Origin of the sequence: Streptomyces sp. TRM49041 (genome assembly GCF_008271805.1) — a bacterium.
Taxonomy (GTDB): domain Bacteria; phylum Actinomycetota; class Actinomycetes; order Streptomycetales; family Streptomycetaceae; genus Streptomyces.
On record NZ_VSRY01000144.1, the window covers coordinates 1 to 104,179 of the forward strand.

A 104,179-nucleotide genomic window follows, 5' to 3' on the forward strand; every position below is an offset into this window, starting at 1 on the left:
GCCGGGCCTTCGGCGCCGCGTCGCCGGCCCCCGCGCTGAGCGGCCCGCCGGGCCTCGGCACGACCGTAGGGTCGTGCCTCGCCATACGGGTCGGAGGAAGATCCTGAACTGACATCCCGCGCCGGGGCCGACCGGCGGCCGGGCTGCTGGGCAGCGCGCCGGGCCGCGGCACGGCCGCCATCCTGCGGCTGCGACGGTTTACGACGGTGCTCGCTCATCGAACGACTACTCCTCGGGCAGGCGAGTACGCCTGAAAGCGGCAGCTGAGTTCCGGTCCCCCCGAAATGGATCGGACGAGCCCACCGAGCCCGTCCGCCATGCACCCACGACGATGACGTCCCCCGTCGTCACGTGGTTCCCGGTGGTGTGCATGCCGCACAGACTACGCACGGACAAAACCACCCTTGAGTCGAAGTTCACCCCAAATCAGGCAACGCGCCTACTGCGAATTGGGGATGTGACGCCGTTCACCACGGCCCCACTTGTCGGCACAGGACAGCCGTTCTATCGTCGGGATGTATCGAGCCGATACATCAGGGCGGCATAACGAGCGGAGTGAAGGAGGAAGCGGCTCATGAGCAGGCGCTCCGGCATCCTCGAGTTCGCCGTCCTAGGTCTGCTCCGAGAAGCTCCGATGCACGGATACGAGCTGCGCAAGCGGCTCAACACCTCGCTCGGCATCTTCCGCGCCTTCAGCTACGGCACGCTCTACCCCTGCCTCAAGACACTGGTCGCCAACGGCCGGCTCATCGAGGAACCGGGCAGCGCCCCGGAGGACGCCCTCGCCGCCTCGCTCTCAGGACGACGCGCGAAGATCGTCTACCGGTTGACCGCCGAAGGTAAGGAGCACTTCGAGGAACTCCTGTCCCACACGGGACCGGACTCCTGGGAGGACGAGCACTTCGCCGCCCGCTTCGCCTTCTTCGGGCAGACGGAGCGCGAGGTACGGATGCGGGTGCTGGAAGGCCGCCGCAGCCGTCTCGAGGAGCGGCTGGAGAAGATGCGCGCCTCCCTGGCCCGGACGCGCGAGCGTCTGGACGACTACACGCTTGAGCTCCAGCGGCATGGCATGGAGTCCGTGGAGCGCGAGGTGCGCTGGCTGAACGAGCTCATCGAGAGCGAGCGGGCGGGCCGCGATCAGCGACGATCCGGCTCGGAGAGCCCTTCAGGGCCCGCGGAGCAGAACAACACATCTGGAGACACGGGCGGCCTGCCCCGGCACGGGGGCAGTACCCGGCCGGATCCGTCCGACGACACCACCAAGTGAAACCCTGCGTACTGCAGGGCTTCGTCGAGAACAAACAGGGAGCAACCGGAATGGGTTCGGTTCGCGTAGCCATCGTCGGCGTGGGCAACTGCGCCGCCTCGCTGGTGCAGGGCGTCGAGTACTACAAGGACGCCGACCCGGCGGGCAAGGTGCCGGGGCTGATGCATGTCCAGTTCGGCGACTACCACGTGCGGGACGTCGAGTTCGTTGCCGCCTTCGACGTGGACGCGAAGAAGGTGGGCCTCGACCTCGCGGACGCCATCGGCGCCAGCGAGAACAACACCATCAAGATCTGCGACGTGCCGAACAGCGGCGTGACGGTCCAGCGCGGTCACACCCTGGACGGTCTGGGCAAGTACTACCGCCAGACCATCGAGGAGTCCGCCGAGGAGCCGGTCGACGTCGTCCAGATCCTCAAGGACAGGCAGGTCGACGTTCTGGTCTGCTACCTGCCGGTCGGCTCCGAGGATGCCGCCAAGTTCTACGCGCAGTGCGCCATCGACGCCAAGGTCGCCTTCGTCAACGCCCTCCCGGTGTTCATCGCCGGCACCAAGGAGTGGGCCGACAAGTTCACCGAGGCCGGTGTCCCGATCGTCGGCGACGACATCAAGTCCCAGGTCGGCGCCACCATCACGCACCGCGTCATGGCGAAGCTGTTCGAGGACCGGGGCGTCATCCTGGACCGCACGATGCAGCTGAACGTCGGCGGCAACATGGACTTCAAGAACATGCTCGAGCGTGAGCGTCTGGAGTCCAAGAAGATCTCCAAGACCCAGGCCGTCACCTCCCAGATCCCCGACCGGGACCTCGGCGAGAACAACGTGCACATCGGACCCTCGGACTACGTGGCGTGGCTCGACGACCGCAAGTGGGCCTACGTCCGCCTCGAAGGCCGTGCCTTCGGTGACGTGCCGCTGAACCTGGAGTACAAGCTCGAGGTGTGGGACTCCCCGAACTCCGCGGGTGTCATCATCGACGCCCTGCGCGCCGCGAAGATCGCCAAGGACCGCGGCATCGGCGGCCCGATCCTCTCCGCGTCCTCGTACTTCATGAAGTCGCCGCCGGTGCAGTACTTCGACGACGTGGCCCGCGAGAACGTCGAGAAGTTCATCAAGGGCGAGGTCGAGCGCTAAGCGCTCAAGACGCTCGTACCCGCCAAGAGAGGCTCTCTCTCACGGCGTTGGGGCCCCCGTGGCGTACGCCCGGGGGCCTTCGCCGTATGTGACCCTTGCTGTCATGTCCGTCGTACGTGATCTGCGCGTACTCCTGCGCCTGACGAACTTCCGCCGCCTCCTCGCCGTACGACTCCTCTCCCAGTGCGCCGACGGCGTCTACCAGGTCGCGCTGGCCACGTACGTGGTCTTCTCGCCCGAGAGGCAGGCCACGCCTGCCGACATCGCCTACGCGATGGCGGTGCTGCTGCTGCCGTACTCCCTGGTCGGCCCCTTCGCCGGTGTGCTGCTCGACCGCTGGCGGCGCCGCCAGGTCCTGCTGTACGGAAATCTGCTGCGCGCCCTCCTCGCCGCAGGCACCGCGCTGCTCATCCTGGCGTCCGTACCCGACTGGCTCTTCTACGTCTCCGCGCTGTCCGTGACCGCCGTCAACCGCTTCGTCCTCGCGGGGCTCTCCGCCGCGCTGCCCCGCGTCGTCGACGCCGACCGGCTCGTCATGGCCAACTCCCTGTCGCCGACCGCCGGTACGCTCGCCGCCACCGCGGGCGGGGGTCTGGCCTTCGCGGTCCGGCTGTTCGCCGACGGCTCCGACGCCGTGGCCATCGTTCTGGGAGCCGCGCTCTATCTGTCCTCCGCACTGGCGTCCCTGCGCATGAGCCGCGATCTGCTCGGGCCGGACCCCGACCTCGTCATGCCCCGGATCGGTGCGGCGCTCGCCTCGACCGCCCGTGGCCTGTGGATCGGACTCCAGCATCTGTCGGAGCGGCGGCCCGCCGCCCAGGCACTGGCCGCGATCACGCTTGCCCGCTTCTGCTACGGCGCGCTGACAGTGACCGTACTGATGCTCAGCCGGTACGCCTGGTCCGCGAGCGAATCAGAAGGGCTCGCCCTTCTGGGGCTCGCGGTCGCCGTATCGGGCGCCGGATTCTTCACCGCGGCGGTCATCACGCCCTGGGCGACGGAGAAGCTGGGAACGGGTGGCTGGATGGCAGTGTGCGCCGGATCGGCCGCGGTCCTGGAGCCGGCGTTGGGGTTGCCCTTCGCCCCCGTGACGACCATGATCGCCGCCTATGTGCTCGGCCTCATCACACAGGCCACGAAGATCTCCACCGACACGGTCGTCCAGAGGACGGTCGACGACGCCTACCGAGGCCGGGTCTTCGCTCTCTACGACATGCTCTTCAATGTCGCGTTCGTCGCCGCGGCCGGTGTCGCGGCGCTGATGCTGCCTCCGGACGGCCGCTCCACGCCTCTCATCCTCACCGTCGCCGGCCTCTACGCCCTGTCCGCCACGGCACTCGCCCGTTGGCGTCCATGACGTCGGGGCGGTGTTTCACGTGAAACACCGCCCCGTCCGGTACCCCGCATCCCCGCGTCGTGTTTCACGTGAAACATGACGCGGTCGGCGTTCAGCTCTGGGCCGCCCACCACTCCTTGAGCGCGGCGACGGCCGCGTCGTGATCCATGGGGCCGTTCTCCAGCCTCAGCTCCAGAAGGAACTTGTACGCCTGACCCACGGCGGGTCCCGGGCGGATACCGAGGACCTCCTGGATCTGGTTGCCGTCGAGGTCCGGCCGGATCGCGTCCAGCTCCTCCTGCTCCTGAAGCTGCGCGATGCGCACCTCGAGCCCGTCATAGGCCCGGGACAGCGCACCTGCCTTCCGCTTGTTACGCGTCGTGCAGTCGGATCGCGTCAGCTTGTGCAGCCGGGTCAGCAGGGGACCCGCGTCGCGCACGTAGCGCCGAACGGCGGAGTCCGTCCACTCGCCGGCGCCGTACCCGTGGAACCGCAGATGCAGCTCCACGAGCCTCGACACGTCCTTGACCATGTCGTTGGAGTACTTCAGAGCGGTCAGCCGCTTCTTGGTCATCTTTGCCCCGACCACCTCGTGATGGTGGAAGGAGACCCTGCCGTCCGGCTCGAAGCGCCGTGTCCGCGGCTTGCCGATGTCATGCAGGAGCGCCGCCAGTCGCAGCACCAGGTCGGGACCGTCCTCCTCGAGGTCGATCGCCTGCTCGAGGACGGTCAGCGAGTGCTCGTAGACGTCCTTGTGCCGGTGGTGCTCGTCGCTCTCCAGGCGGAGGGCGGGCAGCTCGGGCAGCACATGGCGAGCGAGACCGGTGTCGACGAGCAGCGCCAGGCCCTTGCGCGGATGGGCGGAGAGCACCAGCTTGTTCAGCTCGTCCCGGACTCGCTCGGCGGAGACGATCTCGAGCCGCTCAGCCATCTCCCTCATCGCGGACACGACCTCGGCCGCCACCTCGAAGTCGAGCTGGGCCGCGAAGCGCGCGGCGCGCATCATCCGCAGCGGGTCGTCGGAGAAGGACGCCTCGGGGGTGCCCGGCGTGCGCAGCACACGCTCCGCCAGGTCCTCGATCCCGCCGTGGGGATCGATGAACTCCTTCTCGGGCAGGGCGACCGCCATCGCGTTGACGGTGAAGTCACGGCGTACGAGGTCTTCCTCGATGGAGTCGCCGTAGGAGACCTCGGGCTTGCGCGAGGTGCGGTCGTACGCCTCCGAGCGGTACGTCGTGACCTCGATCTGGTAGCCGTCCTTCTGGGCGCCCACCGTGCCGAACGCGATCCCGACCTCCCAGACGGCCTCCGCCCACGGCCGGACGATCTTCAGTACGTCCTCGGGGCGGGCGTCCGTGGTGAAGTCGAGGTCGTTGCCGAGTCGGCCGAGCAGCGCGTCCCGTACCGAGCCACCGACCAGGGCGAGGCGGAAGCCGGCCTCCTGGAACCGGCGGGCGAGATCGTCGGCGACCGGGGAAACGCGCAGCAGCTCACTGACCGCGCGGCGTTGCACCTGGCTCAGGGCAGTCGGGTTGTCTTCATTGGCGTTCGGCACAACAGAACAGGGTACGTGGCCCCGCCACGGGGAGCCTCCTTGATTTCGAGCGCCCTCCTGTACTCTCGCCCGATCTTGTGGACCACTCCGCAGCACTTCGCCGCACCGCGTCTCGTTACCATGCGTGGACGCAGGAACCGGCAAGGACCGACGGCACAAGACGACGAGGGACGGACGAGCGCGTGGCCGAGGCGGCAGACTTCCAGGGCACCGATCCCTCCCCTGCCCGCCGCTGGCTGCGGCGGGCGGCCGCAGTCGTCGCCGCCGTCCCCCTCCTGGCCGGGCTGGTGCACCTCCCGGCCGCGCCCGTCGCGTCGGCGGTCGCACCCGCCACGTCCACAGCCGCGTCGGCCGGATCCCGCACCGTCGATGTGTCTCTGGACACACTGGCCCCCGGCGCGCCGGTGAAGGGGGACACCCTCACGATCACCGGCACGGTCACCAACAAGGGCAGGGAGACGGTGAGCAGGGCGCACATCGACGTGCACCTCGGATCCAGGCTCTCCAGCCGGGGCGCGATCGAGGACGCCGCCCGCCGCACCGGCTTCTCGCAGGGCAGGGACGGCAGGCCCCTCGGTGGCGCGTACACAGTCAAGGTCGCGAACATCCCCGGTGGTGGCAGCCGTGAGTTCACCCTTGCCGTACCGGTCGAGAAGCTCGGTCTGGACGACGAAGGTGTCTACCAGCTGGGCGTCTCGCTGTCCGGGATGACCACGAGCGACCCCTACGAGCAGGTGCTCGGCATCGAGCGGACCTTCCTCCCCTGGCAGCCCGCCGCCGCGAAGAGCAGGACCCAGGTGACCGTCCTGTGGCCGCTGATCTCGTCCGTGTACCTGTCCGCCGAGACAGGGTCCGACGACCAGCAGACGCCGGTGTTCGAGAACGACCGCCTCGCGGCGGAGCTCGCCCCCGGTGGGCGACTGGAGCGGATGGTCACGCTCGGCGCCGAGCTTCCCGTCACCTGGGTCGTCGACCCCGACCTTCTGGCCACCGTCGAGGCGATGACCCGCGACTACCGGGTCAGGAGCGGGGACACCACCGTCGAGGGCAAGAACCAGGCCGTCGCGAAGCGGTGGCTCAACGCTCTCGACAAGGCGGTGCAGGGCGACAAAGTGATCGCGCTGCCGTTCGGCGACCCGGACCTGGCGTCGCTCGCGCACCGGGGCAAGCGCGTCTCCGGCTCCCTCAGCCATCTGCGGCCGGCCACGGAGCTCGCCGAGTCGACCGTGGAGACGATCCTCCATGTGAAGCCGTCGGTCGACTTCGCCTGGCCCGTGGACGGCGCGGTCGACCCGTCGATCGTCGATGTGGCGACGTCGGCGGGCGCCGACAAGGTGATCAGTCGCAGCGACAGCATGCGGGAGGACCTGCCGTACACGCCGAACGCCGCCCGGCCCATCGGTGGCGGCACGACCGCGGTCGTGTCCGACGCCACCCTCTCCACCGCCTTCGAGGGCGACATGGCACGGGCGGGCGACTCCACGGTGGCGATCCAGAAGTTCCTCTCCCACACGCTGGCCGTCGCCCTGGAGCGGCCCGGCAACGCGCGGAGCGTCGTGATCGCCCCGCAGCGGATGCCGACGGTCTCGCAGGCGGAGTCGATGGCGAGTGCGCTTCGGGTTCTCGGCGCCCAGCGCTGGTCGCAGCCCTCGGACCTGCTCACCGCCACCACGGCCAAGCCCGACCCGAAGGCGACGACGCACGTGCCGTCGGCCGGGAAGTACCCCAAGGAGCTGCGCCGGGAGGAGCTGCCGGAGACGGCTTTTCGGCAGCTGAAGACCACGCAGGACACACTGGACAACTTCAAGGTCATCCTCACCGCCGCCTACCGCGTCGTGACGCCGTTCGGCAACGCGATCAGCCGGGAGATGTCGACGTCATGGCGCGGCCGCCCGCAGGAGGCCGGCGACTACGGCAGGGCTGTGCAGGCCCATCTGGAGAGCCTCACCGACGAGGTGAAGCTGATCGAGAAGTCGGATCTGACGCTGTCGGGGCGGAGCGCCACGATCCCGGTGACCGTGCAGAACAAGCTGGTGCAGGGCGTCGACCATCTGGTGCTCAGGCTGGAGTCGACGAAGCCGACCCGTCTGAAGCTCAACGGCGGTGAGGCGATCACCGAGCTGCCGGTGCGGATCGACGGCGGTCACAGCCAGTCCGTGAAGTTCACGGCCTCCGCCAACGCGAACGGTCCCGTCCCTGTGACGGCGCAGCTGTTCACGGAGGACGGCAGGCGGTACGGCCGGCCCATGACGTTCACCGTCAAGGTCTCCGAGATCACATCGACGGTGATGCTCGTCATCGCCGGCGGCGTGCTGCTTCTCGTCCTCGCCGGTGTCAGGATGTACAGCCAGCGCAAGCGTGCTGCGGCGCGCAAGGGCGACGCCGACGCCCCCGAAGAGGCGGATTCCTCGCCTTCGGGGCCGGAGAGCGACGATCCGGTGCAGCCGAGTGACCCGGTGCCGGACACCGGACCGCAAAGCGCCGACCCTTCGGGCCCGGGTGAGAAAGTGGACCGTTGAGCGATGTCGTGGCCGGCCGGCCCGGGACGATGAGGTGGGGTAACCATGAACGCGCCGTACGACGGTGACCGCGGCCAGGGCGCGGGCGGCGGCAGTGCGCCTTCGGGCGGCACGCCGTCCACCCCCGGGCCGGAACAGGTACCGCCCGCCGCCCAGCCGGCCCCCCAGGCCCCCTATGTCCAGGACGCCTATGTCCAGGACGCCTACGACCACGACCCGTACCGGGCGCAGGACCTGTCCTCGCAGGACCCGGTCGACGAGGTCCTCTACGACCGGGCCGCGCATCCGCCGCCCCCGCCCGGCACCTACGAGAAGCCCCGCCCTCTCTACCAGCAGCCCGAGGCGACCCCGTACGCCCCCGACCCGCGCGTGTGGGCCCAGACGCCGCCGCCCGAGCCGGACGGGCCGTCCCGCCACCTTCCGTACGGCGACGACGCCCGGACCGTTCAGTTCACCGGCGTCGACGACCTGGTGACCCAGGCCGGTGAGGAGAGGCCCGCGCCCGATGTCTTCGCGCACCTCTACCGCGACCAGCAGGTCCAGGGCGATCCCCCGGCTCCTGCCGCGACCGCGGCACCGGCCGCGCCGCCCGAGCCGGCCGAGGTGGCGCCGCCACCGCCGCCGAAGAAGTCCGGCGGGAAGGCCGCCGGTCTGCTGAAGTCGAGCGCCGTGATGGCGGCCGGCACCCTGGTGTCCCGTCTCACCGGTTTCCTCCGGAGCCTGGTGATCACGGGTGCTCTCGGCGCGGCGACCCTCGGTGACGCCTTCACCGTCGCGTACACCCTGCCGACGATGATCTACATCCTGACGGTCGGCGGCGGCCTCAACTCGGTCTTCGTCCCGCAGCTCGTCCGCTCGATGAAGAACGACGAGGACGGCGGCGAGGCGTTCGCCAACCGGCTGCTGACGCTCGTCATGGTCGCGCTGGGCCTGATCGTCGCGGTCGCGGTGTTCGTCGCGCCGCTCCTCGTGTACGCGATGTCCCCGACCATCGCGAACGACCCCGACGCCAACAGCGTCGCCGTGACCTTCGCCCGGTTCTGCCTGCCCACGATCTTCTTCATGGGCGTGCATGTGGTGATGGGTCAGATCCTCAACGCACGCGGCAGGTTCGGCGCGATGATGTGGACCCCGGTCCTCAACAACGTCGTCATGATCTTCACGTTCGGCCTGTTCATCTGGGTGTACGGCTCGTACTCCGAGACGAAGATGGGCGTGGACGTCATCCCGGACGAAGGCGTCCGGCTGCTCGGCGTCGGCACACTGCTCGGCCTGGTCGTCCAAGCGCTGGCGATGATCCCGTACCTGCGTGAGGCGGGTTTCCGGTTCCGCCCGCGCTTCGACTGGAAGGGCCAGGGCCTCGGCAAGACGGTCAAGCTGGCCAAGTGGACGGTGCTGTTCGTCCTCGCCAACCAGGCAGGCGTCGTCGTCGTCACGCAGCTCGCCACCGCCGCGGGCAAGGCCTCCGGCACGGGCGGCGCGGGCATCCTCGCCTACTCCAACGCCCAGCTCATCTGGGGCATGCCACAGGCGATCATCACGGTTTCCGTCATGGCCGCGCTCCTGCCTCGCATCTCCCGCGCCGCACACGACAACGACCCCGGTGCCGTCCGCGACGACATCTCGCAGGGCCTGCGCAACTCGGCGGTCGCCATCGTCCCCGTCGCGTTCGGCTTCCTCTCCCTCGGCGTGCCGATGTGCACCCTGCTGTACGCCTCCAGCGGCCTCGAGGCGGCCACGGGCATGGGCTTCATCCTCATGGCATTCGGCCTTGGCCTGATCCCCTACTCGGTCCAGTACGTCGTCCTGCGTGGCTTCTACGCCTACGAGGACACCCGCACGCCCTTCTACAACACGGTCATCGTGGCGGCGGTCAACGCCGCCGCGTCCGCGATCTGCTACGTCGTCCTCCCTCCCCGGTGGGCCGTTGTCGGCATGGCCGCCTCGTACGGCCTCGCCTACATGGTCGGGGTGGGCGTCGCATGGCGCAGACTGCGCAACCGGCTGGGTGGCGACCTCGACGGGGCCCACGTCATCCGTACGTACGCCCGGCTGTGCCTGGCTTCGGTCCCCGCCGCGCTGGCCTCCGGGGTGGTCGGGTTCGGCATCCTTTCGCTGCTCGGCATGGACGCGCTGGGCTCGCTCGTCGCTCTGGTGACCGGGGGAGTCGTGCTCCTCGCCGTCTTCTACGTGGCGGCCCGCAAGATGCGTATCGAGGAGCTCAACGCCATGGTCGGCATGGTCCGGGGCCGTCTGGGCCGCTAGAGACTCGGGGCGGCCGCACAACCATCACCGGCCACCGCGTGTCGTGCATAGCGGCGGACTGTGGGCACAATTGGCATGGCTGTTGGATATGGCGCATCGGATGGGGAGGCAGGAACGACGGTGGCGGAACGTAGCACGGCTGCCGTCGACGTGGCCGACAACAGCGGTGACGACCCGCTGACCGCCAAGGCGGACGGGACCACGGCCGACGGGGCGGAAGCACAGGACGCGACGGACATGTCTTCCCGGAACACGGACGGCGAACGAGGAACCGAGGAAGAGCCCGCCATCAAGGCACCCGAGTTGCACAGCGGACACAAACTCGCCCGCCGTTACCGGCTGGAGGAGTGCGTCACCCGTCTGGACGGTTTCAGCAGTTGGCGTGCCGTCGACGAGAAACTCCGCCGCGCCGTCGGCGTCCATGTACTGCCCGCCGACCACCCCAGGGCGCGGTCGGTACTCGCGGCCGCACGCTCCTCGGCACTGCTCGGCGACCCCCGGTTCGTCCAGGTCCTCGACGCCGTCGAGGAGAACGACCTCGTCTACGTCGTGCACGAGTGGCTTCCGGACGCCACCGAACTGACCACCCTGCTCGCCGCGGGCCCCCTGGAGCCGTACGACGCCTATCAGCTCGTCAGCCAGGTCTCCCAGGCGATGGCCGCCGCGCACCGCGAGGGGCTCGCCCATCTGAGGCTCACGCCCGGAGCGGTGCTGCGCACCTCCACGGGCCAGTACCGGATCCGCGGGCTCGCCGTGAACGCCGCTCTGCGCGGGATCAGCGTGGACCGACCCCAGCTCACCGACACCGAGGCGATCGGCGCGCTGCTCTACGCGGCGCTGACGCAGCGCTGGCCGTACGAGAACGACGCCCACGGCCTGTCCGGCCTGCCGAAGGGCGTCGGGCTGATCGCCCCCGACCAGGTCCGGGCGGGGGTTCACCGGGGCCTCTCCGACCTGGCCATGCGCGCGCTCGCCAACGACGGCGCGACCGCGTCCCGCCAGGAGCCCGCCTGCACGACCCCTGACGAGCTCACCAAGGCCGTCGCGGCCATGCCCCGCATCCGCCCTCCGGAGCCGGCCTTCCCGTCCGCGCCGGAGTACCAGCGGACGACCTACCAACAGGGCAACTACGGGCGTCCGCACCAGCACCCGAGCGCAGCGGCCACCCAGCCGGTGCCCGCGCCGCCCGCGCCCCTGCAGAGCCGCACGGGCAAGGCGCTGAAGTGGGCGGTGTCCGCACTCCTGATCGCCGCCCTCGGCCTCGGCAGCTGGCAGATCGCGGACAGGCTGCTCGAGAAGGAGCCGCCGAAGGACGACCCCGGCACCAGCCAGCCCACGACGGCACCCCAGGACGAGAAGCCCCGGGCACCGGTCCTGCTGCCGATCCAGAACGCCAAGGAGTACGCCCCCGACGGCAATCCGCAGAACGCCGATGCCGCGGAGAACACCTACGACTCCGACGCGCAGAGCTACTGGCGCACCAGGAGCTACGTCGACGGCCCGGATCTCGTTCCGCTCGTGAAGGAGGGTGTGGGCATCGTCTACGACCTCGGGGCGGAGAAGGACGTGTCCGCCGCGTCCATAGCGCTGCGCTTCGTCGGTGACCACACCACGATCACCCTCTACGCCACCGACGGGCTGTCCCCGTCCGGCACGGTCGGCGGAATGCAGAAGATCGCGACGGGCCGGACCGACGACCGGACGCTGAAGCTGACCGCGGACAAGCCTGTGAAGAGCCGCTACGTGCTGCTGTGGATGACCGCGATGCCCTACGCGCCGGGCGATCAGTACAGCGACCCGGGCCACAAGCAGGCGATCACCGACGTCAAGTTCACCGGCTGATCCCAGCCGTCGCGGGAGAGGTCTCACCGTGGACGACGCCACACTCGGCAAGGCGAGCGATCAGGAACTGCTCGACAGGCATGTCGCCGGCGATCCTGACGCCTTCGGTGAGTTGGTGCGCCGCCATCGCGACCGGCTCTGGGCGGTGGCCCTGCGCACGCTCGGGGACCGCGAGGAGGCGGCCGACGCCGTCCAGGACGCCCTCGTCTCGGCGTTCCGCGCGGCCCACACCTTCCGCGGTCAGTCCGCCGTCACCACGTGGCTGCACCGCATCACCGTCAACGCCTGCCTGGACCGTGCCCGCAAGTCGGCGTCCCGCAGAACCTCGCCTCTGGACGACACCGAGCGGCTGGAGCAGCTTCTGGAGCCCCACGAGTCCGCGGAGGCCCCGGCCGAGCGGCAGGACCTCCACCGGCAACTGCTGGCCGCCCTGGCGAAGCTTCCCCCCGACCAGCGTGCCGCCCTGGTCCTGGTGGACATGCAGGGCTATGCCGTGGCCGAAGCGGCGAGCGTCCTGGGCGTCCCGACCGGAACCGTCAAGAGCCGGTGCGCCCGCGGCCGGGCCCGGCTGCTCCCCATGCTCACTCATCTGCGCGGTGACGCGGTGGATAACAGCGGCACCGACCGGGGAAGGAACCGGACGCCAGGGACATCCGTCCCACCGGCGTCGGGACCCAGGGACCCAGGACCAAATGATCCTGCTGCTGTGAAGGGCGGAGGTGGACGCGCGTGACATCCACGGCCGACACAACTCAGCACCCGGACGTCTCGGAGATCTCCGATCTCACGGAAGGCGTCCTCCCACCGTCCCGGACGGTCGATGTGCGCCGCCATCTCGACAGCTGCGTCCTCTGCGCCGATGTACGGAACTCGCTGGAGGAGATCCGCGGGCTCCTCGGCACCCTCCCAGGGCCGGCCCGTATGCCGGTCGACGTCGCGGAGCGCATCGATGCCGCCCTCGCCGCCGAGGCACTTCTGAACGCCACCACGCCGGACGACACCGCGCTTGTTTCACGTGAAACGGTGGCCGCAGAGCCCGGGCGCCGGCCTGTGAGGCGCAAGGCCGCGGAGCGGCCGCTCGCCCCGCCGGCCGGGCGCCCTCACGGCCCGACCGGCCCCGGACGGAATCCCTCACGCCGCCGTCGGCACGCCGTTCTGGGCGCTGTCTGCGGCCTGGCGGCGGTCAGCCTGAGTGTGGTGCTCTTCCAGGCGTCCCGGCCCACCGGGGACGATCCTGCGACCGCGAAAGCCGACGCCGCGGTCTCCGAGAGCCACGACGCCCGGTTCTCGGGGACGGTGCTGGCGGACAGGGTCCGATCGCTCCTGGTCTCCCCCGAGGGCCCGGGCGCCAAGACGCCAGGCCTCCAGCGCGAAGGAGGAGTGGACGCGCAGGACGTCAATCCGATGAGGAACCTGCCGGGAGCGGACATGCCGCTCTGTGTCCAGCGAGGACTGAACCGCAGCGAGCAGCCCCTCGCGTCCGAGCCCGGCGAGTACGCCGGCCGCCCCGCCTATCTGGTCCTTCTCCCGCACCCCGGCGCCGACACGCAGGTGGACGCCTATGTCCTGGACGCCACGTGTGCGACCTCCAAGGCCGCCACCGCGACCGCGGACGTGCTGCTGAAGCGGTCTTACGCGCGTCCCTGACAGACGCGCCTACAGCCGCACGGGCTCCACGGGAATGCCCGCCCCTTAGGATCCGTTGGGTGGGGTGAGAGTCTTGACCCGGCCCCCGTAGGCAGTAAGCAGTCTGCAGAGACGAGGAAGAAACCCGTGAGCGACGTCCGAAACGTGATCATCATCGGCTCCGGGCCCGCCGGTTACACGGCAGCGCTCTACACGGCGCGCGCGTCGCTGAAGCCGCTGGTCTTCGAAGGTGCCGTCACCGCCGGTGGCGCACTTATGAACACGACCGACGTGGAGAACTTCCCCGGGTTCCGTGAGGGCATCATGGGCCCGGAGCTCATGGACAACATGCGGGCCCAGGCCGAGCGCTTCGGCGCCGAGCTGGTTCCGGACGATGTCGTCGCCGTCGACCTGACTGGTGACATCAAGACCGTGACGGACACCGCAGGCACCGTGTACCGGGCCAAGGCGGTCATCGTGACCACCGGCTCACAGCACCGCAAGCTCGGCCTGCCGAACGAGGACGCCCTCTCCGGTCGTGGTGTCTCCTGGTGCGCCACCTGCGACGGCTTCTTCTTCAAGGACCAGGACATCGCCGTCGTCGGCGGCGGCGACACCGCGATGGAGGAGGCGACCTTCCTCTCCCGCTTCGCCAAGTCCGTCACGGTGGTGCACCGCCGGGACACCCTGCGCGCCTCCAAGGCGATGCAGGAGCGTGCCTTCGCCGACCCGAAGATCTCCTTCGCCTGGGACAGCGAGGTCGCGACCATTCACGGCGAGCAGAAGCTCACGGGCCTCACCCTGCGCAACACCAAGTCGGGCGAGACTTCCGAGCTGCCGGTGACCGGCCTGTTCATCGCCGTCGGCCACGACCCGCGTACGGAGCTCTTCAAGGGCCAGCTCGAGCTGGACGACGATGGCTACCTGAAGGTGGACGCGCCGTCCACGCGTACCAACCTGACGGGCGTTTTCGCCGCCGGTGACGTCGTCGACCACACCTACCGTCAGGCCATCACGGCCGCCGGTACGGGCTGCTCCGCCGCGCTGGACGCCGAGCGCTTCCTCGCCGCGCTCGCCGACACGGAGCAACTGGCCGAGCCGGAGAAGACCCCCGCGGTCTGACCTGCTGATCCCCCACCCACACCCCGCACAGTGAAGGAGCCCGCAGTGGCCGAGCTGAAGGAAGTGACCGACGCCTCGTTCGAGGAGGCCGTCCTCAAGAGCGACAAGCCCGTACTGGTGGACTTCTGGGCTGCCTGGTGCGGCCCGTGCCGCCAGATCGCCCCGTCGCTGAAGGCGATCGCCGACGAGTACGGCGACCAGCTCGAGGTCGTCAAGCTCAACATCGACGAGAACCCGGCCACGGCCGCGAAGTACGGCGTCATGTCGATCCCCACCCTGAACGTCTACCAGGGTGGCGAGGTCGCCAAGACCATCGTCGGTGCCAAGCCGAAGGCCGCGATCGTCCGCGACCTGGCCGACTTCATCAGCGAAGAGGCCACCAAGGCGTGAACCTCCGCCTCGGTTTCACGTGACACGCTGTTTCACGTGAAACAGCGAACGGCCCATCCCTTCGGGGGTGGGCCGTTGTCGTACCGGTGGTCAGAGCGGCCGCAGCGCCGGTTCCTTCTGCACCGCACCGAGCAGACGGTCCAGCGCCAGCTCGACGTCCTCCTTCCACGACAGCGTGCTGCGCAGTTCGAGTCGCAGCCGCGGGTACCTCGGGTGTGGGCGCACCGTCTTGAAGCCCACGGCCAGCAGATGGTCGGCGGGCAGGACGCAGGCCGGCTCCTTCCAACGGGCGTCACCGAAGGCTTCGACGGCCTTGAACCCCCGCCGCAGCAGATCCTTCGCCACGGTCTGCACCATCACCCGCCCCAGCCCCTGCCCCTGGTATCCGGGTGTGATCCACGCGGTCATCAGCTGGACGGCATCGGGGGACACAGGGCTGGTGGGGAACGCGGTGGAGCGCGGCACATAGGCCGGCGGGGCGTACAGCACATAGCCCACCGGGACTTCGTCCACATAGACGACGCGGCCACATGAGCCCCAGTCGAGGAGCACGGCGGAGATCCATGCCTCCTTCTCCAGCTCCGGCGTGCCCGCCTTCACCGCGGCTTCTCCGCTGACCGGGTCGAGCTCCCAGAAGACGCAGGTACGGCAGCGCTTGGGGAGGTCCGGAAGGTTGTCCAACGTGAGCGGTACGAGCCGACGCCCCATGAAGGTTGTTCCTCACTTCCTTCGTCTGCCGCACCACGGGCGGCGAATGCGCATACCCGAACGCATCGTATCGATCGGGTGATGACTCGCATACGGGAAAAGGCCAGAGGGCGGACCGCGCTCCGGTGGACCACCGGAAACCAGCCCGCCCTCTGGCGCTCAGCGACCTGTAGGAGTCAGCCCTCGTCGTCGTCCTCGCCGAGCGCCTCGGACAGACCTGTCTCCAGGACACGTCCCTCCCCCGGAGCGAGGGTGCCTAGGATCCGGTTCAGGTCCTCCATCGAGGCGAACTCGACGACGATCTTTCCCTTCTTCTGACCGAGGTCGACCTTCACCCGTGTCTCGAAGCGGTCCGAGAGCCGGGTGGCGAGGTCGGTCAGCGCCGGTGAGACGCGCGCGCCCGCCCGCGGCCCCTTCGCCTTGGCAGCCTTGCGGGGCTCGGAGCCCATCAGCGTCACGATCTCCTCGACCGCGCGGACGGAGAGCCCCTCGGCGACGATGCGGTACGCCAGCTTGTCCTGCGCCTCCGGGTCGTCCACCGACAGCAGCGCCCGCGCGTGCCCGGCCGACAGCACACCGGCGGCGACCCTGCGCTGAACCGGGGGCGACAGCCTGAGCAGACGCAGCGTGTTGGAAACCTGAGGACGCGAACGTCCGATGCGGTCCGCCAGCTGGTCGTGCGTGCAGTTGAAGTCCTTCAGCAACTGGTCGTAGGCGGCGGCCTCTTCCAGCGGGTTCAGCTGCGCTCGGTGCAGGTTCTCCAGGAGGGCGTCCAGCAGAAGCTGCTCGTCCTCGGTGGCGCGCACGATGGCCGGGATGCGCTCCAGGCCGGCCTCACGGCACGCCCTCCAGCGGCGCTCACCCATGATGAGCTCGTACCGCTCCGGCGCCACCTGCCGGACGACGACGGGCTGAAGCAGCCCGACTTCGTTGATGGAGGTCACCAGCTCCGCGAGCGCGTCCTCGTCGAAGACCTCACGCGGCTGGCGCGGGTTGGGCGTGATGGCGTCCAGCGGCAGTTCCGCGAAGTGCAGGCCGGCCGGTAGCTCCGTCGCCGGAGCGGGCTCGGCCTGCTCGGGGAGCGGGATGCCGCCGTCTCCGGGCGGCGCCCCCTGCGGCAGCGTCGCCACCTTCGCGGCGGCCACGCCACGCTCGGCGCCCAGCGCCGGGATCGCTCCCGGCGAGGTGGACGCCGTCCCGACCGAAGCTGTCTGCCTCTCCTGCGGAGCGGCGGGGATCAACGCACCCAGCCCCCGCCCAAGCCCCCTTCGTCTCTCACTCACTGGATCCCCTCCGACGTGCTGTGCCGACTGTGCTGGTGGTGCTGTCCGCCCATGTGGGCGTGCTGGGCGTCGTAGCGGACGCCGACCCCCCGAAGGGCCATCTCTCGGGCCGCCTCCAGATAGGAGAGCGCGCCGCTGGAGCCCGGGTCGTAGGTGAGCACCGTCTGTCCGTAGCTCGGTGCCTCCGAGATGCGGACGGACCGCGGAATGCTGGTCCGCAGTACCTCGCCCCCGAAGTGGGTGCGCACCTCGTCGGCCACCTGGGAGGCGAGCCTGGTCCGGCCGTCGTACATGGTGAGCAGGATCGTCGACACATGCAGGGCCGGGTTGAGATGACCACGGACCAGGTCCACGTTCCGCAGAAGCTGGCCCAGGCCCTCCAGCGCGTAGTACTCGCACTGGATGGGGATCAGTACCTCGGCGCCGGCCACCATGGCGTTGACCGTGAGCAGGCCGAGTGACGGCGGGCAGTCGATGAGGATGTAGTCCAGCGGCTGCTCGTACGCCTGGATCGCCCGCTGAAGCCGACTCTCCCGCGCCACCAGCGACACCAGTTCGATCTCCGCACCGGCGAGATCGATGGTGGCCGGGGCGCAGAAGAGGCCTTCGACGTCCGGGACCGGCTGGACCACGTCAGAGAGCGGCCTGCTGTCCACCAGGACGTCATAGATGGAGGGCACTTCCGCGTGGTGTTCGATCCCGAGCGCGGTGGAGGCATTGCCCTGCGGGTCGAGGTCGATCACCAGGACGCGTGCGCCGTGCAGCGCCAGCGAAGCCGCGAGGTTGACCGTCGTGGTCGTCTTGCCGACGCCACCCTTCTGGTTGGCGACGACCATGATGCGGGTCTGCTCGGGCCGGGGGAGACCTTCACCGGCCCTGCCCAGAGCCTGTGCCGCCAGCGGGGTGGCATGCCCGAGGGAGGTGTCGGCCAGCGGGGGCTGTGTTTCACGTGAAACATCGTCCCCGGACGTTTCGGTGCGGGGACCGGGGACCGGGTCGGTCATCGGTCCCGCGATGTTGGCGTCGGACCGCAAGGATTCACTCTCCTCGGCTTCAGGCTCGCGATGAACAGAGCCTGCCATGCTTTCGGGGTCGTGAACCAGCGAGGCCCGTGGTTCTGTGGAGGAATCCACTTCTGTGGACAACTCTGTGCCCCCGACGGGGGACGTACGGTGTCGTGGCGTGGCAGCCGCACGGCCGCGGCTGATGACTCCCTGCAGCAGTGAGCGACGTTTCACGTGAAACACGATGCACGGACCGCTGGGTCAGAACGTCACGACACACCGAAATAGGCACGTATGAGGATCGAACGAGACATCAGCGACGACGCCGAGACGTCCTCGCGGCCTTGGCACGCTTGGCCGCGAACCTGACGCCTCCAGGGCTCTCCCCGACCTCGACCCGGACCACGGTCGACATCGGGTCGACCACCCCCTCACCGACATGCAGCACCGAGGTCTGTACGACACCCAGTTTGCTGAGGGCCGCCCGGGCGCCCAGGAGTTCCTCCTCGGCGGTGTCCCCCTTCAGCGCCAGCATCTCCCCGTAGGGCCGCAGCAGGGGAACGCCCCAGCCCGCGAGCCGGTCCAGCGGTGCGACGGCGCGCGCGGTGACCACATGGACAGGGGGGAGCTTCCCCAGCATCTCCTCGGCACGGCCGCGGACGACCGTCACATGATCCAGGCCCAGCAGCTCGACGACCTCCTGGAGGAAGTTCGTCCGACGCAGCAGGGGCTCCAGCAAGGTGATCTTCAGGTCGGGACGCACCAGAGCCAGTGGGATACCGGGCAGACCTGCACCGGAGCCCACGTCGCAGACGGTCACACCTTCGGGCACGACCTCCGAGAGCACCGCACAGTTCAGCAGATGCCTCTCCCACAGCCGCGGCACCTCACGAGGGCCGATGAGTCCGCGCTTGACTCCCGCGTCCGCGAGCAGCTCCGCGTACCGGACCGCCTCCGGGAAGAACTCACCAAAAACCGTGTGCGCCTCCTGAGGCGCAGGGGGAAGTTCCTCTGCCTCCGACACGGGAACCGTCCTTCCGTACCGCACACCGCGGTGGTGGCTGACTATCAGGCTGACAAGGATCGGCCCCGCCTGCGAACAGACGGGGCCGACACTACGAGGGGGTCAGGCGGGGAGCACGACGACGAAGCGCTGCGGCTCCTCGCCCTCGGACTCGCTGCGCAGGCCGGCGGCGGCGACAGCGTCGTGCACGACCTTGCGTTCGAAGGGCGTCATCGGCTGAAGCTTCACGGGCTCACCGGTGTTCTTCGCCTCGTCCGCGGCCTTGGCGCCCAGCTCGGTGAGCTCGGCACGCTTCTTGGCACGGAAACCGGCGATGTCCAGCATGAGCCGGCTGCGGTCGCCGGTCTCGCGGTGCACGGCGAGACGCGTCAGCTCCTGCAGCGCCTCCAGCACCTCACCGTCGCGGCCCACGAGCTTCTGCAGGTCGCGGCCGGCCGAGTCGCTGATGATCGAGACCGCGGCGCGGTCCCCCTCGACGTCCATGTCGATGTCGCCGTCGAGGTCGGCGATGTCGAGCAGACCCTCGAGGTAGTCAGCCGCGATCTCGCCTTCCTGCTCCAGGCGGGTCAGGGTGTCGCCACCCTGGGCGGCGGACGTGGTGCCTTCCGTCACGGATGGACTCCTTCTTACTTCTTCGACGACGGGTGCTTGGGCCGCTGCTGGCCCTTGCGCTGTCCGGACTTGGCTTGGCGGGCGGAGCCGGAGGACGCCTTGCCCGGCTGCTTGGACGCCTCGGCATTCGGCTGCGCCGCCTTCTTCTCCAGGGACGGCTTCGCGGTGGTCGGCTGCGTAGTGGTGGCGGCCTGGCGCTTGGCCTTCGTCTGGCGCTTGGGCTGCTGGCGACGGGCCGCGGCGGCCTCGGCCTCGGCGACGGCCGGGTCGACCTTCTCCACCGAGCCGTCGACCTGGGCGGTGAAGCCGGCCTTGGCGAGGGCGCTGATGAAGCGGCGCTCGTTGTCGTTGCGGTCGGGGCCCTTGGCGACGATCGCCTGGACGACGTTCCGCTTGCGGCGGCCGCGCACCTCACCGTGGTGGGTGACGCCCTTCAGAAGCCGCTGCAGGTAGTGGTCCTGTGCCTTGCTGCCCGGCGTCGGGTTCTGGCTGATCACGTACATCTGCTGGCCCATGGTCCACACGTTGGTGGTCAGCCAGTAGATGAGGACACCGACCGGGAAGTTGATACCCATCACGGCGAAGATGACCGGGAAGATGTACATGAGCATCTTCTGCTGCTGCATGTACGGGGTCTTCACCGTCAGGTCGACGTTCTTCTGCATCAGCTGGCGCTGCGTGAAGAACTGGGACGCCGACATCAGAACGATCATGATCGCGGTGACGACGCGGACGTCGGTCAGGGACGCGTTCAGGGCCTCGACCTTGGCCGGGTCGTCCATGAACTTGGCGGCGATCGGGGCACCGAAGATATGGGCCTCACGCGCGCTGTCGACCAGGCTCTGGTTGAGGCTGCCGATCGTGTCGCCGGAGGCGATCTTGCTGAGGACGTGGTAGAGCGCGAAGAAGAACGGCGACTGCAGAAGGATGGGCAGGCACGAGGAGAGCGGGTTGGTGCCCGTCTCCTTGTACAGCTTCATCATCTCTTCGGACTGGCGCTGCCGGTCGCTCTTGTAGCGCTCCTGGATGGCCTTCATCTTCGGCTGGAGCGCCTGCATGTTCCGCATCGACTTGATCTGCTTCACGAAAAGCGGGATCAGGCAGATACGGATGACGATCACCAGGGACACGATGGACAGACCCCAGGCCCAGCCCGTGTCAGGCCCGAAGATCGCTCCGTACAGCTTGTGGAACTGGACGATGATCCACGAGACAGGTCCGGTGATGAAGCTGAACAGATTTCCAATCGTGTCCACTAATCAGGCTCCTTGAGCATTGGGCGAGGTCTCTGCGGCCGGGCTCGCCTCGGCGGAGTGCCCGCCCTTGCTTCCGCGCAGCCACGCGCGGAGCATTTCGTGCCAGCGGGGGCGCTTACGCGGCGGCACATGGTCCACGCCGCCGGGCGACCACGGGTTGCAGCGCAGGATGCGCCAGGCGGTGAGGGCCGTGCCCTTGATGGCGCCGTGCCGGTCGATGGCCGTGTATCCGTAGTGGGAACACGATGGGTAGTACCTGCAGACAGGGCCCAGCAGTGGGCTGATCGTCCACTGGTAGATCTTGATCAGGGCCAGCAGCGGGTACTTCATCGCGCGCCCCCTCCCAGTAGCCGCTGCAGGGCGGCGTCCAGGTCTCGGGCCAACTGTGCATGGTCGGCGTCACCCGCTCCGGGCAGCGCTCGTACTACAACCAGGCTACCGGGGGGCAGAGCGGCCAGCCGCTCCCGCATCAGGTGCCGCAGTCTGCGCTTCACCTGGTTACGGACGACTGCCCCGCCGACGGCCTTGCTGACGACGAAACCCGCACGCGTCGGGGGAGCGCTCTCCCCAGGCGCGTGCGGGTCCGTTGCACCGCTGCGTAGATGGACGACGAGGTTCGGACGGCCTGCCCGGCGGCCTCGCCGTACCGCGGTCGCGAAGTCCTCGCGCCGCCTCAGCCGATTCTCGGAAGGCAGCACGTCATGACCTGGCCGCGATCAGGCGGACAGGCGGGCGCGACCCTTGCTGCGGCGGGTCGCCAGGATGGCGCGACCGGCACGCGTACGCATGCGCAGGCGGAAGCCGTGGGTCTTGGCACGACGACGGTTGTTCGGCTGGAAGGTGCGCTTGCTCACTCGGGGGCTCCAGAAATGATTCGTGGGGTGGCGGGGCATCGCTTGGCTGTCACCGTGCGCCCACGAGTAGCTCGCAATACGCCCGAGTGCACCGCTACACGACCACTAAAAGTGATCTTTGCCCATCGGAGGCAGGCGGCAGCAGCCATCGACAACTCGACCTGGTTACGGTACGCGCGGCTACGCCATCCGGTCAAACCAGCACCACACCGAGGCCCGCTATACACAGGCTGTGGACAACAACTTGAACCGCGCGAGCCGCCACGACTACCGTGACTGAACTCGGATTCGTTTCCTGCCTGTCCTTCCATCCCGTCCCAGAAACACATCTTCGTGGGACCCGTGAGAGAGCGTGCCCCGTGGCTGATGTACCTGCTGATCTTGCCGCAGTGTGGCCACGAGTGCTGGAGCAGCTCCTGGGTGAGGGGCAGCAGGGCATCGAGCCGAAGGACAAGCAGTGGATCGAGCGATGCCAGCCGCTCGCGCTGGTGGCCGACACTGCACTCCTCGCCGTGCCCAACGAGTGGGGGAAGCGCGTCCTGGAAGGCCGGCTCGCCCCGCTGATCAGCGACACGCTCAGCCGTGAGTGCGGCCGTCCCATCCGGATCGCGATCACCGTCGACGACTCCGTGGGCGACCAGTCCGGCCCGCCGCCGGCCCCGGAGCGGCAGCAGCCCTCGCAGTCCCGCTACGACGACCGCGGTCAGGGCGAGCCGTACGACGGGTACGGGCGGCCCATGGCCGACGACGGGCTGCCGACCGTGCGCCCCGCCTACCCCGACTACCAGCAGCAGCGCCCGGAGCCGGGCGCCTGGCCGCGCACCCAGGAGGACCTGTCCTGGCAGCAGCCGCGCCTCGGCGGCTTCCAGGACCGCGACCCGTACGCGACGGCCCGCCCGCAGCAGCCGCACCACGACTACGGCGGCCCGCAGGGGAACGAGCGCAGCGCGTACGACGCACAGCGCGCGGAGCGGCGGGACCTTCCCGAGCCGCAGGGTCAGCACCGGCACGGCGGGCCCGGCGGCCACGGCGGCCCAACGGGCGGACCTGGCGGACCTGGCGGACCTGGCGCCCGAGGCGGTATGGGCGGCCCCGGCTCCATGGCGGGCCCTGGATCCATGGGCGGCTCGGCCGGGACGGGCGCGGGGCCCGGCGGCGCCGGCGGTCCCGGGGAGCAGCACGCGCGGCTGAACCCGAAGTACCTCTTCGACACCTTCGTCATCGGCTCGTCGAACCGCTTCGCGCACGCGGCCGCCGTCGCGGTCGCCGAGGCGCCGGCCAAGGCGTACAACCCTCTCTTCATCTACGGGGAGTCCGGCCTCGGCAAAACGCATCTTCTCCATGCCATCGGGCACTACGCGCGCAACCTCTACCCGGGCACCCGGGTGCGTTACGTGAGCTCCGAGGAGTTCACCAACGAGTTCATCAACTCGATCCGCGACGGCAAGGGCGACACCTTCCGCAAGCGGTACCGCGATGTGGACATCCTGCTCGTCGACGACATCCAGTTCCTGGCGAGCAAGGAGTCGACGCAGGAGGAGTTCTTCCACACCTTCAACACGCTCCACAACGCGAACAAGCAGATCGTGCTGTCCTCGGACCGGCCGCCCAAGCAGCTGGTGACGCTGGAGGACCGGCTGCGCAACCGCTTCGAGTGGGGGCTCACGACCGATGTGCAGCCGCCGGAGCTGGAGACGCGGATCGCGATCCTCCGCAAGAAGGCGGTGCAGGAACAGCTCAACGCCCCACCGGAGGTCCTGGAGTTCATCGCCTCCCGTATCTCGCGGAACATCCGTGAGCTGGAGGGCGCGCTGATCCGGGTGACGGCGTTCGCGAGCCTCAACCGGCAGCCGGTGGACCTGGTCCTCACGGAGAGTGTCCTGAAGGATCTGATTCCCGGTGGCGAGGACTCGGCTCCGGAGATCACGGCCGGCGCGATCATGGCGGCCACCGCGGACTACTTCGGGCTGACGGTCGAGGACCTGTGCGGCTCGTCGCGGAGCCGGGTGCTGGTGACGGCCCGCCAGATCGCCATGTACCTGTGCCGGGAGCTGACGGACCTGTCGCTGCCCAAGATCGGCGCCCAGTTCGGCGGGCGGGACCATACGACGGTGATGCACGCCGACCGGAAGATCCGTGCGCTCATGGCGGAGCGGCGCTCCATCTACAACCAGGTCACGGAGCTCACCAACCGCATCAAGAACGGCTGACGGCGGGCCACGACGCCGCGAGGGCGTCCTGGGACAGGGTCCCGGGGCGCCCTTCGCCGTTCCGCCGGAGCCGTCCACACCCGGTGCGCGCTCCAGGGGCGGTGCGGCGGTGTTCGAATACCGTCGCCGGTTGCGCCGTTCTCCACAGATGTGGGAAGGATCTTCCGTCCACAGCTTGGGGACTGTGAAGTTTTCCGGATCTTGTCCACAGAGGAGGCGGGGGCAGCATTGTCCCCGCAGGTCGGAGGGGTGTGGAATTGTGACTGAGCGCCCTCCACAGCCTGTGGACACAGAGTCGGCCCACAACCTGTGATCAAGGTTGTCCACCGGCGACCCACAGGGAAGCTCCCATGGTCCACAGCTTCTCCACACCGCTGTCCACTGTTCGGCAACAAAACACCCCCGCTCACCGGCATGAGTGAAAGCGGTCACATCAAGGGGCTGGGTTCGGCTGTGGGGAACCTGGGTAAAGCTGGGGACAGCACTGGGGAGAAGTCCGCCCGGCCTGTGCATCGGGTGTGCAGAACTTTCCCGCGTCCACAGCGGAGGCCACTTGTCCACGGCCTCCGCCCACAGGCGCGGTGGACAAAAAATGGGCTGTGACCTGCGCGGATGGCGTTATCCACGGTTTCCACAAGCCCTACTACTACTCCCACACAGAGTTAGCGAGGAATCCGGCTCGAAGTGGGCCCTGTGCACAACTCGGCCTCGGCACTCCGGCCGCGGCTCGACGCGACTTGACCCCGAGCCGCACCGAGTGTCGGTGGCGTGCGTCAGACTGGTCCCCGGCATCCACCCGTCCTGCCGCTGCGGCGGCGGAGGAACCGGATGCCGGACGAGGAAGGCCAGCAGGGCGAGCCAGGCAACAGCAGGAGGCGGCTTACGGTGAAGATCCGGGTGGAGCGCGATGTACTCGCGGAGGCGGTGGCCTGGGTGGCCCGTAGCCTCCCGGCCCGTCCGCCCGCGCCCGTGCTCGCGGGCCTTCTGCTGAAGGCCGAGGACGGTGCGCTGAGCTTCTCCAGCTTCGACTACGAGGTCTCCGCGCGGGTCTCGGTCGAGGCCGAGGTGGAGGAGGACGGCACGGTCCTGGTGTCCGGCCGGCTGCTCGCGGACATCTGCCGCGCACTCCCCAACCGGCCGGTGGAGATTTCCACAGACGGTGTACGGGCGACGGTGGTCTGCGGCTCGTCGCGTTTCACGCTCCACACCCTGCCGGTCGAGGAGTATCCGGCGCTGCCGCAGATGCCGACCGCGACCGGCACCGTCCCCGGCGAGGTCTTCGCCTCCGCCGCCGCCCAGGTCGCCATCGCCGCGGGCCGCGACGACACGCTGCCCGTGCTCACCGGCGTACGCATTGAGATCGAGGGCGACAAGGTCACGCTGGCCTCGACCGACCGTTACCGCTTCGCGGTGCGCGAGTTCCTGTGGAAGCCGGAGTCCTCGGACGCCTCGGCCGTCGCCCTGGTGCCCGCCAAGACGCTGCTGGACACCGCCAAGGCGCTGACCAGCGGTGACACGGTGACGCTGGCGCTGTCCGGCTCCGGGGCGGGCGAGGGCCTGATCGGTTTCGAGGGCGCGGGGCGGCGAACGACGACCCGGCTGCTCGAAGGCGACCTGCCGAAGTACCGCACGCTCTTCCCGACCGAGTTCAACTCGGTGGCGACGATCGAGACGGCGCCGTTCGTCGAGGCCGTGAAGCGTGTGGCGCTGGTGGCCGAGCGGAACACGCCGGTGCGGCTCAGCTTCGAGCAGGGCGTGCTCATCCTGGAGGCCGGCTCGAGCGACGACGCACAGGCTGTGGAGCGTGTGGACGCCCAGCTGGAGGGCGACGACATCTCGATCGCCTTCAACCCGACGTTCCTGCTGGACGGCCTGAGCGCCATCGACTCCCCGGTCGCCCAGCTGTCCTTCACCACGTCCACCAAGCCCGCGCTGCTCAGCGGCAAGCCCGCCGTGGACGCGGAGGCGGACGAGGCGTACAAGTACCTGATCATGCCGGTCCGGCTCAGCGGCTGACTGGCTGACTGAGCGGCCGACCCCACAGGTGTGCACCCGTGTCCGGGCGTAGTCTCGGACACGGGTACGAACTCGCACACAACGCGTAAGGAAGATCTGATGGAGCTCGGTCTCATCGGCCTCGGCAAGATGGGCGGCAACATGCGCGAGCGCATCCGCCGCGCGGGTCACACCGTCGTCGGGTACGACCGCAACGCGGACCTCGCCGATGTCCACAGCCTCGAAGAACTTGTGGGCAAGCTGAAGGGCCCGCGCGTCGTGTGGGTCATGGTCCCGGCCGGTGAAGCGACGCAGTCCACGATCGACCAGCTGGGCGAGCTGCTGTCCCCCGGCGACGTGGTCGTCGACGGCGGCAACTCCCGCTGGACGGACGACGAGAAGCACGCCGAGGAGCTCGCCGCCAAGGGCATCGGCTTCGTCGACTGCGGCGTCTCCGGCGGTGTGTGGGGTCTGGAGAACGGCTACGCGCTGATGTACGGCGGCGACGCCGAGCACGTCGCGAAGGTCCAGCCGGTCTTCGACGCGCTGAAGCCGGAAGGCGAGTTCGGCTCCGTCCACGCGGGCAAGGTCGGCGCCGGTCACTTCGCGAAGATGGTCCACAACGGCATCGAGTACGCGATGATGCAGGCCTTCGCCGAGGGCTGGGAGCTGCTGGAGGCCGTGGACTCCGTCACCGACGTCCGCGAGGTCTTCCGGTCCTGGCAGGAGGGCACGGTCATCCGCTCCTGGCTGCTGGACCTGGCCGTCCGCGCCCTCGACGAGGACGAGCACCTCGGCAAGCTGCGGGGCTACGCCTCGGACTCCGGCGAGGGCCGCTGGACGGTCGAGGCCGCCATCGACAACGCGGTGCCGCTGCCCGCGATCACCGCGTCGCTGTTCGCGCGGTTCGCGTCGCGTCAGGACGACTCCCCGCAGATGAAGATGATCGCCGCCCTCCGCAACCAGTTCGGCGGTCACGCGGTCGAGTCCAAGTAACACGCAGCACCGGAAGAGGTCCGCGCACACCATGCACGTCACGCATCTGTCGCTGGCCGACTTCCGCTCGTACGCCCGGGTAGAGGTTCCGCTCGACCCGGGCGTCAGCGTGTTCGTGGGCGCCAACGGGCAGGGCAAGACGAACCTCGTCGAGGCCGTCGGGTATCTCGCGACGCTCGGCAGCCACCGGGTGTCGTCCGACGCGCCCCTCGTCCGGGTCGGCGCCGAGCGGGCCGTCGTCCGCGCCGCCGTACGGCAGGGAGAGCGCCGGCAGCTCGTCGAGCTGGAGCTCAACCCGGGTAAGGCCAACCGCGCCCGCATCAATAGATCCTCGCAGGTCAGACCGCGTGACGTGCTGGGGATCATACGGACCGTGCTCTTCGCGCCCGAGGACCTGGCGCTGGTGAAGGGCGACCCCGGCGAGCGGCGGCGGTTCCTCGACGAGCTGATCACCGCGCGCTCACCGCGGATGGCGGGAGTGCGGTCCGACTACGACCGGGTGCTCAAGCAGCGCAACACCCTGCTGAAGACCGCCGCCATGGCGCGGCGGCACGGTGGCCGCGCCATGGACCTCTCCACCCTCGACGTGTGGGACCAGCACCTCGCGCACACCGGTGCCGAGCTTCTGGCCCAGCGGCTCGACCTCGTCGCCACGCTCCAGCCGCTGGCCGTCAAGGCGTACGAGCAGCTCGCCCCCGGCGGTGGCCCCGTCACCCTGGAGTACCGCGGCTCGGCGGGCGGTGACGACCAGCTGCCGGCAGGGCGGGAGGAGCTGCGTGAGCAGCTGCTCGGGGCGCTCGCCGAAGTCCGCAAGCAGGAGATCGAGCGGGGCGTCACGCTCGTCGGACCCCACCGCGACGACCTCGGGCTGAAGCTGGGGCCGATGCCGGCGAAGGGGTACGCGAGCCACGGCGAGTCCTGGTCGTACGCGCTCGCGCTGCGGCTCGCCTCGTACGATCTGCTGCGCGCCGAGGGCAACGAGCCGGTGCTCGTCCTCGACGACGTCTTCGCGGAGCTGGACGCCCGCCGCCGGGAACGGCTCGCCGAGCTGGTCGCGCCCGGCGAGCAGGTGCTGGTGACGGCGGCCGTCGACGACGACGTGCCCGGAGTGCTGGCCGGGGCGCGGTACGCGGTGTCGGACGGGGCGGTGGAGCGCGTATGAGCATCCAGCCCCGGCAGCCGTTTCCCCAGCAGCTGCCCACACAGCAGCCGGCACCACAACAGCCGGAACCGCGGACGCCCGCGCCCGAACCCTCCGGGATCGACCTGGCGCGGGTCGCGCTGCGCGCCGCGAAGGAGCAGGCGAAGGCACGCGGCGCCGCGGCGCAGCAGAAGAAGCAGGCGCGGCGGGGTGGTGGGCTGCGCTCGGGCGCGCGTGCCGACGGCCGTGATCCGCTGCCACTGGGCGCGGCGATCAACCGGCTGATCACCGAGCGCGGGTGGGAGGCGCCCGCGGCGGTCGGCGGGGTGATGGGACGGTGGCCGCAGATCGTCGGGGAGGATCTGGCGAAGCACTGCGTGCCGCTGCGGTACGACGAGGACCCGGACGAGCGGGTGCTCACGGTGCAGTGCGACTCCACGGTGTGGGCGACCCAGCTGCGGCTGCTGGCGCCGCGGCTGGTGGCGCGGCTGAACGAGGACCTCGGGCACGGCACGGTGCGGGTCATCCGAGTACTGGGGCCGGGTGCCCCGAGGCGGGGGTACGGGCCGCTGCGAGCCCCTGGGAGCCGGGGGCCGGGGGACACGTACGGCTGAGGGGGATCTCCACAGCCCGCGCCTCGCGGAACCGGGGGTGCGCCAGTCCTCGGGCCCCGGCCCCGGAGTACCGACCCCCCCACCACCGCCCCACCACCACCCACCACCCACCACCCACCACCGCGCCGACGGACCCCGACGCCCCGCGTGCGGCGCCGCCGTCGCCGCACCTCCCGCGATCAGCGCCCGCGTCGCACTCCTGTGAACCGCGGCGTGACCTGCTGCGTATGGGGTTCTGGAGGGATTTTCCGCCGCCCGGTGCGCCGGGGGTTCCTGATGTGTGCACGGCGGTAGCGGGTGGTTGACAGGCCGAAGCGCTGAGTGCCCGTGTGAGCCTCTTGAGCCCCCTTCCCGGATATGGGGAGTCGTTCGGCGCCGGTTCAGGGCGGCACATGCGGACTCAGGTACCGGCAAACCCCCATGAGTGTCAGCGCTACCGGTAGACTGGTAGGTAATCCCGCCCACTGCGGAACATGTCGAACGACGCAGCCACTCCCGGGGCCCCCGAGAAGTGGCTCGCGCTGTGCCAGAAAGGGCGCTTCGTGGCCGATTCCGGCAACCCCAACGAGAACATTCCGTCCACTGCCGCCGGCGAGAGCCGCGAGATCCTGGCGCCGGGTTCCCCGGCGTACGACGCCAGCGCGATCACCGTCCTCGAGGGTCTGGACGCGGTCCGCAAGCGGCCGGGCATGTACATCGGCTCGACCGGTGAGCGTGGACTCCACCACCTGGTGTACGAGGTCGTCGACAACTCCGTCGACGAGGCCCTGGCCGGCCACGCGGACACCATCGACGTGACGATCCTGGCCGACGGCGGCGTGCGCGTCGTGGACAACGGCCGCGGTATCCCCGTCGATGTCCACCCCGTCGAGAAGAAGCCGGCCGTCGAGGTCGTCCTGACCGTGCTGCACGCGGGCGGCAAGTTCGGCGGCGGCGGTTACTCCGTCTCCGGTGGTCTGCACGGTGTCGGTGTATCCGTCGTCAACGCCCTGTCGTCCCGGCTCTCCGTGGAGATCAACCGCGACGGGTACCGCTGGACGCAGGACTACAAGCTCGGTGTCCCCACCGCGCCGCTCGCCAAGCACGAGCGGGTGGAGGAGTCCGGGACGGCGGTGACGTTCTGGGCCGACCCCGACGTCTTCGAGACCACCGAGTACTCCTTCGAGACGCTCTCGCGGCGCTTCCAGGAGATGGCCTTCCTCAACAAGGGCCTCACCCTGACGCTCACCGACGAGCGCGAGTCCGCCAAGGCGACGATGAACGCCGACGACCCCGACGCCGCCGAGACGGCCGAGGAGGCGCCGGCGCGCACGGTGACGTACCACTACGAAGGCGGCATCGTCGACTTCGTCAAGTACCTCAACTCCCGCAAGGGCGACCTGATCCACCCGACCGTGATCTCCGTGGAGTCGGAGGACAAGGAGCGGATGCTCTCGGTCGAGATCGCCATGCAGTGGAACTCGCAGTACACCGAGGGTGTGTACTCCTTCGCGAACACCATCCACACACATGAGGGTGGTACGCACGAGGAGGGCTTCCGCGCCGCGCTCACCGGTCTCGTCAACCGCTACGCGCGCGACAAGAAGCTGCTGCGCGAGAAGGACGACAACCTCACCGGTGAGGACATCCGCGAGGGTCTGACCGCGATCATCTCGGTCAAGCTGGGCGAGCCCCAGTTCGAGGGCCAGACGAAGACCAAGCTGGGCAACACGGAGGCGAAGACCTTCGTGCAGAAGGTCGTCCACGAGCACCTCTCCGACTGGTTCGACCGCAACCCGAACGAGGCCGCGGACATCATCCGCAAGGGCATCCAGGCCGCCACCGCGCGCGTGGCCGCCCGTAAGGCGCGGGATCTGACGCGCCGGAAGGGCCTGCTCGAGTCGGCCTCCCTGCCGGGCAAGCTCTCCGACTGCCAGTCGAACGACCCGACCAAGTGCGAGATCTTCATCGTCGAGGGTGACTCCGCCGGCGGCTCCGCGAAGTCCGGCCGTAACCCGATGTACCAGGCCATCCTGCCGATCCGCGGCAAGATCCTGAACGTCGAGAAGGCCCGGATCGACAAGATCCTGCAGAACACCGAGGTCCAGGCGCTGATCTCGGCCTTCGGTACCGGGGTCCACGAGGACTTCGACATCGAGAAGCTCCGGTATCACAAGATCATCCTCATGGCGGACGCCGACGTCGACGGCCAGCACATCAACACGCTGCTGCTGACGTTCCTGTTCCGCTTCATGCGGCCGCTGGTCGAGGCGGGCCATGTCTTCCTGTCGCGGCCTCCGCTCTACAAGATCAAGTGGGGCCGGGACGACTTCGAGTACGCGTACTCGGACCGCGAGCGCGACGCGCTGATCGAGCTGGGCAAGCAGAACGGCAAGCGCGTCCGCGAGGACTCGATCCAGCGCTTCAAGGGGCTCGGCGAGATGAACGCCGAGGAGCTGCGCGTCACCACCATGGACGTCGAGCACCGCGTCCTCGGCCAGGTCACCCTGGACGACGCGGCGCAGGCGGACGACCTGTTCTCGGTGCTGATGGGCGAGGACGTCGAGGCACGGCGCTCCTTCATCCAGCGCAACGCCAAGGACGTCCGCTTCCTCGACATCTGAGTCGGTCTCAGCTGACCGTACGAAAGGATTGATGACCGGCAATGGCCGACGAGAACATCCCCTCCACCACCGAGGCCGCGACCGAGGTCGCGGCCGAAGAGGGCGCCCAGCTCCGCATCGAGCCCGTCGGGCTCGAGACCGAGATGCAGCGCTCGTACCTCGACTACGCGATGTCCGTCATCGTGTCGCGTGCGCTGCCCGACGTCCGGGACGGCCTCAAGCCCGTCCACCGGCGCGTCCTGTACGCCATGTACGACGGCGGGTACCGGCCCGAGAAGGGCTTCTACAAGTGTGCCCGCGTCGTCGGCGACGTCATGGGCACGTACCACCCGCACGGCGACTCCTCCATTTACGACGCGCTGGTCCGCCTCGCCCAGCCGTGGTCGATGCGGATGCCGCTGGTGGACTCCAACGGCAACTTCGGCTCCCCGGGCAACGACCCGGCGGCCGCCATGCGGTACACCGAGTGCAAGATGGCGCCGCTGTCGATGGAGATGCTCCGGGACATCGACGAGGAGACCGTCGACTTCCAGGACAACTACGACGGCCGTAACCAGGAGCCGACGGTCCTGCCGTCCCGCTTCCCGAACCTCCTGGTCAACGGCTCCGCGGGCATCGCGGTCGGCATGGCGACCAACATCCCGCCGCACAACCTCCGCGAGGTCGCGTCCGGCGCCCAGTGGGCGCTGGAGCACCCGGACGCCTCCCACGAGGAGCTGCTCGACGCGCTGATCGAGCGCATCAAGGGCCCCGACTTCCCGACCGGCGCCCTCGTCGTCGGCCGCAAGGGCATCGAGGAGGCGTACCGCACCGGCCGCGGCTCCATCACGATGCGCGCGGTCGTCGAGGTCGAGGAGATCCAGAACCGCCAGTGCCTGGTCGTCACCGAGCTGCCGTACCAGGTCAACCCGGACAACCTCGCGCAGAAGATCGCCGACCTGGTGAAGGACGGCAAGATCGGCGGCATCGCGGACGTACGGGACGAGACGTCCTCGCGGACCGGCCAGCGGCTCGTCATCGTCCTCAAGCGGGACGCGGTCGCCAAGGTCGTCCTCAACAACCTCTACAAGCACACCGACCTTCAGACGAACTTCGGCGCGAACATGCTCGCGCTGGTCGACGGTGTGCCGCGCACGCTCTCGTTGGACGCGTTCATCCGCCACTGGGTGACGCACCAGATCGAGGTCATCGTCCGCCGTACGCGGTTCCGGCTGCGGAAGGCCGAGGAGCGGGCGCACATCCTGCGCGGTCTGCTCAAGGCGCTCGACGCGATCGACGAGGTCATCGCCCTCATCCGGCGCAGCGACACCGTCGATGTCGCGCGTGAGGGCCTGATGGGGCTCCTCGAGATCGACGAGATCCAGGCCAACGCCATCCTCGAGATGCAGCTGCGCCGCCTCGCCGCCCTGGAGCGCCAGAAGATCGTCTCGGAGCACGACGAGCTCCAGGCGAAGATCACCGACTACAACCAGATCCTGGCCTCCGAGTCCCGCCAGCGGCAGATCGTCAGCGAGGAGCTGGCGCAGCTGGTGGAGAAGTTCGGCGACGACCGCCGGTCCCAGCTGGTGCCCTTCGACGGTGACATGTCCATCGAGGACCTGATCGCCGAGGAGGACATCGTCGTCACCATCACGCGTGGCGGCTATGTGAAGCGTACGAAGACCGTCGACTACCGCTCGCAGAAGCGCGGTGGCAAGGGTGTGCGCGGGACGAAGCTGAAGGAAGACGACATCGTCGACCACTTCTTCGTCTCCACCACGCACCACTGGCTGCTGTTCTTCACCAACAAGGGCCGGGTCTACCGGGCCAAGGCGTACGAGCTGCCGGACGCCGGCCGGGAGGCGCGCGGTCAGCACGTCGCCAACCTGCTGGCCTTCCAGCCGGACGAGAAGATCGCCGAGATCCTCGCGGTCCGCGACTACGAGGCGGCTCCGTACCTGGTCCTGGCCACCAAGGCCGGTCTGGTGAAGAAGACCCCGCTCAAGGACTACGACTCGCCCCGCTCCGGCGGTGTCATCGCGATCAACCTCCGGGAGACGGCGGACGGCAGCGACGACGAGCTGATCGGCGCCGAGCTGGTCTCCGCCGAGGACGACCTGCTGCTCATCAGCAGGAAGGCGCAGTCCATCCGGTTCACGGCGACGGACGACGCGCTGCGACCGATGGGCCGTGCCACCTCCGGCGTCAAGGGCATGAGTTTCCGCGAAGGCGACGAACTGCTCTCGATGAACGTCGTCCGGCCCGGTACGTTCGTGTTCACCGCGACGGACGGCGGGTACGCCAAGCGGACGGCCGTCGACGAATACCGCGTCCAGGGGCGTGGCGGCCTCGGTATCAAGGCTGCGAAGATCGTGGAGGACCGCGGCTCGCTCGTCGGCGCGCTGGTGGTGGAGGAGAGCGACGAGATCCTCGCCATCACGCTGTCCGGCGGTGTGATCCGTACGCGAGTCAACGAAGTGAGGGAGACCGGCCGTGACACCATGGGTGTGCAGCTGATCAACCTGGGCAAGCGCGATGCCGTCGTAGGTATCGCACGGAACGCCGAGGCCGGGCGTGAAGCCGAAGAGGTCGAGGAGACCCTGGCGGCGGAGGGCGCGGTCACGGACGCGGAAGAGACCGAGTCCGCCGCCGGAACCGGCGCGGCGGTCGAGGCAGCCGAGGGCACGGAGTCCTCGGCCGGGGAGCACGAGGAGTAAAGCGTGAGCGGAGCCACGGGCGCCGGATCGGCCGGCTCGGCCGCTTCAGCTTCAGGAGCGAACGGTGCCCGTGGCCCAGCCACGGACTCCCAGGGGGTTGCGGTGACCGACACCCGGGGGCCGAAGCCCCCCTACGACATGTACGACGACGGCCCGCTGCCTGCCGAGCGGCCGTCCGCCGCTCAGCAGGCGGCACAGCCGTACCACCCGCCGCAGGCGTACGCGGCGGGCGGCACCCAGGGCGGTGGTTCCGCGGGTGGCACCCTCGGCGGCGCTCAGGGCGCCGCCGGGGTACGCCGGCCGCGTACGGGCGCCAAGACCACGCCGCGTACGCGCAAGGCGCGGCTGCGGGTGGCCAAGGCCGACCCGTGGTCGGTGATGAAGGTGAGCTTCCTGCTCTCCATCGCGCTGGGCATCTGCACGGTGGTCGCGGCCGCGGTGCTGTGGATGGTCATGGACGCGATGGGCGTCTTCTCGACGGTCGGCGCGACGATCAGCGACGCGACCGGCTCCACCGACAGCAACGGGTTCGACCTCCAGGCCTTCCTGTCGCTGCCCCGCGTGCTGGTCTTCACCTCGGTGATCGCGGTCATCGATGTGGTGCTCGCCACGGCGCTGGCGACGCTCGGCGCCTTCATCTACAACCTGGCGGCGGGTTTCGTGGGCGGCGTGGAGCTGACGCTCGCCGAGGACGAATAGCGATTTGGGCAGGAGCCGTCCTGTGCGCTAATCTTCAGAGGTCAGCGCGCAGCGCGGAGGGGCTATAGCTCAGTTGGTTAGAGCGCATCCCTGATAAGGATGAGGCCACAGGTTCAAATCCTGTTAGCCCCACAGAAACTGAAGGCCCCGGTCGAGAGACCGGGGCCTTCGGCGTTGTTCCCTGGGTGGGCGGGTGCGGGTGAGGGCCCGGAGTGAGGGCCCGGAGTGGGGTCCTGGTGGGGTCGTAGTGGGGCGTCGGGACGGTGTCGTACTGTCGTCCGGACGTAGGTCACCGATTGATATCGGTTGGTGTGTATAGTCGGGCGCCATAAGGTCCCCTACGTCAACGAAAGACGAGGTCGCGCGGTGAAGAAGCTTCTCCTGGTCGCACTGGCCGCCATCGGCGGGCTCCTCGTGTACCGCCAGATCCAGGCGGATCGCGCCGAGCAGGATCTGTGGACGGAGGCGACCGACTCCGTGCCCGCAGGTTCGTGAGACGCGTCCCAGTTCGTGAAGGGCCCCGGCTGCTGAGAAGCGGCCGGGGCCCTGCGCTGTTGCGGGGCCGTGACGGCCTCGCCCTTGAGTTCGCCGTCGTGAATCTCTAGCTTGCATGCGCGAAGGACGCGGGCACCTCCCCTGCCGTGTACCGGACAAGTCGGGTCAATGGGGCTCCCTCGCAGACAGCGACGGGACGGGCGGGGCAGGATGGTTCGGCCATGGAGACAACGAGGGGAAGCGCGTGAACAGGCGGGGCTGGGGCTGTGGCGCGAAGACCGGCCGCCGGGCGACCGGGGTGGGACGGGTGACGTCGTCCGGGCGGACGTGGTCTGCCGGGCGGATGGCGGGTGCCAGGCGGGTGACGTCGGACTGGGCGGCGCGTACGGGCGTTGTGGCGGCGGTGGCCGGCGCGGCGGTACTCGCGGCGGGGCTGCCCGCGCCGTCGGCCTGGGCGGCCGCCGAGCCCGCCCCGTACGCCTTCGCCGAGGGCATCCTGGGCATCAAGGGTGCCTCGACCACCAGCGACGCCCAACGGCTGGCCGCGGACGCCGTCTACAAGGACTCTCTCAAGGCGGACGGCAAGCTGATCTACCGCGTCGACCTGGACGCCGGGAACCACGCGTACGTCTCCGCCGTCGCCGTGCCCCCGCGCGGCGCACGCGTCTCGTACCGGGACGAGCTGAAGGTCTCGCTCCAGAACCGGGACGGCGTCGACTGCAGCAGCACCACCACGCGGTTCGGTTCGGCCGAGTTCCCCCGGCCGCTGGCCGCGTACGCGCACCGCACGATCGACCCGGGCCGGTCCCTGTGCCAGGACGCCGGCTCGTACTACGTCGTCGTCGAGCGCGAGGGCAAGGAGACATCGTCGGCGGAGCCGTGGGACCTGGAGCTCCGGCACGTGGCGGAGCCGAAGCTCAAGGAGGCAGGCCCGAGCGAGGCGCCGGAGAGCTGGCCCAGCGCCTCTCCTCAGCCGCCCGCGGGCGGTCCGCGTGAACGGGCGGGCGGCAGCAGCGTCTTCGACGCACCGGGCCTCGCCGAGGGCGAGTGGACCGACCGGATCGAGCCCGGCCAGAGCCGCTTCTACCGGGTGCCGGTGGACTGGGGCCAGCAGCTCTTCGTCAGCGCCGATCTGGGCAGTTCGGCCGGCGACGGCTATGCGAGCAGCGCGCTGCCGATGTCGCTGTACAACCCGGCGCTCGGCCTGGTCGACAGCGCCGACTCGATGGCGTACGACGGCAAGCAGAAGTCGGCGGCGCTCGACCCGCTGCCCCCGGTGGCGTACGAGAACCGGTTCAGCTCCGACACGGAGACCCGCAACATGCGCTTCGCGGGCTGGTACTACCTGCGCGTCAGCCTCAACCCGAAGGTCGGGGAGAAGTTCGGCAAGAAGCCGTACGGGCTGACCCTGCGCATCAATGTGGAGGGCAAGGCCAAGTCGGCGCCGCCGTACGCCGGTCCGGCAGGGATCTTCACGGTGACGGAGGACGACCAGCGCGCGGCGGCCGACGGCGAGAGCGGCACGCAGGCGGAGCGCAGCGGCACGATGCGGCTCGTCGCGGCAGGCGGGCTCGGGGGCGGGACGCTGCTGCTGCTCGGGCTCGGGCTGTGGACGGTGCTGGCGCGGCGGCGCGCGGGGACGGGGGCGGGAGCCGGACCCGGAGTCGGCACGGGAGAGGTTCGGGCGGGGGGTGCCGCGGGGCTGCCCTCGCCCTCGCCGGCTCCTTCGCCGGACGCGTCCACGCAGTACGGTCCGCCGCCGGGGCGCGGCTGGTAGGTCAGCTCTGGGTGAGCGCCCAGAAGCCGACGGCGTAGCAGACCAGCGCCAGGAGCAGCACCGGGACCGCCACCGCACGGGGCGGTCCCGGCCGCTTCCGGGCCACGGGTACGGGTACGGGGGCGGCCAGGTGCTGCGGCGCCGTGGGGGCCGTGTACGGCGCGGCTGGGGCTGTGTACGGCGCGGTGGGGTACGGCGCGTACGCCTGCGGCTGGTTCGGCACGGCGGTGGGCTGCGTGCCGGGCGGCGGGGCCGTGGGCGGCGGCGTGCCGGGCTGTTGCGGCGGCGGTGCCAGATGGAAGCTGCCGGTCTCGGACGGCGAGGCCATGGCGGGCGCGGGCGCGGGCGCGGTGGGCGACGGCGTACCGGCCTGCGGCGCGGGCGCCTGGTGCGGTGCTGGGGCAGGGGCAGGGGCAGGGGCAGGGGCAGGGGCGGGCGCGGGGACCGGGCCCTCGGGGCCGTACCCGGCCGGCAGCGGGCCGAGCTGGTCGAAGACCTCGACGGGCTCCTCCTCGCCCGTCGGATCGGGCAGCAGCTCGACCGCCGACGTCAGCGCCTTGCGCGCCCCCGTGGCCGTACGGAACCGGGCATGCGGGTCCGGCTGCAGGAGACCCGCCAGGACCTGCCACAGCGGCTCCGGGAGCCCCTCGGGGGCGCTCGGTGTGCCGTGCGCCAGGAAGTGCTCCACGAGCGCCTGTGAGTCCGGCTTCCGGCCCTGCAGCAGGTACAGGGCGACGAGCCCGACCGCGAAGAGGTCGGCCGGGAAGTCCGGTTCGGCGCCCATCAGTTGTTCCGGGGCGAAGTAACCGGGCGTGCCGACCACGTAGTTGGTCTCGGTCAGGCGGGGCTCGCCCTTGCGCATGGAGATGCCGAAGTCGGACAGCCGCAGATGCGGCCGCCCGGTCCCGGTGGCGTCCAGCAGGATGTTGGCGGGCTTGATGTCGCGGTGCACGACCCCCTCCGCGTGCACCGCGGCCAGCCCCGACAACAGCTGGTCGAGCAGGGTGCAGACGAACCGCGGCGGCAGCGGCCCGTAGTCCCCGATCACATGGGCCAGCGATCCTCCGCCGACCAGGTCCATGGTGAACAGGACCTTGTCGTCGTCCGCGGCCCAGCTGGCCGGGGCGAGGACATGCGGATGGTCGATGCGCAGCGCCTGCTCGCGTACGAACCGCAGCAGTGTGTGCGCGTCGCTCTGCTGCAGCACCTTCGCCGCCACGTACCGGCGGCGGCGCTGGTCCCAGGCCCGCCAGACCGCGCCCACGCCGCCACGCCCGATCGGGTCGATCAGCTCGTACCGACCTGCGAAGACCTCACCCATCGCGCTGCGCCCGCTCCCCGTCCCGTCCCGTCCCCTGCCCGTGCCTGCCGCCGCCGTCAGCTCTGGTGCGACTCGTAGTGCGCGACCGCGTCCGCCGTGCGCCCGGCGCCGTACACCCGGAGGAACTCTGCCAGTTCCGGATGGGTGAGGGCGAGCGAGTCGGCGGCGTCGATGATGTCGCCGGCCGCCGCGACCGAGCGCAGCAGCGACTGGATCTCCCGGACGACGCGGCGCACCGTGGGCGCGCCGGAGCTGGTGGGAGTCTGGCTGGAGGCGGTCAGGACGGAGCCGCCCTGCGACCTCTTGATCTCCTCCATCCGGTCGGTCGCCTCGACCGCGCTGACACTGCCGTCGGCGACCTGGCTCGCGAGTTCCTGGAGGGCCTGGACGCGCTGGACGACAGCCGGATTGCCGATCTTGGCGCGCTGACCGCTCATCAGCTGCGACAGCATCGGTGCCGAGAGCCCGAGCACGGCGGCGAGCCGGGCCTGGTTCAGCCCCAGATCGTCGATGAGCCGACGGAAGAGCGCCCCCAAAGGCTCCCCGTACCAACTGCGCTGGAGCTCTCTGGCTCTGGCGGTCGCTTCCTGCTGTGCAGCATCCATTGCGTCTCCCCATCGCTTCGGTTCGCTGCTGCGAACCTCGCGGAGCATCTTACGGAGAGTGGTCGCCCACGGGGAGCCCCAATCCTTTTGCGGGATACCCGGGGTCACCCGGTACTCTGGTCTGCGACCGCCGCGACCAGGTGGTCTCCGGGGCCTTAGCTCAGTTGGTAGAGCGCTGTCTTTGCATGGCAGATGTCAGGGGTTCGACTCCCCTAGGCTCCACACCGAAGAGCCCCTCTGTCCTGTGGGAACACAGGACAGAGGGGCTCTTCTGCGCTGTTCGGGTGGTGTTCATCGGAAGATCTGCGCGGTGATGGCGTCGCTCCCCCGGATCTCGAGATGCGTACACATCATGAGAGAGGTATGCAAATCACCCGATCCGAACGTGTTGGGAAAGCGAGGGGCCGTGGCCGCCGTCAAGGTCGAGCACTTCTGGACCGCAATCGTCTCCTTCTTCTGTGTGCTCCTCGCCTCCCTCAGGCCGACGAAGCCCGCCGCCGGCCGGCATACCGGTGTTTCCGACGTGCGTGTGCCGGCGCAGCGGACCGCGGGTGTGGTCATGTCGACGACCGCGGCCGGGCCCGGACGGCGTGCGACGCGGGGGCGGGCGTTGCCGCCGACCATCAAGCAGCGCATCCGGGCGGAGGCCCATGGGACGTCGCCCGCCGTGCGGCGGGCGACCGCCGGTGCGGGGACGCCATCGAGGGGGGCGACGGCGCCCAGGGCCGCGACGGCGACGCCTAGGAGCGCGACGGCGCCCTCGGTGGCGAGCCGTCCAGTGTGACGACGGCCACCGGAGTCAGGTCAGCGGCGGTCGTCGCCGTTCTCCGTCGACTCCGTCGTCCCGGTGGTCTCCGCTCCGGCTTCCGCCCTCGCGGACTCCGGGCCGCTGCCGTCGACCGCGGTGAGCGGGGAGCCCTCGGCGACCTCGGTGGGCGGTTCGACCAGCCAGTCGGGGTTGGCCTGCTTGTCCCACCACTTCCAGACGGCCACGGCACCGCCGAACAGCACGCCCATGACGGCGACGCCCTTCGCGGCGCGCCCGACCCTCGCCCGGCGCTCGTGCCTGCGGACGAGCTTCCGGATCTCCTTCGCCGACACCTGGCCGCGCAGCGCGGCGAGAGCGGCGGTGGTACGGGACACGGTCTCGTCCCGTACGGGGCCGGCCGCGGCCATCGCCTTTTCCATCCGTGGTCCCGTGTACTGGGCCGCCTGGCGTGCCGCCCTGCGGGTCCGGTACGCGGCGCGGTGTGCCGCCGCGTCGACCTTGGGCGGTACGTGCGGGGCGACGTATTCCTCGTACTGCACGCGTGCCTGCTTGGCCGCCTGGTGTGCGGCCTTGGAGACCTTCGGCGCCATCTTCACGCGCGCGTCGTGCGCGTAGTGCGCTGCCTGCTCCCTGGCCGCGCCGGCGTAGGGTGCCACCGCGTCCGCGGCGTGCAGCACACTCTCCTTCGCCGAACCGGTCGCGGCACGCACGCTGTCCATGCGGGTCACGGGATCCTCCTCCTCGGTGGCGGGTCGGTATTTCACCTTTCCGACCTTTTGAAAATCATGCGCCCCGATGTCGTGCTCGGCATGCTGTGCTGGCATCCGGGGCAATCGTCCTCATTCATCCCGCCTTTTGTCCCCGGCAAGGGCTTCCGTGGGAGGATCGGTACACGTAAGAGGAGACCTAAGGAAGGCACATCGTGGCCGAGCAGCTTTACGCCACCCTGAAGACCAACCACGGCGACATCGAGATCCGGCTTCTGCCGGACCACGCGCCGGTCACGGTCAAGAACTTCGTCGAGCTCGCCAAGGGCGAGCGCGAGTGGACGAACCCGGCGACGGGTCAGAAGACGAAGGACCCGCTGTACAACGGCACGGTCTTCCACCGGGTGATCAGCGGTTTCATGATCCAGGGCGGTGACCCGCTGGGCAACGGCACGGGTGGCCCGGGCTACGAGTTCAAGGACGAGTTCCACCCGGACCTGGCCTTCAACAAGCCGTACCTGCTGGCCATGGCGAACGCGGGCCCGGGCACGAACGGCTCGCAGTTCTTCATCACCGTCGCGCCGACCGCCTGGCTGACCGGCAAGCACACCATCTTCGGTGAGGTCACCAACGACGCGAGCAAGAAGGTCGTGGACGCCGTCGCCGCCACGCAGACCAACCCGCGCACGGACCGTCCGGTCAATGACGTGGTCATCGAGTCGGTCGTGATCGAGAGCCGCTGACCCCGACGGGAACGGCCTCAGGTTCCTCCCGGGAACCTTTGCGCCCCGTCCGTCCGTAAGGATGGGCGGGGCGTTGTTACGCGCACGATGACGAGGGGATCCCCATGGAGCAGGACCAGGCGCCCAACGGGCTGTCGAGCTGCTACCGCCACCCCGGGGTGGAGACCGGTATCCGCTGCACCCGCTGCGACCGGCCGATCTGCCCCGACTGCATGGTCGAGGCATCGGTCGGCTTCCAGTGCCCCGAGTGCGTCCGGAACGGTTCGGGCACGGGCCACGGGCCGAATGTGGCGCGGCCGCGGAACATCGCGGGCGGCGCTATCACCGCCGGTGATCCGCACCTCGTCACCAAGGTCCTGATCGGGATCAATCTGCTGGTGTTCCTGGCCGCGGCCTTCGTCGGAGGCCTCGTCGACGAACTGGTGCTCGTCGGCCTCGCCTTCGACCCTGATCTGGTCCGGGTGGTCGGTGTCGCCGACGGCGAGTGGTACCGGCTGGTGACGTCGATGTTCCTGCACCAGCAGGTGTGGCACATCGGCTTCAACATGATCGGTCTGTGGGTGCTGGGCGGCCCCCTGGAGGCGGCGCTCGGCCGTGTCCGCTATCTGGCGCTCTATCTGCTCTCGGGGCTCGCGGGCAGCGCCCTCACGTATCTGATCGCCGAGCCGAACCAGGGATCGCTGGGTGCGTCCGGTGCGGTCTTCGGGCTGATGGGCGCGACATTCGTACTGGTCCGCCGGCTCAGGTACGACATGCGGCCGGTCATGGGCTTGATCGCGCTGAATGTGATCATCACGGTGGTCTTCCGCGACATCATCGCCTGGCAGGCGCACCTCGGCGGCCTGGTCGCGGGCGCCGTCATCGCGTATGGCATGGTCAGCGGCTCGCGGGAGCGGCGTCCTGTGTTGCAGTGGGGTGCCTGTGCGCTGATCCTGCTGGTGACCGTCGGCGTGACGGTGATGAGGACGGCCGCGCTCAGCTGAGCAGCAGCTTTCCCCAAAGTTGTCCACAGCCGGTGACCACGCTGCCGCAGCGCGTCGGGAACACCTGTGCCCCTCGTCGCTGACCTGGTTCTTCTAGGTGCGGCGAGGGGCGGGGCGGGAGCGCTTCAGGGAGTGGACGCAGTCACATCGGCGTCAACACCATGCAAGTTATCCACAGATCGTCTGACCTTTTCCACGGCTGTGCACAACGCTGTGGATAACCCAGGGCGGTGCTTGACGGACCAGGGGTCCGCAGCTACTTCCACTGCGTGGAGACGGCGAACCCGGCGGCGATGAAGCCGAAGCCGACGGCGACGTTCCAGTTCCTCAGGGACTCGACGGGCATGGTGCCGTCGGTGACGAAGAAGACGACGATCCAGGCCAGCCCGATGGCGAACAGTGCCAGCATGACCGGGGCGACCCAGCTCCGATTGGTCAGCCTGATGGCGGTCGCCTGCTTCGCGGCGGGGGGCGGCGTGTAGTCGGCCTTCTTGCGGATACGTGACTTCGGCACGAGGAACTCTCCTGTCGATGCGCTGCGTGACCGCGTGGAAACGGTGACTTTGGCTGGTACGGGCTGAGAGCGAGGTGGCCCGCCTCCTCGCCCAGGCGTCCGTTAGCGTAGTGCTTCGGCGACGCCTAAGGAGATAAGGGTACGTTGACCAGTTCCGGCGACTCTCCCATGGAGCCGGCCCGGCGCGGAAAGTGGCGGCCGGTACGGCTGCTCACCGCTGCCGTCTTCGCCCTCGCCGGTCTGATCTTCGTCACCAGCTTCAACACCGCCAAGGGCACCAACATCCGCACGGACGACTCCCTGCTGCGCCTCTCGGACCTGGTGAGGGAGCGCAGCGACAAGAACGCCGAGCTGGAGGAGTCCACGGCGGCGGTACGCGGTGAGGTCGACACCCTCGCCCGCCGCGACGCCGGCTCCAGCGAGGCCGAGGACGCGCGGCTCGGCACCCTGGAGAAGGCCGCGGGCACCACGGAGGTCGCCGGGGAGGGCCTCACGGTCACCCTCGACGACGCTCCGCCGAACGCCCGGGCCGCCCCCGGCTACCCCGAGCCGCAGGCGAACGACCTGGTCATCCACCAGCAGGACCTCCAGGCCGTCGTCAACGCCCTCTGGAAGGGCGGCGCCGAGGGCATCAAGGTCATGGACCAGCGGCTGATCTCCACCAGCGCGGTCCGCTGCGTGGGCAACACGCTGATCCTCCAGGGCCGCGTCTACTCCCCGCCCTACAAGGTCACCGCCGTCGGCGACACCGACAAGCTGCGCAAGGCACTCACCACCTCCCCGGCGGTCCAGAACTACCAGCTCTATGTGAAGGCGTACGGCCTCGGCTGGAAGGTCGACGAGCGCGGGGCGATGACTCTGCCGGGCTACTCCGGCACAGTGGACCTCCACTACGCGAAGCCCGTGTCGTAAGAGCAAGAGTCTGTCGGCGAGGCTACGGGAGGGCGCCCGTGCGACTGCTCCTCAGGACCCTCAGCGAGCTCTGCATCACCGCGGGCGCCGTGATCGTGCTCTTCGTGGCGTATGTGACGCTCTGGACCGGCGTCCGGGCCGAGGCGGCGAGCGACGCCGAGAAGGGCGCCCTCGAGCGGCGCTGGGCGGCGTCGCGGGAGGTGCCCGCGGGGGCCACGCAGGGGTCGCCGTCCACCTCGGCCCCGCCGCCCGGACCGGCAGCCCCGTCCACCACCACGGGGCCGTCTCAGGCGCCTGCCCCGTCCCCGTCCCCGGCGGCTGCGCCGTACCGGGACGGCGAGCCCTTCGCCGTCATGTACGTGCCCCGCTTCGGCAAGGGCTGGGAGTGGCCCGTCCTGGAGGGCACCGCGGCCGCCACCCTCAAGAAGGGCCTCGGCCACTACACCGGGACCGCGCCGCCCGGCGGGACCGGGAACTTCTCGGTGGCCGGACATCGTCGTACGTACGGCGATCCCTTCAAGGACTTCCCGCGGCTGCGCCCCGGCGACGCCGTGATCCTCAACGACGGGACGACCTGGTTCACGTACCGCGTCGAGAGGAGGCCGTACCGTACGGTGCCCGGCGACATCGCGGTCGTCGACCCCGTACCCGTACCGGAGAAGTCGGGGTTCACAGGGCCGGGGCGGTATCTGACGCTCACCACGTGCGATCCCGAGTGGGGCAGCAGCCACCGGCTCGTCGCCTGGGCGCGGCTCGCGGCGACGCGGCCCGTGACGCAGGGCGAGCCGCCGGCTTTCCACAGCTGACCCACCGGAACGGGATCGCCCCGTACTCTGGTGCGGTATCGAACGGAAGGGACAGCAGACGTCATGTACGGCTGGATCTGGCGGCATCTCCCGGGCAACGCATGGGTGCGGGCGCTCCTCTCGCTCGTGCTCGCCCTCGGGGTCGTCTTTCTGCTCTTCCAGTACGTGTTCCCTTGGGCGGAGCCTCTGCTTCCGTTCAACGATGTGACGGTGGACGGTTAGTGAGCGCGCGCATCCTCGTCGTCGACAACTACGACAGCTTCGTCTTCAACCTCGTCCAGTACCTCTACCAGCTCGGTGCCGAGTGCGAGGTGCTCCGCAACGACGAGGTCGAGCTGAGCCACGCCCAGGACGGCTTCGACGGCGTCCTGCTGTCGCCGGGCCCCGGCACGCCCGAGCAGGCCGGCGTCTGCGTGGACATGGTGCGGCACTGCGCCGCCACGGGCGTCCCGGTCTTCGGTGTCTGCCTCGGTATGCAGTCGATGGCCGTCGCGTACGGCGGTGTGGTCGACCGCGCTCCCGAGCTGCTGCACGGCAAGACCTCGCCCGTCCTCCACGAGGGCCGGGGAGTCTTCGCCGGGCTGCCGTCACCCTTCACCGCCACCCGGTACCACTCGCTGGCCGCCGAACCGGCCGATCTGCCGGACGTCCTGGAGGTCACGGCACACACCGAGGACGGGATCATCATGGGGCTGCGCCACCGGGACCACGCCGTCGAGGGCGTGCAGTTCCACCCCGAGTCGGTGCTCACCGAGCATGGACACCTGATGCTCGCCAACTGGCTGGAACAGTGCGGCGACACCGGGGCCGTCGGCCGCTCTTCGGGCCTGGCGCCGGTGGTGGGCAAGGCCGTCGCGTGACCGCCGTGCGCCCGGAGCACGACGCGACGGGGGCGGGGCGGGAGCAGTCGCCCTGGTTCCGGGCCACGAACCTGCCGCAGCAGCAGCCGTACGAGGCGCCGAGCGAGCCTCCGGTGGCCGACGGGGCACATGGGGCGTACGAGGCTCCGTACGAGCCGTACGAGCCGTACCAGGAGCCGTACGGGCAGCCGGAACAGCAGGCGGCGTCGCAACAGTCCTACGAGCCGCAGACATACGAGCCGCAGACACACGACACGTCCTACGCTGCGCAGGAGTCGGCCGCACCCGCACCCGCACCCGACGCCGAGGCACGCGCCGACGCCCTCGCCGACGCCGGGGTCGACGTCCACGCCGGGGTCGACGACACGATGGCGCTTCCCACGACCGATCCCGCGCCGCGACCAGGGGAGGACCGGCCCACCGGAGGTCGCGCCGAGCGGCGCCGTGCCGCCAAGGCCCGCGGCCGCCGCCGCGCCCCCGCGTCGCCGCCTCCCGCGTCGCCGCCGACGGCGTCCCCGACCGGCAGGCCCATGTCCCGGGTCGAGGCGCGGCGTGCCGCCCGTGCCGCCAAGGACAGCTTCGGTGTGATCGCCAGCCGGGTCGTCGGCGAGATGTTCATCACCTTCGGTGTGGTCATGCTGCTCTTCGTGACGTACCAGATCTGGTGGACGAATGTGCAGGCCGGTCTGGAGGTCGACCGGGCCAAGGACCGGATAGCGCAGGACTGGGCCATCGGTGACAAGGCCGAGCAGCCGGGCGCATTCGAGGCGGGGCAGGGCTTCGCGATCCTCCACATCCCCAAGCTGGACGTCGTCGTGCCGGTCGCCGAGGGCATCGACAAGGAGAAGGTCCTCGACAAGGGCATGGTCGGCCACTACGCGGAGGGCGCTCTGAAGACGGCCATGCCGTCCGACAAGGAGGGTAACTTCGCGGTCGCCGGGCACCGCAACACCCACGGTGAGCCGTTCCGCTACATCAACCAGCTGCGGCCCGGCGACCCCATCGTCGTGGAGACCCGGGACGCGTACTACACCTACGAGATGGCGAGTATCCTGCCGCAGACCCCGCCCTCGAACGTCTCGGTGCTCAAGCCGGTCCCGGACGGCTCCGGTTTCGAAGGCCCGGGCCGGTACATCACGCTGACCACCTGTACCCCGGAATTCACCAGTACCTACCGCATGATCGTGTGGGGGAAGATGGTGGAAGAACAGCCGCGCAGCAAGGGCGTACCGGAAGCGCTGGCTGGCTGACACCTCAAGACGGGACAGATGTTGTGGCACGTGTGCGCAGCCGGATCGCCGGCGCAGTCAGTGTTTTCGGCGAGCTGCTGATCACCGCAGGCGTGCTGATGGGGCTGTTCGTCGTCTACTCGCTGTGGTGGACGAACGTCCTGGCCGACCGCGAGGCGGGCAAACAGGGCGACGCCGTACGCGACAGCTGGTCGGTGTCCGACAGCGGCCCCGGCGCCCTCGACACCAAGGGCGGCCTCGGCTTCCTGCACGTCCCGGCGATGGGTGACGGCGAGGTGCTGGTCAAGAAGGGCACCAGCCCGGACGTCCTCAACCACGGTGTCGCGGGCTACTACACGGACCCGATCAAGTCGGCGCTCCCGCAGGACAAGACGGGCAACTTCACACTGGCCGCCCACCGCGACGGGCACGGGGCGAAGTTCCACAACATCCACAAGCTGAAGTCCGGTGACCCGATCGTCTTCGAGACGAAGGACACCTGGTACGTCTACAAGGTCTACGAGACGCTGCCGAAGACGTCCCGTTTCAACGTGGAGGTCCTGCAGCCGGTGCCCAAGGAGTCCGGCCGTACCAAGCCCGGCCGCTACATCACGCTGACGACCTGCACACCCATCCTGACCTCGGACTTCCGGTACATCGTGTGGGGCGAGCTGGTGCGGACGGAGAAGGTCGACCAGGACCGCACGAAGCCGGTGGAACTGCGCCAGACGAGTCATTCCGAATGATCAGTGGTCGTAGGTGATCAGCGATCGTGTGATGGACCGGCCGGTCTTGTGGTTGTGCCGGCGCCGTCCTGCGGGTGGTAGAGCTCTTGGGCGCGAGCCAGGTCGACAGGCCCGTCCTGGTGCAGGTGCAGGAAGAAGTCCAGCTGCCACGCCTGCGCACTGCAGGCCTGGCGGTTGGTGGTGGTCACCCAGGGCGGGTAGACGCGGAAGGCTCGTTTCCCACCGGAACCGTTCGCCGATACGACACCGTGTCGGCGGAGCGCGTCCACGGGAAAGACGAACTGGCCGAAGTGGTGATGGTCGCGGGTGCTGATGACGAAGAGGTCGACGGGGTCCGTGGCGTCGAAGGGCTGGATGGGCCCGGCCGGGGACCTCTTCCAGACGGTGACGAACTGGCCGACCTTGGTGGGGGTCGTCTTGGCTGCGCGGAACCGGATGGAGAGGCCGTCAAGGGCGAACTCGTGGGCGGCGTAAGCGGCACCCTCGGCCTCGGGTACCGGCTGCGAGCAGGTGAACCCGCAGGGGTCGTAGACGAGTGCCTTCGCCGCAATGAGATCTCCGTGGGCCGGGGCGGTGTTCAACCACGGTTTGAGGTGGAGACTGGATGAGTACTCGCGGTTCGTCGTCATCCGTCCACCCTGTCATGGTTGCTGGACGTAGTCGGCTCGACCTTGAACGGCACTCGCGGTCGGAGCTTCGATGGCGTCGCCGTCCGCGTCGCCCAGCGCATCCTGGCGATGGCCGCCGCGATCTGGCACAACCGCAAGACCGGCCGGCCCGTCACACGATCCCTGATCGCTCACGACCACTGACGATCGCATCGGAATGACTCGTCCAGGGCCCGCGCGCACGATGTGAGAGGAAGGCCCGGCACCCACTCGGGGTGCCGGGCCTTCCTCATGTCCTGCCGGGTGCCGCCGGGAGGGTCACTCCTGGTCGGTGCGGAGGACGGCACCTGATGTGCCGCCGAACCAGCCGGCGTTGTCGTTGTCGCCGTCGCCGTCGCCCCCGGTGTTCCCGCCGCCGAGACGCTGGGTCTTCACGTTGATCGGGGTGTTCGGGTCGACCCGCTTGCCCGGCTTGGGGTCCTGGTCGACGACGATGGCCGTGCCGTCGCTCGGGCCCTCGACGACCGCGATCTGGAGCCCCTGGGCGGCGGCGATCTGCTGCGCCCGGGCGAGGAACTGGTTCCTCAGATCAGGTGCCCGGGCCTGCGGCTGCTGCGGACCCTTGGAGACCTTCAGGGTGATCGCCGAGCCTTCCGCGACGCTCGCGTCCGGCTTCGGGTTCTGGTCGATGACCGTGCCCGCGGGCTTCTCGGAGTCCACGTCCTCGCGGAGCACCCGGAACTTCAGGGCCTCCAGCTGCGCCTTGGCGTTGTCGAACTGGTTGTCGATGACCCGGGGTACGGACACCTTCGTCTCGGACGCGATGGTGATCGTGACCTCGGTGCCCTTCTCGTGCTCCGAGCCGCCCTCGGGGTTCTGGTCGATGACCGTGCCCGCGGGCTTCTCGGACTCCTCCGTCTTGACCTTGACCTCGAAGCCCTCGCCCTTCAGATTCGTGGTCGCAAGGTCCTTGGACTGCTCCAGGACGTTGGGCACCTTGACCTTCGGCGCGCCCTCCGACACCCAGACGCTGACGGTGTCGTTCTCGTTCATCGTGGCGGAGCCGTCGGCGGCCGGGTCCTGGCGGCAGACCGAGCCCTTGGGCTGGTCGCAGCGCTCGACGCCCATGTTGGAGATCTTGACGCCCGTACTGGTCGCCGCCTTCTCCGCGTCCTCGTACGTTTTGCCGACGAGGGTCGGGACGGTGACCTGGCGGGGGCCGTCGGCGCCGAAGACGGACTTGCCGATGAGGATCGCGCCGACCAGCACCAGGATGCCCGCGAGGACGAGCAGGATCGTGGAGACGTTCGACTTCTTCTGCGGCTGGCGGCGGCGGCCGGCGCCGCGGTCGTCGTAGCCGTAGCCCCCGTCGTCCGGGTTGATGGGCGGCAGCATCGACGTCTGGGCGCCCGGGTCGGACGGGTGCATCGCGGCGGTCTGCTGGTCGGGGTGCGGGTAGCCGTAGCCGCCGGGAGCACCCATGGCGCCCATCGCGGCGGTCGCGGCGACCGGCTGGCCGTCCAGACACGCCTCGATGTCGGCGCGCATCTCGTCGGCCGACTGGTAACGGTAGTCCGGGTCCTTGACCAGTGCCTTCAGCACGATCGCGTCCATCTCGGGCGTGATCTCGGGGTCGTAGACGCTGGGCGGCTGCGGCTCCTCCCGTACGTGCTGGTAGGCGACCGCGACCGGGGAGTCGCCGACGAACGGCGGACGGACGGTCAGCAGCTCGTACAGCAGGCAGCCGGTGGAGTACAGATCGGAGCGGGCGTCGACGGTCTCGCCCTTGGCCTGCTCCGGGGAGAGGTACTGGGCGGTGCCGATCACGGCCGCGGTCTGGGTCATGGTCATGCCGGCGTCGCCCATGGCGCGGGCGATGCCGAAGTCCATGACCTTGACCTGGCCGGTCCGGGTCAGCATGACGTTCGCCGGTTTGATGTCGCGGTGGACGATGCCGGCGCGGTGCGAGTACTCCAGCGCCTGCAGGATGCCGACGGTCATCTCCAGCGTGCGCTCAGGCAGCAGCTTGCGTCCCGAGTGGAGCAGCTCACGCAGGGTGGACCCGTCGACGTACTCCATCACGATGTACGGAATCGAGACGCCGGCGCCCCCACCGGAGGCGCTGTCGTACACCATGTCCTCGCCGGTGTCGTACACCGCGACGATCGCCGGATGGTTGAGCGAGGCGGCAGACTGGGCCTCACGGCGGAACCGGGCCTGGAAGGACGGGTCACGGGCCAGGTCGGCCCGCAGCGTCTTCACGGCGACGGTGCGGCCGAGCCGGGTGTCGTGGGCGAGGTAGACCTCGGCCATGCCACCACGGCCGAGCACCGAGCCCAGCTCGTACCGGCCGCCGAGGCGACGCGGCTCTTCCATAACTGTTCCAGCCCTCTCCGTCAGTCCCGGCCGCAACCGTGTCTGTGGTCCGGCGGTGTGCTGTTCGCGCAAAGGCTACCGGGCACGGGAAGCTGTTCACTCCGTGACCGCAACCTGATACGGGACCGGTACACAGGCACCACAAGATCACTGCCGGGAGTCGAGTACCGCCTTCATCACATCGCGGGCGATCGGCGCGGCCAGGCCGCCACCGCTGATGTCCTCGCGGGTGGCGTCGGAGTCCTCGACGACCACGGCGACGGCGACCGGCGAGCCGCTGTCGGTCTTCGCGTACGAGATGAACCAGGCGTAGGGGCGGGCCTTGTTCTTCGGGCCGTGCTGGGCCGTACCGGTCTTGCCACCGACGGTGACGTCGCGGATACGGGCCTTCGAGCCCGTGCCGTTCTCGACGACGTTCTCCATCATCTTCTGGACGAGCTGCGCGGTCTCCTGGGACATCGGGCGGCTCATCTCCTCGGGCTCGTTCTTCTCGATCACATCGAGGTTCGGAGCCACGAGCTGGCTGACCATGTACGGCTTCATCAGCTTGCCGTCGTTGGCGATGGCGGCGGTGACCATGGCCATCTGGAGCGGGGTGGTCGCCGTGTTGAACTGGCCGATCGAGGACATCGCGTTGCCGGGGCGGTCCATGGTCTTGTCGTAGACGGACGCGGCGGCGCGGACAGGGGTGTCGATCTCGGGGTTGTTGAAGCCGAACTTCTCCGCCATCTCGACCATCTTGTCGCGGCCGACCTCGTCGCCGAGCTTGGCGAACACCGAGTTGCAGGACACCCGCATGGCCTCGTTCAGGCTGGCGTTCTCGCAGCCCTTCGCGTGGTTCACCATCGGCGTGGTCGACAGCGGCAGGATGTACGGCTCGGGCGTGTCCGTCGGCGCGTCGATGTCCCGGACCTTGCCGTTCTCCAGGGCGGCGGCGGCCGTGAGCACCTTGAACGTGGAGCCGGGCGGGTAGATCTCGCGCAGCGCGCGGTTCAGCTTCGGCTTGTCCTTGCTCTCCTCCAGCGCGATCCACGCCTTCTCGTCCGAGGCGTGGTAGCCGGCGAAGGAGGAGGGGTCGTACGAAGGGGTGGACGCCAGCGCGAGGATCTTGCCGGTCTGCGGGTCGATGGCCGCGACGGCGCCCTTCTTCTTGCCGAGCCCCTCGTAGGCGGCCTTCTGCGCGGCGCCGTTGAGAGTCGTGACGACGTTGCCGCCCTTGTTGGTGTCGCCCGTGAACATGGAGAGGGTGCGGTCGAAGAACAGCCGGTCGTCGTTGCCGGTCAGGATCGAGTCGTGCAGCTTCTCCAGCTGGTTCGCGTCGTACGCCTGCGAGGCGTAGCCGGTGACCGGCGCCCACATGGGGCCGTTCACGTACGTCCGCTTGTACTTGTAGAGCGGGTCCTTGGAGTCGACGGAGCCGGTGATCGGCTCGCCGTCGACGATGATGTCGCCGCGTACGGAGGCGTAACGCTCGATGGTCACGCGCTTGTTGCGCGGATGCGAGGTCAGCTCGTCGCTGCGGGCGAACTGTATCCAGTTGTCCCGCAGGAGCAGCGCGAGCACCAACAGGCCGCAGAAGATCGCGATATGGCGCAGGGGCTTGTTCACGGGCGGACCACCTGGGTCATCTCGGCGTCGGGGGACGGGGCGGGGGACGGCGCGGGTCGCCGTGCCGTGTCGCTGATCCGGATCAGGATCGCGATCAGTGCCCAGTTGGCGATCACGGAGGAACCGCCGTAGGCGAGGAACGGCATCGTCATACCGGTCAGCGGGATCAGGCCCATCACACCGCCGGCGACGACGAAGATCTGCAGGGCGAAGGCGCCGGACAGGCCCGTCGCGAGGAGCTTGCCGAAGGGGTCGCGGGCGGCCAGCGCCGTGCGGATACCGCGCTCCACGATCAGGCCGTAGAGGAGCAGGAACGCCATGACGCCGGCCAGGCCGAGCTCCTCGCCGACGGTCGCGAAGATGAAGTCGGAGTTGGCGGCGAAGCCGATCAGGTCCGAATTGCCCTGGCCGAGGCCGGTGCCGAGGGTGCCGCCCGAGCCGAACGACATGAGTACCTGGCTCATCTGGTCGCAGGCCTGGGACGTCTCCCAGCAGGAGAACGGGTCCTGCCATGCCTGCACACGCGCCTGGACGTGACCGGCGAAGGACGCCACTGCGACGGCGCCGCCGACGGACATCAGCAGACCCATGACGATCCAGCTGGTCCGCTCGGTCGCCACGTACAGCATGATCACGAACATGCCGAAGAACAGCAGCGACGTACCGAGGTCGTTCTCGAAGACCAGGATGACGAGGCTGAGGGCCCAGATGGTGAGGATCGGACCGAGGTCACGGCCACGGGGCAGGTAGAGCCCCATGAAACGGCGGCTGGCCAGGGCGAGCGCGTCCCGTTTCACCATCAGATAGCCGGAGAAGAAGACCGCTAGCACGATCTTCGCGAACTCACCGGGCTGGATGGAGAAGGGGCCGACCCTGATCCAGATCTTGGCGCCGAAGACGTCCGCGCCGAGGCCCGGGACGAGCGGTAGCAGCAGCAGCACGATGGCCGCCATCATGGAGATGTACGTGTAGCGCTGCAGGACGCGGTGGTCCTTGAGGAGCACCAGCACGGCCAGGAACAGGGCGACACCGATCGCCGAGTACATCAGCTGCTTCGGCGCGTCCGCGCTGTAACTGCCGTACCGGCGCATGGAGTCGGCGATGATTCGCGGCGACTGGTCGAGGCGCCAGATCAGCACCAGCCCGAGGCCGTTGAGCAGGGTCGCCAGCGGCAGCAGCAGCGGGTCCGAGTACTTCGCGAACCGGCGCACCAGCAGATGCGCGATTCCGGCGAGCAGGCCGAGGCCGATGCCGTAGCCGAGCATGCCGGCGGGGACCTCGCCGTCCAGGGCGAGGCCCACGTTCAGATACGCGAAGACCGGGATCGCGACGGCGAATCCGAGCAGCAGCAGTTCGGTGTTGCGGCGGCTCGGCGCGTCGATCGCGCCGATGGTGGTCGTGTTGGTGACAACGCTCATGGTGGTGAAAGGCCCCCTACGGGTGCTTACTGCTTGCCGCAGTTCGAGGCCAGCCTCTGCTCGTCCTCCGTGAGGGTGATGCTCGGGGAGGGGTCGGCTGTGGTGGGCGTGGGCGTGGGCTTGGTCGTGCCTGCGGCCCCCGTGGTGCCGCCGGCCTGCTCCTCGCTGGGAGGCGTGGTGCTGACCTCGTCGGCGGCCTCGCGGGCCTGCTCCTGCTTCTTGCAGGCGCTCGCCTGGAGTCCCAGCTCCTTGATCTTGGCCTCGGCCTTGGCCAGGCCGCCGCCGGCGATCGTCTCCTCCACCTGCTTCTGGTAGAAGGCGGGGAGGTACTTGAGTTCGATGTCGGGGTGGTCTTTCTCCACCTTCGACAGCGAGACCCACGCCAGGTCCTGGCTGATGCCGCGGTAGAGCGCGACATGGCCCTCGTTGGCACCGACGAAGTACTGAGTCTGGGTCCAGCGGTAGCCGCCGTAGGCGCCGCCGCCGAGGAGGGCCAGGACGAGCAGGGTGAAGAACAGCCGCTTGAACCACTTGCGGCCGCTGCGCGGCTTGGAGAGGTCGGCGTCGCTGTACGTGCCGTGGCCGCCGTCCTCCGGGGGCATGCCGCCGTAGCCGATGTCGTCGCCGCTGCCGGGCGGGCCGAAGCCACCGGCCTGGGGCGGGGCGGACCGGCCGAGGCCGGACGCGCGGCCGGCGGGGGTCTGCATGGCGCCGCCGTCGTTCAGCTGCTGCTGGTTCTCGGCGACCGCGCCGACGACGACCGGGGTGTCGCTGAGCTGGCCGGCCAGGGTGTCGCCGCCGTCGACGTCCAGGACGTCCGCGATGATCACCGTGATGTTGTCGGGGCCGCCGCCGCGCAGCGCGAGCTGGATGAGCTCCTGGACGGTCTCCTGCGGGCCCTGGTAGCTGGCGAGGGTCTCCTCCATCGTCTGGTGGGAGACGACGCCCGACAGGCCGTCGGAGCAGATCAGATAGCGGTCACCGGCGCGCACCTCGCGGATCGACAGGTCGGGCTCGACGTGGTCGCCGCTGCCCAGCGCGCGCATGAGGAGAGAGCGCTGCGGGTGGGTGGTCGCCTCCTCCTCGGTGATCCGGCCCTCGTCGACGAGGCGCTGGACCCATGTGTGGTCCTGTGTGATCTGGGTGAGGACGCCGTCGCGGAGGAGGTACGCGCGGGAGTCGCCGACGTGGACGAGGCCGAGCCGCTGGCCGGTCCACAGGAGGGCGGTGAGGGTGGTCCCCATGCCTTCGAGCTGGGGGTCCTCCTCGACCATCATGCGCAGCTGGTCGTTGGCGCGCTGCACCGCCGTGCCGAGCGAGGTGAGGATGTCGGAGCCGGGGACGTCGTCGTCGAGCGTGACGAGAGTGGAGATCACCTCGGAGGAGGCGACCTCACCGGCCGCCTGACCCCCCATGCCGTCGGCGATCGCGAGCAGGCGGGGGCCGGCGTAACCGGAGTCCTCGTTGCCCTCGCGGATCATGCCTTTGTGCGACCCGGCGGCGAAGCGCAGTGACAGACTCATGCGCACCTCACCCGTCGGCTCGGGGTACAGCCGGTCTCGAGCCACACTGCCCACCCTCCGGTCGGGAGCCCCTTCCGGTCCCCTGGGACCGCTGCGGCTCGCTCGCTCCGCTCGCTCATTGTCGTACTACTTCCGCAGCTCGATGACGGTCTTGCCGATACGGATCGGCGCGCCCAGCGGAATGGGGGTCGGCGTGGTGAGTCGGGTCCGGTCGAGATAGGTGCCGTTCGTGGACCCGAGATCCTCGACGATCCACTGGCCGTCACGGTCCGGGTAGATCCTGGCATGCCGACTGGAGGCATAGTCGTCGTCCAGCACGATCGTGGAATCGTGCGCACGGCCCAGCGTGATGGTCTGGCCCTGCAGCGCGACCGTCGTGCCGGTGAGCGTGCCCTCGGACACGACCAGCTTGGTCGGGGCGCCGCGCCGCTGGCGCTGTTGCGGCGGCGCCGTGCCGCCCTGGCGGCCCGTCTGCTGCGGACGGGCGCTCTCGCGGCGCGAACCGCGCTGTGTGACGCGCGTACCGAACAGGTCGCTGCGGATGACCTGAACGGCCACGATGACGAACAGCCACAGTACGGCGAGGAAACCCAACCGCATGACCGTGAGGGTCAGCTCTGACATTGCCCCCGCTTCACCCTTCGGCTTGCCGGAAAACGATGGTGGTGCTGCCCACGACGATCCGCGAGCCGTCGCGGAGCGTAGCGCGGGTGGTGTGCTGCCCGTCCACCACGATGCCGTTGGTGGACCCGAGATCCTGGATCGTCGAGGGCGTTCCGGTCCGGATCTCGCAGTGGCGGCGCGATACGCCGGGGTCGTCGATCCGCACGTCGGCGTCGGTGCTGCGGCCCAGCACGAGTGTGGGGCGGGAGATCTGGTGGCGTGTGCCGTTGATCTCGATCCAGCGGCGCACAGGTGCGCCCGGCACCTGCCCGGTGGCGCCCGCCGGGCGGTGCGCGGCGGGGCCCGGACGGTGCGCGCCGCCGGGGCCCGTGGCCGAGCCGGGCGGTGGCGCGGCGGGCATCGGCGGGGTGCCGACCGGCGGGTAGCCGTAGCCTCCGGGGCGGCCGCCCTGGCCGGACGGCGGACCCGCGGGGCCCGGCTGGCCGCTGTCCAGCGGCTGCGCCGACTGGGACGAGCTGGACGCGAGCGTGCGGCTGCGGACCCGGTACAGGCCGGTGTCGAGGTCGTCGGCCTTCTCCAGGTGGACCTTGATGGGGCCCATGAACGTGTATCGCTGCTGCTTCGCGTAGTCGCGGACCAGGCCGGCGAGCTCGTCGCCGAGCTGGCCCGAGTACGGGCTGAGGCGCTCGAAGTCGGGCGTGCTCAGCTCGACGATGAAGTCGTTGGGGACGACCGTCCGCTCGCGGTTCCAGATCGTCGCGTTGTTGTCACACTCGCGCTGGAGGGCTCCCGCGATCTCGACGGGCTGCACCTCGGACTTGAAGACCTTGGCGAAGGTGCCGTTGACCAGGCCTTCGAGACGCTGCTCGAACCGCTTCAGGACTCCCATGGGGCACCTCCTCCGTCGTTGCTGTCCTGGTACTGCTTACAGATCGTATCCACGCGTCGGGAAATCGGCTGGTTCCCCTTCTCTGTCCTGTGGACGAGTGTCACCTCTCACATCTCCCACACGGATCGTAGATGCGGCCTGTGGACAGTGTCCCGCACCCGGGGCACACCGGGGATGAGTGGGGGGAGAGCCGATCCGTTCCATCACGGTCCGCGCGCGGCGGGTTCTCCATATGTATGTCTCCGTACATCCCGTCTGCTCCGCCTGTCGTCGTGCGGCCGCCTACCTCTCCTCCTTGTTCGGCTGCCGGCCCCCCGAAACAAACGGATGTGAATCCACCCCCTGCGACGTGCTAATCTTCAGATGTCGCCAGGCGGTCGCACCCCAGCGGGTGGGGCGCAAGGCGACAACACCCAAATGCGCGGGTGGCGGAATAGGCAGACGCGCTGGATTCAGGTTCCAGTGCCCGCAAGGGCGTGGGGGTTCAACTCCCCCCTCGCGCACCACAGGAGATCGGGTCTCCATCAGGATGAAAGTCCTGATGGGGGCCCTTTCTCGTTGTGCGGTGCATGGTGTGAACGAGGGTTGTCCACAGGGGGCGACGGCAGGTGTGCGGGCGGGTACGGTCGTCGGACGGCTGTTGAGCGTCGGGGAATTGGGGGGCGCATGGACGAGATCCGGGCTGCGGTGCCCGCGCAGCGGACGGGCAGCGGCAGCGCTGTCGGCGGAGGTACGGGCGGCTCCCCGGGTGGCGCTTCGGGTGGGCGTATCCCCGTGGTGCCGGGGTTCGCGCGGCGTCGGGGCGGGGCGTACCGGCCGGGCGTGGACGAGGGGCCGAAGGCGCGGGGCAAGGCTCTGCGGGAGCGGGTGCCCCGGTCGTCGCACGACACCCTCGTGCCGGGCGCCGGTCGGCCGGACGCGGTGCGCGCGGTCGAGGAGTCGAGCCGGGACCGGGTGCCGGCGCTGGCGCCGATACGGGTCGGCCGGATGGCGGCCACACCCTTCGCGTTCCTGCGCGGGGCCGCCGGACTGATGGCGCACGACCTGGCGGGTACACCGGTGACCCGGGTGGCCGCGCAGATATGCGGGGACGCGCACGCGGCGAACTTCGGGCTCTACGGCGATGCGCGGGGCCGCCTGGTCATCGACCTGAACGACTTCGACGAGACCGTGGTCGGCCCCTGGGAGTGGGACGTCAAGCGGCTCGCGGCGTCGCTGGTGCTGGCCGGGCGGGAGACCGGCGCCGACGAGGACGTGTGCCGGGCGGCGGCGTACGACGCGGCGGGCGCCTACCGGCGCACCATGCGGCTGCTGGCCAAGATGCCGGTGCTGGACGCCTGGAACGCCATCGCCGACGAGGAGCTCGTCTCGCACGCGGACGCGCGGGATCTGCTGGGCACGCTGGAGCGGGTGTCGGAGAAGGCGCGCAGGAACACCAGCGCCCGCTTCGCCGCGAAGGCGACGGAGAGCTGCGAGGACGGCGTACGGCGGTTCATGGACGCCCCGCCCGTGCTGCGGCGGGTGCCCGACGCGGAGGCGGCGGCGGTCGCGGCGGCGCTGGGCCCGTATCTGGGGACGCTGCCGCCGGACCGGCTGCCGCTGCTCGGCCGGTACGCGATCCACGACGTGGCCTTCCGGGTGGTCGGCACGGGCAGTGTGGGCACCCGGTCGTATGTGGTGCTGCTCCTGGACCACCGGGGGGAGCCGCTGGTCCTCCAGGTGAAGGAGGCGCGGCCGTCAGCGCTGGTGCCGTATCTGCCGGCCGCCGGGTTCGAGGCCGAGGCGGCGGAGCACGAGGGGCGCCGGGTGGTCCTGGGCCAGAAGCGGATGCAGGTGGTCAGCGACAGCCTGCTGGGGTGGACGACCGTGGAGGGGCGGCCGTACCAGGTGCGGCAGTTCCGGAACCGGAAGGGCAGCGTTGACCCGGCGGCGCTGGCGGCCGACCAGGTCGACGACTACGGGCGGATGACCGGTGCCCTGCTGGCGCGGGCGCACGCGCACAGCGCCGACCCCCGGCTGATAGCGGCGTACTGCGGCAAGAACGACGAGCTGGACGCGGCCGTCGCGGGCTTCGCCGTGGCGTACGCGGACCGTACGGAGGCCGATCACGCAGATCTGGTGGCGGCCGTGCGGAGCGGGCGCATCGCCGCCGAACTGGGGGTGTGACGGGTGGGCACCGGTCGCCCGTAGTCTGGTCGGGTGACGACCCCGAGCGACGATGTGACCGGCGCCTCCGTGGACGAGGCCGCTGCCGCCGAGCAGCCTGAGCAGCCCGAGCAGCAGGGGCGGGCCGAGGCGCCCGGTGGTGCCGAGGCCGCCGAGGCGCCGGAGGCGCGCCTGGAGCGTGCGGTGCGCGCGGCCGAGCAGGCGCTGATCGAGTTCGAGATCGCGGTGGAGACCTTCCGCGTCGAGGTGGAGAACTTCTCCCGGCTGCACCACCAGAAGCTCGGCCCGATGTACGCGCGCCTGGACGAGCTGGACGCGCTGATCGCGGAGGCCCGCGCGGCGCGTACCGGTGACCCGGAGGACCTGCGGAAGGCGCAGGAGGCGCGGGCGCTGGTCCAGCCCATGCCGGGGGTCGACGAGCTCTTCCACAGCTGGATCGACTCCGACGGCCTGTCCCCGGAGGCCGCGGCGATGCTGAACGAGCGGCCCGTGCAGGCGCCCAAGCGCGTCCGCCCGAGCGACGAGGCGCGCAGGCTCTTCCGGGAACTGGTCCGCCAGGCCCATCCCGACCTGGCCGCGGACGAGGCGGAGCGGAAGCGGCGCGACGAGTTCATCTCCCGGGTCAACGCCGCGTACGCGCGGGGTGACGAGACGCTGCTGCGCGAGCTGACCGACGAGTGGGCGGCCGGTCCCGCCCCCGCCGTGCCCGAGTTCAGCGAGAGCGAGGAGCTGTACGCGCGCCTCGAGTGGCTGGCGCACCGCAAGGAGCTGCTGGCCGCAGTCGCGCGTGAGCTGGAGGAGAGCGCGATCGGTGCGATGCTGCGGATGGCGCCCGACGACCCCGACCGGCTGCTCGACGAGGTCGCCGAGCAACTGCTGGCCCAGGTGTCCGAGCGTGAGGCAGAGCTGGCCGGACTGACGAGCTCGCCCGAGTAAGAGCCTGGAGTGAAGAGCTCCCGTACCCGCCCCAGAGAGAAGGATTGATCGATGAACTTCGCACCGCTGCCCACCGTGGACGTCGCGTCCGTTCCGGGCGACGCGCTGGTCCTGGACGTGCGGGAGGCCGACGAGTGGGCGGCCGGGCATGTCGAGGGCGCTGTGCATGTGCCGATGAGTGAGTTCGTCGCCCGCTTCGGCGAGGTGACGGAGGCGGTGGCCGACGGGCGGCGCGCCTATGTGATGTGCCGGGTCGGCGGCCGTTCGGCGCAGGTCACGCAGTACCTGGTGCAGCAGGGTGTCGACGCGGTGAACATCGACGGCGGCATGCTCGCCTGGGAGGGCTCCGGCCGCCCGATGGTGGCCGAGCACGGCGGCCCCGCGGTCGTCGTCTAGTCCTGGTCGGTTCCGTACGCGGGGCGGTCAGCTCAGGGGGTGGGCGGCCAGCAGGTCGCCGAGGGCCTCCTCGTGCGCGGCGGCCGGGCCGAGCGAGAGCTCCAGGTGCTTGGCCCAGGCGTGGTAGCGGTGCAGCGGATAGTCCGTGTCCGCGCCGAAGCCGCCGTGCAGATGCTGTGCCGTCTGGACGACGCGCCGCACGCCCTCCGAGGCCCAGATCTTCGCCACCGCGACATCGGCGGCCGCCGGTAGCGGGCCTCCGGCGCCGGTGCTGAGCCGCCAGGCCGCCTGCCACAGGGTGGCCTCCATGGCCCGCAGGTCGATGTAGCGGTCGGCGGCCTGCACGGCGACCGCCTGGAACGTCGCGATCGGGTGGCCGAACTGGTGCCGCTTCCCGGTGTACTCGCTGGTCATGCTGAGCACGGCGGTGCCCACGCCCAGCGCCAGCGCGCAGGTGCCGGCCGTGAGCAGGGCGCGCAGCCACTCCCAGGCGCCGTCGGCGGTGATCAGCTCGTGCGCGCCGGTCCGTACGGAGTCGAGCCGCAGCTCCGCGAGCAGCTCGCCGTTCGTGGACACCTGGTCTGCCAGAGTCGTACCGTCCCGGTCGCGCGGCACCAGGGCCAGCACGGCGCTCCCGTCGTCCGTGGTGGCCGGTACGGCGATGCGGTCCGCGCCGCATGCCCACGGGACGGCCGTCTGGACACCGTCCAGCAGCCAGCCGTCGCCGTCGCGGCGGGCCGTGACGGCCAGCTCGGCCGGGTCGTGGCCGGTGCGGCCGTTCGCGCCGACGGTGAGCACCAGTTCGCCCCGGCCGACGGCAGGAAGGAGCTCGGTGGCCAGGACCCTGTCGCCGTACCGCTCGACGATCATGGCGACCGCGCTCGTCTCCAGCAGCGGTATCCGGGCCAGCACGCCGGCCGACTCGCGCAGCACCAGACAGAGGGCGATCGGGTCCAGGCCGGCGCCGCCGTGCTCGGGCCCGAGCACCAGACTCAGCAGATCGGCGTCCGCCAGCCGTGCCCACAGCGGCCGGTCGAGGTCCTCCGCCACCGCACCCGGGGTACGCGCCGGGCTGGGCACGCCGTCGGGCGCCACGCCCGAGAAGACCGCCCTGGCGGCCTCGGCCGCCGCCTGCTGCTCCTCGGTGAAGGTGAAGTCCACGGTCGCGCCCTCCAGTTCTTCCCGCTGCCCCGCTGCCCCGCTGCCGGGCAGCGGCGGTCCTGGATGTCTGACGGGGCGTCACCATAGAACAGGTTCTAGTGGAAGGGAATGGCGGGGCGCGCCACGGCCACGGCACAGGCACCGGCCATACGGCCCGCGGGACTCCGTCAGCGGTCGAAGTCGAGCTCAACCTCCGCCGTCATCGGATGCGACTGGCACGCCAGCACATAACCGGACTCCGTCTCCTCGGACTCCAGCGCGTAGTTGCGGTCCATCCGCACCTCGCCGGACACCAGGAACGCCCGGCACGTGCCGCAGACGCCGCCCTTGCATGCGTACGGTGCGTCCGACCTGCTGCGCAGCACGGTCTCCAGCAGCGACTCGCCCTCCTGCACCGGCCACGACCCGGAACGGCCGTCCAGCGTCGCGGTCAGCGTGGCGTGCGCCGCCTCACCCGGCAACGGCCGGCGGGCCGTCGACGAGCCGTCGTCCACATGGAAGATCTCCTGGTGGATGTGGTTCCGTCGGACGCCAAGCCCCTGCAGCGCCCGCTCGGCGCCTTGAACCAGCCCGAACGGCCCGCACAGGAACCAGCCGTCCACATCGTCCACCGCCAGCAGCACGGGAAGCAGCCCGGTCAGCCGCTCCTCGTCCAGCCGCCCGGACGGCAGCCCCGTCTGCTGCTCCTCCCGGGACAGCACCGTGACCAGTTGGAAGCGGTCCGGGTAGCGGTCCTTGAGGTCCGCCACCTCGTCCAGGAACATCGTCGAGGCGGCCGTGCGGTCGCTCCGTATGAGGCAGAAGCGCGACTCCGGCTCCCGGGCCAGCAGCGTGGCCGCGATCGACAGAACCGGCGTGATCCCGCTACCGCCGACGATCGCCGCGAAGTGACCGGGCCGCGGCGCCAGGACGAACCGGCCCATCGGCTCCATGACCTCGACGGTGTCCCCGACCGCGAGCTCCTTCAGGGCGTACGTCGAGAACTCGCCGCCGTCCACCAGCCGGATGCCCACTCGCAGCACCGTGTCCTCGCCGGGCGCGGCAGCGGGTGAGCAGATCGAGTACGTACGGCGGATCTCCTCGCCCCCCGTGGACATCCGGCGCATCGCCAGGTGCTGGCCGGGGGTATGGCGGAACGCCTCGCGCAGCTCGGGTGGGACGGCGAAGGTGACGGCCACCGAGTCGTCTGTGAGCCGCTCGACCTCGCTCACCCGGAGCGGATGGAACATCTACAACTCCTTGAAGTGGTCGAAGGGTTCGCGGCAGGTGACGCAGCGGCGCAGCGACTTGCACGCGGTCGACGAGAACCTGCTCAGCAGCTCGGTGTCGGTCGAGCCGCAGTGCGGGCAGCGGATGGCGAGGGTCAGCGGCACCGGGCCGTCCGTCCCCTGCCGGCGCGGCGGGGCAATGCCGAACTCGCTGAGCTTGCGCCGTCCTTCGTCGCTGATGTCGTCGGTGGACCAGGCGGGGGAGAGTACCGTGACGACGGACACCTCGGGTATGCCGTGGTCGTGGAGGACCTGCTCTATGTCGGAGGACATCGCCTCGATGGCCGGGCAGCCGGTGTAGGTGGGGGTCAGCTCGACCTTCACCTTGCCGGGGGAGAGGACACGCACGCCCCGCAGTACGCCGAGCTCCTCCAGGGTGAGCGCCGGCAGCTCGGGGTCGGGGACAGAACCGGCCAGGCGGCTCAGCTCCTCCTCGAGCGGCGTCATGGTCACCATGACGCCCCCGGGTGGCTGCGGTGAAGATGCTGCATCTCGGCGAGCATCCGTCCGAACGACTCGGTGTGCACACCCTGCCGACCCGCACCCGCGCTCCACGGGGTCTCCCGCCGCCCCTCGGGCACGGAGAGGGCCGCCCGGCCCAGCACCGCCGACACCGATGCCAGCCAGTCGGCCTCCAGCTCCCGCCAGTCGACATCGACGCCCTCGACCGGCTGGAACAGCTCGCCGGTGAAGCGCCACAGAGCGTCGCATGCCCGCTGCATCCGGTCGTGGCTCTCCGGCGTGCCGTCGCCGAGCCGCAGCGTCCACTGCTCGGCGTGGTCCTGGTGGTAGGCGACCTCCTTGACCGCCTTCGCGGCGAGCGCCTTCAGCGTGTCCTGCTGCTCGTCGCCCGCGCGCGACTCGGCAGCCGCGAGCCGGCCGTACAGCAGTCGCTGGTAGGTGGAGAAGTACAACTGACGGGCGATGGTGTGGGCGAAGTCGCCGTTCGGCTGCTCGACGAGCTGTGCGTTGCGGAAGGCCCGTTCCTCCCGGAGGAAGGCGAGCTCGTCCTCGTCGCCGGCGAGGGAGAGCAGCACCCTTGCCTGTCCGAGCAGATCCAGCGCGATGTTGGCGAGGGCGACCTCCTCCTCCAGCACGGGTGCGTGGCCCGCCCACTCCCCCAGACGGTGGGACAGCACCAGCGCGTCGTCTCCGAGGGCGAGGGCCGCGGTGTTCAGGGAGGTAGTCACAGGTGCTGCACTCCCTCGGGGATCTCGTAGAAGGTCGGGTGCCGGTACGGCTTGTCGGCGGACGGCTCGAAGAAGGGGTCCTTCTCGTCGGGCGACGACGCGGTGATCGCGGCCGAGGGCACTACCCAGATGGAGACGCCTTCGTTGCGCCGCGTGTACAGGTCGCGGGCATTGCGCAGGGCCATCTCCGCGTCCGGGGCGTGCAGGCTTCCCGCGTGGGAGTGGGACAGCCCGCGGCGCGAGCGCACGAACACCTCCCACAGCGGCCAGTCGCTGGTGGTCATGCCGTCGCCTCCCCGGTCTCCCCGGACTCGTCGCCCTTGATCCGATCGTTCTGCTTCGCGGCGTACGCGGCCGCCGCCTCCCTGACCCAGGCTCCCTCGTCATGGGCCCGGCGGCGCTGGGTGATCCGCTGTTCGTTGCAGGGCCCGTTGCCCTTGAGGACCTCGCGGAACTCGGCCCAGTCGATCGCGCCGAAGTCGTGGTGGCCCCGCTCCTCGTTCCACCGCAGGTCGGGGTCGGGGAGGGTGAGGCGCAGGGACTCCGCCTGCGGGACGCAGATATCGACGAAGCGCTGGCGCAGCTCGTCGTTGGAGTGGCGCTTGATCTTCCAGGCCATGGACTGCGCGGAGTGCGCCGACTCGTCGTCGGGCGGGCCGAACATCATCAGGGACGGCCACCACCAGCGGTTCACGGCGTCCTGTGCCATCTCGTGCTGGGCCGGTGTGCCGCGGGAGAGGGCGAGCAGCGCCTCGTAGCCCTGGCGCTGGTGGAACGACTCCTCCTTGCAGATGCGGACCATCGCGCGGGCGTACGGGCCATAGGAGCAGCGGCAAAGCGGCACCTGGTTGGTGATCGCGGCGCCATCCACGAGCCAGCCGATCGCGCCGACGTCGGCCCAGGTCAGGGTGGGGTAGTTGAAGATCGACGAATACTTCTGGCGCCCCGAGTGGAGCTTGTCCAGCAGCTCGTCCCGGCCGGTGCCGAGCGTCTCGGCGGCGCTGTACAGATACAGGCCGTGCCCCGCCTCGTCCTGCACCTTGGCCATCAGGATGGCCTTGCGGCGCAGCGAGGGCGCGCGCGTGATCCAGTTCGCCTCGGGCTGCATGCCGATGATCTCGGAGTGGGCGTGCTGGGCGATCTGGCGGACCAGCGTCGCGCGGTACGCGTCCGGCATCCAGTCACGCGGTTCGATGCGCTCGTCAGCGGCGACAGCGGCATCGAACACCGCCTCGTACGCCTCCTGCGAGTCCGCAGTCACTGCCGTCATCGGGCCCCCTACCGACCGATCGTTCGGTTGAATGACTTCAATGGTGAGTCGGCGGCCCGTATGGTGTCAACCCTGTGGATAACTGCGGTGGAGCGACGCGGATCGGGGCGGGATGGAGTCGTACGACGAGCAGCGCGGACGCGCTGGGCACGCTGTCGGCGGCCGGAGTCCCGATCCGGCCGGGATAACGGCACTCTCCCTCCCGTATCAGGCCGCCGCCGCTGTCGCGCTCGCGGCGATCGGATTCGTCGCCTGCTTCCATCTGGCCATGGTCTTTCTCCATGTCGCACCTTCGAACACGCTGACGAAGGAGCACGGCAGAGCGGTCGACGACTGGGTCATGCCGGAGTTCGAGCAGAACTGGAAGCTCTTCGCCCCCAACCCGCTCCAGCAGAACATCGCGGTCCAGGTCCGCGCCGAGGTCGTCGATGCCGGCGAGCGCCGGGTCACGCCGTGGATCGACCTGTCCGCCGAGGACGGTGCGGCGATCCGCGGCAACCCCTTCCCCAGTCATGTGCAGCAGAACGAGCTGCGCCGTGCCTGGGACTTCTACGTGAACCAGCACGGCAACGACGACGAGGGCAACGGCCTGCGCGCCGGGCTCTCCGAGCGCTACATCCGGCGCATCGCCCTGATGCGGCTGGAGCGCCACGACCTGGGCGGGAAGATCGAGCGGATACAGATGCGCTCCTCGACCACGGGCGTGAAAGCCCCGCCGTGGAGCGACGAGAAGATCGACGCGCGGCCATACCACCGGCTGCTGCCGTGGTGGACCGTGACCGCCGCCGACCTGGCGGGCGGCGTGACCGGCGGCCGCACGGGGGAGGAGGCCAGGTGAACCCGAGCAGCGTTCCCCCGCAGGCCGGGCCGCCCGGCGAGTCCCCCGGCGAACCCTCCCTCACCCCCCTCACGCCCTCGGCGCTGCCCGCACCCCTGGCGGCGACCGCGCCCCCCGCGGCCACCGCGCCGCCTGCCCCGCCCGTGTCCCCCGCGCCGTTCGCGGACCGCCGCGTCGCACGGGCGATCCAGCGGGTCACCGGGACCGTCCTCGGCCCGTATCAGACCGCAGTCGTCCGCATCGGCTTCGCCGCGACCTGGCTCTTCTTCCTCCTTCGTGAGTTCCCGCACCGCCATGAGCTGTACGGGCCGCAGGGGCCGTGGGGCTGGGGCATGGCCCGCCAGCTGATCGCGGACAACCACTCCTTCACCGTCCTGATGTGGTCCGACTCCACGCTCTGGTTCGAGATCGTGTACGCGGTCGCCGTGCTGTCCAGCGCGCTGCTGCTGGTCGGCTGGCGTACCCGCGCCACATCGGTGCTCTTCATGGTGGGCGTGCTGTCGCTGCAGAATCGCTCCGTCTTCATGGGCGACGGCGGCGACAACGTCATCCACCTCATGGCGCTCTACCTGGTCTTCACACGCTGCGGACATGTCTGGTCGCTGGACGCCCGCCGCCGGTCCCGCCGCCCCGCTCCGGCCGTCGATCCGGCCGGTGCGGCACTCTGGGTGGTCCTGGGGTTCGCCCTCGTGGCGGTGGTGCTCTTCCGCGACAGGACCGGCGAGCCGTGGATGTTCGTGCTGCTGTGGCTGCTCTGGCTGGCGCAGGGCGTGTGGTGGCTGGTGTGCCGCTTCGCACCCGGCGAGCCGCGCGTTCTGCTCGATGTCGTCGCGAACCTGCTGCACAACGCCGCCCTGGCGGTGATCATGGCGGAGGTGTGCCTGATCTACGCGACGGCCGGCTGGTACAAGATCCAGGGCTCGCGCTGGCAGGACGGCACCGCGCTGTACTACCCGCTGAAGCTGGACTACTTCACCCCGTGGCCCGCGCTGTCGGATCTCCTGGCGGGCGGCGGGGTGATGGTCATGCTCATCACCTACGCCACGGTCATCGTCCAGGTGGCCTTCCCGTTCACGCTCTTCAACCGGCGGGTCAAGAACGTGCTGCTGGCGGCGATGATGCTGGAGCACGCGGGCATCGCGCTCCTGCTCGGCCTGCCGTTCTTCTCCCTGGCGATGATCGCCGCGGACGCCGTCTTCCTGCCGACCGTCTTCCTGCTGTGGCTGGAGGCCCGGGCGCGGTGGGCCGGGGAACGGGTGCGCCCTGGTGGGACAGCCGGCCACGAGAAGCAGCCGGCACCGGAGGACCGGACTCGCCGTACCCTCGTCGGGTGAGCAGCGAGACCCCCACGAACACCCCCCTCCAGTACGACGACGGCTACGGCCCCGAGGTCGGTGTCGGACCGCACCCCCTGCCGTGGCCGCAGGACGAGCGGTACGACCCCGAGCTGCTCGCGGACGGGGACCGGCGCAACGTCGTCGACGGCTACCGCTACTGGAGGCGCGAGGCGATCGTCGCCGACCTGGACACCCGCCGCCATGACTTCCATGTGGCGGTGGAGAACTGGGGCCATGACTTCAACATCGGCTCGGTCGTCCGCACCGCCAACGCGTTCCTGGCGAAAGAGATCCACATCGTCGGGCGGCGGCGCTGGAACCGGCGCGGCGCCATGGTCACCGACCGGTACCAGCATGTGCGCCACCACCCCGACACCGAGTCGCTGACGGCGTGGGCCGACGACCAGGACGTGCCGATCATCGGTATCGACAACCTGCCGGGCGCGGTGCCGCTGGAGCGCACCGTGCTGCCCCGCCGCTGTGTGCTGCTGTTCGGGCAGGAGGGTCCCGGCCTCACCGAGGAGGCCCGTAAGCACGCCCGGATGGTCTGCTCGATCGCCCAGTTCGGCTCCACCCGCTCCATCAACGCCGGAGCGGCCGCGGCGATCGCCATGCACGCCTGGATCCAGCGGTACGCGGAGATCGCCGAACCTCCCGCCTAGGAGGCGTCGGCCCGGCACCGGGGACACCCCCCAGGCCGGGCCGGAAGCCACCGGGTCACGCCGGGCGGCGGACCTCCACCACCCGGAAGCGGTTCGCGACGAAGGCGCTGTCGCACAGGGCCGCGTTCGCGGCCGGGTTGCCGCCGGAGCCGTGGAAGTCGGAGAACGCCGCCGTCTGGTTCACATAGACGCCGCCCGTCAGGTTCAGCGAGAGCTGCGCCGACTCCTCCAGGCAGACCTCCTCGACCGCGCGCTCCACATCCGCCGAAGTCGTGTAGGCGCCGACCGTCATGGCGCCCTTCTCGCGCACCGTGCGGCGCAGCAGATCCAGGGCGTCGGTGGTCGAGTCGACGGATACGGCGAACGCGACGGGGCCGAAGCACTCCGACATATACGCCGCTTCCGCGTCCGGCTTGGAGCCGTCGAGCTTGACCAGGACCGGGGTACGCACGACGGCGTCCGGGAAGTCCGGGTTCGCGATCTCGCGGGAGGCCAGCGCCACCTCGCCGAGACCGGCCGCCGCCTCCAGGCGGGCCTTCACATCCGGGTTGACCAGCGCACCCAGCAGCGCGTTCGCCCGCGTGTCGTCGCCCAGCAGGCCGTCCACGGCGGCCGCGAGGTCGGCGACCACCTCGTCGTACGACTTGGGTCCGGCGTCCGTGGTGATGCCGTCGCGCGGGATCAGCAGGTTCTGCGGCGTCGTGCACATCTGTCCGCTGTACAGGGACAGTGAGAACGCCAGGTTGGACAGCATGCCCTTGTAGTCGTCGGTCGAGTCGACGACGACCGTGTTGACGCCGGCCTTCTCGGTGTACACCTGTGCCTGGCGGGCGTTGGTCTCCAGCCAGTCGCCGAACGACGTCGAGCCGGTGTAGTCGATGATCCGGATCTCGGGGCGGACTGCCAGCGTCTTGGCGATGCCCTCGCCGGGCCGCTCGGCGGCCAGTGCCACCAGGTTCGGGTCGAAGCCCGCCTCGGCCAGCACGTCGCGCGCGATCCGCACGGTCAGGGCGAGCGGGAGGACGGCGCGTGGGTGCGGCTTGACCAGCACCGCGTTGCCCGTCGCCAGGGAGGCGAACAGGCCCGGGTAGCCGTTCCACGTCGGGAACGTGTTGCAGCCGATCAGCAGGGCGACGCCGCGGCCGGCCGGGGTGAACGTCTTGCGCAGCTCCAGCGGGTCCCGCTTGCCCTGCGGCTTGGACCACTCGGCGTCCTGCGGCGTGCGGGTCTGCTCCGCGTACGCGTACGCCACCGCCTCCATGCCACGGTCCTGAGCGTGCGGGCCGCCCGCCTGGAACGCCATCATGAACGCCTGCCCGCTGGTGTGCATCACCGCGTGTGCGAACTCGTGCGTACGGGCGCTGATCCGCGCCAGGATCTCCAGGCAGACCAGGGCGCGCGTCTCCGGCCCCGCGTCCCGCCAGGTCCCCAGGCCCGCGCGCATGGCCGGCAGCAGCACGTCCATGTCGACGTGCGGATACTCCACGCCCAGCGCCGGCCCGTACGGGGAGATCTCACCGCCCGTCCAGCCGTCCGTGCCCGGCTGGTCCAGCTCGAGACGGGAGCCGAGCGTGGCCTTGTGGGCGGCGAGACCGTCGGCGGCGCTCAGTGAGCCGTTCTCGCCGTACGCCTTCGGGTGCTCAGGGTGAGGGGACCAGTAGGCGCGCGTACGGATCGCCTCCAGCGCCTGGTCGAGTGTGGGCCGGTGCCTCTCGGCCAGTTTGTCGGTGGTCAGCTGCGCGGCGGCCATGAGGGACCAACTCCTCGGTGAGCTGGGCAGGGACAGGCGAACAGAGCTAGAGTAACCGAACGATCGGTCGGGACAAGGGGGTCTCTCGGACATGTGGAAAACGCATCGGGGAGGATCACTGACATGACCGACACAGAGGCCAGGGCATCACTGGCGGCTCGCGGCGCCGTCGAACGCGGCAGCACCGTCGCCGTCGTCGGCACGGGCACCATGGGCCAGGGCATCGCCCAGGTCGCCCTGGTCGCCGGCCACCCCGTACGCCTCTACGACGCCGCACCCGGGCGCGCCGCGCAGGCGGCCGAGAGCATCGCGGGCCGACTCGACCGGCTGGTCGCCAAGGGGCGACTGACCCAGGACGAGCGGGACGCGGCCGCCGCGCGGCTCCACCCGGCAGTGAGCCTCGACGAGCTCGCCGACGCCGTGCTCGTCATCGAGGCGATCGTGGAGCGGCTCACGGTGAAGCAGGAACTGTTCGCCGCCCTCGAGGACATCGTCGACGACGACTGCCTGCTCGCCACCAACACCTCCTCACTCTCCGTCACCGCCATCGCCGGAGCGCTCCGCTCCCCGGGGCGCTTCGTCGGCATGCACTTCTTCAACCCGGCGCCGCTGCTGCCGCTCGTCGAGGTCGTCAGCGGCTTCGCGACCGACATCGCGTCCGCCACACGCGCGTACGAGACGGCCCGCGGCTGGGGTAAGACGCCGGTCGCCTGCGCCGACACCCCGGGCTTCATCGTCAACCGCATCGCCCGCCCGTTCTACGCGGAGGCGTTCGCGGTCCACGAGGAGCAGGCGGCCGACTCAGCGACCATCGACGCCGTCCTGCGCGAGTCCGGCGGCTTCCGCATGGGCGCGTTCGAGCTGACGGACCTCATCGGCCAGGACGTCAACGAAGCCGTCACCCACTCCGTGTGGGAGGCGTTCTTCCAGGACCCCCGGTTCCGGCCCTCGCTGTCCCAGCGCCGACTCGTCGAGGCGGGGATGCTGGGCCGCAAGTCCGGCCGCGGCTGGTACACGTACGACGACGAGGGCGGGCACCGCCCCGAGCCGAACACCGCCGAGCCCGCCGAGCCGCCCGCGTACCTGGTCGTGGAGGGTGACCTCTTCCCGTTCGGCGAGTTGCTCGGCATGATCCGCGAGGCCGGGATCAGCCTGCGCGAGGAGGGGGACGACAACGGTTCCCGGCTGCAGCTGCCCACAGGCGGCCAGCTGGCGCCCGCCGACGGCCAGACCTCCGTCGAGTTCCGCGACGTCGTCTACTTCGACCTGGCCTTCGACTACCGCAAGGCGACCCGTGTCGCGCTGGCCGCCGGGCCCGACACATCACCGGAGACCCTCAGCCAGTCGATCGGACTCTTCCAGGCCCTCGGCAAGAAGGTCAGCGTCATCGGCGACGTACCAGGCATGATCGTCGCCCGGACCGTGGCGAGAATCATCGACCTCGCGCACGAGGCAGTCGCCAAGGGCGTCGCCACCGAGGAGGACATCGACACCGCTATGCGGCTCGGCGTGAACTATCCTCTCGGGCCCGTCGAGTGGAGCCGGAAGCTCGGCAAGAACTGGGCGTACAGCATCCTTGAGGAACTCCACGAGCGCGACCCCTCCGGACGGTACGCGCCCTCGCTGGCCCTGTACCGCCACTCCTATGCCGACGACAAGCGGGAGGCCGGACAGTGACCACCGTGAGGCGCGACACCTACACTCCCGAGACGCTGCTCTCGGTGGCCGTCCAGGTGTTCAACGAGCGTGGCTACGACGGCACGTCCATGGAGCACCTCTCCAAGGCCGCCGGGATCTCGAAGTCCTCGATCTACCACCACGTGGCGGGCAAGGAGGAGCTGCTGCGGCGCGCGGTCAGCCGCGCACTGGACGGGCTGTTCGCCGTACTGGACGAGGCGCCCGCCTCGCGCGGCCGGGCGATCGAACGCGTGGAGTACGTGACCCGGCGCACCGTCGAGGTGCTGATGGCCGAGCTGCCCTACGTGACGCTGCTGCTGAGGGTGCGCGGCAACACGCGGACCGAGCGCTGGGCCCTGGAGCGGCGCCGCGAGTTCGACCACCGCGTCGCCGACCTGATGAAGGCGGCGGCCGCCGAGGGGGATCTCCGCGCCGACGTGGACATAAAGCTCGCGACCCGGCTGCTCTTCGGCATGGTCAACTCGCTCGTCGAGTGGTATCGGCCACAGCCCGGCGACGGCGCCGACCGCCAGCAGCTGGTGGACACGGTCGTCCACATGGCCTTCGACGGCCTGCGCACCAGCCACTGAGGCGCGCGGCGGCCGCTACAGCTCGTCCGCCGTCAGTCTGCGGTCGAGGTCCGTCTCCTCGAACACCAGCAGCGTGCGGGTCGACAGCACCTCCGGGATCGCCTGGAGCTTGGTCAGGACCAGCTCCCGGAGGCTGCGGTTGTCCGGTGTGTGCACCAGTAGCAGCACATCGAAGTCCCCGCTGACCAGGGCGATGTGCGCGGCGCCCGGCAGGGCCTGCAGTTGCTCGCGGACGGTGCGCCACGAGTTCTGCACGATCTTGAGCGTGATGTACGCCGACGCGCCCTGCCCGGCTCGCTCGTGGTTGACGCGAGCGCTGAAGCCGCGGATCACCCCGTCGTCGATGAGCCGGTTGATCCGTGCGTACGCGTTGGCCCGCGACACATGGACCCGCTCGGCCACCGACCGTATCGACGCACGACCATCCGTCTGGAGGATCCGCAGGATGTCTCGGTCGATGGCGTCGAGCGGGCGCGGCGGCAGAGCCCCGTCAGCGCCTTGTGGCGCTTGCTCCCAGCCGTCGGCCATTTGTTCAGCTGCCATGTCCCCCCACCTCTCTTCCGTGGACGACCTGCCTCTATCCCAGGCTGTGGAGAACCGTTTGTCCACAGGCTGAGGTCGCCTGTAGCCAAATTGGCTCCACGACCGAACAATCGGTAGGTGAGGCGCGCCACATCCGCGCCGCCCCTCGGGTCTTATGCCCACTCCCACGAGGAGGTGCTGTCATGACGGTCCAAGAGCTGCCCGGCGCGGCCTCTTATCGGCCCACCCCGCCCCCGGCGTGGAAGCCGCGCACCGACCCCGCGCCGCTGCTCCCGGACCCCGAGCCCTACCGGGTGCTCGGTACGGACGCCGCGGCCGGATTCGCCCCCGCCGTACTGCGCAGGCTCTACGCCGAGCTGGTGCGGGGCCGCCGCTACAACGCGCAGGCGACCGCGCTCACCAAGCAGGGCCGACTGGCGGTCTATCCGTCCAGCACCGGCCAGGAGGCCTGCGAGGTGGCCGCCGCGCTCGTGCTCGAGGACCGGGACTGGCTCTTCCCGTCGTACCGCGACACCCTGGCCGCCGTGGCTCGCGGACTCGACCCCGTGCAGGCGCTGACCCTGCTCCGGGGCGACTGGCACACCGGCTACGACCCGCGTGAACACCGCATCGCCCCCCTGTGTACCCCGCTCGCCACACAGCTCCCGCACGCGGTGGGTCTGGCGCACGCCGCCCGCCTCAAAGGTGACGACGTCGTGGCGCTGGCCATGGTCGGCGACGGCGGCACCAGCGAGGGCGACTTCCACGAGGCGCTGAACTTCGCGGCCGTGTGGCAGGCGCCGGTCGTCTTCCTCGTGCAGAACAACGGCTTCGCGATCTCCGTGCCGCTCGCCAAGCAGACCGCAGCCCCCTCGCTCGCCCACAAGGCCGTCGGTTACGGCATGCCGGGCCGGCTCGTCGACGGAAACGACGCGGCGGCGGTCCACCAGGTGCTCTCCGAGGCGGTGGCCCGCGCCCGGCGCGGCGGCGGCCCGACCCTCGTCGAGGCTGTGACGTACCGGATCGAGGCCCACACCAACGCCGACGACGCGACCCGGTACCGCGGCGAGGGCGAGGTCGAGGCGTGGCGCCGGCACGACCCGATCCAGCTCCTGGAGCGGGAGCTGACGGAGCGAGAACTGATCGACGAGGACGGCATCCGTGAGGCGGCCGAGGAGGCCGAGGTCATGGCCGCGCGGCTGCGGGAGCGGATGAACGCGGACGCCGAGCTGGACCCGATGGACCTGTTCGCCCATGTCTTCGCGGAGCAGACACCGCAGCTCCAGGAGCAGGCCGCGCAGCTGAGGGCGGAGCTGGCCGCCGAGGCGGAAGGTGACGTGCGATGACCACCGTGGCAGCCAAGCCCGCCACCATGGCGCAGGCCCTCCAGCGGGCCATGCGCGACGCGATGGCCGAAGACCCGTCCGTGCACGTCATGGGCGAGGACGTCGGCACGCTGGGCGGGGTCTTCCGGGTCACCGACGGGCTCACGAAGGAGTTCGGCGAGGACCGGTGCACGGACACCCCGCTCGCCGAGGCCGGCATCCTCGGCACCGCTGTCGGCATGGCGATGTACGGGCTGCGGCCGGTCGTGGAGATGCAGTTCGACGCGTTCGCCTACCCCGCCTTCGAACAGCTCATCAGCCATGTGGCGCGGATGCGGAACCGGACCCGGGGCGCCATGCCGCTGCCGCTCGTCGTCCGGGTGCCGTACGGCGGCGGGATCGGCGGCGTCGAGCACCACAGCGACTCGTCCGAGGCGTACTACATGGCGACCCCGGGACTCCATGTCGTCACGCCCGCGACGGTCGCCGACGCGTACGGGCTGCTCCGCGCGGCCATCGCCTCCGACGACCCGGTCGTCTTCCTGGAGCCGAAGCGGCTCTACTGGTCCAAGGCCGACTGGTCGCCCGAGGCCCCGGCGGCGGTCGAGCCGATAGGCCGCGCCGTGGTGCGGCGCACCGGACGCAGTGCCACGCTGATCACATACGGCCCCTCCGTCCCGGTCTGCATGGAGGCGGCCGAGGCGGCACAGGCCGAGGGCTGGGACCTCGAGGTCGTCGACCTGCGGTCGCTGGTGCCGTTCGACGACGAGACGGTCTGCGCGTCGGTACGGCGCACGGGGCGCGCGGTCGTCGTCCACGAGTCCACCGGCTTCGCCGGGCCGGGTGCGGAGATCGCCGCGCGGGTCACCGAACGGTGCTTCCACCACCTGGAGGCGCCGGTGCTGCGGGTTGCCGGGTTCGACATCCCGTACCCGCCGCCGATGCTGGAACGGCACCATCTGCCGGGCGTCGACCGGGTCCTGGACGCGGTCGCCCGGCTCCAGTGGGAGGCGCAGAGCTGATGGCGCAAGTGCTCGAGTTCAAGCTGCCGGACCTCGGGGAGGGCCTCACCGAGGCCGAGATCGTGCGGTGGCTCGTCGCCGTCGGGGACGTCGTGGCCGTCGACCAGCCGGTCGTGGAGGTCGAGACGGCCAAGGCCATGGTCGAGGTGCCGTGCCCGTACGGCGGAGTGGTCACCGCCCGCTTCGGCGAGGAGGGACAGGAGCTGCCGGTCGGCGCGCCACTGATCACCGTCGCGGTGGGCGCGTCGGAGGCCGCACCGGGTGGTGCTGCCGGTTCCGCGGCCGCTGCCGGGGAGACCGCCGGGGCGGCGTCCGCGGACGCCTCCAAGGGCGGCGCCGAGGAGGGCTCCGGGAACGTGCTCGTGGGCTACGGGACCAGTGCCGCGGCCGCCCGGCGGCGGCGTGTCCGCACGGGCGCACCCGTCGCCGCGGCGGCGCCCAGGTCCGCCGCCGTGACCGCACAGCCCTCACCGGCGCCCGCTCCCGCGCAGGCGCCCGCTCCCGATGCCGCGGCGCCCGCCGAGGGTCCCGTGCCGGTGATATCGCCGCTCGTGCGAAAGCTGGCCCGGGAGCGCGGTATCGATCTGCGGCAGCTGCGGGGCTCCGGGCGCGACGGGCTGATCCTGCGCGCGGACGTCGAGCGCGCCTCGGCCGCCCCGGCCCAGGTGCCCGCTGCCGCGCAGGCCGCCCCGGCCGTCGCCGGGACGGCGGGGCCGGCCGTCGGGGAGCGGGTGCCGCTGCGCGGCGTGCGTGGTGCGGTCGCGGACAAGCTGACCCGCAGCCGCCAGGAGATACCCGACGCGACGTGCTGGGTGGACGCCGACGCGACGGAGCTCATGGCGGCGCGTGCCGCGATGAACGCCGCCGGCGGGCCGAAGATCTCCCTGCTGGCGCTCCTGGCCCGGGTCTGCACGGCCGCCCTCGCCCGGTACCCGGAGCTCAACTCCCGGGTGGACCTGGAGGCGCGGGAGATCGTACGGCTGCCCGAGGTGCACCTCGGCTTCGCCGCCCAGACGGACCGGGGCCTGGTCGTGCCCGTCGTCCGCGACGCGCACTCACGCTCCGCCGAGTCCCTCACGGCGGAGTTCGCCCGGCTGACGGAGTCGGCGCGCACCGGCTCGCTCTCCCCGGCGGACCTCACGGGCGGGACGTTCACGCTGAACAACTACGGCGTGTTCGGTGTCGACGGCTCCACGCCGATCATCAACCACCCCGAGGCGGCCATGCTCGGCGTCGGGCGGATCGTCCCCAAGCCGTGGGTCCACGAAGGCGAACTGGCGGTCCGGCGGGTGGTCCAGCTGTCGCTCACCTTCGACCACCGCGTGTGCGACGGCGGCACGGCGGGCGGGTTCCTGCGGTACGTGGCCGACTGCGTCGAGCACCCGTCGGTCCTCCTGCGCACGCTGTAGCGCCAGGCCCCGGCCCTCTTCCCCGGGCCGGGGCCGGGGGCCCTTCCCGCTCCGGAGGGAGCGGCGACCATACTGGGCGCGTGACCCGTTTTGACGCCGTCGTACTGGCCGGAGGCGCCGCGAGGCGACTCGGTGGCGCCGACAAGCCCGCCCTGAGCGTGGGCGGGCGCGCACTGCTCGACCGGGTGCTGGACGCGTGCCGTGACGCCGGACGGGCCGTGGTCGTGGGTGGCCGGCGACCGACCGTCCGGCCCGTCGTCTGGGCGCGGGAGGAGCCGCCCGGCGGAGGACCGCTCGCCGCTCTCGCCGCCGGGATACGGCATGTCGACGCCGACGCGGTCGTGGTGCTCGGCGGTGATCTGCCGTTTGTGGACAGGTCGGCCGTGCGGCAGCTCGTCGACACCCTCACGGCCGGGAGTTCCGAGGCAGCGCTGGCCGTGGACGCCGACGGCCGTGACCAACCGCTCGTCGCCGCCTACCGGACCGAGCCGCTGCGCCGTGAGATCGCGCTCCTCGCCACCGAGCACGGCCGTCTCTCCGGGTTGCCCCTGCGTCTGCTGACGCAGGAACTGGACCTCGCCCGGGTCCCCGCCCAGCCGCTCGCCGCGTTCGACTGCGACACCTGGGAGGATCTTGCCGCGGCCCGGGCCCGCATCAGGGAGCATGGGAACGTGCTGGACGAATGGATCACCGCGGTCAAGGCAGAACTCGGCATCGAGCTGGACGTCGACACCGGCGTACTGCTCGACCTGGCCCGCGACGCGGCCCACGGCGTCGCCCGGCCGGCCGCGCCGCTGACCACCTTCCTCGTGGGGTACGCGGCCGCCAAGGCGGAGGACGACGGGCCCGAGGCGGTCGCGGAGGCCGCGCGCAAGGCCGCCGCGCTCGCCGACCGATGGGCGAAAGAGGCCGACGCCGGATGACCGACCCGGACGTCGACGGAGTCGACGAAGCCCTCGCCCTCGTCGGCAGGCCGCAGGCCCGCCCCTCCCTGCCGCACCCGCCGGGCCACCGCGAGACGGCCTGGGCCCAGGCCCGGGCCATCGCCGCCCGCGCCGGCCGGACCGCCTCCGCGCCCACCCGCCGCGTCCCGCTGGACGCGGCCCTGGGCGGCGTCCTCGCCGAGCCGCTCACCGCGCTCACCGATCTGCCGTCGTTCGACACCTCGGCCATGGACGGCTGGGCCGTCGCCGGGCCGGGGCCCTGGGAGATCCGCCCGGGCGACTCGGTCCTGGCCGGACACGGAGCGGTTCCCGCCCTGCCCGACGGCACCGCGGTACGCATCGCGACCGGCGCACGCGTCCCGGCCGACACCTCCGCCGTCATCCGCACCGAACACGCCCGCACCGAGCCCGCCCGCGGCGCCCGTACGGAGGAGAGCGGCGGCCATCTGTACGCGCGCCGCGAGGTGGTCCCCGGCCAGGACATCCGGCCACGCGGCCAGGAGTGCCGCACGGGCGACCGGCTGCTCCCGGCCGCCACCGTCGTCACCCCCGCCGTCCTGGGCCTGGCCGCCGCCGCCGGATACGACGAGCTGGTCACCGTGGACCGCCCCCGCGTCGAGGTCCTGGTCCTCGGCGACGAACTGCTCCCCTCCGGAGTCCCCCACGACGGGCTCATCAGGGACGCGCTCGGCCCCATGCTCGGCCCCTGGCTGCGCGCGCTCGGCGCCGACGTCCTCGCCGTCCGACGTGTCGGGGACGACGCCGACGCGCTCCACGCGGCGGTCACCGGCACCGAGGCCGACCTGGTCATCACCACCGGAGGCACCGCGTCCGGGCCGGTCGACCACGTCCACCCCGTCCTCCGCAGGGCGGGCGCCGAACTCCTGGTGGACGGCGTGCGGGTACGCCCCGGCCATCCGATGCTGCTGGCCCGCCTGGACGCCGCCACCACCACCGCCACCACCGCTACCCCCGCCACCACCGCCCCCGGCACACACCGGCACCTCGTCGGACTGCCCGGCAACCCCCTGGCGGCCGTCTCCGGGCTGCTCACCCTCGCCGAGCCACTGCTGCGCGGCCTCGCCGGGCGCAGGCCTCCGGAGCCGTACCTCGCACCCGTGCGCGACGACGTGCACGGCCATCCGCACGACACCCGCCTCGTCCCGGTCGTCCACCGCGCCGGGCGGGCCGTGCCCCTGCACTACACCGGCCCCGCCATGCTGCGCGGGCTGGCCGCGGCCGACGGGCTCGCCGTCATCCCGCCCGGCGGCGCCCGGCCGGGCGACGAACTGGAGATCCTCGACCTGCCCTGGACCGCTTCCGCCTCGGCCCCCGGTCCCGCCCCGGCGGCCCCCGGCGGGTGTTTCACGTGAAACCTTCCAGCCGGGACACCAAGCGCTATCAAGGGGGCGAGCAGCCGGCCACGGGCCGAGTGAAGCTGCCCCGCCCGATCGTCGAGTATCCGCTGCGGCAGGTGGTGAAGCGACTGTTGCTCGCCGGGCTCGTGCTGGCGGCGACTGTGCTGATCGTCCTGATCGACCGGGACGGCTACAGAGACGGCCTCGACGGGGACGTCAGCCTGCTCGACGCCGTCTACTACGCGACCGTGACGCTCTCGACCACCGGCTACGGCGACATCGTCCCGGTCACCGATACCGCCCGGCTGATCAATGTGCTGGTCGTGACGCCGCTGCGCGTAATGTTCCTGATCATCCTGGTGGGCACCACTCTCGAGGTGCTCGCCGAGCGCACCCGTGAGGAGTGGCGCCAGAAACGTTGGAGGTCCGTCTTGCGAGACCACACCGTCGTCGTCGGCTTCGGGACCAAGGGCCGCTCCGCGCTGGCGACGCTGCGGGCCACCGGGCTGAAGCAGGAACGGGTCGTGGTCGTCGACCCGAGCAGTCAGGTGATCGACGCCGCCAACGCCGACGGGCTCGTCGGGGTGGTCGGCGACGGTACCCGCAGCGATGTGCTGCTCCGTGCCGAGGTGCAGAGGGCCCGCCAGATCATCGTCGCCACACAGCGCGACGACACGGCGGTGCTGGTCACGCTCACCGCCCGGCAGCTCAACAGGGGCGCGAACATCGTCGCCGCGGTACGCGAGGAGGAGAACGCGCCGCTGCTGCGCCAGTCCGGCGCGGACGCCGTGATCACAAGCGCGAGCGCCGCGGGACGGCTGCTGGCGCTGTCCGTGCTGAGCCCCAGCGCGGGCACGGTGCTGGAGGGCCTGATCGAGCAGGGCACCGGGCTCGACATCGTGGAACGGCCGGTGACCAAGGCGGAGGCCGGCAGGGGCGTACGCGATACGGACGACCTCGTGGTGAGCGTGCTGAGGGGCCACCGGCTGATCGGCTACGACGATGCCGAGGCGAGCCCGCTCCAGCTGACCGACCGGGTCATCACCATCGTGCGGGCGGGGAACGGGGCGCAGAACAGACAGAAGAGCGGACCGAAGAGTGGTTCCTCGCAGGGCAGGTAGCCGGAGTAGCCTCGCGCCCATGCATGCGATCACGATTCCGGAACCCGGTGGCCCCGAGGCGCTCGTCTGGTCCGAGGTGCCCGATCCCGTGCCCGGCGACGGTGAGGTACTCGTCGACGTGGCGGCGAGCGCCGTCAACCGCGCCGACCTGCTCCAGCGGCGGGGCTTCTACGACCCTCCGCCCGGCGCTTCCCCGTACCCGGGCCTCGAATGCTCGGGGCGCGTCGCCGCGATCGGCCCGGGCGTCTCCGGGTGGGCCGTCGGAGACGAGGTGTGCGCCCTGCTGGCGGGCGGCGGATACGCCGAGAAGGTCGCGGTCCCGGCCGGGCAGTTGCTGCCCGTCCCGGAGGGCGTGGACCTGGTCACGGCCGCCGCTCTGCCCGAAGTCACCGCCACCGTCTGGTCGAACGTCTTCACGGCGGCTCATCTGCGCCCCGGCGAGACCCTGTTGGTCCACGGCGGCGCGAGCGGCATCGGCACGATGGCGATCCAGCTGGGCAAGGCCGTAGGCGCGCGGGTCGCGGTGACGGCGGGCAGCCCGGAGAAGCTGGCGCGGTGCGCGGAACTCGGCGCCGACATCCTGATCGACTACCGCGAGCAGGACTTCGTCGACGAGCTGCGCAAGGCGACGGACGGGGTCGGCGCGGACGTCATCCTCGACATCATGGGTGCCAAGTACCTGGAACGGAACGTACGGGCCCTCGCGGTCAACGGCCGACTGGCGGTCATCGGTCTCCAGGGCGGTGTCAAGGGCGAGTTGGACCTGGGGGCGCTGCTGCGCAAGCGCGCCACGGTGACGGCGACCTCGCTGCGGCAGCGGCCGCACGACGAGAAGGCGGCCATCGTCGCCGCCGTACGGGAGCACGTCTGGCCGCTGATCGGGGCGGGGACCGTCCGCCCCGTGGTGGACCGCACGTTCCCGATGGCGGAGGCGGCGGAGGCCCACCGGACGCTGGAGGAGAGCACCCACGTCGGCAAGGTCCTGCTGACCACCCCTTGACCGGTACGCCTTGACCGGTACGCCCTGACTGGTACGCCCTGACCGGTATGGCAGTGGCGCTGACCGAAACGGCGACGGCCCGGCACACCAGGCGGGTGTGCCGGGCCGCGTGCGGCGGACAACCTGCCGCGCGATACGTCCGTTACAGGTACGGGCCGCCCGTACGGGCCGCGCCGCGCCCCGGCTCGTCCTCCTCCTCGGAGGCCAGGCCGGGGGGAAGCGCGCGGCGCATCTGCTCCAGCTGGGCGCGGGCCGCCATCTGCTGGGCGAACAGCGCCGTCTGGATGCCGTGGAAGAGGCCCTCCAGCCATCCCACCAACTGGGCCTGTGCGATCCGCAGTTCCGCCTCCGAAGGCACCGCCTCGTCGGTGAACGGAAGCGACAGCCGTTCGAGTTCCTCGACGAGTTCGGGTGCGAGACCCTCCTCCAGCTCCTTCACCGAACTGTGGTGGATCTCCTTCAGCCGTACCCGGCTCGCTTCGTCCAGAGGTGCCGCCCGCACTTCCTCCAGCAGCTGCTTGATCATGCTGCCGATCCGCATGACCTTCGCGGGCTGCTCGACCATCTCCGTCACCGGCACCTCGCGCGACGCTTCGTCACCGTCGCCGCCACCGCCGAGCGCCATACCGTCCTGCCCGACGATGAGGACCTGCGGGCTCTCCTGCGACCGTTCATTCCTCGGCATCTCCATGCCGCCATTCTCTCGTACAGATGCGTCACCACACGGTGTGCCCCCGTGCGAAGGTGATCCACCCTCGCGCGGGGGCACAACCCGCTCTCGAACCCGCTTACGGTCGCGCTCACGAAGGCGCTCACGAAAGCGCGTGGACCTCGGCCGCGACCTCGCCCGCGTGCCGCTCTACGCGGCGGCGCGGCGGGCCACCGCCCGGCGCGACCGGGTGAGCAGGGCGGCGAGGAGCGCGGCGCCCAGCGGCACGGCGATCAGCAGGGCGCCGAGGGTCTCCCAGGGGACGACGACCGGCACGTGCGGCAGCTGGCCGACACCCGCCCAGCCGTCGTCGCGGGCCTCCTCGTACCACTTCAGGGCTTCGCGGCGCTCGGTCAGCCGTAGCCCGATCGCGGGCAGGACTCCCGCCGCCGAGCCGAGCACCACGCCCATCACGGCCACCACCCCGCACTGGAAGCCGCTGAGCGTACGGCGGACCCGGGGCGGCGCCCCGACGGCGGCCAGCGTCTTGAGGTCCGCCTCCGCGTCGGCCTGCGCCAGTCCGGTGGCGATCCCGGCCGCGCCGATCGTGATCAGACCGGCGAACACGGTGAGCGCGAGCAGCACGATGCTGTTCTTGCTGACGTAGCCCTCCTCGATGTGCAGATAGACGTTGCTGCCGACCTTGGCCAGCTCGTCGTCGAGCTTCTGCCGCTGCTCACTGCTGGGCAGGTGGTCGGTCGAGTAGTAGGAGCCGACAGGCACGGTCGAGAGTCCCGCGGCCTTGGCGGCGGCCGGGCTCAGAACGCCGCCGACACCGTAGGAGCGGGTGCCGTCCGGGGCCTGGTACGCCGTGAGCGTCTTCACCTCACCGGGCGGGTCCTGGCCCTTCTCGGCGGCGAGATCGGCCTTCTCGACGTCGGTGATCAGCCGGATGGAGATCTTGCCGGCCTCGTCGACCTGAGGCTTCCGGAAGGAGACGACGCTGCCCGTGGCGAGCGCCTTCTCCGCGGCGGGGTCGTCGATCCCGAGCACCTTCAGCAGCTTCTCGTCACCGATCAGGAGACCGTCCTCGGTGGGGACGTAGCCGTGCCCCCCCTCGGACGTGCAGCGCCAGTCGTCGGCGAGCTTGCGGCGCTCCTCCTTCGAGAACCTCTCCGCAGGGTCGGAGCCGTCCTCGGTGAATCCCCAGAGCGGGCACTCGTTGGCCTTGGGGATGACGATCTCGGACCGGCCGCAGCCCTCGGCGTTCTCCCACAGGCGGCAGCTCGGCTTGCCGACGCTGATCCGCGCCACGTCGGCCCGCGCCTCGACGGGTATGTGCTTCTGCACGGCCTCGCGGACGGCGGGGACGTCCCGGGCGCTGCCCTCCTCGGTGAGCAGGGTGGACACCGCGCCGTACGGGAGCCTGGCCTCGTACGCCGCCCGCTGCTGGGCGTCCGCGCTCGCAGCGTAGGTGGCGACGGCGACCGTGCCCGCGACGGCCGCCAGGACCGCGGCCACGGCGGGCGCCGTACGGCCGCGGTTGCGGACGGCGTCGCGCAGCGCCAGCCGGGGTGACAGCGGCAACCAGCGGCCGGCCCGCCCGAACAGCCCGACCAGCATCGGCGTCATCGCGACGACACCCAGCTCGGCGAGGGCGCTGCCGCCCGCGACGATGATGAACTGGTCGGAGAACAGCGACCCGTACAGCGCGATCGCGGCGCCGATCGCTGTGGCCACCAGGCCGATGACGGGCAGGACGCGGTTGCTCCCGCGCACGCCGCGGCGGCCGGTCAGCGAGGCCAGCACGGTCTCGCGGGACGCGGTGACCGCGGGGACGATCGCGGCCAGCAGGCCGGTCAGCACGGCCAGCAGGCCGATGCCGAGCAGTTCCAGCGGGCGGATGTCGAAGGCCCCGAAGCGCCGGCCCAGCGTGTCCTCCAGCACCGGCTGGAGGAGGAAGGTCAGGACCAGGCCGAGCAGCGTGCCGACGGCGGCGGCGGCGACACCGATCACCAGACCGCCTGCGAGGACGATCGACCGGATATGGCGGCGGTTGCCGCCGTTCGCGCCGACGAGACCGAGCTGGCGGCGCGACCGGCGGGCGCCGACGGCGAACGCGGGGCCGGCCAGCAGGCAGATCTCCAGCATCGCGAGACCGACGATGGTCGACGCGGCGATCAGCGCCTCTTTCCGGGCGTTCGAGCTGTCCGCGTAGGAGCCCCAGCCCTCGTGCTGGTAGAGCGGTACGTCCGAGTCGGCGGGCGGGTCGATGAGGACCGCGCGCGAGATGACGCTGACGCCCTTGGCGTTGGCCTCCTTGACCATGTTCCACGTGAAACCGGCCGCCTCCGGACCGGCGCCGGAACCCTTCAGCTTCACGAGGTGGGTCGTCGAGACGTCCAAGGCAGGCAGGCCGGACTTCTCGAGACCCTTGGCGAGCGGCGCCAGGAACGCCCCGGGCAGCGCGTTGACCTGTGTGGCCTCGAGTTCGTCGGGGAGCTCGTACGAGCCGACGATCCGGTACTCGCGCTCCAGCCCGCGCGCGGCGAGCGTCGCGCCCATCTTCAGTCCGCTGACCTCCAGGAAGCGGGACGAGACGGCGACCTCGTCCTCCTTCTGCGGAAAGCGGCCGGCCAGGAGCGTCATCACGCCCTGTGCGACGGGGTCGGCGGCCTTCAGCTCGCGGATCTCCGTGTGGAGCAGCCCGTGGGCGGTGCGCAGTTTTCCGTGGCCGCTGGAGTCCTCCAGGACGGTGGCGCCGGCCGGGAAGGCCTTCCGGATGTCGGCCGAGCCCTCGGGAAACTGACCGGAGATTTCCTTCGCCGGGCTGGACATCGCACCGTCCGGGGACTGGTGGACGGCCACGCCGCCGTATCCGGGGTCGGACATCCGTGCGTCGGCGGCCCCGAGGAGGCGGGTCGCCCGCTCCTGCGGGGACAGCTCGGCGCTGCGCAGTGTCAGGTCGGCGGCGCTCACGCCGAGGATGGGCAGCGCGATCATCGCGAGGACGAGGAAGCTGCGGCCCTTGGAGCGCCAGGCGTCGCGGCGGGCGATCCGCACCGCGGCGCGCCACGAGTGGAACCAGTTGTTCACCGCTCGCCCGCCTGGCCCGAGAGCAGGGACTCCGCGTCGGTGCGCACGGTCTGGTCGACGACCGCGCCGTCGCGGAGGAAGACCACGCGGTCGGCCCAGGCGGCGAACCGCGGCTCGTGGGTGACCAGGACCCCGGCGGCGCCGGCGTCGCAGCGGGCGCGGAGCAGGGCGAGTACGGACTCACCGGTCTCGGAGTCCAGGGCGCCGGTCGGCTCGTCGGCGAGGACGAGGCGCCGGTCGCCGACCAGGGCGCGGGCGATGGCGACGCGCTGCTGCTGGCCGCCGGACATCTCGTCGGGGAACCGGTCGGAGAGGTGGCCGAGGCCCATCTCCTCCAGCGCCGCGATGGCCTCGCCGCGCCCCTTGCGGGCGGATATGCCGTCCAGCTCTCGGGGCAGGGCGACGTTCTCGGCGGCGGTGAGGGCCGGGATCAGGTTGTAGTCCTGGAAGACATAGCCGATGCTGCGGCGGCGCAGCGCGGCGAGGGTCTTGCGGTCGGCGGTGGTGATGTCGGTGTTCTCGACGATCACGCGGCCGGATGTGGGGGTGTCGAGGCCGCCCGCGATGGTGAGGAGCGTGGACTTGCCCGAGCCGGACGGGCCCATGACGGCGACCAGCTCGCCCGGGAAGACGTCGAGGTCGATACCGCGCAGGGCGTGCACCTCGGTGGCTCCGGTGCCATGGACACGGGTCAGCTGCTGAAGTTGCAGGACGGGCTGACGTGACGTGAGTGACGGTTGTGGCGTCGGTGATGACATGGAAAGGTCCCCCCTTTGCGTACGCGCGCATCAGTGAGGCTGCTCGCGCACGGAGCGGTGGTTGTTCGGATGGTGGTGGTGTCGTACGGCCCGCGGCAGGCCCGCGGCATGCGTGCGGCATGCGTGCGGCACGCCCGTGGCGGGTCCGGTGGCCGGTCCGCGGCCGTACGGGTCAGCGGTCCGGAGAGCGGGTCAGACCTCCGGCCCTTTCGCCGACTTGTTCGTCGGCCTGTTCGTCGACCGGTGAGGCCGCCGGCGGCGTCACACGCGGGGGTGCGGCCTGCCGGGCGGTCGCCGCCGAGAGGCGGATCAGGCGGGCCTCGCAGTGGTCGAGCCAGCGTGCCTCGGCCTCGGTCTGGAAGATCAGCTGTTCCAGCACGAGGAGCCACGCCACGTCGTCGCGTTCCTGCGACGCCGCGTTCTCCAGGGCGGCGAGCGCCTGGGCCTTGAGGCGCGTGTAGTCCTGCATCGCCTTGACCGTGTGGCGGCGCTGGGCCTGGATCACGGCTCGGATGTCGACGCCCGGCGCGCCGACGGCCATCGCGAGCTTGATGGAGAGCTCGTCCCGGGCCGGGCTGGTGCGGTCGACGGGCCGCTCGAACCAGGTGCGGAGCTCGTCGCGGCCCACGTCGGTGATGGCGTAGAGGGCGTGGCCCGCGCCGTCCTCACCGTCCTGCGCGACCATGTCGTCCCGCTCCAGTCGGCTCAGGGTCGTGTAGACCTGGCCGACGTTGAGCGGCCACGTGGACCCGGTACGGGACTCGAACTCCGTGCGGAGCTGTGAGCCGTAGCGCGGGCCGCTTTCGAGGAGGGCGAGAAGCCCGTGGCGGATCGACATACTCAGTATGTATACCGAGTATGCCGACGCGGGCAACCGACTGGAGAGTGACCCTGGACGTCCCTCTTGAGGGGGATGTGACGGGTGGTGCGTGGGTCAGCGGCGGATCCGGACGCCGAGGAAGCCGATACCGAGGCCCACCAGGGCGAGCCCGACGCCCAGCGTCAGTACGGGAATCCGCCGGTCGGCTCCGGTCTCGGCGGTCCGCGCGCCCGGCTCGTACGCGGCGGCGGAGGGACTGCGGTGCGGACGGACGGCCGCCGGCGAGTCCTCCTCGGGTACCGCCTCCCGCGCCGTGCCCTCGCCGTCGGAGTGGTCGGGGGGCGTTGCGGTTCTGGTACGTGCGGAGCCGGACGGCGCGGCCGAGGCAGACGGTGGCGGTGAGGCCGACGGTGGCCGTGAGGCCGACGGGGCCGGCGGCGGCAGCTGGGTCCGCCCGGGCCGCGGCCGTCCCGCCCCGGCAGGCCGGCCGGCCAGCGACGGCCGCGTGGCCTTGGTCACCGGCTGCGACGCGGAGGACGACGCCACGGGCGAGGACGAGGCCGAGGACGAGGACGAGGGGGAGACACTCATGCCGGGCGTGGCCGAGACGCCCGGGGCCCTGCCGACCCCGGTGGACGGCTCCGGGGGTCGGCTCGACTCCTGGCCGACGCTCGGCTGGGGGGACCCGGTCGCCGCCGCCTGTGCGACGGGCGTGCAGTGGAGCCATGCCGCCAGCAGCGCGGCCGAAAGCGCCGGCGTCAAGGACGCGAGGGCGGCCGGGCGTCGTACGCCGCGCCGCGAACCGAGTGGTGGAGTCACCGCGTGACCCTCTCCTGTGAGCAGCGAGGTGTTCCGCTCACCGTTGCACGGGCGGGGGTGCCACGCACCCGGAGACGACGCCACGCGTCGCCCGGAAAGGTGAGGGAAACGTCCGCCGCCGCGGTCTGCTCGCTACTGGCCCGGGTAGCCCGTCGCGACCGTCAGCTCGAAGGTCTGGTTGCCCGGCTCCACCGCCGTGCCCTCCCGCGGGAACTGCTGGATGACCTGGTCCTCGGCGTACAGGGGGTCGTCGACCTCCTTGATCTGGTACTTCCAGCCCGCGGCCTGGATGCACTCCTTCACGGAGATGACGTCCTTGTAGATGAAGCTGGGAGCGCTGACCTTCGCCGTGTCGTTGGTGTCCTCCCGAGCGTCGGAGCACTCCGTCGTCTTCATCGTCCGGAAGCGCTCCGGCGGCTTGTGGCCCTGCGCCGCCTCGGACACCGTGGCGCTGGCCGTGCCGCCGCCCTCATAGGTGCTCGGGTCGTCCTCCTCATTGAGGGCGAGCGCCGTGATGACGCCGCCGACGGCGATCAGGGCGACCACTATCGCGCCCACGATCAACGGCATGTTCCGCCGACCGCCACCGCCGGCACCGCCTCCCCCGACACCGCCGTACGGGCCGGGGCCCGGCGCCGGGGTCTGGTAGACGGGCGCCGGGGTCGGGGCGGCCGCCTGGTGCGGGTAGCCGTACGCCGCCGGAGCCGGAGTCGGAGGCGGAGTGTGAGCCGGAGTGTGAGCCGGGCCCGGCGCCGGGGTGGGAGCGGGCGTCGGAGGGCCGTACGGGCCGGGCGTCGGGGCAGGGGCCTGGTACGGGGTCTGGACGCCGTGCGTGCCCGGGCCCGGGTTCGACTGGTCGAGCGGCGGGAACACCGCCGAGCCGACGCCCGCGCCGCTGGTGGGCGGGGTGCCCGGCACGATCACCGGTGCGCCGGTCTGGCCGGCGGACAGGACGCGCAGGCACTCGTCGCGCATGGCGGCGGCGCTGGGGAAGCGCTCGTTCGGGTTCTTCTTCAGCGCCCGGGCGACCAGCGCGTCCATCGCCGGCGTCACCGAACGGTTGATGGAGGACGGCGCGACCGGCTCCTCCTGGACGTGTGCGTACGCGATGGCCAGCGGCGAGTCAGCGTCGAAGGGGATGCGGCCGGTCAGCAGCTGGAACAGCATGATGCCGACCGAGTACAGGTCGGACCGCGCGTCCACCCCGCGCCCCAGCGCCTGCTCCGGCGACAGGTACTGCGGCGTGCCGACCACCATGCCGGTCTGCGTCATCGACGTGACGCCCGACTGCATGGCGCGCGCGATGCCGAAGTCCATGACCTTGACCACGCCGCGCTTGGTCATCATCACGTTGCCCGGCTTGATGTCGCGGTGGACCAGGCCCATCTCGTGGCTGGTCTCCAGTGCGGCCAGCACGTCGGCCGTCACCTTCAGGGCCCGGTCGGCCGGCATCGCGCCGTACTGCTGGACGTCCGCCGCGAGCGCCGAGCCGAGCGGCTGGCCCTCCACGTACTCCATGACGATGTACGGCATGACGCCGCCGTCGCCCATCGAGGGGTCGCTGAAGGTGACCGTGTCCTCGCCGGTGTCGAACACCGACACGATGTTGGTGTGCTGGAGCTTGGCGACGGCCTGCGCCTCGCGCCGGAACCGCTCTCGGAACGACTGTTCCCGGCCGAGTTCCGAGTGGAGCGTCTTGATGGCGACCTGACGGTCCAGCGCGCTGTCGTAGGCGAGATACACCGAGGCCATGCCGCCCTCGCCGAGCAGGTCGCGCAGCTGGTACCGGCCGTTCGCCACGGAACCGCCCGCATAGCGGCCCTGTGCGCCGTCCTGGCTCATCGTGCTTCCCCCTACGCGCGCACGTGCCCGCGGTGATCCGGATTTACGGGCCAAGTCTGCCCCAGGCCACCGACACGTCAAGCCAGGTGCCCGTTCCGTGACCGTACGCACAAGAAGCGTCTCGTAAGCGTTACGCGCCCGGGACGGGATTTGCACGGGTGTACGCGGAACCGATTGGATGGCCGGTCCATCCCGAACCGGCGCGTCCCGCGGAGGCTGTAGCGTGACGTGGCGAAGCACCCCTTAAGAGACTGCGGCACACCGCTCGCGGGCACAGCGCGCGCACAGCGGACGGAAATGACGGCGAGGACGATGGCACCCGGATCCGAAGCAGGTGGCGGCGGCGTGTCGGATGACGGAGCGTCGGGGCGCGGCGACGCCGTCGAGTTCGGTGTCGGCGGCCTGGTCGGCGACGGCCGTTACCGGCTGACGCACCGTCTCGGCCGCGGCGGTATGGCGGAGGTCTTCGCGGCCGAGGACGTGCGGCTCGGCCGCACCGTGGCCGTGAAGCTGCTCCGCGCCGACCTCGCCGAGGACCCCGTCTCGAAGGCCCGTTTCACGCGCGAGGCCCAGTCCGTCGCGGGCCTCAACCACCACGCGATCGTGGCGGTGTACGACTCCGGCGAGGACGAGGTCAACGGCCAGGCCGTGCCGTACATCGTCATGGAGCTGGTCGAGGGCCGCACCATCCGCGATCTGCTGATCAGCGCCGACGCCCCGCCGCCCGAGCAGGCCCTGATCATCGTGTCCGGCGTCCTGGAGGCGCTGGCGTACTCGCACCAGCACGGCATCGTGCACCGCGACATCAAGCCCGCGAACGTCATCATCACCAACAGCGGCGCGGTGAAGGTGATGGACTTCGGCATCGCCCGCGCCCTGCACGGGGCGTCGACGACGATGACGCAGACCGGCATGGTCATGGGCACGCCGCAGTACCTCTCCCCCGAGCAGGCGCTGGGCAAGGCCGTCGACCACCGCTCCGACCTGTACGCCACGGGCTGCCTGCTGTACGAACTGCTGGCCCTGCGCCCCCCGTTCGTCGGCGAGACCCCGCTGTCCGTGGTCTACCAGCACGTCCAGGACATGCCGGTGCCGCCGTCCGAGGTCGCCGAGGTGGCCCCTCCCGAGCTGGACGGGCTCGCCATGCGGGCGCTCGCCAAGGACCCGGACGACCGGTTCCAGAGCGCGGAGGAGATGCGCGGGCTCATCCAGTACGGGCTGCGCATGCTCCAGGAGCAGGGCAGCGGCGCGGGCACCTGGAGCACCGGCCCGATCGGTCCGCACGACGGCGGTCACACCCCGCACGGCGGCGTCGCCACGACCGCGGTCATGGGCGCCCCCATGGGGCCGGGGCCGGGTATGGGACCCGCGACACCGGGCCACCCGGGCCACCCGGTCCACGCCGGCCGCCCGCCGCACGGCGACACCCCGCAGGGCTCCATGCTGCCGCCGATGAACCCCGACGACGGCGCGTACACCGGGGCGTACGGCGGCCATGGCGGTGGCGGGCGCGGCAAGGTGTTCCTGTTCGTCGCGTTCGCGCTGATCGCGATCATGGCGGGTGTCGCGTACGCGATCAAGGCGGGCGACACGTCCTCCGGTACGGGTACGACGCCGAGCACCTCACCGACGCAGTCCGTCTCGCCCAGCACCACCCCCTCTCCGTCCGCGTCGCGGTCCGAGGAGGAGGAGCAGCCCGAGACGTCGAGCGGCGGCGGCGGCTGGGACACGCCTTCGTGGACCCCCCGGTCCCCCACGTACAGCCAGAACCCGTCCCCGTCCGTGAGCGACTCGGACGACGCGGGCACGACCGACGGCGGCGCCGACGAGGGCACGACCGAGGGCTCCACCGACGGCAACACCAACCAGGGCACCGACGAGGGCACGACGGACGGCACCACCAGCGACGGCACCACCAACCAGGGCACGACCGACGGCGGCACCGGCTCGACCGACGGCAGCAGCGGCGACAGCACCGGAACCACCACCTCCGGTCAGCAGGCCGGTACCACGCAGGGCACCACCACCACCGGCTCCACCACCGGGGGCTGAGCCTGCCCGCAGGAGAGGGAGCGCTCAGTCCGCGAAGGCGTCGCACACCGCCTCGTACTCGCGGGTCCACCACACCGCCAGGGCCGACGCCGCGGGAAACTGCGGGTCGGCCCTGCTGTCGTGCAGCTGGTAGCGCCACCGCAGTATCCAGAAGTCGTTGAGCCGTTCCCACCACACCCGGTGCACCGCCGCAGCCAGCTCCGCCGCGTCCGCCCCCGCCGTCCGGCGGTACGCGCGCGCGTAGGCCCGGACCTTCGCCAGGTCCAGCCGCCCCGTCGGCTGTACGTAGAAGATCATCGCGGCCCGGACCGCCTCCTCCGCCCGCGGCTGCACCCCCAGCCGGTCCCAGTCGACGATCGCGGCCGGCTCCGCGCCCCGGTACAGCAGGTTCAGCGGGTGGAAGTCGCCGTGCACCCAGCCGCCCGCGCCGGGCGCCGCCGCGGCCGGGCGCCGGTGCGCGTGCTCGGCCAGCAGCCGCCGCCGCTCCACCAGCCGGTGCTCGGCCAGCTCGTCGAAGGCGACCCTGCGCCGCCGCGCCCTGGCCAGCGCCAGCAGCTCGTCGATCAACCGGAACGTGTCCTCCGGGTCGGCGCTCCCGTACTCCCGCGCCCCCGTCCGGGCGCTCATCGACCCCATGACCCGCTCCAGGCATGTGTGGACGAAGCCGAGCAGCGCGCCGAGCCGACGGGACCCGCCCGCTGTGAGCTGGGCGCCGTCCCGGTGGCGTCCCTCGACCCACGGGTGCAGGGCGTAGCAGTGGTCGCCGAGGAGCGCGACCGTACGCCCCTCGGCGTCCGGCAGCGGTGGCGCGACCGGGACGCCCAGGTCGTGCAGGCGCTGCGTGGCCCGGTGCTGGCGGATGATCGTCGCCCGGTCGGACGTGGGGGCGTCCAGGTGCTGTTTCAGGAAGTACGTGCCGTGCGTGGTGGTGAGCCGATAGCCGCGGTTGAGGAGCCCCTGGGTGACCGGTACGCAGGAGAGCGGCTCGCCGTACGGCGGGTAACGGCGCAGCAGCGCGCTCACGGGAGGGGCGGGCGGGGCGGAGCGGCGGGGACGGGGGACCGAGAGGGCGAGGGCGGCGGGCGCAGCCGTTACAGATGAGCGCGGCACTCGACAGATGTTAGATCACTATCAGATGACCCGCGTCGCGCCCTTTTCCGCTGACTCTTCCCGTGCCCGGGGTGCGCGGGATAACGTGCCGGTGTTCCGGCGGCCTGCAAGGCTGTTACCAGTGCGTTATCAGAGCCGCGTCAGCGGTGTGACCAGGCGTTGGCCCCGAATTTCTCGATTTACTTGGAAATCCAAGCAAAATCGCAGGTCAAATGGGGTTTCGCAGGAATGCGGCGCACTGGGTAACGTGCCTATGACAGGGTGCTCGCCGGGGCACCTGTCACGCCTGTTCCCGGCCGAGCGCACCCACCCCGTGCACCCGTACGGAATCCAGGCGAGCCGCTCCCCCAAGCTCTAAAGGAGCACGGGGGAACCCCAGGCTTCCCGGCGGACCCCGGGGGCCGGACAGACGGAGGAGCACGCACGTGACCGTGGAAGGCACTGCCGCGCGCAAGCCGCGACGCAGCAGCGGCACCAGCACCGGCACCGTCGGTGCCAAGCGCGCCGCGCGCGCGAAGAAGCCGCAGAGTTCCAACTCCGAGCCGCCGCTCGTACAGCTGCTGACGCCCGAGGGCGAGCGCGTTCAGCACCCCGAGTACGACGTCGACCTGAGCCCAGAGGAGCTGCGCGGTCTGTACCGCGACATGCTCATGACCCGGCGTTTCGACGCTGAGGCCACCGCGCTCCAGCGTCAGGGCGAGCTGGGCCTGTGGGCCTCGCTGCTCGGTCAGGAAGCCGCCCAGATCGGCTCCGGCCGTGCCCTGCGCGACGACGACTACGTCTTCCCGACCTACCGTGAGCACGGCGTCGCCTGGTGCCGCGGGGTCGACCCGACGAATCTGCTCGGCATGTTCCGTGGGGTGAACCACGGTGGATGGGACCCCAACAGCAACAACTTCCACCTGTACACGATCGTCATCGGCTCGCAGACCCTGCACGCCACCGGCTACGCCATGGGCGTGGCCAAGGACGGGGCGGACTCGGCGGTCATCGCGTACTTCGGCGACGGCGCGTCCAGCCAGGGTGACGTGGCGGAGTCGTTCACGTTCTCGGCCGTGTACAACGCGCCGGTGGTGTTCTTCTGCCAGAACAACCAGTGGGCGATCAGCGAGCCCACCGAGAGGCAGACGCGCGTGCCGCTGTACCAGCGCGCGCAGGGCTACGGCTTCCCGGGCGTCCGCGTGGACGGCAACGACGTGCTGGCCTGTCTGGCAGTGACCCGCTGGGCGCTGGAGCGGGCCCGTCGCGGTGAGGGCCCGACGCTCGTGGAGGCGTTCACCTACCGGATGGGCGCGCACACCACGTCGGACGACCCGACCCGCTACCGCCACGACGACGAGCGGGCCGCCTGGGAGGCGAAGGACCCGATCCTGCGGCTGCGCCGCTACCTGGAGGCCCAGGGCCACGCCGACGCGGCCTGGTTCGACGGGCTGGAGGCGGAGAGCGAGGCGCTGGGCAAGCGGGTCCGTGAGGCCGTGCGCGCCATGCCGGACCCCGATGACCTGGCGATCTTCGAGAATGTGTACGCCGACGGGCACGCGCTCGTCGACGAGGAGCGCGCGCAGTTCGCCGCGTACCAGGCGTCGTTCGCGGATGGCGAGGTCAAGTGATCATGGCTGTGCAGAAGCTTCCCCTGGCGAAGGCGCTCAACGAGTCGCTCCGCAAGGCCCTGGAGACCGACCCCAAGGTCGTGATCATGGGTGAGGACGTCGGCAAGCTCGGTGGTGTGTTCCGGGTGACCGACGGTCTGCAGAAGGACTTCGGTGAGGACCGGGTGATCGACACCCCGCTCGCCGAGTCGGGCATCGTCGGCACGGCGATCGGGCTGGCCCTGCGCGGGTACCGGCCGGTGGTGGAGATCCAGTTCGACGGGTTCGTCTTCCCCGCGTACGACCAGATCGTCACGCAGCTGGCGAAGATGCACGCGCGGGCGCTCGGCAAGATCAAGCTGCCGGTCGTCATCCGTATCCCGTACGGCGGCGGCATCGGCGCCGTGGAGCACCACAGCGAGTCGCCCGAGGCGCTGTTCGCGCATGTCGCGGGCCTGAAGGTGGTGTCGCCCTCCACGTCGTCGGACGCGTACTGGATGCTCCAGCAGGCCATCCAGAGCGACGACCCGGTGATCTTCTTCGAGCCGAAGCGGCGCTACTGGGACAAGGGCGAGGTCGACGCGGACGCCATCCCCGGCGAGCTCCACAAGGCGACCACCGCGCGTGTGGGCACGGATCTGACGCTGGTGGCCTACGGGCCGATGGTGAAGGTGTGCATGGAGGCCGCGGCGGCCGCCGCGGAGGAGGGCAAGTCGATCGAGGTCGTCGACCTCAGGTCGATCTCCCCGGTCGACTTCGACACCGTCCAGGCGTCGGTCGAGAAGACCGGCCGGCTCGTCGTGGTCCACGAGGCGCCGGTGTTCCTCGGTTCGGGCGCGGAGATCGCCGCCCGGATCACCGAGCGGTGCTTCTACCACCTCGAGGCCCCCGTGCTGCGGGTCGGCGGCTACCACGCGCCTTATCCGCCGGCCAGGCTCGAGGAGGAGTACCTGCCGGGTCTGGACCGGGTGCTCGACGCCGTCGACCGCGCGCTGGCGTACTGAGGAGGACACCCCTGTGATCCGCGAGTTCAAGATGCCGGACGTCGGTGAGGGCCTCACCGAGGCAGAGATCCTCAAGTGGTACGTCCAGCCCGGCGACACCGTCACCGACGGCCAGGTCGTCTGCGAGGTCGAGACGGCGAAGGCGGCCGTGGAGCTGCCCATCCCCTTCGACGGGGTCGTGCACGAGCTGCGCTACCCGGAGGGCGAGACCGTCGACGTCGGCCAGGTGATCATCTCCGTGAACGTGGCGCCGGGCGGCGCCGCGCCCGCGCCGGAGGCCGCCGCCCCGGAGGCCCCGGTGCGGGAGGAGCCCGCCGCGGCGCCCGCTCCCGCCCCGGCCGCCGAGGAGGAGGCCGAGCCACAGGGCCGCCAGCCGGTTCTCGTCGGCTACGGCGTGGCCGCGTCGTCCACCAAGCGCCGCCCGCGCAAGCAGGCCACGGCCACCGGCCCCGCCCCGGCCGCACAGGCGGCGGTCCAGGGCGAGCTGAACGGCCACGCCCCCGCGCCCGCCGCCCCCACGCCGCAGGCCCGCCCGCTGGCCAAGCCGCCGGTGCGGAAGCTGGCCAAGGACCTGGGCGTCGACCTGGCCACGGTGACCCCGACCGGCCCGGACGGGATCATCACGCGCGAGGACGTCCACAAGGCGGCCGCCCCCGCACAGGCACCGCGGGCCGTACCGGCCCAGGCGCCCACCCCGCCCACCGCCGCGGAGCCTCCGGCAGCCACGCCGGCGCCCCCGGTGGCGGAGCCCGTCGCGGCCGGTGCCCGGGAGACCCGTATCCCGATCAAGGGCGTACGGAAGGCCACGGCGCAGGCCATGGTCGGGTCGGCGTTCACGGCGCCGCACGTCACCGAGTTCGTCACGGTCGACGTCACCCGCACCATGAAGCTCGTCGAGGAGCTGAAGACGGACAAGGACATGGCGGGGCTGCGGGTCAATCCGCTGCTGCTGATCGCCAAGGCCCTGCTCGTCGCGATCAAGCGAAACCCGGAGGTCAACGCCTCCTGGGACGAGGCCGCCCAGGAGATCGTGGTCAAGCACTACGTCAACCTGGGTATCGCCGCCGCCACCCCGCGCGGCCTGATCGTGCCGAACGTCAAGGACGCCCACGCCAAGACCCTCCCGGAACTGGCGTCGGCACTCGGCGAACTGGTCTCCACCGCGCGCGAAGGGAAGACGACACCCGCGGCCATGCAGGGCGGCACGGTGACCATCACCAACGTCGGCGTCTTCGGCGTCGACACCGGCACGCCGATCCTCAACCCCGGCGAGTCCGCGATCCTCGCGGTCGGCGCGATCAAGCTCCAGCCGTGGGTCCACAAGGGCAAGGTCAAGCCGCGGCAGGTCACCACACTGGCCCTGTCGTTCGACCACCGCCTCGTCGACGGCGAGCTGGGCTCCAAGGTGCTCGCCGACGTCGCGGCCGTCCTGGAACGCCCGAAGCGGCTCATCACCTGGGCCTGACGGGTCTCTCGGCCCAGGTCCGCCGGGGGCCCGGACGCGCCGTCGCGTCCGGGCCCTTCGTCCTGTCCGTCCGGCCCGCTTTGGCAGTCCGTCCGGAGTGGCCCAGCCGGCCAGGAGCCCGCATGCCCAGGCGCAGCCCGAGCGTGAAGCCGAGTGCGAAGCGGCTGGAGCAGCCGTGCTCCAGCATCAGATCCTGTACGCGGCGCTGGACGGTGCGCTTGCTGAGTGCCAGTTCGCGTGAGATGCGGTCGTCGCTCCAGCCCCGCACCAGCAGTTCGACGATCTGCCGACGTTCCGATGCGTCCTGCATCGTGTCCCCCTCCCTGGTTAACGAGTAACCCGGCCCCCTGAGGTCGCTGTCCGTAGCAGCACACCCACGGTAACCCTGCCGTCCGACGGAATCCCAGCCGAATCCCCGGGCGACCGCGCCCTGAACGGAAAGGTGGCGGGAAGGCGACACATCCACCCGGACTCCCTTCTGCGCGCGGTGTTTTGGCGGCTAGCTTCCAAGGTGCAAGGCGGTTCCACCCGGACCATCCCGCACGGTGAACGGTTGATGGAGGAGAGCACCTTGAAGCTTCGTTACGCAGCCGCGGTCGCTGCCGCAGGAGCTGCGGCCGTCATGAGCACATCACTTCCGGCTCAGGCGGCCGGACAGGGCGGAGGCGCCCAGGAGGCCAAGCCGGCGGGCGTCAGCACGCTGGCGGACTACACCCACTGCCGGACCGTCTACACGAACGGCACCAAGGCGGGCACCGGCTGCTTCAAGTCGTACGGCGACAAGTTCCTCATGGACGACCACAAGGGCGACGGGTACCGCGTCATCGCCCAGTGGTACACGGATTACGGCCGCTCCGGGGAGTGCCACTGGGCCGGCGGCGCGTCCGCGGGCTGGGGCGAGTGCAACTACAACATGAGGGAGAGCGGCAACCTCAAGTTCCGCGTCGTCCTGCGCAACGGCGCGACCGGCGCCAACGAGGCGACCGGGTCCTGGAGTGGCTGGCTGCCCATCGGCGGCTGAGCGGCCACGGTTCACAGGGCCTGTCCGCATCGCGGACGGGCCCTGCTGTTGCACCCCTCTTGTATCTATGCTGTGCACATGCCAGCGTCCGCCCCTCCGCAGCCCGCCGCCGAACGCGTCTACGCCCACGTCAAGGAAGCAGTCCTGGACCGCCGCTACGAAGGCGGCACCCTCCTCACCGAGGGCGAGCTGGCGCAGGCCGTCGGGGTGTCCCGCACGCCCGTGCGCGAGGCGCTGCTCAAGCTGGAGATGGAAGGGCTGCTGAAGCTCTACCCGAAGAAGGGCGCCCTCGTCCTGGCCGTCTCCGCCCAGGAGATCGCGGACGTGGTGGAGACCCGGCTGCTGGTCGAGGACTTCGCCGTACGCAAGGCCGCCGCGCCGCTGCCTGCGCACCTCGTCGAGCGGCTCGAGGAACTGCTGGACGAACAGCGGCGCCACGCGCGCGAAGGGGACCTGCGGGCGGTCGCCGTGTCGGACCGCTGCTTCCACGCCGAGATCGTCCGCCACGCCGGCAACCAGATCCTGTCGAAGTTGTACGACCAGCTGCGGGACCGTCAGCTTCGCATGGGCGTCGCCGTCATGGAGGCGCACCCCGACCGCATCGCGAAGAACATCACCGAGCACGCGGAGATCCTGGCCGCCCTGCGCGACGGCGACACCGACCGGGCGGCCCGCTGTGTGCACGCCCATGTGAGCCGCGTGAAGGTGCTGGTCCGGGGTGAGGACCGGTGAGCCCGCCCGCCGCCTCCCCCTCCACCCACCTCGCGCCATCGGACCCACCGGGCGGCCGCCGCGCCGCGCTGGTGTGGGGCGTCGGCGTCTCCGTGTACCTTGTCGCCGTCGTCTTCCGTACGTCCCTGGGCGTGGCCGGGCTCGACGCCGCCGACCGCTTCCACGTCAACGCGTCCGCCCTGTCCGCCTTCTCCATACTCCAGCTGCTGGTCTACGCCGGCATGCAGATACCCGTCGGCCTGATGGTCGACCGGCTCGGGACACGGAAGGTCCTGACCCTGGGCATCGTGCTGTTCACGGCGGGCCAGCTGGCCTTCGCGCTGTCCCCCTCGTACGGCATGGCGCTGGCCGCCCGCGCGCTCCTCGGCTGCGGCGACGCGATGACCTTCATCTCGGTGCTGCGGCTGGGCAGCCGATGGTTCCCGGCGCGGCGCGGGCCGATGATCGCCCAGGTCGCCGCGCTCTTCGGCGTCCTCGGCAACCTCATGTCGACGATCCTGCTGTCCCGGCTGCTGGACGGGCTCGGCTGGACCGCGACCTTCGCGGGCAGCGCGGCGGCCGGTGCCGTCGTCCTGGCCCTCGTCCTGGCCTTCCTGAAGGACCACCCCGAAGGGTACGAGCCGGCGCCCGTCCCGAAGGCGGGTGTGGCGTACATAAGGCGCCAGATCGCCGCGGCGTGGCGGGAGCCCGGGACACGGCTGGGCATGTGGGTGCACTTCACGACGCAGTTCCCCGCCATGGTGTTCCTGCTGCTGTGGGGGATGCCGTTCCTGGTCGAGGCACAGGGCATGTCGCGGGGGCGAGCGGGTGAGCTGCTGACAGTGGTGGTGCTCTCCAACATGGTGGTGGGCCTGGTGTACGGCCAGATCATCGCCCGGCACCACACAGCGCGCGCACCACTGGCGCTCGGCACCGTGGGGGCGACGGCTCTCATGTGGGCGGCCACCCTCGCGTACCCGGCCGACCGGGCACCGATGTGGCTGCTGGTGACCCTGTGCCTCGTCCTGGGCGCGTGTGGACCCGCCTCGATGATCGGCTTCGACTTCGCCCGGCCCGCCAATCCGCCCGAGCGGCAGGGCACCGCGTCCGGCATCGTCAACATCGGCGGGTTCACCGCCTCGATGACGACCCTGCTGGCGATCGGCGTCCTGCTGGACGCGACCGGGGACGACTACCGCATCGCGTTCTTGTCGGTCTTCGTCCTCCAGGCGCTGGGTGTCGCCCAGATCCTGCGGCTGCGCGGCCGTACGGCCAGGCTGGAGCGGGAGCGGCTGGTGGCCAGCCGCGTGGAGGCGGTGCACGTACCGGTGTGACGGCGCGTCACGCCACCGGGCGTGTACGACCGCCACGCGCGCGGAGTGCCCCGCCCTCCGCTACGGCGTGACCGCGAAGTTGGCGAGGATCACGGCTGCCAGGTCCTCGTCGCCCTCGACCTTGATGCGGTCCGCGACCGCGGCCGGCTTCACGCGCCCGCAGGCGAGGCGTACGTATGTCTCCCAGTCCAGCGCGAACGTCACCGCAGGCCCCAGCGACGGCGCCCCGTCGACCGTGCCACGGCCGTCGGCGTCGACGCGGACCGTACGCATGAACTCCACCGGGCCGCTCACGTCGAAGACGACCGCCGTGTGCGGCGGCGCGCCCGCGTCCTTGGCGATGACCTTGGGGAGGACGGTGAGGAGGTTGTCGCGGGCGACGAGCGCGCCCGGAGAGTCGAGGTTGCCCGGCTTGTTGAGCGCGACGCGCAGGTCCTGCTCGTGCACCCAGACGTCGAAGGCCCGCATGCGGTAGGCCACTTCGAGGCTCTGCTCGGCGCCCAGCGGGGCACGTACCAGGGTGTCGGGGGAGCGGCTCTCGTTGCGCAGCATGCGGGCGCGGCGGATCAGGATGTACTCCAGCTCGGAGGTCATCTCCGGCGCGGTGTGGTGGCGCCGCACATCGACCTGCATCTCCATGTAGCGGGAGAAGTCACTCTGTACGTGGTACAGATCGCGCGGCAGCGAGTGAATCGGCCGCGGGTCGCCCAGCATCTCGCACTCCATGCCGATCACATGGGAGACGATGTCCCGGACCGACCAGCCGGGACACGGTGTGGCGCGGTTCCACTCGCCCTCGGGGAGCGGCTGCACCAGCTCGGCTATCGCTTCGATGGAGTGGGTCCAGGCGTCGGCGTAAGTCTGGAGGCTGGGATGGACGGTCACGGGACCCCTCGTGCGGCTTGGTACGCGGGCTGGGTGCTGTGGCAACTGCCGGGGGTCCGGGGGCGGTCCCCCGGAAGAGAACAGTACGCTCCCGGCAGGCACCTCGGCAGTGCTTTCGTGTGACGATCGTAGGCCCGTATTGACGGCTTCAACGCCAGGACGGTGGTAGTGTGCGCGCCTCTCTGCTCCAGATCGCGGTCAACCCGGACGAAACGGTCGATGCGCGTCGGCGCCGGGCGGCCGCGCTCGTATGCGAACAGGCGGGGGCGGACCTGGTGGTCCTGCCGGAGCTGTGGACGGTGGGTGCGTTCGCGTACGAGTCCTTCGCGGCGGAGGCCGAGCCGCTGGAGGGGCCGACGTGCCGGGTGATGGCGGAGGCGGCTGCCGAGGCACGCGTGTGGTTGCACGCCGGGTCCATTGTGGAACGCGCCCCCGAGGGGCTGTACAACACGTCGCTGGTGTTCTCCCCGTCCGGTGAGCTGGTCCGTACGTACCGGAAGATCCACCGGTTCGGGTTCGACCAGGGGGAGGCCGTGCTGATGTCGGCGGGGGACGAGCTGGTGACGGTGCCGTGCCCCGAACTGCCCTTCGGCCTGGCGACCTGCTACGACCTGCGGTTCCCCGAGCTGTTCCGGGGGCTCGTGGACGCTGGCGCGCGGGCTTTCGTCGTCCCGGCGGGGTGGCCGGCGCGGCGCCGTGAGCACTGGACGCTGCTGGCGCGGGCGCGGGCGGTGGAGAACCAGGCGTACATGCTGGCGTGCGGGACCGCCGGGACGCACGCGGGAGTGGAGCAGGCGGGCCACAGCGTCGTCGTGGACCCGTGGGGTGAGGTGCTGGCGGAGGCCGGGCGCGGGGAGGAGGTCCTGGCGGTGGACCTCGACCCCGCGAAGGTCGCCACGACCCGGGAGCAGTTCCCGGCCCTCAAGGACCGGGTCCTGGGCGTCACGGCGCCCAAGCGCGCGTAGGGCCCGCCGCGTCCACGGGGCCCCTACGCGCGCGTAGTGCCGGACCGCCGGGCCGGGTGCCGGGTCGGCCGGGCGCCGGGCGGTCGGCCGGTCGGGCATCGCGGTCGGGCGCCGCGTTCGGGGCTCATCCAGGGATGGCACCCTTGACGCATGAACGCTGCCTCTCCCGCCCCGCGCCGTGCCCGTGTCCGTGCCCCAGAGCTGATCGGCAAGGGGGGCTGGATCAACACCGGCGGGAAGGACCTGAAGCTCGCCGACTTCCGAGGTCGCATATTGATCCTCGATTTTTGAAAATAGACAACAGAGCACCGAACTCTTCGCCACACTGAGTGTGTGCACCAAGACACGATCTGTGATCTCTACCTCCGCCTGTCCCTCGACCGGGACGGCAAGACCGCAATCGAACGGCAGGAAGCCGACTGCCGTGCCTGGGCCGAGCGCAACGGACTGACCGTCCGCAAGGTCCACATAGACAGAGGGCGCTCCGGTTACAAGACCGTTGAGCGCAAAGGCTTCGACGCCGCGTTGGCGGCTGTCACGGCGGGCGTCGTCGGCACGCTGATCGTCTGGAAGCTGGACCGTCTGTCCCGCAAGGGGATCGGCCAGGTGGGCAAGGTGCTGGACGACATCGAGAAGGCCGGCGGCCGTCTCGTCTCAGTCGTGGACGGCCTCGATACCTCGAACGACTCGGCGCGCATGGTCGTCGCGATGCTCGCTGAGCTCGCCCGGTCCGAGTCGAAGAATCTCGGCACGCGTGTCGGACACGCGAAGCGCTACCTCCGCAGCAAGGGTCAGTGGATCGGCGGACAGCCTCCGTACGGGCTGCTCATCGACCCGAAGACCAAGAAGCTCGTTCACGACCAGGAGCACGCCGTCTACGCCCGGCTGATCGCAGATGAGGCGCTCGCCGGAACATCGTTGGTCAAGATCGCCCGACTCCTCAACGAGTACGAGATCCTCTCGCCCCGGGGCGGGCAGTGGAACGCGGCCAGCATCATGCAGCTCCTGCGTTCCCCTGCGCTCGCCGGCCTGATGCCGGAGACCGAAAGCGTCGAGACGGATGACGGCGAGCGGAAGTACACAGGCAGGGTCTTCCCGTACCGCGATCCCGAGACGCTGGACACCGTCGAGATCGGCGAGGGGATCATCACGGTCGGAGAGCGTGAACAGATCATCCGCACGCTGGAATCCAGGACCTTCGTGCACGCAGGAAAGCGGCGGCCGAAGCCCGAGGGGACGGCGCTGCTCACAGGACTCGTCTACTGCGCGGTTCCTGGCTGCGGTCGCCGGATGCACCGTGTGGGCGGCAGCTACCAGTGCATGGCTCGCCGTGCGGGCAACCAGTGCATCGGAGCGTCGGCGCTGGCTGAGGCTGTTGACCAGTACGTGACGGAACAGTTCCTCACCAAGCTACCGGCGCTCGAACCGGATGATCCGCTGCTTGTCGCAATCGCGGATCGCTGGGTGCACCGCGTGGACCCGGAGACCTTCGCGAAACGTGATGCGCTTACTGCCGAGATCCAGGATGAGGAAGCCCGCCTCGCCGATCTGGAGGACGCGCGATACGTGCGCGGTGAGTTCCGTGGCGCCGCAGCCGTGGAGCGCTACAACCGGCTTGCAGAGCGCCTGAGAGGGCGCATCGAGGGGCTTCGCACCGATCTCCGAAAGCTTCCCATGCCGTCCGTGGACGTATCACCGATGCTTGACGGCCTCACCCTGCGTGAGGCGTGGGCTGACGCGACGAACGAAGACCGGCGAGGTCGGTTGTCACTTGCCATAGACCGGGTTGAGGTGAGCAAGGGGGTGCGTGGTCAGCGGATCATCCCCGAGCGGCGCATCCAGATCCATTGGGCGAAGCTGGCGGGCACTGACACCGCCGCCTGAGCACCCGGGAAAGCCCCCGCCAGCAGCGGACAGGCGTGACGAAGTGACGGAATGACGCTCCTGCCCGGTTACCCCTTATAGAAGTGTTGTTGTTTCTATGAGTGGATCAGAAGTAATCGTCATTCCGTCACTTCGTCACTCGGATGTGCGAAGTTCAGACGAAGCCCTCGCAGCGGCCCCGGCCCCAGCTCGGAAACCGCGCCCTGGGTGTGACGCCTTTTTGTGGGCCGTATGGGCCTTGGCCTGGGAATGCGTGCCACTAGAGGTTCGAGAACGGCCTAGTTAACGCCCCTCTAGGCCCGCTGAAGGTCCTGTGAAACCGCTCGGCGGGCACTTCAACATCCCCGAGCCCCCACGCTCGCCACCCTCACCGGGGCGGCAGGTGCGGGGGCTTTCTTGCATCCCGAGTCAGTTCAACCAGCTTGTCCGAAGGCCCTCTTGCACAGCCCAGCCGCAAGGGTGAAGCTCGTGCACGCTGGTGCAACCCACTCGACGGCGGGAGCGACCATGACCCTAAAGTTCCTCGGCATCATTCCGAACACGCCGACTGACGAGTCTCCGACGATCTGGCTCCACGAGGAGACCGGCGATCTTCTGATTCAGTCGTACAAAGCGACTGAGGCAGGTGTGATGCGTGCTCAGCCCGTGAGACCGAGTTCGCGTAGAGCGTCGGCCGGGTGGTTGCGGTAGTGGTCGTGTGCGGCGGCGTTGTTCTTCCATCCGGCGAGGTGGGCGAGGCTGATCGCCAGGCTGCGGAAGGTGGCGAGGGCTCGGGGCAGACTGCCGGTGCGGGCCCGACAGGCGTCCTCTCCGAAGGTCACGTCTCTGATGAAGTGCTGGGATTCGATGGCCCATTGGTCTCTCACGCAGCGGGCGAGGATGGCCGCGTCGGCGGTCTGGACAGGTGCGGTGGTGATGCCGAGTTCGGCGTCCGCGTGGGTCTTTCCGTCGCCCCGGCCGGTGGTGTACCGCTCCACCAGCAGGGCATGGGTGGCGTGCGGGAAGTTGACCTGGCCGTCTTCCAGTGCCTGGACGCGGACGATGCGGGTCTCGTGGCGGCCGCTGTTGGTCTCCTCGGTACGGACCATGCTGATCTGCGGGTTCGTGGTCTCGTCCCAGTCGAGCGCGTCGAGCCGGGCGAACAGGGCGGCGCGGTTCTCCTTGACCGGGAAGAGTCCGAAGGCGCCGCGTCGGTGCAGGTAGCGGGCGTGATCGGCCACCGTGTGCAGGGCGTCGGCGGTCACGATCGCCCCGGTGATGTCGGCGATCAGGTCGAGGGCGGCGGTGAAGTGCACGGTCTCGTGGGGCTTGTGGCGCATCTCGCGCTGGGCGAGCATCACGCCGGGATCGACCTGGTAGACGCCGAGCAGGTGAAGCTGCAGGCCGTCGGCGTCGCGGGCGCCGCGAACCGTCTTGCCGTCCGCGGCCAGCTGCAGCAGGGGCGGATCTCCCGCGATTCCGGCCAGCGGGTCGGCGGCGTGGGTCTGTACGAAGGTGCCGACGGCCGCATCGAGTGCGTCGGCGTCGATCCGGGCAAGGGTGCGGGTGAGCGTGGTGGCCACCGGCAACTGCGCCGGATCACCGTCGGGGACTTCGAGTGCGGCCAGGATGCCGGCGCCCTGACCGTTCGCCCAGCGGATCACACCGCGCACCGAGCGCGCCCCGCACAGCAGGGCGCAGGCCACCAGGCCGAGCAGCATCGGGAGGGGGTGCGTGACCAGGTGCACAGAACGCGGGTCGGGCACGGCGTCGACCGCCTCCAGGAGCGAGGGGAGTTTCGCGGGCGTGCACAACTCCCCGACCCCGACGCCGAGTTGATCGGCGAGTTGACGAGAGGTGGGCAGGGTCGGGCAGGATGGCATACGGGCGCGGCCTTCACGATCTTGCGAGTGGAATCACATGATCATGACGGGCCGCGCCCTTCGACGTTCCCCTGCCCCCGTCCAAGATCCGAGCACGCATCACGCCTG

General features: G+C 70.5%; 95 protein-coding genes and 3 tRNA genes. 59 read left to right on the forward strand and 39 right to left on the reverse strand.

Going from position 1 to position 104,179, the window contains the following annotated elements; genetic code table 11:
• Positions 1 to 574: 574 nt before the first annotated feature.
• From FVS66_RS19195 to FVS66_RS19205, 3 genes are all read left to right on the forward strand, one after another.
• A complete protein-coding gene (locus tag FVS66_RS19195; protein ID WP_149182414.1) occupies positions 575 to 1,267 on the forward strand; it encodes a PadR family transcriptional regulator in 693 nt (230 codons plus the stop codon).
• Between the two features lie 50 nt (positions 1,268 to 1,317).
• Positions 1,318 to 2,400 (forward strand): inositol-3-phosphate synthase, encoded by a 1,083-nt coding sequence (locus FVS66_RS19200; RefSeq protein ID WP_149182415.1) that lies wholly within the window; start codon positions 1,318 to 1,320, stop codon positions 2,398 to 2,400.
• 103 nt (positions 2,401 to 2,503) lie between these two features.
• A complete protein-coding gene (locus FVS66_RS19205; RefSeq protein ID WP_149182416.1) occupies positions 2,504 to 3,757 on the forward strand; it encodes an MFS transporter in 1,254 nt (417 codons plus the stop codon).
• A gap of 91 nt (positions 3,758 to 3,848) precedes the next feature.
• On the opposite strand, the gene FVS66_RS19210 is transcribed toward FVS66_RS19205, so the two are convergent.
• Entirely contained in the window at positions 3,849 to 5,291 is a 1,443-nt protein-coding gene (locus FVS66_RS19210; protein WP_149182417.1) for a CCA tRNA nucleotidyltransferase, read from the reverse strand.
• A 182-nt stretch (positions 5,292 to 5,473) separates the two neighbouring features.
• On the opposite strand from FVS66_RS19210, the gene FVS66_RS19215 reads away from it, so the two are divergent.
• The 7 genes from FVS66_RS19215 (at position 5,474) to trxA (ending at position 15,055) form a co-directional block, all read left to right on the forward strand.
• Positions 5,474 to 7,810, forward strand: a complete 2,337-nt coding sequence (locus tag FVS66_RS19215; RefSeq protein ID WP_149182418.1) for a DUF6049 family protein — start codon at positions 5,474 to 5,476, stop codon at positions 7,808 to 7,810.
• Positions 7,811 to 7,855: 45 nt separating this feature from the next.
• On the forward strand, positions 7,856 to 10,075 hold the full coding sequence (gene murJ / locus FVS66_RS19220; protein WP_149182419.1) for a murein biosynthesis integral membrane protein MurJ: 2,220 nt from the start codon (positions 7,856 to 7,858) through the stop codon (positions 10,073 to 10,075).
• A 120-nt stretch (positions 10,076 to 10,195) separates the two neighbouring features.
• Positions 10,196 to 11,917 (forward strand): protein kinase family protein, encoded by a 1,722-nt coding sequence (locus FVS66_RS19225; RefSeq protein ID WP_149182420.1) that lies wholly within the window; start codon positions 10,196 to 10,198, stop codon positions 11,915 to 11,917.
• Between the two features lie 28 nt (positions 11,918 to 11,945).
• Positions 11,946 to 12,650, forward strand: coding sequence for an RNA polymerase sigma factor SigM (gene sigM / locus FVS66_RS19230; RefSeq protein ID WP_149182421.1), 705 nt, complete (start codon positions 11,946 to 11,948; stop codon positions 12,648 to 12,650).
• The gene (locus FVS66_RS19235) at positions 12,647 to 13,564 is read left to right on the forward strand and encodes a hypothetical protein (protein ID WP_149182422.1); all 918 of its coding nucleotides are present in this window, start codon (positions 12,647 to 12,649) and stop codon (positions 13,562 to 13,564) included. The genes sigM and FVS66_RS19235 overlap by 4 nt, the downstream gene beginning before the upstream one ends.
• Positions 13,565 to 13,690: 126 nt before the next feature.
• A complete protein-coding gene (gene trxB / locus FVS66_RS19240; RefSeq protein ID WP_149182423.1) occupies positions 13,691 to 14,665 on the forward strand; it encodes a thioredoxin-disulfide reductase in 975 nt (324 codons plus the stop codon).
• A 45-nt stretch (positions 14,666 to 14,710) separates the two neighbouring features.
• On the forward strand, positions 14,711 to 15,055 hold the full coding sequence (trxA, locus tag FVS66_RS19245; protein ID WP_149182424.1) for a thioredoxin: 345 nt from the start codon (positions 14,711 to 14,713) through the stop codon (positions 15,053 to 15,055).
• Positions 15,056 to 15,145: 90 nt separating this feature from the next.
• On the opposite strand, the gene FVS66_RS19250 is transcribed toward trxA, so the two are convergent.
• The 9 genes from FVS66_RS19250 to rpmH all read right to left on the reverse strand — a co-directional run bounded on the left by FVS66_RS19250 (position 15,146) and on the right by rpmH (position 21,796).
• Positions 15,146 to 15,763, reverse strand: coding sequence for a GNAT family N-acetyltransferase (locus FVS66_RS19250; RefSeq protein ID WP_149182425.1), 618 nt, complete (start codon positions 15,761 to 15,763; stop codon positions 15,146 to 15,148).
• Between the two features lie 176 nt (positions 15,764 to 15,939).
• Positions 15,940 to 17,046 (reverse strand): ParB/RepB/Spo0J family partition protein, encoded by a 1,107-nt coding sequence (locus FVS66_RS19255; RefSeq protein WP_149182426.1) that lies wholly within the window; start codon positions 17,044 to 17,046, stop codon positions 15,940 to 15,942.
• The gene (locus FVS66_RS19260; protein WP_149182427.1) at positions 17,043 to 18,128 is read right to left on the reverse strand and encodes a ParA family protein; all 1,086 of its coding nucleotides are present in this window, start codon (positions 18,126 to 18,128) and stop codon (positions 17,043 to 17,045) included. The genes FVS66_RS19255 and FVS66_RS19260 overlap by 4 nt, the downstream gene beginning before the upstream one ends.
• Before the next feature lie 235 nt (positions 18,129 to 18,363).
• On the reverse strand, positions 18,364 to 19,098 hold the full coding sequence (gene rsmG / locus FVS66_RS19265) for a 16S rRNA (guanine(527)-N(7))-methyltransferase RsmG (protein WP_399225854.1): 735 nt from the start codon (positions 19,096 to 19,098) through the stop codon (positions 18,364 to 18,366).
• Positions 19,099 to 19,176: 78 nt separating this feature from the next.
• Positions 19,177 to 19,686, reverse strand: coding sequence for a R3H domain-containing nucleic acid-binding protein (locus FVS66_RS19270; protein ID WP_149182429.1), 510 nt, complete (start codon positions 19,684 to 19,686; stop codon positions 19,177 to 19,179).
• Positions 19,687 to 19,700: 14 nt separating this feature from the next.
• The gene (yidC, locus tag FVS66_RS19275) at positions 19,701 to 20,942 is read right to left on the reverse strand and encodes a membrane protein insertase YidC (RefSeq protein ID WP_149182430.1); all 1,242 of its coding nucleotides are present in this window, start codon (positions 20,940 to 20,942) and stop codon (positions 19,701 to 19,703) included.
• A gap of 3 nt (positions 20,943 to 20,945) precedes the next feature.
• The gene (gene yidD, locus FVS66_RS19280; RefSeq protein ID WP_149182431.1) at positions 20,946 to 21,272 is read right to left on the reverse strand and encodes a membrane protein insertion efficiency factor YidD; all 327 of its coding nucleotides are present in this window, start codon (positions 21,270 to 21,272) and stop codon (positions 20,946 to 20,948) included.
• A complete protein-coding gene (gene rnpA, locus FVS66_RS19285; protein WP_149182432.1) occupies positions 21,269 to 21,640 on the reverse strand; it encodes a ribonuclease P protein component in 372 nt (123 codons plus the stop codon). The genes yidD and rnpA overlap by 4 nt, the downstream gene beginning before the upstream one ends.
• 18 nt (positions 21,641 to 21,658) lie before the next feature.
• On the reverse strand, positions 21,659 to 21,796 hold the full coding sequence (rpmH, locus tag FVS66_RS19290; RefSeq protein WP_003975051.1) for a 50S ribosomal protein L34: 138 nt from the start codon (positions 21,794 to 21,796) through the stop codon (positions 21,659 to 21,661).
• A 359-nt stretch (positions 21,797 to 22,155) separates the two neighbouring features.
• Between rpmH and dnaA the strand changes: the two genes are divergently transcribed.
• From dnaA to FVS66_RS19350, 11 genes are all read left to right on the forward strand, one after another.
• The gene (dnaA, locus tag FVS66_RS19295; RefSeq protein ID WP_149182433.1) at positions 22,156 to 24,006 is read left to right on the forward strand and encodes a chromosomal replication initiator protein DnaA; all 1,851 of its coding nucleotides are present in this window, start codon (positions 22,156 to 22,158) and stop codon (positions 24,004 to 24,006) included.
• A gap of 885 nt (positions 24,007 to 24,891) precedes the next feature.
• On the forward strand, positions 24,892 to 26,022 hold the full coding sequence (gene dnaN / locus FVS66_RS19305; protein WP_149182495.1) for a DNA polymerase III subunit beta: 1,131 nt from the start codon (positions 24,892 to 24,894) through the stop codon (positions 26,020 to 26,022).
• 99 nt (positions 26,023 to 26,121) lie between these two features.
• Entirely contained in the window at positions 26,122 to 26,997 is an 876-nt protein-coding gene (gnd, locus tag FVS66_RS19310; RefSeq protein WP_149182434.1) for a phosphogluconate dehydrogenase (NAD(+)-dependent, decarboxylating), read from the forward strand.
• 31 nt (positions 26,998 to 27,028) lie between these two features.
• Positions 27,029 to 28,159: a DNA replication/repair protein RecF gene (recF, locus tag FVS66_RS19315; RefSeq protein WP_149182435.1), complete on the forward strand. Its 1,131-nt coding sequence runs from the start codon at positions 27,029 to 27,031 to the stop codon at positions 28,157 to 28,159.
• Positions 28,156 to 28,752 carry a DUF721 domain-containing protein gene (locus FVS66_RS19320; protein WP_262387083.1) on the forward strand — a complete coding sequence of 199 codons (597 nt, stop codon included), beginning with the start codon at positions 28,156 to 28,158 and terminating at the stop codon, positions 28,750 to 28,752. Before recF ends, FVS66_RS19320 begins: the two co-directional genes overlap by 4 nt.
• A 473-nt stretch (positions 28,753 to 29,225) precedes the next feature.
• On the forward strand, positions 29,226 to 31,355 hold the full coding sequence (gyrB, locus tag FVS66_RS19325; protein WP_149182436.1) for a DNA topoisomerase (ATP-hydrolyzing) subunit B: 2,130 nt from the start codon (positions 29,226 to 29,228) through the stop codon (positions 31,353 to 31,355).
• A 41-nt stretch (positions 31,356 to 31,396) separates the two neighbouring features.
• Positions 31,397 to 34,051, forward strand: a complete 2,655-nt coding sequence (gene gyrA, locus FVS66_RS19330; protein WP_149182437.1) for a DNA gyrase subunit A — start codon at positions 31,397 to 31,399, stop codon at positions 34,049 to 34,051.
• 102 nt (positions 34,052 to 34,153) lie between these two features.
• Positions 34,154 to 34,750 carry a DUF3566 domain-containing protein gene (locus FVS66_RS19335; protein ID WP_149182438.1) on the forward strand — a complete coding sequence of 199 codons (597 nt, stop codon included), beginning with the start codon at positions 34,154 to 34,156 and terminating at the stop codon, positions 34,748 to 34,750.
• Positions 34,751 to 34,808: 58 nt separating this feature from the next.
• Positions 34,809 to 34,882: transfer RNA gene (locus FVS66_RS19340), tRNA-Ile, on the forward strand.
• Between the two features lie 234 nt (positions 34,883 to 35,116).
• A complete protein-coding gene (locus FVS66_RS35515) occupies positions 35,117 to 35,245 on the forward strand; it encodes a DLW-39 family protein (protein WP_010467770.1) in 129 nt (42 codons plus the stop codon).
• A gap of 343 nt (positions 35,246 to 35,588) precedes the next feature.
• Positions 35,589 to 37,022, forward strand: coding sequence for a hypothetical protein (locus FVS66_RS19350; RefSeq protein WP_399225859.1), 1,434 nt, complete (start codon positions 35,589 to 35,591; stop codon positions 37,020 to 37,022).
• Position 37,023: 1 nt separating this feature from the next.
• On the opposite strand, the gene FVS66_RS19355 is transcribed toward FVS66_RS19350, so the two are convergent.
• Positions 37,024 to 38,343 carry a serine/threonine-protein kinase gene (locus tag FVS66_RS19355; protein WP_149182439.1) on the reverse strand — a complete coding sequence of 440 codons (1,320 nt, stop codon included), beginning with the start codon at positions 38,341 to 38,343 and terminating at the stop codon, positions 37,024 to 37,026.
• 56 nt (positions 38,344 to 38,399) lie between these two features.
• On the reverse strand, positions 38,400 to 38,948 hold the full coding sequence (locus FVS66_RS19360; protein WP_149182440.1) for a DNA-binding protein: 549 nt from the start codon (positions 38,946 to 38,948) through the stop codon (positions 38,400 to 38,402).
• A gap of 149 nt (positions 38,949 to 39,097) precedes the next feature.
• Between FVS66_RS19360 and FVS66_RS19365 the strand changes: the two genes are divergently transcribed.
• Together FVS66_RS19365 and FVS66_RS36900 are read left to right on the forward strand one after the other, a co-directional pair.
• Positions 39,098 to 39,170, forward strand: a tRNA-Ala gene (locus FVS66_RS19365).
• 337 nt (positions 39,171 to 39,507) lie between these two features.
• Complete coding sequence (locus tag FVS66_RS36900; protein ID WP_399225877.1) at positions 39,508 to 39,732, forward strand: DUF6344 domain-containing protein; 225 nt, start codon at positions 39,508 to 39,510, stop codon at positions 39,730 to 39,732.
• Between the two features lie 20 nt (positions 39,733 to 39,752).
• Here the strand turns inward: FVS66_RS36900 and FVS66_RS19370 are convergent, their stop codons facing one another.
• Positions 39,753 to 40,445 (reverse strand): DUF5324 family protein, encoded by a 693-nt coding sequence (locus FVS66_RS19370; RefSeq protein ID WP_149182441.1) that lies wholly within the window; start codon positions 40,443 to 40,445, stop codon positions 39,753 to 39,755.
• 194 nt (positions 40,446 to 40,639) lie between these two features.
• Here FVS66_RS19370 and FVS66_RS19375 point away from each other — a divergent pair, with 194 nt between their 5' ends.
• Positions 40,640 to 41,167, forward strand: coding sequence for a peptidylprolyl isomerase (locus FVS66_RS19375; protein WP_149182442.1), 528 nt, complete (start codon positions 40,640 to 40,642; stop codon positions 41,165 to 41,167).
• A 104-nt stretch (positions 41,168 to 41,271) separates the two neighbouring features.
• Entirely contained in the window at positions 41,272 to 42,150 is an 879-nt protein-coding gene (locus FVS66_RS19380) for a rhomboid family intramembrane serine protease (RefSeq protein WP_149182443.1), read from the forward strand.
• Positions 42,151 to 42,406: 256 nt separating this feature from the next.
• Here the strand turns inward: FVS66_RS19380 and crgA are convergent, their stop codons facing one another.
• Positions 42,407 to 42,664, reverse strand: coding sequence for a cell division protein CrgA (gene crgA / locus FVS66_RS19385; RefSeq protein WP_149182444.1), 258 nt, complete (start codon positions 42,662 to 42,664; stop codon positions 42,407 to 42,409).
• Between the two features lie 144 nt (positions 42,665 to 42,808).
• Here crgA and FVS66_RS19390 point away from each other — a divergent pair, with 144 nt between their 5' ends.
• From FVS66_RS19390 to FVS66_RS19410, 6 genes are all read left to right on the forward strand, one after another.
• Positions 42,809 to 43,576, forward strand: a complete 768-nt coding sequence (locus FVS66_RS19390; protein ID WP_187645597.1) for a DUF881 domain-containing protein — start codon at positions 42,809 to 42,811, stop codon at positions 43,574 to 43,576.
• Positions 43,577 to 43,614: 38 nt separating this feature from the next.
• Positions 43,615 to 44,382 carry a class E sortase gene (locus FVS66_RS19395; RefSeq protein WP_149182445.1) on the forward strand — a complete coding sequence of 256 codons (768 nt, stop codon included), beginning with the start codon at positions 43,615 to 43,617 and terminating at the stop codon, positions 44,380 to 44,382.
• Between the two features lie 63 nt (positions 44,383 to 44,445).
• Entirely contained in the window at positions 44,446 to 44,604 is a 159-nt protein-coding gene (locus FVS66_RS35120) for a hypothetical protein (protein ID WP_187645598.1), read from the forward strand.
• The gene (locus FVS66_RS19400; protein WP_149182446.1) at positions 44,604 to 45,242 is read left to right on the forward strand and encodes an aminodeoxychorismate/anthranilate synthase component II; all 639 of its coding nucleotides are present in this window, start codon (positions 44,604 to 44,606) and stop codon (positions 45,240 to 45,242) included. Before FVS66_RS35120 ends, FVS66_RS19400 begins: the two co-directional genes overlap by 1 nt.
• Entirely contained in the window at positions 45,239 to 46,492 is a 1,254-nt protein-coding gene (locus tag FVS66_RS19405) for a class E sortase (RefSeq protein ID WP_262387084.1), read from the forward strand. Before FVS66_RS19400 ends, FVS66_RS19405 begins: the two co-directional genes overlap by 4 nt.
• Before the next feature lie 23 nt (positions 46,493 to 46,515).
• Positions 46,516 to 47,217: a class E sortase gene (locus tag FVS66_RS19410; protein WP_149182447.1), complete on the forward strand. Its 702-nt coding sequence runs from the start codon at positions 46,516 to 46,518 to the stop codon at positions 47,215 to 47,217.
• A gap of 17 nt (positions 47,218 to 47,234) precedes the next feature.
• Here FVS66_RS19410 and FVS66_RS19415 read toward each other — a convergent pair whose 3' ends face one another.
• Complete coding sequence (locus tag FVS66_RS19415) at positions 47,235 to 47,846, reverse strand: MepB family protein (protein ID WP_149182448.1); 612 nt, start codon at positions 47,844 to 47,846, stop codon at positions 47,235 to 47,237.
• A gap of 18 nt (positions 47,847 to 47,864) precedes the next feature.
• On the opposite strand from FVS66_RS19415, the gene FVS66_RS19420 reads away from it, so the two are divergent.
• On the forward strand, positions 47,865 to 48,029 hold the full coding sequence (locus FVS66_RS19420; RefSeq protein WP_222946957.1) for a hypothetical protein: 165 nt from the start codon (positions 47,865 to 47,867) through the stop codon (positions 48,027 to 48,029).
• Between the two features lie 114 nt (positions 48,030 to 48,143).
• On the opposite strand, the gene pknB is transcribed toward FVS66_RS19420, so the two are convergent.
• The 6 genes from pknB to FVS66_RS19450 form a co-directional block, all read right to left on the reverse strand.
• Positions 48,144 to 50,201, reverse strand: a complete 2,058-nt coding sequence (pknB, locus tag FVS66_RS19425) for a Stk1 family PASTA domain-containing Ser/Thr kinase (protein ID WP_149182449.1) — start codon at positions 50,199 to 50,201, stop codon at positions 48,144 to 48,146.
• Positions 50,202 to 50,348: 147 nt separating this feature from the next.
• Positions 50,349 to 51,809: a penicillin-binding protein 2 gene (locus tag FVS66_RS19430; RefSeq protein ID WP_149182450.1), complete on the reverse strand. Its 1,461-nt coding sequence runs from the start codon at positions 51,807 to 51,809 to the stop codon at positions 50,349 to 50,351.
• Positions 51,806 to 53,227, reverse strand: a complete 1,422-nt coding sequence (locus FVS66_RS19435; protein WP_149182451.1) for an FtsW/RodA/SpoVE family cell cycle protein — start codon at positions 53,225 to 53,227, stop codon at positions 51,806 to 51,808. Before FVS66_RS19435 ends, FVS66_RS19430 begins: the two co-directional genes overlap by 4 nt.
• Positions 53,228 to 53,253: 26 nt before the next feature.
• The gene (locus FVS66_RS19440) at positions 53,254 to 54,750 is read right to left on the reverse strand and encodes a Stp1/IreP family PP2C-type Ser/Thr phosphatase (RefSeq protein ID WP_149182452.1); all 1,497 of its coding nucleotides are present in this window, start codon (positions 54,748 to 54,750) and stop codon (positions 53,254 to 53,256) included.
• Between the two features lie 126 nt (positions 54,751 to 54,876).
• Entirely contained in the window at positions 54,877 to 55,374 is a 498-nt protein-coding gene (locus FVS66_RS19445) for an FHA domain-containing protein (protein ID WP_149182453.1), read from the reverse strand.
• 10 nt (positions 55,375 to 55,384) lie between these two features.
• Entirely contained in the window at positions 55,385 to 56,263 is an 879-nt protein-coding gene (locus tag FVS66_RS19450) for a DUF3662 and FHA domain-containing protein (protein WP_149182454.1), read from the reverse strand.
• Positions 56,264 to 56,682: 419 nt separating this feature from the next.
• Between FVS66_RS19450 and FVS66_RS19455 the strand changes: the two genes are divergently transcribed.
• The 4 genes from FVS66_RS19455 (at position 56,683) to FVS66_RS19470 (ending at position 59,761) form a co-directional block, all read left to right on the forward strand.
• Positions 56,683 to 56,769, forward strand: a tRNA-Leu gene (locus FVS66_RS19455).
• A 160-nt stretch (positions 56,770 to 56,929) separates the two neighbouring features.
• Positions 56,930 to 58,429 carry a DUF2252 domain-containing protein gene (locus FVS66_RS19460; protein WP_149182455.1) on the forward strand — a complete coding sequence of 500 codons (1,500 nt, stop codon included), beginning with the start codon at positions 56,930 to 56,932 and terminating at the stop codon, positions 58,427 to 58,429.
• A 33-nt stretch (positions 58,430 to 58,462) separates the two neighbouring features.
• Positions 58,463 to 59,365, forward strand: a complete 903-nt coding sequence (locus tag FVS66_RS19465; RefSeq protein WP_149182456.1) for a hypothetical protein — start codon at positions 58,463 to 58,465, stop codon at positions 59,363 to 59,365.
• A gap of 51 nt (positions 59,366 to 59,416) precedes the next feature.
• Positions 59,417 to 59,761 carry a rhodanese-like domain-containing protein gene (locus FVS66_RS19470; protein WP_149182457.1) on the forward strand — a complete coding sequence of 115 codons (345 nt, stop codon included), beginning with the start codon at positions 59,417 to 59,419 and terminating at the stop codon, positions 59,759 to 59,761.
• 27 nt (positions 59,762 to 59,788) lie between these two features.
• Here FVS66_RS19470 and FVS66_RS19475 read toward each other — a convergent pair whose 3' ends face one another.
• The 6 genes from FVS66_RS19475 to paaA form a co-directional block, all read right to left on the reverse strand.
• Positions 59,789 to 60,922 carry an acyl-CoA dehydrogenase family protein gene (locus FVS66_RS19475; protein WP_149182458.1) on the reverse strand — a complete coding sequence of 378 codons (1,134 nt, stop codon included), beginning with the start codon at positions 60,920 to 60,922 and terminating at the stop codon, positions 59,789 to 59,791.
• A gap of 167 nt (positions 60,923 to 61,089) precedes the next feature.
• Positions 61,090 to 62,151 (reverse strand): 2Fe-2S iron-sulfur cluster-binding protein, encoded by a 1,062-nt coding sequence (locus FVS66_RS19480; protein WP_149182459.1) that lies wholly within the window; start codon positions 62,149 to 62,151, stop codon positions 61,090 to 61,092.
• The gene (paaD, locus tag FVS66_RS19485; protein WP_149182460.1) at positions 62,152 to 62,646 is read right to left on the reverse strand and encodes a 1,2-phenylacetyl-CoA epoxidase subunit PaaD; all 495 of its coding nucleotides are present in this window, start codon (positions 62,644 to 62,646) and stop codon (positions 62,152 to 62,154) included.
• Positions 62,640 to 63,380 (reverse strand): 1,2-phenylacetyl-CoA epoxidase subunit PaaC, encoded by a 741-nt coding sequence (paaC, locus tag FVS66_RS19490; RefSeq protein WP_149182461.1) that lies wholly within the window; start codon positions 63,378 to 63,380, stop codon positions 62,640 to 62,642. The genes paaD and paaC overlap by 7 nt, the downstream gene beginning before the upstream one ends.
• Complete coding sequence (gene paaB, locus FVS66_RS19495) at positions 63,377 to 63,664, reverse strand: 1,2-phenylacetyl-CoA epoxidase subunit PaaB (RefSeq protein WP_149182462.1); 288 nt, start codon at positions 63,662 to 63,664, stop codon at positions 63,377 to 63,379. The genes paaC and paaB overlap by 4 nt, the downstream gene beginning before the upstream one ends.
• Positions 63,661 to 64,650, reverse strand: a complete 990-nt coding sequence (gene paaA, locus FVS66_RS19500) for a 1,2-phenylacetyl-CoA epoxidase subunit PaaA (protein WP_149182463.1) — start codon at positions 64,648 to 64,650, stop codon at positions 63,661 to 63,663. Before paaA ends, paaB begins: the two co-directional genes overlap by 4 nt.
• 112 nt (positions 64,651 to 64,762) lie before the next feature.
• Here paaA and FVS66_RS19505 point away from each other — a divergent pair, with 112 nt between their 5' ends.
• From FVS66_RS19505 to FVS66_RS19515, 3 genes are all read left to right on the forward strand, one after another.
• Positions 64,763 to 65,488 carry a DUF5819 family protein gene (locus FVS66_RS19505; RefSeq protein WP_149182464.1) on the forward strand — a complete coding sequence of 242 codons (726 nt, stop codon included), beginning with the start codon at positions 64,763 to 64,765 and terminating at the stop codon, positions 65,486 to 65,488.
• A 143-nt stretch (positions 65,489 to 65,631) separates the two neighbouring features.
• Positions 65,632 to 66,822: an HTTM domain-containing protein gene (locus tag FVS66_RS19510; protein ID WP_149182499.1), complete on the forward strand. Its 1,191-nt coding sequence runs from the start codon at positions 65,632 to 65,634 to the stop codon at positions 66,820 to 66,822.
• The gene (locus FVS66_RS19515) at positions 66,819 to 67,487 is read left to right on the forward strand and encodes a TrmH family RNA methyltransferase (protein WP_149182465.1); all 669 of its coding nucleotides are present in this window, start codon (positions 66,819 to 66,821) and stop codon (positions 67,485 to 67,487) included. Before FVS66_RS19510 ends, FVS66_RS19515 begins: the two co-directional genes overlap by 4 nt.
• A gap of 55 nt (positions 67,488 to 67,542) precedes the next feature.
• On the opposite strand, the gene paaN is transcribed toward FVS66_RS19515, so the two are convergent.
• The gene (gene paaN / locus FVS66_RS19520; protein ID WP_149182466.1) at positions 67,543 to 69,237 is read right to left on the reverse strand and encodes a phenylacetic acid degradation protein PaaN; all 1,695 of its coding nucleotides are present in this window, start codon (positions 69,235 to 69,237) and stop codon (positions 67,543 to 67,545) included.
• Between the two features lie 123 nt (positions 69,238 to 69,360).
• Here paaN and FVS66_RS19525 point away from each other — a divergent pair, with 123 nt between their 5' ends.
• The gene (locus tag FVS66_RS19525) at positions 69,361 to 70,914 is read left to right on the forward strand and encodes a 3-hydroxyacyl-CoA dehydrogenase (RefSeq protein ID WP_149182467.1); all 1,554 of its coding nucleotides are present in this window, start codon (positions 69,361 to 69,363) and stop codon (positions 70,912 to 70,914) included.
• Positions 70,911 to 71,504: a TetR/AcrR family transcriptional regulator gene (locus FVS66_RS19530; protein WP_149182468.1), complete on the forward strand. Its 594-nt coding sequence runs from the start codon at positions 70,911 to 70,913 to the stop codon at positions 71,502 to 71,504. Before FVS66_RS19525 ends, FVS66_RS19530 begins: the two co-directional genes overlap by 4 nt.
• 15 nt (positions 71,505 to 71,519) lie before the next feature.
• Here FVS66_RS19530 and FVS66_RS19535 read toward each other — a convergent pair whose 3' ends face one another.
• Positions 71,520 to 72,032 carry an Lrp/AsnC family transcriptional regulator gene (locus FVS66_RS19535; RefSeq protein WP_149182500.1) on the reverse strand — a complete coding sequence of 171 codons (513 nt, stop codon included), beginning with the start codon at positions 72,030 to 72,032 and terminating at the stop codon, positions 71,520 to 71,522.
• A 197-nt stretch (positions 72,033 to 72,229) separates the two neighbouring features.
• Between FVS66_RS19535 and pdhA (FVS66_RS19540) the strand changes: the two genes are divergently transcribed.
• The 7 genes from pdhA (FVS66_RS19540) to FVS66_RS19570 all read left to right on the forward strand — a co-directional run bounded on the left by pdhA (FVS66_RS19540) (position 72,230) and on the right by FVS66_RS19570 (position 80,205).
• Positions 72,230 to 73,372 carry a pyruvate dehydrogenase (acetyl-transferring) E1 component subunit alpha gene (gene pdhA / locus FVS66_RS19540; protein ID WP_149182469.1) on the forward strand — a complete coding sequence of 381 codons (1,143 nt, stop codon included), beginning with the start codon at positions 72,230 to 72,232 and terminating at the stop codon, positions 73,370 to 73,372.
• Positions 73,369 to 74,373, forward strand: coding sequence for an alpha-ketoacid dehydrogenase subunit beta (locus tag FVS66_RS19545; protein WP_149182470.1), 1,005 nt, complete (start codon positions 73,369 to 73,371; stop codon positions 74,371 to 74,373). Before pdhA (FVS66_RS19540) ends, FVS66_RS19545 begins: the two co-directional genes overlap by 4 nt.
• On the forward strand, positions 74,373 to 75,782 hold the full coding sequence (locus FVS66_RS19550; RefSeq protein WP_149182471.1) for a dihydrolipoamide acetyltransferase family protein: 1,410 nt from the start codon (positions 74,373 to 74,375) through the stop codon (positions 75,780 to 75,782). Before FVS66_RS19545 ends, FVS66_RS19550 begins: the two co-directional genes overlap by 1 nt.
• 80 nt (positions 75,783 to 75,862) lie before the next feature.
• A complete protein-coding gene (locus FVS66_RS19555) occupies positions 75,863 to 76,705 on the forward strand; it encodes an NTP transferase domain-containing protein (RefSeq protein ID WP_149182472.1) in 843 nt (280 codons plus the stop codon).
• The gene (locus FVS66_RS19560; RefSeq protein WP_149182473.1) at positions 76,678 to 78,099 is read left to right on the forward strand and encodes a molybdopterin molybdotransferase MoeA; all 1,422 of its coding nucleotides are present in this window, start codon (positions 76,678 to 76,680) and stop codon (positions 78,097 to 78,099) included. The genes FVS66_RS19555 and FVS66_RS19560 overlap by 28 nt, the downstream gene beginning before the upstream one ends.
• The gene (locus FVS66_RS19565; protein WP_149182474.1) at positions 78,096 to 79,205 is read left to right on the forward strand and encodes a potassium channel family protein; all 1,110 of its coding nucleotides are present in this window, start codon (positions 78,096 to 78,098) and stop codon (positions 79,203 to 79,205) included. The genes FVS66_RS19560 and FVS66_RS19565 overlap by 4 nt, the downstream gene beginning before the upstream one ends.
• Before the next feature lie 19 nt (positions 79,206 to 79,224).
• Positions 79,225 to 80,205: an NAD(P)H-quinone oxidoreductase gene (locus tag FVS66_RS19570; protein ID WP_149182475.1), complete on the forward strand. Its 981-nt coding sequence runs from the start codon at positions 79,225 to 79,227 to the stop codon at positions 80,203 to 80,205.
• Between the two features lie 142 nt (positions 80,206 to 80,347).
• Here FVS66_RS19570 and FVS66_RS19575 read toward each other — a convergent pair whose 3' ends face one another.
• The 5 genes from FVS66_RS19575 to FVS66_RS19595 form a co-directional block, all read right to left on the reverse strand.
• Positions 80,348 to 80,896, reverse strand: a complete 549-nt coding sequence (locus FVS66_RS19575; RefSeq protein WP_149182476.1) for a bacterial proteasome activator family protein — start codon at positions 80,894 to 80,896, stop codon at positions 80,348 to 80,350.
• Between the two features lie 168 nt (positions 80,897 to 81,064).
• The gene (locus FVS66_RS19580; RefSeq protein WP_149182477.1) at positions 81,065 to 83,950 is read right to left on the reverse strand and encodes an ABC transporter permease; all 2,886 of its coding nucleotides are present in this window, start codon (positions 83,948 to 83,950) and stop codon (positions 81,065 to 81,067) included.
• A complete protein-coding gene (locus FVS66_RS19585; RefSeq protein WP_149182478.1) occupies positions 83,947 to 84,708 on the reverse strand; it encodes an ABC transporter ATP-binding protein in 762 nt (253 codons plus the stop codon). The genes FVS66_RS19580 and FVS66_RS19585 overlap by 4 nt, the downstream gene beginning before the upstream one ends.
• A gap of 172 nt (positions 84,709 to 84,880) precedes the next feature.
• Positions 84,881 to 85,546 carry a PadR family transcriptional regulator gene (locus FVS66_RS19590; RefSeq protein WP_149182479.1) on the reverse strand — a complete coding sequence of 222 codons (666 nt, stop codon included), beginning with the start codon at positions 85,544 to 85,546 and terminating at the stop codon, positions 84,881 to 84,883.
• A 96-nt stretch (positions 85,547 to 85,642) separates the two neighbouring features.
• Positions 85,643 to 86,047, reverse strand: a complete 405-nt coding sequence (locus FVS66_RS19595) for a hypothetical protein (protein WP_149182480.1) — start codon at positions 86,045 to 86,047, stop codon at positions 85,643 to 85,645.
• Here FVS66_RS19595 and FVS66_RS19600 point away from each other — a divergent pair.
• Complete coding sequence (locus tag FVS66_RS19600) at positions 86,034 to 86,354, forward strand: hypothetical protein (protein WP_149182481.1); 321 nt, start codon at positions 86,034 to 86,036, stop codon at positions 86,352 to 86,354. The two genes, FVS66_RS19595 and FVS66_RS19600, sit on opposite strands and share 14 nt — an antisense overlap.
• A 125-nt stretch (positions 86,355 to 86,479) precedes the next feature.
• Here the strand turns inward: FVS66_RS19600 and FVS66_RS19605 are convergent, their stop codons facing one another.
• A complete protein-coding gene (locus FVS66_RS19605; RefSeq protein WP_149182482.1) occupies positions 86,480 to 88,189 on the reverse strand; it encodes a protein kinase domain-containing protein in 1,710 nt (569 codons plus the stop codon).
• 312 nt (positions 88,190 to 88,501) lie between these two features.
• On the opposite strand from FVS66_RS19605, the gene FVS66_RS19610 reads away from it, so the two are divergent.
• Positions 88,502 to 90,241: a protein kinase domain-containing protein gene (locus FVS66_RS19610; RefSeq protein WP_149182483.1), complete on the forward strand. Its 1,740-nt coding sequence runs from the start codon at positions 88,502 to 88,504 to the stop codon at positions 90,239 to 90,241.
• A gap of 24 nt (positions 90,242 to 90,265) precedes the next feature.
• Here FVS66_RS19610 and FVS66_RS19615 read toward each other — a convergent pair whose 3' ends face one another.
• The gene (locus FVS66_RS19615; protein WP_149182484.1) at positions 90,266 to 91,351 is read right to left on the reverse strand and encodes a phosphotransferase; all 1,086 of its coding nucleotides are present in this window, start codon (positions 91,349 to 91,351) and stop codon (positions 90,266 to 90,268) included.
• Positions 91,352 to 91,776: 425 nt separating this feature from the next.
• Between FVS66_RS19615 and pdhA (FVS66_RS19620) the strand changes: the two genes are divergently transcribed.
• The 3 genes from pdhA (FVS66_RS19620) to FVS66_RS19630 are packed head-to-tail and all read left to right on the forward strand — an operon-like array spanning position 91,777 to position 95,409.
• On the forward strand, positions 91,777 to 92,961 hold the full coding sequence (pdhA, locus tag FVS66_RS19620) for a pyruvate dehydrogenase (acetyl-transferring) E1 component subunit alpha (RefSeq protein ID WP_149182485.1): 1,185 nt from the start codon (positions 91,777 to 91,779) through the stop codon (positions 92,959 to 92,961).
• A gap of 2 nt (positions 92,962 to 92,963) precedes the next feature.
• Complete coding sequence (locus FVS66_RS19625; RefSeq protein ID WP_149182486.1) at positions 92,964 to 93,944, forward strand: alpha-ketoacid dehydrogenase subunit beta; 981 nt, start codon at positions 92,964 to 92,966, stop codon at positions 93,942 to 93,944.
• 31 nt (positions 93,945 to 93,975) lie between these two features.
• Complete coding sequence (locus FVS66_RS19630; RefSeq protein ID WP_149182501.1) at positions 93,976 to 95,409, forward strand: dihydrolipoamide acetyltransferase family protein; 1,434 nt, start codon at positions 93,976 to 93,978, stop codon at positions 95,407 to 95,409.
• Here the strand turns inward: FVS66_RS19630 and FVS66_RS19635 are convergent.
• Positions 95,396 to 95,719, reverse strand: a complete 324-nt coding sequence (locus FVS66_RS19635; protein ID WP_149182487.1) for a helix-turn-helix domain-containing protein — start codon at positions 95,717 to 95,719, stop codon at positions 95,396 to 95,398. The two genes, FVS66_RS19630 and FVS66_RS19635, sit on opposite strands and share 14 nt — an antisense overlap.
• A 312-nt stretch (positions 95,720 to 96,031) precedes the next feature.
• Here FVS66_RS19635 and FVS66_RS19640 point away from each other — a divergent pair, with 312 nt between their 5' ends.
• The 3 genes from FVS66_RS19640 to FVS66_RS19650 all read left to right on the forward strand — a co-directional run bounded on the left by FVS66_RS19640 (position 96,032) and on the right by FVS66_RS19650 (position 98,475).
• Complete coding sequence (locus FVS66_RS19640; RefSeq protein WP_149182488.1) at positions 96,032 to 96,430, forward strand: hypothetical protein; 399 nt, start codon at positions 96,032 to 96,034, stop codon at positions 96,428 to 96,430.
• A 78-nt stretch (positions 96,431 to 96,508) separates the two neighbouring features.
• A complete protein-coding gene (locus FVS66_RS19645) occupies positions 96,509 to 97,162 on the forward strand; it encodes a GntR family transcriptional regulator (RefSeq protein ID WP_149182489.1) in 654 nt (217 codons plus the stop codon).
• Positions 97,159 to 98,475, forward strand: a complete 1,317-nt coding sequence (locus FVS66_RS19650; protein ID WP_149182490.1) for an MFS transporter — start codon at positions 97,159 to 97,161, stop codon at positions 98,473 to 98,475. The genes FVS66_RS19645 and FVS66_RS19650 overlap by 4 nt, the downstream gene beginning before the upstream one ends.
• 60 nt (positions 98,476 to 98,535) lie before the next feature.
• Here the strand turns inward: FVS66_RS19650 and FVS66_RS19655 are convergent, their stop codons facing one another.
• Positions 98,536 to 99,360: a maleylpyruvate isomerase family mycothiol-dependent enzyme gene (locus tag FVS66_RS19655; RefSeq protein WP_149182491.1), complete on the reverse strand. Its 825-nt coding sequence runs from the start codon at positions 99,358 to 99,360 to the stop codon at positions 98,536 to 98,538.
• Between the two features lie 170 nt (positions 99,361 to 99,530).
• Between FVS66_RS19655 and FVS66_RS19660 the strand changes: the two genes are divergently transcribed.
• The 3 genes from FVS66_RS19660 to FVS66_RS19665 all read left to right on the forward strand — a co-directional run bounded on the left by FVS66_RS19660 (position 99,531) and on the right by FVS66_RS19665 (position 102,209).
• Entirely contained in the window at positions 99,531 to 100,325 is a 795-nt protein-coding gene (locus tag FVS66_RS19660) for a carbon-nitrogen family hydrolase (protein ID WP_149182492.1), read from the forward strand.
• 150 nt (positions 100,326 to 100,475) lie between these two features.
• Entirely contained in the window at positions 100,476 to 100,616 is a 141-nt protein-coding gene (locus tag FVS66_RS35125) for a hypothetical protein (RefSeq protein ID WP_187645600.1), read from the forward strand.
• Positions 100,617 to 100,658: 42 nt separating this feature from the next.
• A complete protein-coding gene (locus FVS66_RS19665; RefSeq protein WP_149182493.1) occupies positions 100,659 to 102,209 on the forward strand; it encodes a recombinase family protein in 1,551 nt (516 codons plus the stop codon).
• Between the two features lie 638 nt (positions 102,210 to 102,847).
• Here FVS66_RS19665 and FVS66_RS19675 read toward each other — a convergent pair.
• Entirely contained in the window at positions 102,848 to 104,071 is a 1,224-nt protein-coding gene (locus FVS66_RS19675) for an ISAs1 family transposase (RefSeq protein WP_149181103.1), read from the reverse strand.
• Positions 104,072 to 104,179 lie beyond the last annotated feature (108 nt).

Coding starts and splice junctions, on each gene's coding strand:
- FVS66_RS19195 (WP_149182414.1), top strand. CDS start 575: ATGAGCAGGCGCTCCGGCATCCTCGAGTTCGCCGTCCTAGGTCTGCTC.
- FVS66_RS19200 (WP_149182415.1), top strand. CDS start 1,318: ATGGGTTCGGTTCGCGTAGCCATCGTCGGCGTGGGCAACTGCGCCGCC.
- FVS66_RS19205 (WP_149182416.1), top strand. CDS start 2,504: ATGTCCGTCGTACGTGATCTGCGCGTACTCCTGCGCCTGACGAACTTC.
- murJ (WP_149182419.1), top strand. CDS start 7,856: ATGAACGCGCCGTACGACGGTGACCGCGGCCAGGGCGCGGGCGGCGGC.
- FVS66_RS19250 (WP_149182425.1), bottom strand. CDS start 15,763: ATGGGGCGTCGGCTCGTACCGCTCACGTTGGACAACCTTCCGGACCTC.
- FVS66_RS19260 (WP_149182427.1), bottom strand. CDS start 18,128: ATGGCAGGCTCTGTTCATCGCGAGCCTGAAGCCGAGGAGAGTGAATCC.
- yidD (WP_149182431.1), bottom strand. CDS start 21,272: ATGAAGTACCCGCTGCTGGCCCTGATCAAGATCTACCAGTGGACGATC.
- gnd (WP_149182434.1), top strand. CDS start 26,122: ATGGAGCTCGGTCTCATCGGCCTCGGCAAGATGGGCGGCAACATGCGC.
- recF (WP_149182435.1), top strand. CDS start 27,029: ATGCACGTCACGCATCTGTCGCTGGCCGACTTCCGCTCGTACGCCCGG.
- FVS66_RS19320 (WP_262387083.1), top strand. CDS start 28,156: ATGAGCATCCAGCCCCGGCAGCCGTTTCCCCAGCAGCTGCCCACACAG.
- gyrB (WP_149182436.1), top strand. CDS start 29,226: ATGTCGAACGACGCAGCCACTCCCGGGGCCCCCGAGAAGTGGCTCGCG.
- gyrA (WP_149182437.1), top strand. CDS start 31,397: ATGGCCGACGAGAACATCCCCTCCACCACCGAGGCCGCGACCGAGGTC.
- FVS66_RS19350 (WP_399225859.1), top strand. CDS start 35,589: ATGGCGGGTGCCAGGCGGGTGACGTCGGACTGGGCGGCGCGTACGGGC.
- FVS66_RS19355 (WP_149182439.1), bottom strand. CDS start 38,343: ATGGGTGAGGTCTTCGCAGGTCGGTACGAGCTGATCGACCCGATCGGG.
- FVS66_RS19360 (WP_149182440.1), bottom strand. CDS start 38,948: ATGGATGCTGCACAGCAGGAAGCGACCGCCAGAGCCAGAGAGCTCCAG.
- FVS66_RS36900 (WP_399225877.1), top strand. CDS start 39,508: ATGTCGACGACCGCGGCCGGGCCCGGACGGCGTGCGACGCGGGGGCGG.
- FVS66_RS19380 (WP_149182443.1), top strand. CDS start 41,272: ATGGAGCAGGACCAGGCGCCCAACGGGCTGTCGAGCTGCTACCGCCAC.
- FVS66_RS35120 (WP_187645598.1), top strand. CDS start 44,446: ATGTACGGCTGGATCTGGCGGCATCTCCCGGGCAACGCATGGGTGCGG.
- FVS66_RS19415 (WP_149182448.1), bottom strand. CDS start 47,846: ATGACGACGAACCGCGAGTACTCATCCAGTCTCCACCTCAAACCGTGG.
- pknB (WP_149182449.1), bottom strand. CDS start 50,201: ATGGAAGAGCCGCGTCGCCTCGGCGGCCGGTACGAGCTGGGCTCGGTG.
- FVS66_RS19435 (WP_149182451.1), bottom strand. CDS start 53,227: ATGAGCGTTGTCACCAACACGACCACCATCGGCGCGATCGACGCGCCG.
- FVS66_RS19440 (WP_149182452.1), bottom strand. CDS start 54,750: ATGAGTCTGTCACTGCGCTTCGCCGCCGGGTCGCACAAAGGCATGATC.
- FVS66_RS19445 (WP_149182453.1), bottom strand. CDS start 55,374: ATGTCAGAGCTGACCCTCACGGTCATGCGGTTGGGTTTCCTCGCCGTA.
- FVS66_RS19450 (WP_149182454.1), bottom strand. CDS start 56,263: ATGGGAGTCCTGAAGCGGTTCGAGCAGCGTCTCGAAGGCCTGGTCAAC.
- FVS66_RS19460 (WP_149182455.1), top strand. CDS start 56,930: ATGGACGAGATCCGGGCTGCGGTGCCCGCGCAGCGGACGGGCAGCGGC.
- FVS66_RS19470 (WP_149182457.1), top strand. CDS start 59,417: ATGAACTTCGCACCGCTGCCCACCGTGGACGTCGCGTCCGTTCCGGGC.
- FVS66_RS19480 (WP_149182459.1), bottom strand. CDS start 62,151: ATGTTCCATCCGCTCCGGGTGAGCGAGGTCGAGCGGCTCACAGACGAC.
- paaD (WP_149182460.1), bottom strand. CDS start 62,646: ATGGTGACCATGACGCCGCTCGAGGAGGAGCTGAGCCGCCTGGCCGGT.
- paaB (WP_149182462.1), bottom strand. CDS start 63,664: ATGACCACCAGCGACTGGCCGCTGTGGGAGGTGTTCGTGCGCTCGCGC.
- paaA (WP_149182463.1), bottom strand. CDS start 64,650: ATGACGGCAGTGACTGCGGACTCGCAGGAGGCGTACGAGGCGGTGTTC.
- FVS66_RS19505 (WP_149182464.1), top strand. CDS start 64,763: ATGGAGTCGTACGACGAGCAGCGCGGACGCGCTGGGCACGCTGTCGGC.
- paaN (WP_149182466.1), bottom strand. CDS start 69,237: ATGGCCGCCGCGCAGCTGACCACCGACAAACTGGCCGAGAGGCACCGG.
- FVS66_RS19525 (WP_149182467.1), top strand. CDS start 69,361: ATGACCGACACAGAGGCCAGGGCATCACTGGCGGCTCGCGGCGCCGTC.
- FVS66_RS19535 (WP_149182500.1), bottom strand. CDS start 72,032: ATGGCCGACGGCTGGGAGCAAGCGCCACAAGGCGCTGACGGGGCTCTG.
- pdhA (WP_149182469.1), top strand. CDS start 72,230: ATGACGGTCCAAGAGCTGCCCGGCGCGGCCTCTTATCGGCCCACCCCG.
- FVS66_RS19545 (WP_149182470.1), top strand. CDS start 73,369: ATGACCACCGTGGCAGCCAAGCCCGCCACCATGGCGCAGGCCCTCCAG.
- FVS66_RS19550 (WP_149182471.1), top strand. CDS start 74,373: ATGGCGCAAGTGCTCGAGTTCAAGCTGCCGGACCTCGGGGAGGGCCTC.
- FVS66_RS19560 (WP_149182473.1), top strand. CDS start 76,678: ATGGGCGAAAGAGGCCGACGCCGGATGACCGACCCGGACGTCGACGGA.
- FVS66_RS19570 (WP_149182475.1), top strand. CDS start 79,225: ATGCATGCGATCACGATTCCGGAACCCGGTGGCCCCGAGGCGCTCGTC.
- FVS66_RS19575 (WP_149182476.1), bottom strand. CDS start 80,896: ATGGAGATGCCGAGGAATGAACGGTCGCAGGAGAGCCCGCAGGTCCTC.
- FVS66_RS19585 (WP_149182478.1), bottom strand. CDS start 84,708: ATGTCATCACCGACGCCACAACCGTCACTCACGTCACGTCAGCCCGTC.
- FVS66_RS19590 (WP_149182479.1), bottom strand. CDS start 85,546: ATGTCGATCCGCCACGGGCTTCTCGCCCTCCTCGAAAGCGGCCCGCGC.
- FVS66_RS19605 (WP_149182482.1), bottom strand. CDS start 88,189: ATGAGCCAGGACGGCGCACAGGGCCGCTATGCGGGCGGTTCCGTGGCG.
- FVS66_RS19610 (WP_149182483.1), top strand. CDS start 88,502: ATGGCACCCGGATCCGAAGCAGGTGGCGGCGGCGTGTCGGATGACGGA.
- FVS66_RS19625 (WP_149182486.1), top strand. CDS start 92,964: ATGGCTGTGCAGAAGCTTCCCCTGGCGAAGGCGCTCAACGAGTCGCTC.
- FVS66_RS19630 (WP_149182501.1), top strand. CDS start 93,976: ATGCCGGACGTCGGTGAGGGCCTCACCGAGGCAGAGATCCTCAAGTGG.
- FVS66_RS19635 (WP_149182487.1), bottom strand. CDS start 95,719: ATGCAGGACGCATCGGAACGTCGGCAGATCGTCGAACTGCTGGTGCGG.
- FVS66_RS19640 (WP_149182488.1), top strand. CDS start 96,032: ATGAGCACATCACTTCCGGCTCAGGCGGCCGGACAGGGCGGAGGCGCC.
- FVS66_RS19645 (WP_149182489.1), top strand. CDS start 96,509: ATGCCAGCGTCCGCCCCTCCGCAGCCCGCCGCCGAACGCGTCTACGCC.
- FVS66_RS35125 (WP_187645600.1), top strand. CDS start 100,476: ATGAACGCTGCCTCTCCCGCCCCGCGCCGTGCCCGTGTCCGTGCCCCA.
- FVS66_RS19675 (WP_149181103.1), bottom strand. CDS start 104,071: ATGCCATCCTGCCCGACCCTGCCCACCTCTCGTCAACTCGCCGATCAA.